This is a genomic window from Streptomyces sp. NRRL F-5123 (assembly GCF_000721495.1).
Lineage (GTDB): Bacteria > Actinomycetota > Actinomycetes > Streptomycetales > Streptomycetaceae > Actinacidiphila.
Map to the genome: position 1 here is coordinate 54,824 of NZ_JOHY01000011.1, position 113,149 is coordinate 167,972.

General features: G+C 73.5%; 101 protein-coding genes and 1 pseudogene (1 of these 102 only partly in view). 44 read left to right on the forward strand and 58 right to left on the reverse strand.

What is annotated here, in order from left to right; translation table 11 throughout:
- Window positions 1-83 precede the first annotated feature (83 nt).
- The 3 genes from IH54_RS0113085 to IH54_RS0113095 are packed head-to-tail and all read right to left on the reverse strand — an operon-like array spanning window position 84 to window position 2,967.
- Window positions 84-695, reverse strand: a complete 612-nt coding sequence (locus IH54_RS0113085) for a hypothetical protein (protein ID WP_043180771.1) — start codon at window positions 693-695, stop codon at window positions 84-86.
- Window positions 692-2,257: an ATP-binding protein gene (locus tag IH54_RS0113090; protein WP_420711741.1), complete on the reverse strand. Its 1,566-nt coding sequence runs from the start codon at window positions 2,255-2,257 to the stop codon at window positions 692-694. The genes IH54_RS0113085 and IH54_RS0113090 overlap by 4 nt, the downstream gene beginning before the upstream one ends.
- A gap of 32 nt (window positions 2,258-2,289) precedes the next feature.
- Entirely contained in the window at window positions 2,290-2,967 is a 678-nt protein-coding gene (locus tag IH54_RS0113095; RefSeq protein WP_199923381.1) for a response regulator transcription factor, read from the reverse strand.
- Window positions 2,968-3,219: 252 nt separating this feature from the next.
- Between IH54_RS0113095 and IH54_RS0113100 the strand changes: the two genes are divergently transcribed.
- Window positions 3,220-3,966, forward strand: coding sequence for a SigE family RNA polymerase sigma factor (locus IH54_RS0113100; RefSeq protein WP_031516193.1), 747 nt, complete (start codon window positions 3,220-3,222; stop codon window positions 3,964-3,966).
- A gap of 136 nt (window positions 3,967-4,102) precedes the next feature.
- Here the strand turns inward: IH54_RS0113100 and IH54_RS0113105 are convergent, their stop codons facing one another.
- A complete protein-coding gene (locus tag IH54_RS0113105) occupies window positions 4,103-4,411 on the reverse strand; it encodes a hypothetical protein (protein WP_031516195.1) in 309 nt (102 codons plus the stop codon).
- 93 nt (window positions 4,412-4,504) lie between these two features.
- Window positions 4,505-5,671: an adenosine deaminase gene (locus IH54_RS0113110; protein WP_031516197.1), complete on the reverse strand. Its 1,167-nt coding sequence runs from the start codon at window positions 5,669-5,671 to the stop codon at window positions 4,505-4,507.
- Window positions 5,672-5,771: 100 nt separating this feature from the next.
- Here IH54_RS0113110 and IH54_RS0113115 point away from each other — a divergent pair, with 100 nt between their 5' ends.
- On the forward strand, window positions 5,772-6,599 hold the full coding sequence (locus IH54_RS0113115; protein WP_031516199.1) for a hypothetical protein: 828 nt from the start codon (window positions 5,772-5,774) through the stop codon (window positions 6,597-6,599).
- Window positions 6,600-6,669: 70 nt separating this feature from the next.
- On the opposite strand, the gene IH54_RS0113120 is transcribed toward IH54_RS0113115, so the two are convergent.
- Entirely contained in the window at window positions 6,670-6,990 is a 321-nt protein-coding gene (locus IH54_RS0113120; RefSeq protein WP_052397383.1) for a hypothetical protein, read from the reverse strand.
- 106 nt (window positions 6,991-7,096) lie between these two features.
- Here IH54_RS0113120 and IH54_RS0113125 point away from each other — a divergent pair, with 106 nt between their 5' ends.
- On the forward strand, window positions 7,097-7,804 hold the full coding sequence (locus IH54_RS0113125; protein ID WP_031516201.1) for a hypothetical protein: 708 nt from the start codon (window positions 7,097-7,099) through the stop codon (window positions 7,802-7,804).
- A 67-nt stretch (window positions 7,805-7,871) separates the two neighbouring features.
- Here the strand turns inward: IH54_RS0113125 and IH54_RS0113130 are convergent, their stop codons facing one another.
- The 13 genes from IH54_RS0113130 to IH54_RS0113190 all read right to left on the reverse strand — a co-directional run bounded on the left by IH54_RS0113130 (window position 7,872) and on the right by IH54_RS0113190 (window position 25,808).
- Window positions 7,872-9,956, reverse strand: a complete 2,085-nt coding sequence (locus IH54_RS0113130; protein ID WP_159011817.1) for a hypothetical protein — start codon at window positions 9,954-9,956, stop codon at window positions 7,872-7,874.
- A gap of 128 nt (window positions 9,957-10,084) precedes the next feature.
- Window positions 10,085-11,362 carry a thymidine phosphorylase gene (locus IH54_RS0113135; protein ID WP_031516203.1) on the reverse strand — a complete coding sequence of 426 codons (1,278 nt, stop codon included), beginning with the start codon at window positions 11,360-11,362 and terminating at the stop codon, window positions 10,085-10,087.
- Window positions 11,363-11,592: 230 nt separating this feature from the next.
- Window positions 11,593-12,039 carry a cytidine deaminase gene (locus IH54_RS0113140; RefSeq protein ID WP_052397385.1) on the reverse strand — a complete coding sequence of 149 codons (447 nt, stop codon included), beginning with the start codon at window positions 12,037-12,039 and terminating at the stop codon, window positions 11,593-11,595.
- Window positions 12,036-13,322, reverse strand: coding sequence for an ABC transporter permease (locus IH54_RS0113145; RefSeq protein ID WP_031516207.1), 1,287 nt, complete (start codon window positions 13,320-13,322; stop codon window positions 12,036-12,038). Before IH54_RS0113145 ends, IH54_RS0113140 begins: the two co-directional genes overlap by 4 nt.
- Window positions 13,319-14,431 (reverse strand): ABC transporter permease, encoded by a 1,113-nt coding sequence (locus IH54_RS0113150; RefSeq protein WP_031516209.1) that lies wholly within the window; start codon window positions 14,429-14,431, stop codon window positions 13,319-13,321. The genes IH54_RS0113145 and IH54_RS0113150 overlap by 4 nt, the downstream gene beginning before the upstream one ends.
- Window positions 14,428-16,029: an ABC transporter ATP-binding protein gene (locus IH54_RS0113155; protein ID WP_031516211.1), complete on the reverse strand. Its 1,602-nt coding sequence runs from the start codon at window positions 16,027-16,029 to the stop codon at window positions 14,428-14,430. Before IH54_RS0113155 ends, IH54_RS0113150 begins: the two co-directional genes overlap by 4 nt.
- A 125-nt stretch (window positions 16,030-16,154) precedes the next feature.
- Complete coding sequence (locus IH54_RS0113160) at window positions 16,155-17,231, reverse strand: BMP family lipoprotein (protein ID WP_031516213.1); 1,077 nt, start codon at window positions 17,229-17,231, stop codon at window positions 16,155-16,157.
- Between the two features lie 154 nt (window positions 17,232-17,385).
- The gene (locus IH54_RS0113165; protein WP_234343490.1) at window positions 17,386-18,570 is read right to left on the reverse strand and encodes a M20 family metallopeptidase; all 1,185 of its coding nucleotides are present in this window, start codon (window positions 18,568-18,570) and stop codon (window positions 17,386-17,388) included.
- 130 nt (window positions 18,571-18,700) lie between these two features.
- Window positions 18,701-20,170 (reverse strand): glycosyltransferase, encoded by a 1,470-nt coding sequence (locus IH54_RS0113170; RefSeq protein WP_234343491.1) that lies wholly within the window; start codon window positions 20,168-20,170, stop codon window positions 18,701-18,703.
- 557 nt (window positions 20,171-20,727) lie between these two features.
- Window positions 20,728-21,894 carry a hypothetical protein gene (locus IH54_RS0113175; protein WP_234343492.1) on the reverse strand — a complete coding sequence of 389 codons (1,167 nt, stop codon included), beginning with the start codon at window positions 21,892-21,894 and terminating at the stop codon, window positions 20,728-20,730.
- A gap of 65 nt (window positions 21,895-21,959) precedes the next feature.
- Window positions 21,960-22,928 carry an N-acetylneuraminate synthase family protein gene (locus tag IH54_RS0113180; RefSeq protein ID WP_031516221.1) on the reverse strand — a complete coding sequence of 323 codons (969 nt, stop codon included), beginning with the start codon at window positions 22,926-22,928 and terminating at the stop codon, window positions 21,960-21,962.
- Between the two features lie 50 nt (window positions 22,929-22,978).
- Window positions 22,979-24,205, reverse strand: a complete 1,227-nt coding sequence (locus IH54_RS0113185) for an acylneuraminate cytidylyltransferase (RefSeq protein WP_031516223.1) — start codon at window positions 24,203-24,205, stop codon at window positions 22,979-22,981.
- A 304-nt stretch (window positions 24,206-24,509) separates the two neighbouring features.
- A complete protein-coding gene (locus IH54_RS0113190; RefSeq protein WP_107060164.1) occupies window positions 24,510-25,808 on the reverse strand; it encodes a DUF6716 putative glycosyltransferase in 1,299 nt (432 codons plus the stop codon).
- Window positions 25,809-25,994: 186 nt separating this feature from the next.
- Here IH54_RS0113190 and IH54_RS0113195 point away from each other — a divergent pair, with 186 nt between their 5' ends.
- Together IH54_RS0113195 and IH54_RS0113200 are read left to right on the forward strand one after the other, a co-directional pair.
- Window positions 25,995-27,005: a glycosyltransferase family 2 protein gene (locus IH54_RS0113195; RefSeq protein ID WP_031516227.1), complete on the forward strand. Its 1,011-nt coding sequence runs from the start codon at window positions 25,995-25,997 to the stop codon at window positions 27,003-27,005.
- The gene (locus IH54_RS0113200; RefSeq protein ID WP_031516229.1) at window positions 27,005-28,363 is read left to right on the forward strand and encodes a polysialyltransferase family glycosyltransferase; all 1,359 of its coding nucleotides are present in this window, start codon (window positions 27,005-27,007) and stop codon (window positions 28,361-28,363) included. Before IH54_RS0113195 ends, IH54_RS0113200 begins: the two co-directional genes overlap by 1 nt.
- Window positions 28,364-28,480: 117 nt before the next feature.
- Here IH54_RS0113200 and IH54_RS0113205 read toward each other — a convergent pair whose 3' ends face one another.
- The gene (locus IH54_RS0113205; protein WP_031516231.1) at window positions 28,481-30,061 is read right to left on the reverse strand and encodes an acyl-CoA mutase large subunit family protein; all 1,581 of its coding nucleotides are present in this window, start codon (window positions 30,059-30,061) and stop codon (window positions 28,481-28,483) included.
- 297 nt (window positions 30,062-30,358) lie between these two features.
- Between IH54_RS0113205 and IH54_RS0113210 the strand changes: the two genes are divergently transcribed.
- Window positions 30,359-31,249, forward strand: a complete 891-nt coding sequence (locus tag IH54_RS0113210; protein ID WP_078862164.1) for a L,D-transpeptidase family protein — start codon at window positions 30,359-30,361, stop codon at window positions 31,247-31,249.
- Between the two features lie 153 nt (window positions 31,250-31,402).
- On the opposite strand, the gene IH54_RS0113215 is transcribed toward IH54_RS0113210, so the two are convergent.
- Both IH54_RS0113215 and IH54_RS0113220 read right to left on the reverse strand, forming a co-directional pair.
- Window positions 31,403-32,374 carry a hypothetical protein gene (locus IH54_RS0113215; protein WP_031516235.1) on the reverse strand — a complete coding sequence of 324 codons (972 nt, stop codon included), beginning with the start codon at window positions 32,372-32,374 and terminating at the stop codon, window positions 31,403-31,405.
- Window positions 32,375-32,383: 9 nt separating this feature from the next.
- The gene (locus IH54_RS0113220; protein ID WP_234343493.1) at window positions 32,384-33,103 is read right to left on the reverse strand and encodes an RNA polymerase sigma factor; all 720 of its coding nucleotides are present in this window, start codon (window positions 33,101-33,103) and stop codon (window positions 32,384-32,386) included.
- 175 nt (window positions 33,104-33,278) lie between these two features.
- Here IH54_RS0113220 and IH54_RS41560 point away from each other — a divergent pair, with 175 nt between their 5' ends.
- From IH54_RS41560 to IH54_RS0113250, 6 genes are all read left to right on the forward strand, one after another.
- Window positions 33,279-34,073: a DUF4253 domain-containing protein gene (locus IH54_RS41560; RefSeq protein WP_052397387.1), complete on the forward strand. Its 795-nt coding sequence runs from the start codon at window positions 33,279-33,281 to the stop codon at window positions 34,071-34,073.
- Window positions 34,074-34,167: 94 nt separating this feature from the next.
- Complete coding sequence (locus tag IH54_RS0113230; RefSeq protein WP_324607790.1) at window positions 34,168-34,902, forward strand: 2-oxo-4-hydroxy-4-carboxy-5-ureidoimidazoline decarboxylase; 735 nt, start codon at window positions 34,168-34,170, stop codon at window positions 34,900-34,902.
- 50 nt (window positions 34,903-34,952) lie between these two features.
- Entirely contained in the window at window positions 34,953-35,333 is a 381-nt protein-coding gene (sdhC, locus tag IH54_RS0113235; RefSeq protein ID WP_031516244.1) for a succinate dehydrogenase, cytochrome b556 subunit, read from the forward strand.
- A gap of 3 nt (window positions 35,334-35,336) precedes the next feature.
- On the forward strand, window positions 35,337-35,816 hold the full coding sequence (locus IH54_RS0113240) for a succinate dehydrogenase hydrophobic membrane anchor subunit (protein ID WP_031516245.1): 480 nt from the start codon (window positions 35,337-35,339) through the stop codon (window positions 35,814-35,816).
- A gap of 30 nt (window positions 35,817-35,846) precedes the next feature.
- The gene (gene sdhA / locus IH54_RS0113245) at window positions 35,847-37,604 is read left to right on the forward strand and encodes a succinate dehydrogenase flavoprotein subunit (RefSeq protein ID WP_031516247.1); all 1,758 of its coding nucleotides are present in this window, start codon (window positions 35,847-35,849) and stop codon (window positions 37,602-37,604) included.
- A complete protein-coding gene (locus tag IH54_RS0113250) occupies window positions 37,604-38,389 on the forward strand; it encodes a succinate dehydrogenase iron-sulfur subunit (protein WP_031516249.1) in 786 nt (261 codons plus the stop codon). Before sdhA ends, IH54_RS0113250 begins: the two co-directional genes overlap by 1 nt.
- A gap of 123 nt (window positions 38,390-38,512) precedes the next feature.
- Here IH54_RS0113250 and IH54_RS0113255 read toward each other — a convergent pair whose 3' ends face one another.
- Both IH54_RS0113255 and IH54_RS0113260 read right to left on the reverse strand, forming a co-directional pair.
- On the reverse strand, window positions 38,513-41,050 hold the full coding sequence (locus IH54_RS0113255; RefSeq protein WP_052397388.1) for a DUF4132 domain-containing protein: 2,538 nt from the start codon (window positions 41,048-41,050) through the stop codon (window positions 38,513-38,515).
- On the reverse strand, window positions 41,050-41,445 hold the full coding sequence (locus IH54_RS0113260) for a hypothetical protein (RefSeq protein ID WP_031516253.1): 396 nt from the start codon (window positions 41,443-41,445) through the stop codon (window positions 41,050-41,052). The genes IH54_RS0113255 and IH54_RS0113260 overlap by 1 nt, the downstream gene beginning before the upstream one ends.
- A 189-nt stretch (window positions 41,446-41,634) precedes the next feature.
- Here IH54_RS0113260 and IH54_RS0113265 point away from each other — a divergent pair, with 189 nt between their 5' ends.
- From IH54_RS0113265 to IH54_RS0113275, 3 genes are all read left to right on the forward strand, one after another.
- Window positions 41,635-42,327: a TetR family transcriptional regulator gene (locus tag IH54_RS0113265; RefSeq protein ID WP_234343494.1), complete on the forward strand. Its 693-nt coding sequence runs from the start codon at window positions 41,635-41,637 to the stop codon at window positions 42,325-42,327.
- An 85-nt stretch (window positions 42,328-42,412) separates the two neighbouring features.
- Window positions 42,413-44,029: an FAD-dependent monooxygenase gene (locus tag IH54_RS0113270; protein WP_234343495.1), complete on the forward strand. Its 1,617-nt coding sequence runs from the start codon at window positions 42,413-42,415 to the stop codon at window positions 44,027-44,029.
- A gap of 92 nt (window positions 44,030-44,121) precedes the next feature.
- Entirely contained in the window at window positions 44,122-46,659 is a 2,538-nt protein-coding gene (locus IH54_RS0113275; protein WP_052397389.1) for a DUF4132 domain-containing protein, read from the forward strand.
- On the opposite strand, the gene IH54_RS0113280 is transcribed toward IH54_RS0113275, so the two are convergent.
- From IH54_RS0113280 to IH54_RS0113300, 5 genes are all read right to left on the reverse strand, one after another.
- Complete coding sequence (locus tag IH54_RS0113280; RefSeq protein ID WP_031516260.1) at window positions 46,646-48,091, reverse strand: hypothetical protein; 1,446 nt, start codon at window positions 48,089-48,091, stop codon at window positions 46,646-46,648. The two genes, IH54_RS0113275 and IH54_RS0113280, sit on opposite strands and share 14 nt — an antisense overlap.
- 332 nt (window positions 48,092-48,423) lie before the next feature.
- Window positions 48,424-48,696 (reverse strand): GlsB/YeaQ/YmgE family stress response membrane protein, encoded by a 273-nt coding sequence (locus tag IH54_RS0113285; protein WP_031516262.1) that lies wholly within the window; start codon window positions 48,694-48,696, stop codon window positions 48,424-48,426.
- A 64-nt stretch (window positions 48,697-48,760) separates the two neighbouring features.
- Window positions 48,761-49,618, reverse strand: a complete 858-nt coding sequence (locus tag IH54_RS0113290) for a carboxymuconolactone decarboxylase family protein (protein ID WP_043180788.1) — start codon at window positions 49,616-49,618, stop codon at window positions 48,761-48,763.
- A 72-nt stretch (window positions 49,619-49,690) separates the two neighbouring features.
- Window positions 49,691-51,340 (reverse strand): sensor histidine kinase, encoded by a 1,650-nt coding sequence (locus tag IH54_RS0113295; protein WP_078862166.1) that lies wholly within the window; start codon window positions 51,338-51,340, stop codon window positions 49,691-49,693.
- Window positions 51,341-51,426: 86 nt separating this feature from the next.
- Entirely contained in the window at window positions 51,427-52,161 is a 735-nt protein-coding gene (locus tag IH54_RS0113300) for a response regulator transcription factor (RefSeq protein WP_031516268.1), read from the reverse strand.
- Between the two features lie 236 nt (window positions 52,162-52,397).
- Here IH54_RS0113300 and IH54_RS0113305 point away from each other — a divergent pair, with 236 nt between their 5' ends.
- The 6 genes from IH54_RS0113305 (at window position 52,398) to IH54_RS0113330 (ending at window position 58,219) form a co-directional block, all read left to right on the forward strand.
- A complete protein-coding gene (locus IH54_RS0113305) occupies window positions 52,398-54,614 on the forward strand; it encodes an MMPL family transporter (protein ID WP_052397390.1) in 2,217 nt (738 codons plus the stop codon).
- A gap of 224 nt (window positions 54,615-54,838) precedes the next feature.
- On the forward strand, window positions 54,839-55,273 hold the full coding sequence (locus IH54_RS0113310; protein WP_043180736.1) for a hypothetical protein: 435 nt from the start codon (window positions 54,839-54,841) through the stop codon (window positions 55,271-55,273).
- 100 nt (window positions 55,274-55,373) lie between these two features.
- Window positions 55,374-55,937, forward strand: coding sequence for a DCC1-like thiol-disulfide oxidoreductase family protein (locus tag IH54_RS0113315; RefSeq protein ID WP_234343504.1), 564 nt, complete (start codon window positions 55,374-55,376; stop codon window positions 55,935-55,937).
- A 10-nt stretch (window positions 55,938-55,947) separates the two neighbouring features.
- Window positions 55,948-56,766: a TetR/AcrR family transcriptional regulator gene (locus tag IH54_RS0113320; RefSeq protein ID WP_078862167.1), complete on the forward strand. Its 819-nt coding sequence runs from the start codon at window positions 55,948-55,950 to the stop codon at window positions 56,764-56,766.
- Window positions 56,767-56,810: 44 nt separating this feature from the next.
- Window positions 56,811-57,602: a hypothetical protein gene (locus IH54_RS0113325; protein WP_031516278.1), complete on the forward strand. Its 792-nt coding sequence runs from the start codon at window positions 56,811-56,813 to the stop codon at window positions 57,600-57,602.
- Window positions 57,603-57,637: 35 nt separating this feature from the next.
- A complete protein-coding gene (locus IH54_RS0113330; RefSeq protein ID WP_031516280.1) occupies window positions 57,638-58,219 on the forward strand; it encodes a hypothetical protein in 582 nt (193 codons plus the stop codon).
- On the opposite strand, the gene IH54_RS0113335 is transcribed toward IH54_RS0113330, so the two are convergent.
- Complete coding sequence (locus IH54_RS0113335; RefSeq protein WP_031516282.1) at window positions 58,114-58,605, reverse strand: hypothetical protein; 492 nt, start codon at window positions 58,603-58,605, stop codon at window positions 58,114-58,116. The two genes, IH54_RS0113330 and IH54_RS0113335, sit on opposite strands and share 106 nt — an antisense overlap.
- Before the next feature lie 187 nt (window positions 58,606-58,792).
- Here IH54_RS0113335 and IH54_RS0113340 point away from each other — a divergent pair.
- Window positions 58,793-59,023 (forward strand): annotated as a pseudogene (locus IH54_RS0113340) (RNA-binding protein); the annotation flags it as partial.
- Between the two features lie 123 nt (window positions 59,024-59,146).
- On the opposite strand, the gene IH54_RS45475 reads toward IH54_RS0113340, so the two are convergent.
- From IH54_RS45475 to IH54_RS0113385, 9 genes are all read right to left on the reverse strand, one after another.
- On the reverse strand, window positions 59,147-59,806 hold the full coding sequence (locus IH54_RS45475; protein WP_031516286.1) for a hypothetical protein: 660 nt from the start codon (window positions 59,804-59,806) through the stop codon (window positions 59,147-59,149).
- 344 nt (window positions 59,807-60,150) lie between these two features.
- Window positions 60,151-61,407 (reverse strand): cytochrome P450 family protein, encoded by a 1,257-nt coding sequence (locus tag IH54_RS0113350; RefSeq protein WP_031516288.1) that lies wholly within the window; start codon window positions 61,405-61,407, stop codon window positions 60,151-60,153.
- Window positions 61,404-62,660, reverse strand: coding sequence for a cytochrome P450 (locus IH54_RS0113355; RefSeq protein WP_031516290.1), 1,257 nt, complete (start codon window positions 62,658-62,660; stop codon window positions 61,404-61,406). The genes IH54_RS0113350 and IH54_RS0113355 overlap by 4 nt, the downstream gene beginning before the upstream one ends.
- Window positions 62,657-63,253: a GTP-binding protein gene (locus IH54_RS0113360; RefSeq protein ID WP_031516292.1), complete on the reverse strand. Its 597-nt coding sequence runs from the start codon at window positions 63,251-63,253 to the stop codon at window positions 62,657-62,659. The genes IH54_RS0113355 and IH54_RS0113360 overlap by 4 nt, the downstream gene beginning before the upstream one ends.
- Complete coding sequence (locus IH54_RS0113365; protein WP_031516293.1) at window positions 63,234-63,590, reverse strand: DUF742 domain-containing protein; 357 nt, start codon at window positions 63,588-63,590, stop codon at window positions 63,234-63,236. Before IH54_RS0113365 ends, IH54_RS0113360 begins: the two co-directional genes overlap by 20 nt.
- On the reverse strand, window positions 63,587-64,036 hold the full coding sequence (locus IH54_RS0113370) for a roadblock/LC7 domain-containing protein (RefSeq protein WP_031516295.1): 450 nt from the start codon (window positions 64,034-64,036) through the stop codon (window positions 63,587-63,589). Before IH54_RS0113370 ends, IH54_RS0113365 begins: the two co-directional genes overlap by 4 nt.
- Window positions 64,029-65,450, reverse strand: a complete 1,422-nt coding sequence (locus tag IH54_RS0113375) for an ATP-binding protein (protein WP_031516297.1) — start codon at window positions 65,448-65,450, stop codon at window positions 64,029-64,031. The genes IH54_RS0113370 and IH54_RS0113375 overlap by 8 nt, the downstream gene beginning before the upstream one ends.
- 553 nt (window positions 65,451-66,003) lie before the next feature.
- A complete protein-coding gene (locus IH54_RS0113380; RefSeq protein ID WP_031516299.1) occupies window positions 66,004-66,759 on the reverse strand; it encodes a decaprenylphospho-beta-D-erythro-pentofuranosid-2-ulose 2-reductase in 756 nt (251 codons plus the stop codon).
- A gap of 31 nt (window positions 66,760-66,790) precedes the next feature.
- Window positions 66,791-68,161 (reverse strand): FAD-binding oxidoreductase, encoded by a 1,371-nt coding sequence (locus IH54_RS0113385; RefSeq protein WP_031516301.1) that lies wholly within the window; start codon window positions 68,159-68,161, stop codon window positions 66,791-66,793.
- A 275-nt stretch (window positions 68,162-68,436) separates the two neighbouring features.
- Here IH54_RS0113385 and IH54_RS47915 point away from each other — a divergent pair, with 275 nt between their 5' ends.
- The 5 genes from IH54_RS47915 to IH54_RS0113410 all read left to right on the forward strand — a co-directional run bounded on the left by IH54_RS47915 (window position 68,437) and on the right by IH54_RS0113410 (window position 72,602).
- Window positions 68,437-69,432 (forward strand): phosphatase PAP2 family protein, encoded by a 996-nt coding sequence (locus IH54_RS47915; protein WP_063762290.1) that lies wholly within the window; start codon window positions 68,437-68,439, stop codon window positions 69,430-69,432.
- A complete protein-coding gene (locus IH54_RS0113395; RefSeq protein ID WP_031516304.1) occupies window positions 69,425-70,393 on the forward strand; it encodes a decaprenyl-phosphate phosphoribosyltransferase in 969 nt (322 codons plus the stop codon). The genes IH54_RS47915 and IH54_RS0113395 overlap by 8 nt, the downstream gene beginning before the upstream one ends.
- A gap of 206 nt (window positions 70,394-70,599) precedes the next feature.
- The gene (locus IH54_RS0113400) at window positions 70,600-71,058 is read left to right on the forward strand and encodes a GtrA family protein (RefSeq protein ID WP_043180739.1); all 459 of its coding nucleotides are present in this window, start codon (window positions 70,600-70,602) and stop codon (window positions 71,056-71,058) included.
- Window positions 71,046-72,035, forward strand: coding sequence for a YihY/virulence factor BrkB family protein (locus tag IH54_RS0113405; RefSeq protein ID WP_063762291.1), 990 nt, complete (start codon window positions 71,046-71,048; stop codon window positions 72,033-72,035). The genes IH54_RS0113400 and IH54_RS0113405 overlap by 13 nt, the downstream gene beginning before the upstream one ends.
- A 96-nt stretch (window positions 72,036-72,131) precedes the next feature.
- Entirely contained in the window at window positions 72,132-72,602 is a 471-nt protein-coding gene (locus IH54_RS0113410) for a GNAT family N-acetyltransferase (RefSeq protein ID WP_031516309.1), read from the forward strand.
- A 36-nt stretch (window positions 72,603-72,638) separates the two neighbouring features.
- Here the strand turns inward: IH54_RS0113410 and IH54_RS0113415 are convergent, their stop codons facing one another.
- Window positions 72,639-74,024, reverse strand: coding sequence for a D-alanyl-D-alanine carboxypeptidase family protein (locus IH54_RS0113415; RefSeq protein ID WP_420711742.1), 1,386 nt, complete (start codon window positions 74,022-74,024; stop codon window positions 72,639-72,641).
- 105 nt (window positions 74,025-74,129) lie between these two features.
- On the opposite strand from IH54_RS0113415, the gene IH54_RS0113420 reads away from it, so the two are divergent.
- Window positions 74,130-74,435 carry an SCO4848 family membrane protein gene (locus IH54_RS0113420; protein ID WP_031516313.1) on the forward strand — a complete coding sequence of 102 codons (306 nt, stop codon included), beginning with the start codon at window positions 74,130-74,132 and terminating at the stop codon, window positions 74,433-74,435.
- A 32-nt stretch (window positions 74,436-74,467) separates the two neighbouring features.
- On the opposite strand, the gene IH54_RS0113425 is transcribed toward IH54_RS0113420, so the two are convergent.
- Entirely contained in the window at window positions 74,468-75,064 is a 597-nt protein-coding gene (locus IH54_RS0113425) for a GNAT family N-acetyltransferase (protein ID WP_031516315.1), read from the reverse strand.
- 65 nt (window positions 75,065-75,129) lie between these two features.
- Between IH54_RS0113425 and IH54_RS0113430 the strand changes: the two genes are divergently transcribed.
- The 4 genes from IH54_RS0113430 to IH54_RS46780 all read left to right on the forward strand — a co-directional run bounded on the left by IH54_RS0113430 (window position 75,130) and on the right by IH54_RS46780 (window position 78,209).
- The gene (locus IH54_RS0113430) at window positions 75,130-75,681 is read left to right on the forward strand and encodes a GNAT family N-acetyltransferase (RefSeq protein ID WP_199923382.1); all 552 of its coding nucleotides are present in this window, start codon (window positions 75,130-75,132) and stop codon (window positions 75,679-75,681) included.
- A 286-nt stretch (window positions 75,682-75,967) separates the two neighbouring features.
- On the forward strand, window positions 75,968-76,444 hold the full coding sequence (locus tag IH54_RS0113435; protein WP_052397391.1) for a GNAT family N-acetyltransferase: 477 nt from the start codon (window positions 75,968-75,970) through the stop codon (window positions 76,442-76,444).
- A gap of 3 nt (window positions 76,445-76,447) precedes the next feature.
- Window positions 76,448-77,266 carry a class I SAM-dependent methyltransferase gene (locus IH54_RS0113440; RefSeq protein WP_031516322.1) on the forward strand — a complete coding sequence of 273 codons (819 nt, stop codon included), beginning with the start codon at window positions 76,448-76,450 and terminating at the stop codon, window positions 77,264-77,266.
- A 310-nt stretch (window positions 77,267-77,576) separates the two neighbouring features.
- Window positions 77,577-78,209 carry a lamin tail domain-containing protein gene (locus IH54_RS46780; RefSeq protein WP_234343496.1) on the forward strand — a complete coding sequence of 211 codons (633 nt, stop codon included), beginning with the start codon at window positions 77,577-77,579 and terminating at the stop codon, window positions 78,207-78,209.
- 81 nt (window positions 78,210-78,290) lie between these two features.
- Here IH54_RS46780 and IH54_RS0113450 read toward each other — a convergent pair whose 3' ends face one another.
- Together IH54_RS0113450 and IH54_RS0113455 are read right to left on the reverse strand one after the other, a co-directional pair.
- Window positions 78,291-79,292 carry a LacI family DNA-binding transcriptional regulator gene (locus tag IH54_RS0113450; RefSeq protein ID WP_031516326.1) on the reverse strand — a complete coding sequence of 334 codons (1,002 nt, stop codon included), beginning with the start codon at window positions 79,290-79,292 and terminating at the stop codon, window positions 78,291-78,293.
- Between the two features lie 20 nt (window positions 79,293-79,312).
- Complete coding sequence (locus IH54_RS0113455; protein ID WP_031516328.1) at window positions 79,313-80,857, reverse strand: alpha-N-arabinofuranosidase; 1,545 nt, start codon at window positions 80,855-80,857, stop codon at window positions 79,313-79,315.
- A gap of 188 nt (window positions 80,858-81,045) precedes the next feature.
- Between IH54_RS0113455 and IH54_RS0113460 the strand changes: the two genes are divergently transcribed.
- A complete protein-coding gene (locus tag IH54_RS0113460; protein WP_031516330.1) occupies window positions 81,046-81,429 on the forward strand; it encodes a hypothetical protein in 384 nt (127 codons plus the stop codon).
- A 17-nt stretch (window positions 81,430-81,446) separates the two neighbouring features.
- On the opposite strand, the gene IH54_RS0113465 is transcribed toward IH54_RS0113460, so the two are convergent.
- Together IH54_RS0113465 and trpS are read right to left on the reverse strand one after the other, a co-directional pair.
- Window positions 81,447-82,028 carry a 2'-5' RNA ligase family protein gene (locus IH54_RS0113465; RefSeq protein WP_031516332.1) on the reverse strand — a complete coding sequence of 194 codons (582 nt, stop codon included), beginning with the start codon at window positions 82,026-82,028 and terminating at the stop codon, window positions 81,447-81,449.
- A gap of 117 nt (window positions 82,029-82,145) precedes the next feature.
- A complete protein-coding gene (gene trpS, locus IH54_RS0113470) occupies window positions 82,146-83,165 on the reverse strand; it encodes a tryptophan--tRNA ligase (protein WP_420711743.1) in 1,020 nt (339 codons plus the stop codon).
- A gap of 227 nt (window positions 83,166-83,392) precedes the next feature.
- Between trpS and rocD the strand changes: the two genes are divergently transcribed.
- The 5 genes from rocD to IH54_RS0113495 all read left to right on the forward strand — a co-directional run bounded on the left by rocD (window position 83,393) and on the right by IH54_RS0113495 (window position 89,033).
- Window positions 83,393-84,640 carry an ornithine--oxo-acid transaminase gene (rocD, locus tag IH54_RS0113475; RefSeq protein WP_052397392.1) on the forward strand — a complete coding sequence of 416 codons (1,248 nt, stop codon included), beginning with the start codon at window positions 83,393-83,395 and terminating at the stop codon, window positions 84,638-84,640.
- Window positions 84,641-84,816: 176 nt separating this feature from the next.
- Window positions 84,817-85,659: an iron uptake transporter permease EfeU gene (gene efeU, locus IH54_RS0113480; protein ID WP_031516338.1), complete on the forward strand. Its 843-nt coding sequence runs from the start codon at window positions 84,817-84,819 to the stop codon at window positions 85,657-85,659.
- A gap of 87 nt (window positions 85,660-85,746) precedes the next feature.
- Window positions 85,747-86,895: an iron uptake system protein EfeO gene (efeO, locus tag IH54_RS0113485; protein ID WP_199923383.1), complete on the forward strand. Its 1,149-nt coding sequence runs from the start codon at window positions 85,747-85,749 to the stop codon at window positions 86,893-86,895.
- Window positions 86,895-88,157, forward strand: coding sequence for an iron uptake transporter deferrochelatase/peroxidase subunit (efeB, locus tag IH54_RS0113490; protein WP_043180743.1), 1,263 nt, complete (start codon window positions 86,895-86,897; stop codon window positions 88,155-88,157). The genes efeO and efeB overlap by 1 nt, the downstream gene beginning before the upstream one ends.
- Window positions 88,158-88,229: 72 nt before the next feature.
- Window positions 88,230-89,033 (forward strand): hypothetical protein, encoded by an 804-nt coding sequence (locus tag IH54_RS0113495; RefSeq protein WP_031516344.1) that lies wholly within the window; start codon window positions 88,230-88,232, stop codon window positions 89,031-89,033.
- 5 nt (window positions 89,034-89,038) lie between these two features.
- On the opposite strand, the gene IH54_RS0113500 is transcribed toward IH54_RS0113495, so the two are convergent.
- Entirely contained in the window at window positions 89,039-89,521 is a 483-nt protein-coding gene (locus tag IH54_RS0113500) for a carboxymuconolactone decarboxylase family protein (RefSeq protein WP_052397393.1), read from the reverse strand.
- Between the two features lie 49 nt (window positions 89,522-89,570).
- Between IH54_RS0113500 and IH54_RS0113505 the strand changes: the two genes are divergently transcribed.
- Window positions 89,571-91,124, forward strand: a complete 1,554-nt coding sequence (locus IH54_RS0113505) for a PLP-dependent aminotransferase family protein (protein ID WP_078862170.1) — start codon at window positions 89,571-89,573, stop codon at window positions 91,122-91,124.
- A gap of 56 nt (window positions 91,125-91,180) precedes the next feature.
- Here the strand turns inward: IH54_RS0113505 and IH54_RS0113510 are convergent, their stop codons facing one another.
- The 4 genes from IH54_RS0113510 to IH54_RS0113525 form a co-directional block, all read right to left on the reverse strand.
- Entirely contained in the window at window positions 91,181-92,170 is a 990-nt protein-coding gene (locus tag IH54_RS0113510; RefSeq protein ID WP_031516349.1) for a malate dehydrogenase, read from the reverse strand.
- Between the two features lie 208 nt (window positions 92,171-92,378).
- On the reverse strand, window positions 92,379-93,152 hold the full coding sequence (locus IH54_RS41565) for a helix-turn-helix domain-containing protein (protein ID WP_052397394.1): 774 nt from the start codon (window positions 93,150-93,152) through the stop codon (window positions 92,379-92,381).
- A 319-nt stretch (window positions 93,153-93,471) separates the two neighbouring features.
- Window positions 93,472-93,870 carry a DUF3017 domain-containing protein gene (locus IH54_RS0113520; RefSeq protein ID WP_078862171.1) on the reverse strand — a complete coding sequence of 133 codons (399 nt, stop codon included), beginning with the start codon at window positions 93,868-93,870 and terminating at the stop codon, window positions 93,472-93,474.
- Window positions 93,860-94,726, reverse strand: coding sequence for a bifunctional methylenetetrahydrofolate dehydrogenase/methenyltetrahydrofolate cyclohydrolase (locus IH54_RS0113525; RefSeq protein WP_031516354.1), 867 nt, complete (start codon window positions 94,724-94,726; stop codon window positions 93,860-93,862). Before IH54_RS0113525 ends, IH54_RS0113520 begins: the two co-directional genes overlap by 11 nt.
- A 143-nt stretch (window positions 94,727-94,869) precedes the next feature.
- On the opposite strand from IH54_RS0113525, the gene IH54_RS0113530 reads away from it, so the two are divergent.
- A complete protein-coding gene (locus tag IH54_RS0113530; protein ID WP_031516355.1) occupies window positions 94,870-95,529 on the forward strand; it encodes an RDD family protein in 660 nt (219 codons plus the stop codon).
- 114 nt (window positions 95,530-95,643) lie between these two features.
- On the opposite strand, the gene purH is transcribed toward IH54_RS0113530, so the two are convergent.
- Window positions 95,644-97,227: a bifunctional phosphoribosylaminoimidazolecarboxamide formyltransferase/IMP cyclohydrolase gene (purH, locus tag IH54_RS0113535; protein WP_031516356.1), complete on the reverse strand. Its 1,584-nt coding sequence runs from the start codon at window positions 97,225-97,227 to the stop codon at window positions 95,644-95,646.
- Window positions 97,224-97,823 carry a phosphoribosylglycinamide formyltransferase gene (gene purN, locus IH54_RS0113540; protein WP_031516357.1) on the reverse strand — a complete coding sequence of 200 codons (600 nt, stop codon included), beginning with the start codon at window positions 97,821-97,823 and terminating at the stop codon, window positions 97,224-97,226. Before purN ends, purH begins: the two co-directional genes overlap by 4 nt.
- 401 nt (window positions 97,824-98,224) lie before the next feature.
- On the opposite strand from purN, the gene IH54_RS44470 reads away from it, so the two are divergent.
- Window positions 98,225-99,043: a hypothetical protein gene (locus IH54_RS44470; protein ID WP_052397395.1), complete on the forward strand. Its 819-nt coding sequence runs from the start codon at window positions 98,225-98,227 to the stop codon at window positions 99,041-99,043.
- A 6-nt stretch (window positions 99,044-99,049) separates the two neighbouring features.
- On the opposite strand, the gene IH54_RS41570 is transcribed toward IH54_RS44470, so the two are convergent.
- A complete protein-coding gene (locus IH54_RS41570; RefSeq protein WP_052397396.1) occupies window positions 99,050-100,840 on the reverse strand; it encodes a DUF6350 family protein in 1,791 nt (596 codons plus the stop codon).
- A gap of 310 nt (window positions 100,841-101,150) precedes the next feature.
- Here IH54_RS41570 and IH54_RS39670 point away from each other — a divergent pair, with 310 nt between their 5' ends.
- Complete coding sequence (locus IH54_RS39670; protein ID WP_159011819.1) at window positions 101,151-101,993, forward strand: RNA polymerase subunit sigma-70; 843 nt, start codon at window positions 101,151-101,153, stop codon at window positions 101,991-101,993.
- 153 nt (window positions 101,994-102,146) lie between these two features.
- Here IH54_RS39670 and sucD read toward each other — a convergent pair whose 3' ends face one another.
- The 5 genes from sucD to IH54_RS0113580 all read right to left on the reverse strand — a co-directional run bounded on the left by sucD (window position 102,147) and on the right by IH54_RS0113580 (window position 110,056).
- Window positions 102,147-103,031 (reverse strand): succinate--CoA ligase subunit alpha, encoded by an 885-nt coding sequence (gene sucD, locus IH54_RS0113560; protein ID WP_031516364.1) that lies wholly within the window; start codon window positions 103,029-103,031, stop codon window positions 102,147-102,149.
- Window positions 103,032-103,057: 26 nt separating this feature from the next.
- The gene (gene sucC, locus IH54_RS0113565) at window positions 103,058-104,236 is read right to left on the reverse strand and encodes an ADP-forming succinate--CoA ligase subunit beta (RefSeq protein ID WP_031516366.1); all 1,179 of its coding nucleotides are present in this window, start codon (window positions 104,234-104,236) and stop codon (window positions 103,058-103,060) included.
- 350 nt (window positions 104,237-104,586) lie between these two features.
- A complete protein-coding gene (locus tag IH54_RS0113570; RefSeq protein ID WP_052397398.1) occupies window positions 104,587-105,693 on the reverse strand; it encodes a VWA domain-containing protein in 1,107 nt (368 codons plus the stop codon).
- Between the two features lie 317 nt (window positions 105,694-106,010).
- A complete protein-coding gene (locus IH54_RS0113575) occupies window positions 106,011-108,437 on the reverse strand; it encodes a DUF5682 family protein (protein ID WP_234343507.1) in 2,427 nt (808 codons plus the stop codon).
- A 506-nt stretch (window positions 108,438-108,943) separates the two neighbouring features.
- Window positions 108,944-110,056: an ATP-binding protein gene (locus IH54_RS0113580; protein ID WP_031516372.1), complete on the reverse strand. Its 1,113-nt coding sequence runs from the start codon at window positions 110,054-110,056 to the stop codon at window positions 108,944-108,946.
- Window positions 110,057-110,194: 138 nt separating this feature from the next.
- Between IH54_RS0113580 and IH54_RS0113585 the strand changes: the two genes are divergently transcribed.
- Together IH54_RS0113585 and IH54_RS0113590 are read left to right on the forward strand one after the other, a co-directional pair.
- Window positions 110,195-111,538 (forward strand): SWIM zinc finger family protein, encoded by a 1,344-nt coding sequence (locus IH54_RS0113585; RefSeq protein WP_031516374.1) that lies wholly within the window; start codon window positions 110,195-110,197, stop codon window positions 111,536-111,538.
- Between the two features lie 117 nt (window positions 111,539-111,655).
- Window positions 111,656-113,149, forward strand: partial view of a DUF5691 domain-containing protein gene (locus IH54_RS0113590; protein WP_031516376.1) — the 5' portion only. Its footprint extends 99 nt past the window's final position; only the first 1,494 of its 1,593 coding nucleotides appear in the window; the start codon lies at window positions 111,656-111,658; its stop codon lies beyond the right edge, outside the window.

Genomic DNA, 113,149 nt, shown 5'->3' on the forward strand with positions numbered 1-113,149 from the left:
GGCCCGAATGCGCGGTAGGCGCCGGGTCCCGGCCGTACGAACCCGCGGCGCGCACGGACCGGGGCCTCCCCCGGCGGGTCAGGTCAGGTCACGTCCGTGCCCTCGCGGCCCGGGGCGTCGGGGCGGGTCAGCAGGTCGTCCGTGCACCCGTACTCGCGGGGGCGCTGGTCCTTCTCCGGGCCGCCGAGCACGAGCGTCCCGCCCCGGGAGGCCAGCGGGCTCCCGGCCACCGTGCAGACGATCTGGGCCAGCGCGAAGGAGGGCAGGTCCCCGACGGGCTGGCTCAGGCGCAGCGCGTCGGCGGGGTCGCCGGGCTCGGGGCCGAGGATCTGGAGGGTGGGCGGGACGGCGGTGGAGAAGCCTGCCTTCGTCTCCTCGCCCAGCAGGGGGCGCTGGAGCTGCCGGACGAGCTCGTTGACCTGCTCGACGCGGCCCGTGGCCTGCGGGTGTACGACGAGCGTGCGCCGTACGGCGGTGGTCTGGCCTCCGCACACCAGGTAGATCTGCACGACCGCCGCGTCCACGGCGTCCGGCGAGTTCTCCGGCGCGGGCGCCTGGCAGGACACCCGGGAGGGAGCGGGCCCGGCGTCGACCGGCACGGTGGTGGAGCGGATGCCGCACGCGCCGAGCAGCGGCAGCAGGGTGGCGGCGAGCAGCACGCCGACGAGCGGGCGCCGGGGGGAGGTGGGCCTCACTGCTGCGCACCCCCCGCCGTGCCCTCGCCGGACGAGCCGGCGTCGCCGTTCTCGCCGTTCCCGCCGTTCACCGCGTCGTACGGCTGCGCGGCCTGGCCGCCGCCGTTCGCGCCGTTCGCGCGCGGACGGCGCGGCAGGCGCAGGGTGAAGACGGCGCCGCCCTCGGGGCGGTTCGCGGCGGTGATGTCGCCGCCGTGGATGTGGGCGTTCTCCATCGCGATGGACAGGCCCAGGCCGCTGCCCTCGGAGCGGCGGCGGGAGGCGTCGGCCTTGTAGAAGCGGTCGAAGACGTGCGGCAGGACGTCCTCGGGGATGCCGGGCCCGTTGTCGGAGACGGCCACGACGATGTCGCCGCCGACGTCCTCGGACGCACCCGCGTCCTCGCCGATCGTGACCCTCACCGGCGAGCCGCCGTGCTTGAGCGCGTTGCCGATCAGGTTGGCCATGATCACGTCCAGCCGCCGCGGGTCGAGGGTCGCGAGGACGCCGCGCGGCGCGTCCAGCTCGACGGAGTCCAGCCACGCGCGGGCGTCCATGCAGGCCATGACCTGCTCGCCGACGTCCACCTCGTCGACCCGCAGCTTCGCCGTTCCGGCGTCGAACCGGGTGACCTCCATCAGCGTCTCCACCAGTTCGTTCAGCCGCCGGGTCTCGCTGACGACCAGCCGGACGGCCGGGGCGATCATCGGGTCCAGCGCGTCCGCCTCGTCCTCCAGCACATCGCTGACGGCCGTGATCGCGGTCAGCGGGGTGCGCAGCTCGTGCGACATGTCCGCGACGAAGCGGCGGCTCGCCGACTCGCGCGCGCTCAGCTCCTCGACGCGCTTCTCCAGCGCCTCGGCCGCACTGTTGAAGGTCTGCGACATCTCGGCCAGCTCGTCGGTGCCGGTGACCTTCAGCCGGGTGTCGAGCCTGCCCTCGCCGAGCGCCCGCGCCGCCTCGCCGAGCCGCCGCACCGGCCGCAGCACCGCCGCGCCCGCGGCCTGCGCGAGCAGCGCGGAGCCGATGAGGGCGAGCAGCGTGGCGATGCCGAGGGACCAGGCCAGCGAGTTGAGGTCCTTGCGCTCGGCGTCGAGCGACTTGAGCATGTAGCCGGTCGGGCCGCCGCCGTTGATCCGCGCGCCCGCGACGAGGTAGGGGTGGCCCTGGAGCGATATGCGCTCCCAGTGCAGGTGGTACTTCCCGTCGTCCTTCACATGCCGGATGTTGACGGCGGTGCTCAGCGTCGGCGGCACGTCGTCGAGGGTGAAGACGTCCCGGTCGGACGGCGCCGCGCAGTCCTGGCCGTCCTGGGTCCTGCTGATCAGCACGACCTCGTAGGTGTCCGCGCCGCCGATCCGGGAGGCGGCGTCCTTGAGCGACAGGCACGTGGGCGCGACGGGCAGCGAGGCGGCATTGCGCTGCAGCGAGTCGCGGAAGTCGTTGAGCGCGCTGTTCTGCGCGCGGGTGAGGACGGCGTCGCGGTTGAGCCAGTACGCGATGCCGGACACCGACACCGCCGCGGTCAGTGCGACCGCGGCGAAGACGGCGACCAGCCGCAGCCGCAGACTCGTCCAGCGCACTATGCCACTCCCCCAGCGTGCGGGGCGCGAGGTCACTGCGGCGTGTCCAGGCGGTAGCCGACCCCGCGGACGGTACGGATCAGGACCGGCGACGAGGGCACGTCCTCGATCTTGGCCCGCAGCCGCTGCACGCACGCGTCCACCAGGCGCGAGTCGCCCAGGTAGTCGTGCTCCCACACCAGCCGCAGCAGCTGCTGGCGGGACAGCGCCTGCCCGGGCCGGCGGCTCAGCTCCAGCAGCAGCCGCAGCTCGGTCGGGGTGAGCTGGAGGTCGCGGCCGTCCTTGGTGACGGTCATCGCGCTGCGGTCGATCACGATCGAGCCGAAGGCCGCGGAGTCGGTGCTGTCGCGCTCGCCGCGGCGCAGCACCGCGCGGATCCGGGCGTCCAGCACGCGCGGCTGCACGGGCTTGATGACGTAGTCGTCCGCGCCCGACTCCAGGCCCACCACGACGTCGATGTCGTCGCTGCGGGCGGTCAGCAGGATGATCGGCAGCTGGTCGGTGCGGCGGATGCGGCGGCAGACCTCGAAGCCGTCGATTCCGGGCAGCATGACGTCGAGCACGATCAGGTCGGGACGCTGCTCCTTGAGGAGCTTCAGGCCGTCCTCGCCCGTCGCAGCGGCCACCACGCGGTGACCCTGGCGGGACAGGCCGAGTTCGAGACCGGTGCGGATGGCGTCGTCATCCTCGATCAGCAACAGGAAAGGCACCGTGACATTGTTGCCTACCGCAGGCGGCGGCATGAAGTTCGGGGACAACTCGTCCCCAGCTCCTTCACCCGGGCCCGCGCCCGCGCCGCGTGCGGCGTCACGGGGCGGCGGACCTCTGTGACGGGCCTGTGACACTCGACGGACGTCCCCATGAAACTGGCCCGGCAGGCTTTAGCCACATCGGGAGAGCGCAGGGCACACAGGCTGCGACGCCGAGAGCAAGGCTGCAGGTTCCACTGAGGGGGGCGCGACATGAACGCACTGCTGGTTACCGCGACCGCCGCGGTCCACTCGCCGCGAGCGACGACGCACCGCGCTGCCAGGTCCACCGAACTGTCCGGCGCCGCGAACGGACGGGGGTACGCCCGCGGCGCCGGACGCGTCCCCGCTTCCGCGTCGACGACGGTGGTCCGGCAGCGTCCCGCCTACATCACACCGCTGGAGCCGGCCGGGGCGGCCGCGGAGCCGTCCAAGGACTCGGCCGCGGAGTTCACCGCGTACGTCCAGGAACGGCGCGCGTCGCTCTACGCGACGGCCTACCACCTCACCGGCGACCGCTACGCGGCGGAGGACCTGCTGCAGAGCGCGCTGTTCTCCACCTACCGGGCGTGGGACCGGATCAGCGACAAGGCCGCGGTCGGCGGCTACCTGCGCCGCACCATGACCAACCTGCACATCAGCGCGTGGCGGCGGCGCAAGCTCAACGAGTACCCGACCGAGGAGCTGCCGGAGACGGTCGGCGACACGGACGAGATGGGCGGCACCGAGCTGCGCGCCGTCCTGTGGCAGGCGCTCGCCCGGCTGCCCGAGCAGCAGCGCACGATGCTGGTGCTCCGCTACTACGAGGGCCGCACCGACCCGGAGATCGCCGACATCCTCGGCATCAGCGTCGGCACGGTCAAGAGCAGCATCTGGCGGTCCCTGCGCCGCCTGCGCGACGACGAGGCGCTGGCGTTCGGCCGGAACGAGTCGGACGTGTTCGGCGAGCTGGTGGCCTGACCGGCTCGCCGGTCTTCCGGACCGGGGGAAACGGGGGAACGGGCCCCCGGGCGGCAAGGGGGATGCCGCCCGGGGGCCCGTTTTGCTGCCCCCTTGCAGGGCGGGCGTGCTCAGGGGCATGGCCCTGCGGAGGGGGTCAGCCGCTGATCGGCAGGCCGCCGATCAGGCCGCCGACGGGGGCGATCTGGTTGCCGTCGAGGTGGTTGCCGGACGGGAGCAGGTTCTGTGAGCCGGCCGGCAGGGCGGACGTGCCGTTCAGGGCGGACGCACCGTTGGCCAGCGCGTTCTGGGCGGCGTCGGCGCCGGGGACGAGGTTCGTCGTGGAGCCGACCGGCAGGTTGCCGAGGACGACGGGGGCGGTGGCGCTCGCCGTGCCGGCCGCGGCGGCGGCGAAGGCGAGTCCGAGCGCACCGGTCGCGAGGGTCTTCTTGGTTCGAGTCTGCATGACGTCGGAACGTATCGACGGGGTCACACCGCGTGCAAACGGTGCGGCGCCGCGCCGCCCGCCTGCCGGAACACCCGGGCAGCGCCGGTGAGATCACTCCTCGCGGGACGCGGAACCGCTGGCCAGCGGCCTGTCGAGACCGCCGGGCTCGAAGAGCCACTCCGCCTTCAGCTCGGCGTAACCGGGCTTGATCACCTCGTTGATCATGGCGAGACGTTCATCGAAAGGGATGAACGCCGACTTCATCGCGTTGACGGTGAACCACTGCATGTCGTCGAGCGTGTAGCCGAACGCCTCGACCAGGTGCTCGAACTCCCGGCTCATGCTCGTCCCGGACATCAGCCGGTTGTCCGTGTTGACGGTGACGCGGAAGTACAGCCGCCGCAGCAGCCCGATGGGGTGCTCCGCGTACGACGTGGCCGCGCCCGTCTGGAGGTTGGACGTCGGGCACATCTCCAGCGGCACGCGCTTGTCGCGTACGTACGCGGCCAGCCGGCCCAGCGAGACCTGCCCGTCGGGGCCGGCCTCGATGTCGTCGATGATGCGGACGCCGTGGCCGAGCCGGTCGGCGCCGCACCACTGGAGGGCCTGCCAGATCGACGGGAGCCCGAAGGCCTCGCCCGCGTGGATGGTGAAGTGGTTGTTCTCGCGCTTGAGGTAGTCGAAGGCGTCCAGGTGCCGGGTGGGCGGGTAACCGGCCTCCGCGCCCGCGATGTCGAAGCCGGCGACGCCCGAGTCGCGGTAGCGGTTGGCGAGTTCGGCGATCTCCTGGGAGCGGGCGGCGTGCCGCATCGCGGTCAGCAGCGCGCCGACGCGGATCCGGTTGCCCGCCTCGCGGGCCCGCTTCTCCCCCTGCCGGAAGCCGGCGTTGACCGCCTCGACGACCTCGTCGAGCGTCAGACCGCCTTCCAGGTGCTGCTCGGGGGCGTAGCGCACCTCGGCGTAGACGACGCCGTCGGCGGCGAGATCCTCGGCGCATTCGGCGGCGACGCGGACCAGTGCGTCACGTGTCTGCATCACCGCGCACGTGTGGGCGAAGGTCTCCAGGTACCGTTCGAGGGAGCCGGAGTCGGCGGCCTGCCGGAACCACGTCCCGAGCTTGTCGGGGTCGGTCTCGGGAAGGCCGTCGTAGCCGGTCGCACGGGCGATGTCGACGATGGTGCCGGGCCGCAGGCCGCCGTCCAGGTGGTCGTGGAGCAGCACCTTCGGAGCACGGCGGATCTGGTCCCGGGACGGAGCGCCGGGTTTCGGCTTCTGCATGGGGAAACGATAGTCCCTACGCGCGTAGAATTGGCGGGCGGGGCAAATATTTTCCGCCCGGCCATACTGCGCACACCCCGGTGTCTGCCATCGTTGCGCCATGGCTTCACAAGCATTACCGGCGCGTGGCGCACGCCTGGGGAACCCCGTCGCGCCCGGGCTCGTGCCGGCGCCCCGGTGGGGGCACCACGCAGGCCGCGGGCCCCGGGGCGGCGAGGGGACGGACGGCGGCGCGACCGGCGCCACCGTGCGCGCCGTCGTACTCGCGCTGCCCGGCGGTGACGCCCTGAGCACCCGGCGCCGCTCCCCGCTGGCCGCCGCGGTGATCCGGCCGCTGGCCCGGCACCTGGTGCGGGCGGGGGCCGCAGAGGGTGTCGCGGCGCATGTCGTCCATTACCGCTTCCGCGGCTGGAACGGCGGCCACGCGCACCCCGCGGAGGACGCCGAGTGGGCCGTGGGCGAGGCCGTACGGCGCTACGGCGACGTGCCGGTGTGCCTGGTCGGCATGGGCATGGGCGCGCGCGCCGCGCTGCACGCCGCCGCGCACCCGGCGGTGGGCTCGGTCGTGGCCCTGTCCCCGTGGCTGCCGGACGACCCGGAGCCGGAGCCGGTCAAGCAGCTGGCCGGGCGCCGGGTGCTGCTCGTGCACGGCACGCAGGACGAGTCGACGTACCCCGAGCTGTCCCTGCGCTTCGCGGAGCGCGCCAAGAAGATCAACCGCGAGGTGTGCCGCTTCGAGGTGCACTCCGACGGGCACAGCCTGCACCAGCACCGCTCCGAGGTCTTCGCGCTGGCCACGGACTTCGTCCTCGGCTCGCTCCTGGACCGCCCGTACGCCCGCCCGGTGGCCGACGCGCTCGCCGCTCCCCCGCCGCTGGGCCTGCGGATGCCGCTGGCGTCGGGTTTCGGCCGCGCTCTCCGCGCGTAGCGCGGCCGTCCGGGCGCCGGGGTTCGGGTGCCGGGGGTTCGGGCCTTGCGGCCTTCGGGCTCCCGGGCGGTCAGTAGCGGTAGCGGTCCATGTTGTAGAGCTTCGCCTCGTTCGGAGTGACCTTTTCCGGGAGGCTGTTGATCTCGGCATCGATGATCGGCACGAGCTTGCCCAGCAGTGTCTGGATCCGGCTGCGGCGCCCGGAGATGTCCGACGCCCAGGTGTCGGCGGCCTTGCCGACCCACACCTTCTTGCCGCCCATGTCGGAATTCGTCTGCTTCAGCGTGTCGTTGAGCGTGCCCATCTCGCCCATGAGCCGGGACTTGAGGCTCTTCAGGTCGGAGATCGCCGGGTTGGGTACCGTCGCCTGTTGCTGAGCTGGTCCGCCCATGTCACTACCCCCGTAGCGGTGTTGCTCGCCGTTTGCCGAAGCTGTTCTGTACGTACGCTGACGCGTCACGCTTATCATAGCGCCAGCCGTTTCCCAGGAGGATGCCGTGACCGACAACGCCACAGGGGACAGGGCGGGCACTGGGGGCGCGGGCACGCAACGCGGTTCCGACGACCCCATCGCCTTCACCCCCATCACCGTCCCCGACCGCGAGCGCGGCCGGCGCCGCAACCGGATCATCGGCATCGCGACGGCCGTCGTCGTCATCGCGGGCGGCATCACGACCTGGGTCGTGGTCGCCGGCGGCGGTGACGACAAGCCGGTCAAGCACACGGCGGTGATCCCGACCGCGTTCGGGGAGTACACGCAGGCGAAGCCGGACGACTCGTTGTGGGAGCGCATCGGCGGCGACAACCTCGACCCGTTGAAGAAGGGCGGGGCGAGGATCACGTACACCGCCCCGGACGGGACGGGCGCGATGGTCACGGTCGAGGTGGACCCGCCGGACTACGTCTCGGACGACGGCACGCACCACGGGCCCGGGTCGGACAGCTTCACCAAACAGCTGCTGGGCGTCGATGATTTGAGCGGGGTGCGCGAATACCCCGCGGGCAAGGCGGACGGCAAAATCCCGTGCGTCGACATCTCCGCGCGCAACGTGACCACTACCAAGTGCGCCTGGCAGGACGAGGCAGCCAGCGTCACCTACTATCCGGTCCGTAATGGCAAGGGCATCGTGGACCACACCGGAGCCACCGCCGAGAGCCTCCGGGCCTTCCTCGACGCCCTGAAGATCGAACCGCTGAAGTCCTGAGCCGAACAGACCGCCGAGCGCCGCCCGTTGACCTTCCGGGCGGCGCTCGTCCGTGTACCGGGACCGGCTACTCCTGGAGGTGCTGGAACTGCTCCTGCTGGGTGAAGCCGCGCGAATCCACCAGGTTGACGATCGCGGGGTCCATGAGCCAGTTGCTGTACGCGGTCCGCTGCCGCGGCGTCATGTCGTCGACATTGATGGCCTGCCCGTTCTTGTCCAGGAAGTTGTCCTCCGGCACCTTGATGTAGCCCTTCGGGTCACCGGTGTACGTGACCGGCTTGCCGCCGCGCGGGTGGATGGTCACCGGCTCGGTCACCTTGGAGCTGAAGCCACCGTGGTGGAGCTGCGCATTCGCCAACTGCTGGTAGTTGTACTGCCAACTGGTGTCCAGCTGGGCGTCGTTGATCTTCTTGTACTTGTCGGCGAGGCCGCCGGGGGCTTCCTCGGGCTTGACGGAGACCCCGCTGGCGATGAAGTTCACCAGAAGATCCGTGGCCGCCCCGCCCAGCTCGCCGGCCTTCGCCGTGCCCAGCTCGGTGATGGCCGTGGTCCCGCCGGTCGCCACCCCGACCGCCAGGTTTGTCGCATCCCCGATGATCTTCGTACGCGCCGCGTTAACGTCATTGGCCCACTGGGTGGCTTCGTCCGCCATGGATTGCTTGGCGTACTCGAAGGCCCCGCTGTAGGCCTTCATCATCAGACCGCTCTCCATCATGCGGTAGTCCTGCGCGTGGTCGTCGGTGTCCCGCTCGGCGCTGCCCACCTCGTCGGTGATCTGCGACCGGAAGGAGTCGAACAGGGCGCTCATCTGCCCCGCGGTCGTGGGGTCGCGGCACGACTCGTTGAGCATCGCCTGCCACAGCGGCGCGCCGACCTCCAGGCCGGGCCGGTTGGGGTCCTGGCCGGCGAGGAAGGCCTTCTGGTCCCATTGCGACATCTTCTCGGTGAAGCCGCCCGCCGTGGCGTCGGCGCCCCACAGCTTGTTGCCGGTCGGCGACGTGATCCCGTAGACCATGTCGCTCCAGTTGGCGGTGATCAGTTTCCCGTAGTAGACGTCGATCGGCTTGTACGTGTGGATGCTCTTCGAGTCGCCGTTCATGTGGCGGTAGTTGTCCATCAGGATGCGCCCGGTGAGCTTCTCGGCGAGCGGGCGGTTGGTGGACTTCAGGTCGATCGTGCCGGACTTGAGCATGTCCGCGAAGGCCTGGGCGCGGGAGGGCGGCTGGTCGAGGTTCCACGGGCCGTGCGGGTACATGACGACCTGGAGGCTGTCGTAGTTGTGGTCCATGAACTCGCCGGACGCCTCGGGGTTGGCGGCGATGGCGTTGAAAAGCTGCGTGTAGTGGTCGCTGTCGTAGACGCCCTTGCCACCCCCGCCGGCCATGAACTGGGAGCCGCTGTGCTGCGGGTCCCCTTCCTTCCAGACCCGGTCACCGAGGGCGACGAGGAAGTCCTTGTCCTGCGTGCCGCCGGGCAGCAGGCTGGTGATGTAGTCCGCGCGGAAGGTGTCGTGTTTGTCGCGCAGGCTGTTGTCGAACCACTTGTTCCAACTGGCCTGCTTCTGCGCCGCGGTCTGCCCCTCGAACGCCACCTTGGTGTAGGTGCCGAAGGTCTTGGCGAGGATGTCGCGGTCGGCCGCGGCCTGCTCCGGATGGTCGCCATAGCGGTCGTAGGGGCTCCCCGCCTGCTCGTTCGTGAGCTGCACCAGCCGCTTCGGGCCGAGCTGGTCGTAGAACGCCTTGAGGAAGTCCGGATCGTCCGAGTGCGCCTTGAGCGCGGCGAACAGGTCCTCGCCCGGTTGGTCGCCGTGGTCGAGGGACTTGTCGAACTGGTCGGCGAGCGCCTTGCCGTCCTTCTGCGACTGGGCGGTGGTGCCGACCATGCTCTCGTCGATCTCGACCATGCCCTTCTGGCCCGGGTACGGCTTGTCCGCCGCGATCGCCAGGTGGTAGCGCCGCGTCAGCATCGGCATCTGGTCGTCCAGCCAGCCGCAGATCCCGACCAGTTCGGTCAGCGACGAGGTGTCCAGCCCGTGTCCCTCGAACGCCGACTTGTAGGACGAGGCCCGGTCCCGCAGGTGGTCCTTGTCCTTCTTGAAGGAGTCGGTCATTCCCTGCAGGGCTGGTGCGTCTATGCCCGAGAACTCACCCACGTCTACGTTCCTCCCCGTTGTGGATGCTGTGCGCGTGCCGTTCACGGCGCCGTACTGGCAGAGAGGATGTCACACGGCGGCGTTCCGGTTCCGCTTCGTTGCAGAACAGGCGCCCTTGACACGGGAATTCAGGCGATACGGTCCAGGACGATCGGGCCCGGCGTGAAGTCCGTGCCCTCGGGGGCGACCGTCACCGCGCCCTCCAGGGCCTCCAGGGCGTACGCGAAGCGCTCGGGGGTGTCGGTGTGCAGGGTCAGCAGCGGCTCGCCCGCGCGGACCGGGGCCCCGGGCTTGGCGTGGATCTCGACGCCCGCGCCCGCCTGGACGGCGTCCTCCTTGCGGGCGCGGCCCGCGCCGAGGCGCCAGGCGGCGACGCCCACCGCGTAGGCGTCCAGGGCGGTCAGCACGCCCGTGGCGGGGGCGGGGACGACGTGCCGCTCGGCGGCGATGGGGAGCGGGGCGTCGGGGTCGCCGCCCTGGGCGCGGATCATGCGGCGCCACACGTCCATCGCGGAGCCGTCCGCGAGGGCCTTCGCGGGGTCGGCGTCGGGGAGCCCGGCGGCGTCGAGCATGTCGCGGGCCAGCGCGAGGGTGAGGTCGACGACGTCGGCGGGGCCGCCGCCCGCGAGCACCTCCACCGACTCGCGCACCTCCAGGGCGTTGCCCGCGGTCAGGCCGAGCGGCACGGACATGTCGGTGAGCAGCGCGACCGTGCGCACCCCGTGGTCGGTGCCCAGGCCCACCATGGTGGCGGCCAGCTCGCGGGCGTCCTCCAGGGTCTTCATGAAGGCGCCGGAGCCGACCTTGACGTCCAGCACGAGGGAGCCGGTACCCTCGGCGATCTTCTTGGACATGATGGAGGAGGCGATCAGCGGGATCGACTCGACCGTGCCCGTCACGTCCCGCAGCGCGTAGAGCTTGCGGTCGGCGGGCGCGAGACCGTCACCCGCGGCGCAGATGACCGCGCCCGTGCCGCGCAGCACGTCCAGCATCTCGGTGTTGCTGAGCGCCGCGCGCCAGCCGGGGATCGACTCCAGCTTGTCGAGGGTGCCGCCGGTGTGGCCGAGGCCGCGCCCGGACAGCTGCGGCACGGCGGCGCCGCACGCGGCGACCAGCGGGGCGAGCGGCAGGGTGATCTTGTCGCCGACACCGCCGGTGGAGTGCTTGTCGGCGGTCGGGCGGTCGAGGGCGGAGAAGTCCATGCGCTCGCCGGAGGCGATCATCGCGGCCGTCCAGCGGGCGATCTCGGCGCGGTCCATGCCGTTGAGCAGGATCGCCATGGCGAGCGCGGACATCTGCTCGTCGGCGACCGCGCCGCGGGTGTACGCGTCCACGACCCAGTCGATCTGCTCGTCGCTGAGCCGGGCGCGGTCCCGCTTCGCGCGGATGACGGAAATGACGTCCATGGGGCTGCTCCTCGCCGCGGGCGGCGGCTGGTGGTGGGTCATACGTGTCGGGTGGACATGGCCGGCCCCGGCGGCGGGCTGCCGGGCCCTGCGCGGGGCTCGCGGCACGTCGGGGCGGCCCGGGGCCGGGCGGGCTCGCGCGCCCTGCGCGGGACGGCTCGTGCGGCGGGCCGCCCCGACGTGCCGCGGCGCGCGGTCCGTGCGGGGCCGCCCCAGGCCGCGGGCGGGCCTTACCGGCCGAGGTCGTCGGCCCCGAAGGCGTCGGGGAGGATCTCGCTCATCGGGCGCACCCCGGCCGCGGTGTCGACCAGCAGCGCGGGGCCGCCGTTCTCCCACAGCAGCTGGCGGCAGCGCCCGCACGGCATGAGGGGCTCGCCGCGGCGGTCGACGCACGCGAAGGCGGTGAGCCGGCCGCCGCCGGTGGCGTGCAGCGCGGAGACGAGGCCGCACTCGGCGCACAGCGCGACCCCGTACGCGGCGTTCTCGACGTTGCAGCCGACGACCGTCCGCCCGTCGTCGACGAGCGCCGCGGCGCCGACCGGGAAGCCGGAGTAGGGCGCGTAGGCCCGCTCCATGACCTCACGGGCGGCCGCGCGCAGCGCCTTCCAGTCGACGTCGGAGACGCCGGAGCCGCCGGGGCTGCCGGGATCGCTGCACGCTCCGCTGTCCGGACTCATCCGCCCTGCCCCTTCCGGTACGGCTGGCCGTCCGCCTTCGGCATCCGCAGCCGCTGCGAGAACAGGCCCATCACCAGCAGCGTGGCGACGTACGGCGAGGCCTGCACGACCTCGGAGGGGACGGAGTCGGTGGTCATGTACCACAGTGCCAGCAGCACGGCGAAGCCGAGCGCGAAGCCCGCCGAGAGGTACGCCTTGCGGAGGTACTTCCACACCGCCATGGCGAGAAGCAGGATCGCCAGCAGCAGGAGCAGCGCGTGCACGGAGTCCGTGCCGCTGCGCAGCTGGAGGCTGTCGGTGTAGCCGAACAGGCCCGCGCCCATGGCGAGCCCGCCGGGCCGCCAGTTGCCGAAGATCATCGCGGCGAGGCCGATGTAGCCGCGGCCGCTGGTCTGGCCTTCGAGGTAGAAGTGCGTGCCGACGGACAGGAAGAAGCCGCCGAGCCCGGCGAGGCCGCCGGAGACGATGACGGCGATGTACTTGTAGAGGTAGACGTTGACGCCCAGCGACTCCGCGGCCACCGGGTTCTCGCCGCAGGAGCGCAGCCGCAGGCCGAAGGACGTGCGCCACAGCACGAAGAAGGTCGCGACGAAGAGCACGACGGCCAGCAGCGTCAGCGACGAGATCCGGGTGACGAGGCCGCCGAGCACGCCGGCGACGTCGGACACCACGAACCAGTGGTGCTTCTCCAGCGTGGCCAGCCAGTGCGACAGGCCCGGCACGGTGAAGGTCTTCATGTCCTCCATCGGAGGCGACTGCTTGGGCGTGCCGCCCTCGGTCGCGGCCTTGCCGACGTTGAAGATCCGCTTGGCCATGTACGCCGTGACGCCCGCCGCCAGGATGTTCATCGCGACACCGGCGATGATGTGGTCGACGCCGAAGGTGACGGTGACGATCGCGTGCACCAGCCCGCCCGCCATGCCGCCGAGCACACCGGCGACCACGCCCATCCACGGGTTCATCGCCCAGCCGGCCCAGGCGCCGAAGAAGGTGCCGAGGATCATCATGCCTTCGAGGCCGATGTTGACGACACCTGCCCGCTCCGCCCACAGGCCGCCGAGCCCGGCGAGCGCGATGGGCACGGCGCCGGTGAGCGTTCCGGCGATCTGCCCGGAGGACGTGACGTCGTCGGCGCTCGCGATGGCGCGCACCGCCGACACCACGACGATCGCGGCGGCGATGACGAGCAGGAGCACGGGCACGGACAGCCTGCGGCGGCCGGCCTTGGCACCGGGCGCGCGCGGCGCCGCGGGCGGCGGGGTCTGTACGGCGGTGGCGCTCACGCCGTCACCTCCTGCTGCTTGGTCGGGGTGCCTGCGGCGGCGAGTTCCGCGCCGACTTGGCGTTGCTGCCGGGTCAGGCCGTAGCGGCGGACCAGCTCGTAGGCGATGACGACGGCGAGCACGATCGCGCCCTGGATGACGCCGACGATCTCCTTGTCGTAGCCCTCGAACTCCAGGCCGTTGGAGGCGCGCTCCAGGAAGGCCCACAGCAGGGCGCCGATGGCGATCCCGATGGGGTTGTTGCGGCCGAGCAGGGCGACCGCGATACCGGTGAAGCCGATGCCGGTCGGGAATTCGGTGCTGTACTGGTGGGCGTCGTTCAGCAGCGTCGCCATGCCGACGAGGCCGGCCATCGCGCCGGACAGCACCATGCTGATGACGACCATCTTCTTGACGTCGACGCCGCCGGCCTGCGCCGCGGACTCAGAGCGGCCGACCGCGCGCAGGTCGAAGCCGAAGCGGGTGCGGGACAGCACGAACCAGTACACGACGCCCGCGAGCCCGGCGAAGACGATGAAGCCGTACACCGGGTCGGTCTGGGTGGTGAAGTTGAACAGGTGGCTGCTCGAAGGAAGCGGCTTGGTGCTGGTGCTCAGCGACTGCTTGTTGGTCACGCCGAGCCGGCCGTCCTGCAGGAAGTAGCCGATGACGATGCCCGCGATCGAGTTGAGCATGATCGTCGAGATGACCTCGCTGACCCCGCGGGTCACCTTCAGCACGCCCGCGATGGCGGCCCACGCGGCGCCGACGGCCATCGCGGTCAGCACGATGACCGGGATCTGGATCACGCCGGGGATCGACATCGCACCGCCGACTGCGGCGGCGAAGAAGGCGGCGATCCGGTACTGCCCGTCGACGCCGATGTTGAACAGGTTCATCCGGAAGCCGATGGCCACCGCGAGACCCGACAGGTAGTAGGGGGTCGCCTTGTTCAGGATGTAGACCTGGCTGTCGGACTTGCCGCCGTAGGTCATCATCAGGTGGAAGGCGTGGAAGGGCTCCTTGCCGCTGGCCAGCAGCACCAGTGCGGTGACTATCAGGCCGCCGACCACGGCGAGCACGGGGGCGGCCAGGCCCAGCAGCACCCGGTCCTTGTCGAACTTCTTCATCGGTCCTCTCCCCCGGCCTGTTTCGGTACGTCCGGCTCCCCCGCGGGCTCGTGTTCCAGGTGCCCCGCGGCAGCGCCGGTCATGGCCGAGCCCAGCTCCTCCGGGGTGATCGTGGCCGGGTCGGCGTCCGCGACGAGACGGCCGCGGTAGATGACCCGCAGCGTGTCGGACAGGCCGATCAGCTCGTCCAGGTCCGCGGAGATCAACAGCACCGCGAGGCCCTCGCGGCGGGCGGCCCGGATCTGGTCCCAGATCTGCGCCTGCGCGCCGACGTCCACGCCCCGGGTGGGGTGCGCGGCGATCAGCAGCTTGGGCAGATGGCTCATCTCGCGGCCGACGATCAGCTTCTGCTGGTTGCCGCCGGACAGCGACGCGGCCGTGACCTCGATACCGGGGGTGCGCACGTCGAACTCGCGCACGATGCGCTCGGTGTCGCGGCGCGCGGCGCCCGGGTCGATGAGCAGGCCGCGGGAGTTGGGGCGCTCGGTGACGTGGCCGAGGATGCGGTTCTCCCACAGCGGGGCTTCCAGCAGCAGGCCGTGCCGGTGCCGGTCCTCGGGGATGTAGCCGATGCCGTCCTCGCGGCGGGCCCGGGTGGGCACGCGGGTGATGTCGCGGCCGTCGAGGGTGAGCGTGCCGGCGTCTGCCGACCGCATGCCCATGACGGCCTCGACGAGTTCGGCCTGCCCGTTGCCCTCGACGCCTGCGATGCCGAGGACCTCGCCCTTGTGGATGGTGAAGCCGATGCCGTCCAGGACGATGCGCTCGACGCCGTCGGAGTCGGTCTCGGCGAGCCGCAGGCCCTCCACGGTGAGCATCGGCTCGTCCGTGACGGTCGACTCGCGGGTCTCCGGCGACGGCAGTTCGCTGCCGACCATCAGCTCGGCGAGCTGCCGGGCGGTCGTGGTCCTCGGGTCGGCGTCGCCGACCGTGGTGCCGCGGCGGATGACGGTGATCGCGTCCGCGACCGACAACACCTCGCCGAGCTTGTGCGAGATGAAGATGACGGTCAGGCCCTCGGACTTCAGCTCCCGCAGGTTCTCGAAGAGCGCCTCGACCTCCTGCGGGACGAGCACCGCGGTGGGCTCGTCGAGGATGAGGATGCGAGCGCCGCGGTAGAGGACCTTGAGGATCTCCACGCGCTGCCGGTCGGCCACGCCCAGGTCCTCCACGAGGGCGTCCGGCCGCACACCGAGCCCGTACGCGTCGGATATCTCCCGGATGCGCGCGCGGGCGCGTCCGCCGATGCCGTACGCCTTCTCGCTGCCGAGGACGACGTTCTCCAGCACCGTGAGGTTGTCGGCGAGCATGAAGTGCTGGTGGACCATGCCGATGCCGCGGGCGATCGCGTCGCCCGGGTCGTGGAAGTCCGCGGCCTCGCCGTTGACGGCGATGGTGCCCTCGTCCGGCTTCTGCATGCCGTAGAGGATCTTCATCAGGGTGGACTTGCCGGCGCCGTTCTCGCCCACCAGGGCGTGCACGGTACCGCTGCGGACGGTGATGTCGATGTCGTGGTTGGCGACGACACCGGGGAACCGCTTGGTGATGCCGCGCAGTTCGACGGCGGGGGCTGCGGGGGGACTCGTGGACGCGTTGATGGCGCACTCTCCTCGGGGGAAAGGCTCGGGGCGTGGTGGAACTGTCGCGCGGCCGAGGCCCGGAGGGGCTGCCTGAGGCAGTCCCTGCCGGGCCTCACGGACCGTACCGGGTCATCCGCCCGAGGTCACGGGGTCGCGCTGACCTTGACCTGGCCGGAGACGATCTTCTGCTTGGCCGCGTCCAGCTGGGACTGGATGTCGGCGATGAAGTTGCCCGAGGTGGCCAGCGACACGCCGTCGTTCGCGAGGTTGTACGTGTTGGTGCCGACCTTCGGCTTCTTGTCCTTGTCGACCGAGTTGATCAGGTCGTAGACCGCCACGTCGACGTTCTTGATCGCCGAGGTGAGGATGGACTTCTGGTACTTGGCCAGCGCCGGGTCCTGGTACTGGTCGGAGTCGACGCCGATCGCCCAGGCGCCGGACTTGCCGGCGACCTTCTGGATCGAGCCGTCGCCGGACAGGCCGGCCGCGGTGTAGATGACGTCGATGCCCTTGTCGAGCATGCCCTGCGCCTTGCCGGCCGCGGAGGCGGCGTCGTTGAAGCCGCGCGGGTCGTTCTTGTACAGGTACTCACGGGTGACCTGGACGCTCGGCTTGGTGTCCTTGACGCCCTGCGCGAAGCCCGCGTCGAAGGTGCCGATCAGCGCGTTCTGCACACCGCCGATGAAGCCGACCTTGCCGGTCTTGGTCTTCAGCGCGGCCGCGACGCCCGCGAGGTAAGAGGACTGCTCGGTGGCGAAGACCATGCTGTCGACGTTGGGCAGGTCCACGACGGAGTCGACGATGCCGAAGGTCGTGTTGGGGTACTTCTTCGCGATCTTCGTGAGCGCCGGGCCGTACGTGTAGCCGACCGCTATGACCGGGTTGTAACCCGCGGCGGCCATCGAGTCGAGGCGCTGCTCGCGGTCGGAGTCGGTCTCGCCGTTGGCGGCGGTCAGCTCCTTCGACTCCAGGCTCAGCTCCTTGTCGGCCTTGTCCAGGCCGCGGGCCGCCGAGTCGTTGAAGGAGTGGTCGCCGCGGCCGCCGACGTCGTAGGCGATACCGACGCCCTTGGACTTGCTGCCGCCGGAGCTGCTGTTGTCGCTGGAGCTGCTGCTCGGCGAGCTCTTGTCGTCCGTCGTGCTGCTGCCGCACGCGGCAACGGACAGCGCGAGAGCCGCGGTGGCCACGCCCGCGGCAGCGATCTTGGATACCCGGCGCAAGAGGGTCCCCTTCGGTTGTGTCGCGCCCCGTCCGGCGCTGGCTACGCGGGAGCTTAACGCGCGTAGATGTCAGGTAAAGACCGAATGAAGGCCCGTTATCGGATCGACGCATTTCCGCTGGGTGAAGCCCCGGTAGCCGGGGCTTCACACCGCGTCAGGCCAGCAGGACAGCCCCTGTGAAGAGGTTCACACCGACGTCGATCGCGCCCTCGTCCGCATCGAAGTCGCCCTGGTGCAGATCGCGCTTGGCGGTGTCGCCGGGCGACCGCACCCCGAGCCGGGCGAGCGCTCCTGGCACCCTTTCCAGATACCACGCGAAGTCCTCCCCGCCGAGGCTCTGCTCGGTGTCCTCCACCGCGTGCAGACCGTACCGCGCGGTCATGGCGTCCCGCAGCATCTCGGTCGAGGCGGGCTCGTTGACGGTCGGCGGCACCCCGCGCTGGTAGGTGATCTCGCACTTGGCGCGGTACATCGCCGCGACCTGGTCGATCACCTCGTGCACCAGGTCCGGGGCGTCGTGCCACGCCGCCAGGTCCAGGCAGCGCACGGTGCCCTCCAGCTCGGCGTGCTGCGGGATGACGTTCGCGACGTGCCCGGCCTGGATCCGGCCCCACACGATGCTCAGGCCCGCGCGCGGGTCCACCCGCCGGGTCAGCACCATCGGCAGCTCGGTCGCGAGCTTCGCGGCGGCCATCACCAGGTCGGTCGTCAGATGCGGCCGGGCGCTGTGCCCGCCGGGGCCGTCCAGCGCCAGCAGCAGCTTGTCGGCGGCCGAGGTGATCGCGCCCTGCCGCAGGCCGATCCTCCCGACCTCCACCTTCGGGTCGCAGTGCACCGCGAAGATCCGCTCGACGCCGTCGAGCACCCCCGCCTTGATCGCGTCGATCGCCCCGCCGGGCATGACCTCCTCGGCCGCCTGGAACACCAGCCGCACCGGCCGCGGCAGCTTCCCCTGCCGCTCCAGCTCCGCGAGCACCAGCCCGCTGCCGAGCAGGACGGTGGTGTGCACGTCGTGCCCGCACGCGTGCGCCCGCCCCTCGACCGTCGAGCGGTACGGCACGGTCTTGACGTCGGCCACCGGCAGCGCGTCCAGGTCGGCCCGCAGCGCGAGCCGCCCACCGGGCTGGTCGGGCCCGATGTCGCACACCACCCCCGTCCCGCCGGGCAGCACCCGCGGCCGCAGCCCCGCCGCCTCCAGCCTGGCCCGGACCTTCTCGGTGGTCCTGAACTCCTGCCGGCTCAGCTCCGGATGCCGGTGCAGATCCCGGCGGAAGGCGATGAGCTCGTCGCGCAATTCTTCGGACAGCGCACCGGACGGTGCTGAGGGTGAGTCGTTCACCTCAGTCAGGGTAGGCCCCCGGAGCCCCGCGGCCGAGCCGATCGGGCAAAATCCGGGACACCTGGCCGAGAAGAAGTCGCCCGATCGGCGCATACCCGGGCATCGACGAGGGTATGTCCACTCTTTTGGGTTACGCCTCCCGTGACGGACCCAGGAGCCGGGCGTAGAGATCGAGCAGCGGGACGGACTCGGTCTGCCAGGACCACTCGCGCAGGACGTCCTCACGGTCGTACGCCTTGCGATACCGGCGCGGATTGGTCAGCACCGCCCCGACCGCCCGGACGAAGTCGGCGGTGTCCCCCGACCGGAAGACCTCGCCGTTGCCCAGCTCCAGCGTCGCCGCGGCCATCGCCCGGACGTCGCTCACGACCACCGGCAGCCGGGCGTGGGCGTACTCGAAGTAGCGGGTGGCCAGCACCGGCTGGTGGTGCGGGAGCTTGTGGACGGGCAGCACGCCGATGTCCGCGGACGCCAGGAACGCCGGGATCTCCGCAACCGGCACGTACGGCAGGACGTGCAGCCGCCCGTGGACGCCGAGCTGCGCCGCCCGCTCCAGCAGCGGCCCCAGCTCCGGATCCGCCGGGTCCGGCACCACGAAGGCCGCGTGCAGGTCGTACAGCTTCGGCAGCGCCTCCACCACGATCGCGTGCCCGCGGTCCGGCGCGACCGGTCCCGTGTGCACCAGCAGCGGCACGTCCGCCGCGAGCCGGCAGCGGTCCCGCACCCCGCTCGGATGCACCCGCGGCCCCTCCACCAGCGGCGGAGCGTTGCGCACCACCGCAGGAGTCGCCCCCAGCCGGTGCCGCGCCCGCAGCTCGCGCGCCAGCCCCTGCCCGACCGTCACGACGCCGTCCGCCTCCCGCGCGAAGGAGCGCTCGTGCGCGTCCGCCGCCACGTTCGCCCGCCGTGTCGCCGCGGGCGTACGGGACGGGGCGTCCCACACCACCTCGACACGGTGCCCCGCCCCCTCCGCACGCAGCGCCGCCCGGATCGCCACGCCGAGCGCACGGTGCCCCAGCGCATGGATCAGATGCGGCCGCACCGCGTCCAGCACCGGCCCGTACGCGACCTCCTCGTCCAGCAGCCCCGGATCCAGCCGCCGCCACGCCCGGCGCCCCAGCACCAGCCGCGCCACATCCGTCATCAGGTTGTCCAACCGTGCGTCCGGACTGCGCCGCCGCTTCACCGCTGCCACGTACTGCGCCGCACGCACCCGCGTCCAGCCCGCCCGCACCCCGTACCGCACCCACGCCACCGCGTGCCCGCAGCGGGCCAGCGCCAGCAGCGGGAGCGGCCGGTGCACCACGACCAGCTCCGCCGCCCGCGTCATGAGCAACTGCCGCGCCGCCGCCAGCCGCACCGTCCGGTGGTCGTACGCCCCCGCACTCCGGTACGCCAGCGGCCACCGCAGCCCCGGCCGCGGCCGCCGCACCCGGTGGTTCCCGAGCACCCCGCGCACCCCGACCTGCCGCACATCGATTCCGGGCAGCCGCACGGTGGCGGGCGCCTGCCCCACCAACGTCACGTGATACCCCGCACCGCACGCCGCCGCCACCACCCGCAGCGCCCGCGAATCCCCGTCCACCCCGCCACTGGTCACCACCGCCAGCCTGACGCCGCGCCTGCCCCCGGGGCCTGGCTCCTCCGACGGTTCCCCCGTCATGGGCCGAGCACGCGCCGGCTCGGGGCCGCGTAAAGATCCCGCCATTCCCGCACCTTGTCCTACGGAGTTGATCACGAGGTTACGTCCCTCTTACGCAGGGGCGAACTCCGGGGCGGCCCCTTGCCGCGGGCGGCCGGCTGCCCCGCCGCGGAGGTGCCCGCGCCTGACGGCGCGGGTGTTTCCCACCCCCACCACCCGTGCAGGTGGGCCGTCGGCTGACCGCCCCCTGCGGGGGGTGACCCGCCGTCGGGGGCGACCCGCAGTCCCGCGGACATCACCCCCGCAGGCGGGCAGCCGCCAACGCACCGCAAGGGGAGGGGGACGTACCCCACCCACCCCCACCGGTGGGCAGCCGCCCACGCAACCCCGGGAGGGGGACGATCCGGGGGTGCCCCCGCAGGAATGCGCACCCCGTCCGGCACCGGACACGTCATGACGTCAGACGCGCATTCCGAGGAGGTACCCCACCGCAAGCGGCAACTCAGAGCGCCCCCCTACCTCGCGGGCGACCTCGCCGAGGAGGTGATCGCGGAGAGGAACGTGTGGGCCCGGGGCCCGGCCCCGGGAGTGAGCCACGCGGGGTCGATCTCGACGACCTCGAGCTCGACACCCGTACCCGCGAGCACGAGCGGCAACGTATGCACCACCGTCGACGGGAAGGAGAGGATCACCCGCCCCGCCGGCCCGCGCCGGGCGACGAGTTCGAGCGGGAGATCGGGCCGCACGATCTCCAGCCCCGTCTCCCCCGCAAGCCGGTGCAGCTTCTCCTGCGCCTCCTTGCGATGCGCAAAATACCGCTTCGCATCATGCCGCACCGCAAGATCCGCGACGACCGCGAAGTAGTGCTCGGGGTCGACGACGCCGGTCTCGACGAGCGAGGTCCCGATGAGGTCCGTCCCGGCGAGCACGCGCGGCGGCCCGAAGCGGCCGCGGGTCCAGGAGAAGGCGTTGACGGTGAGCGCCATCCCGGCCGGCGGCGTGGCGGGCATCGCGCTGAAGAGCTCGACGCGCCGCCGCCCGCCCGGCGTGAGACGGCGCCGCGCGGCGGACGCGAAGACGCCGAAGGCCACCTCGGCGGGCGAGCGGCGCCGCCCGCTGCGGTGCCAGCGGACGAGCCGCCCGCCGCGTTCCAGGAGGGCGGTGAACTCCATCGTGGCGGTGCCGTCGTCGACGACGGTCAGCTCCTTCGCGCGGCACAGCGGCAGCAGGACCTGCACGAGCCGTGAGAAGGGGTCGCCGATGACGAGCCGCCGCACGCGCAGCAGTGTGGGAGCGAGCGCGAGCGCCGTCCGCAGGAGCCCGCCGCGGTTGCCGCGGGCCTCGAACCAGCGCACGGCCAGCCCCTCGTCGCGCGCGAGTTCGGCCATCCGCCGCAGTTGCCCGCGGCTGGTGGGGTCGGCGGGCGAGAGCACGACGACGGTGACCGGCACGCGCCCGCGCGCGCCCGTACCGCCAGACCCACCCGCGGACGTGCCGCCGTCCCCGCCCCCGTCCCCCGCCCCGCCGTCACGGGCAGCGGGGATGGCGGGCTGTATGTGCGCCCACTCCAGGACGTTGAGCAGTTGCACGGGTGACTCGACCAGCGCGACGGTCCCGTGGCCCGGGTGGGGCGCGGGGCGGTCGGCGGAGGCGGGGGTGGCGGTCGTCGTCGACTCGTCCATGTCCTCGAACGTCCTCGTGTCCTCGGTGCTGGCTCGGTGCTCCGGCGTGGGCGCTCGGCCGCGCGTCAGACGGCCGCGGACGCGGACGCGTCGGCGTCGGCGTCGGCCTCGGCCGACTCCGTCTCGGCGACGACACCGGCGACGCGGCGCAGCTTCTTCATCGGGCCCAGCTCGCCCTCGTAGACCTTCTTGACGCCGTCGCCGAGCGAGGTCTCGATGATGCGGATGTCGCGGACGAGCCGCTCCAGGCCCTGCGACTCGACGGACGCGGCCTGGTCGGAGCCCCACATGGCGCGGTCGAGGGTGATGTGCCGCTCGACGAAGACGGCGCCGAGCGCGACCGCGGCGAGCGTGGTCTGCAGGCCGACCTCGTGGCCGCTGTAGCCGACGGGCACGTTCGGGTACTCGTTCTGCAGCGTGTTGATCATCCGCAGGTTCAGTTCTTCGTGCTTGGCCGGGTACGTCGACGTGGCGTGGCAGAGGACGATGTTGTCGCTGCCGAGCACCTCGACCGCGTGCCGGATCTGCTTCGGCGTCGACATGCCGGTGGAGAGGATGACGGTGCGGCCGGTCGCGCGCAGGGCGCGCAGCAGGTCGTCGTCGGTCAGACACGCGGAGGCGACCTTGTGCGCGGGCACGTCGTACTGCTCGAGGAAGGCGACCGACTCGACGTCCCACGGGGACGCGAACCAGTCGATGCCGCGCTTGCGGCAGTATTCGTCGATCGCCCGGTAGCCGGCCTCGTCGAACTCGACGCGGTGGCGGTAGTCGATGTACGTCATCCGGCCCCAGGGGGTGTCGCGCTCGATCTCCCACTGGTCGCGCGGGGTGCAGATCTCCGGCGTCCGCTTCTGGAACTTGACCGCGTCGCAGCCCGCGGCGACGGCCGCGTCGATCAGCGCGAACGCGTTCTCCAGGTCGCCGTTGTGGTTGATGCCGATCTCGCCGGTGATGTAGACGGGCTGGCCGTTGCCGATGTGGCGCGAGCCGACCTTGCGGAGGTTTGCCGGGAGAGAAGCGAGAGGAGAGTTCACGGGTGGTTCCTTAGGGGGATTCGGGACTGGATCAGGGGTGTGGCGGCCGGTCAGCGGGCCAGAGTGGGGCCGAGGAGCCACGCGGCGATCTCACGGATCGCGCCGCGCCCGCCCTCGGCCGTGGTGATCGCACGGGCGGCGGCCCGTACGACGTCGTGGGCGCCCGCGACGGCCACCGGCCAGCCGACCAGGCCGAAGCACGGCAGGTCGTTGACGTCGTTGCCGGCGTAGAGCACCCGCTCGGGCGCGATGCCGTTTTCCTCGCACCACTGCTTGAGCGCGAGGTCCTTGCGGTCGATGCCGTGCAGGACGGGCACGTCGAGCTTTCGCGCCCGTGCGGCGACGACCGGGTTGGTCTCGGTGGACAGGATGAGCACGGGGAGTCCCGCGCGGCGCAGGGCCGCGATCCCGAGCCCGTCACCGCGGTGCACGGTGACGGCCTCGTGTCCGTCCGCATCGATCAGCACCCGGTCGTCCGTCTGGGTGCCGTCGAAGTCCAGTACGACCGCGTCGACGTCGTCGCGGGTCGGGGTGGCCGCCGTCGGGTCGAGCAGCGGGGCCAGGGCGCGGGCGCGCGCGAGGTCGGCGGGCTCGTCGATCTCCAGCACCTTCGCGGGGTCCGTGCGCACGAGCGCGGTGCGCCCGAAGAAGCGGTGGCCCGCGGCGCGGAAGCCGGCCGCGCGCATCGCGTACGCCGTGCCCGTCTCCAGCAGGTCCTGCGGGCGGTCCTGGCGGCGGGGCCGGGTGGCCTTGTCGTGGTTGACGCCGTACGCGGAGCCGTCGGGGCCGGACCCCTCGGCGCCCTCGCGCCAGATGAAGCCGTGGAAGGGCGCGACGGTGTGCGCGGTGTCGGCGCCGCCCTCGGTGACGGCGGCCACGACGCCGTCGATCTCCTCGGCGGTGACGAACGGGCTGGTGCACTGCACGAGCAGCACCACGTCGGTGCTGCCCGGCTCCGCGCCGGTCATCGCCTCGTACGCGTCCATCGCGTGCAGCACCGCGGCCTCGCTCGTCGCGGTGTCCCCCGCGATCGCGGCCGGCCGCAGCACGACGTCGGCGCCGGCCGTACGGGCCGCCTCGGCGATCGAGGGGTCGTCGGTCGACACGACCACGCCGGTCACCCGGCGTGCCCGGCGGGACGCGTCCACCGCCCGCGCGACGAGGGGCACGCCCCCGACCGGCGCGAGGTTCTTCCCGGGCACCCCCTTCGACCCCCCGCGCGCGGGGATGACGGCCAGCACGGTACGGCTTGCCGCCGGCGGCTCGACGGTGCTCATGGGGTGACTCCTGTCGTGAGGGTGTGCGTGTCGCACGGGCTCGCGTTTTCGCGGCGCCCCGACACCGCCGGGCGGGCGTTTTCAGGGGCGCGTGGGGGTACCTCCCAGGCGGAGCTCTGGGGGAGAACGGAGCGCTCGGCCCCCACCGGGGCGCGGGTGGATCCCGGCTCGAAGGGGCAGTTGCCGTGGTTTCCGGGCCACCGGCCGGTGGCGGGTCGCTCGCGCAGTTCCCCGCGCCCCTGGAAAACGCTCGCCCTGCGGCGCAGCCGCGGCCCCGGGGCGCAGCCCCCACGGCGAGTGCGGGTCACAGCTGCCCCCAGCGGCGGATGGCGGGGGCGACCCGCTGCACCCCCTGCCGGTAGGCGCTACGCGCCGAATTGCGCACGAAGTCCCGCACAGCGGACCGCACGGGGCCTGCCTCGCGCGGGGCGAAGCCCGCGATGGGCTCGCCGGTGGGGTCGAGGCCGTGGCGGGCGAGGACGCCGGGGAGGTAACCCGGCGCGGTGCGCAGGGTGTAGTACGGCTCGAGAGGGGGCAGCGCCTCCTCGTCGAGGAGGGCGGCGACGCGGCCGCGCAGGGCGGCGTACGGGGCGGCGCCCTCGACCCCGTGCGTGGACGTCCATTCCGCGGAGGCCCGCGGCAGGTGGCCGTCGTCCAGTTCGTCCCACGAGGCGTAGCAGCCGGAGCCGAGGAAGTGGTGGTTGCCGAGCGACTCGCGGATGCCGAGGTCGGTGAGAACCGCCGTGGATATACCGCGGTGCAGCGATTCGAGGGCGGCGGTCGAGCTGACCGTCACGAGCAGGTCGGTGCGGTCGAGGACGTCGGCCATGTTGCCGTAGACCAGGCGCAGGTTGTCCGGCGGATCGAGGTCGGCCACCAGCTTCTGGTAGGGCTGCTCCTCGATGTGGGTGGTGTGCTCGCCGGGCTTGCTGCGCAGCTTGACGAGCACCTCGCGGCGCGGGTGCAGCCGGGCGTGGGCAACGGCGCGGCGCAGCAGGTGAAGCCGGTCCTTGCGGCTGTCGGGCACCGAGGGCTGGACGGCGAAGGTGACGGTGAAGGGCCTGGTCTCGTCGGGCTCGTAGCGGTCGCCGCCGAGGAAGGGCAGCGCGGTCTCGACGATGCTTCCGGTGCGATGGCCGACGCCCTCGTAGACCTCGCGGAAACGGCGGGCGTCGTCGGCGCTGTTGGCCAGGACGACGTCGGCGCCGGCCCGCAGCAGCAGGCCGTCGGTGAGCTTCTCGTAGACGACGCCGACGTATCCGGTCACGACGACGGGGCGGCGCGCGCGGCCCGCCCAGGCGCGGTGGAATCCGTGCAGCAGGGCCTGGCAGGTGCCGCCGACACAGGAGACGACCACGACGTCGCAGGTGTCGGCGCTGGTCTCGGCAAGGATCTCGGCGGCGGTGCGCTCGACCATCGTGTCGGCGGGGATGCCGAGTTCGGCGAGCTGGCGCGGCGTCGGGGTCGCGCGGCCACGCAGCAGGCGCGCGTCGAGCCGGGCACCGGGGTCGATCCGGCGCGCGACGAGCGCGCCCCATTTCCACCGGGTGTCCGAATCGGCGATCACAGTGACCCGCAGCGGGCCTGACGTACGTGTTGGCACGTCGCCGACAGTAGGAAGCGGGCGGGTGGAATTGACGAATCGAAGGACAACGGGAGGTAAACAGAATGCCGCTACTTTGCACGGAGAACCTCCGATCAGCGGCATCACCGGTTGGACATTCTCCGTTTACCCAAACGTCCCCCGGTCGCCAAGTACGCCGCGCGGCAAGACCATAGGATTCATCGGGTGGTCAAGCTCTCCGTCATCGTGACGTTCTACAACGTGCAGCAATTCGTGCCCGACGCACTGCAAAGTCTGCGCGCGAACAACCGTCCGGATTACGAGTTCCTGCTGATGGACGACGGGTCCTCGGACCAGACGCCGCAGCTGCTCGAAGAAGGAGCGAGGACCCTGCCCGGCGCGCGCGTGCTGCGGCGCGGGCACGGCGGCGTGTCCGCCCTGCGCAATGCCGGAATCGACGCGTCCGAGGGCACGTACCTGACCTTCATGGACGGCGACGACTGGATGGCCCCGGGCTATCTGGACCAGCTCGTGCACGCGATGGAGGAGCTGGATGTCGACTTCCTGCGCACCGACCACGTCAAGTGCACGGGCGCCAACCGGGAGATCGTCCGGGCCCCGCACGGCCGCCGGGGCGCCGTCCTCGCGCCGCGCGACTGCATCCTGCCGGCCGAGCGGCCCTCGCTCGTCGACTACCCCAACCTGCCCTTCGGCGCCTACCACCGGCGCACCGTGGACCGCGGCCTGCTGCGCATGCCGGAGGAGTTGCGCACCGCCGAGGACCGGCTGTGGGCGTGGCGGATGCATCTGAACGCCGAGTCCGTCGGCGTCGCCGGCCTGCTGGGGATGCATTACCGCCGCGACGTGAGCACCTCGCTCACCCGCATCGGCGACGAACGCCAACTCGATTTCGTCCGCTCCTGCGAACTCGTCTTCGACATGCTCGCGAAAGACCCCGAGGGCGACCGCTACCTGCCGAAAGCCATCCGGCAGTTCTGCGCCCTCGTCATTTTCCACCTGGATCAGATAGACCGTTTCGAGCCGGCCACGGCACGCCGTCTCAAGTCGGTGAGCGCCGCCGCTCTCGGCCGGCTCCCCGCCGATACGCTGAACACGGTTCTGGACGCGATGGATATCGAACGCAGCACGAAAATCCGCCGGTTGCGCTGGCGGTCCGGCGGCGGATCCGGCGGCGGACCGGGTACCGGCAACGGCGACGGAACGGCGGCCGCGTGATGGCCACCACCCAGCTGCTCATGGCGTCCACCCTCTACGGGGCCGCGACGCTCGCCGCCGCCGTCGACGCCGGCGCCCTCCCGCCCGCCGACCGCCGCATCCTCGTGGTCAGCAACAACGCCCCCGTGCCCGAGACGCACCCCGCCCTCGACGAGGCGCCCGGCTTCGCCGCGCTGCGCTCCCGCTTCGACCGGCTGGTCTCCTGGAACGCCCTCGTCAGCCCGCTGCACCCGGGCGGCTGGACCCCGCGCGTCAACGAGATCCCCATGTGGGAGCGGCATCTGCGGATGCTGTGGGACCTCGGCGACGACGACATCGAGCTGGTCGTCGAGTCCATACAGGTCCCGCCGTCACTCGCCTTCGTGCAGGTCTTCACCGGGGCGCCCGTCACCGTCTACGCCGACGGCCTCATGTCGTACGGCCCGACGCGCAACAAGCTCGGCCTGCTCGTCGACACCCGCATCGACCGGCTGCTGCACCTCGACCTCGTGCCCGGTCTGCGGCCGCTGCTGCTCAGCGAGTTCGGGGTCGAGCCGCAGGTCGTGCCGAGCGCGGAGTTCACCAAGGTCCTCCAGGAGGTCGCGGAGGCCTCCGCGGACACCGACGCGCTCGCCGACCTCCCGCAGGGCGCCGCGCTGCTGCTCGGCCAGTACCTGTCCGCGCTGAACATCCTCGGCGTGCGCGAGGAGGAGGAGCTGCACCTGGCGATGGTGCGGGGCGCGGCCGCGCTCGGCCACACGGACATCGTCTTCAAGCCGCACCCCACCGCACCCGCGAGCTGGACCGAGCCGCTGGTCGCCGAGGCCGAGCGCCTCGGCTGCCGGCTGACGGTGCTCGACACGCCCGTGCTGGCCGAGGTCGTCTACCTCAAGGCCCGCCCCGCGCTCGTCGCCGGCTGCTTCTCCACCGCGCTGCTCACCGCGTCCGCGCTCTACGGCATCCCCGTCGCCCGCACCGGCACGGGCCTGCTGCTCGAACGGCTCTCGCCGTACCAGAACAGCAACCGCGTGCCGGTCACGATCGTGCACGCGCTCCTGCCGGAGCTCACCACCCCGGCGGCGGTGCGTTCGTGGACCCCGCCCACCCCGGAGTCCGTCGCCGCCGACCTCACCCCGCTGATCCGCGCGGTCGGCTTCTGCATGCAGTCCGCCGCGTATCCGCATCTGCGGGAAGAGGCCGCCGCCTGGCTCGCCGCGAACCTCACGAAGCAGACGTGGCCGTACTTCAAGCGCCGCCGCCTGACCTCCCTGGGGCTGCCGGGGGGCGTCCCGGCCAAGCTCTCGTTCGTGCCGCGCAACCGCGTGGTCCGCCGCGTGGCACGCCGGGCCCGCGCCTTGCGCAAGAGGGCCCGCTCCTGAGGCTGCGCGTGCCGCGCCGGGCAACCACCAGGGGCGCGTGGGGGTACCTCCCAGGCGAAGCTCCGGGGGAGACAGCAACCGCCCCTTCGGTCCGGTGCGCCCCACGCGGCGGCAAGCTCAGAAGGAGTCGGACGGCACGTACGTCCCCCACACCGCGCGGAGCGCGTCGCACACCTCGCCCACCGTCGCCCGCGCCCGCAGCGCGTCCCGCATGGGGTAGAGGACGTTCTCCGTGCCGCCCGCCGCCTTCTGGAGGGCGGCCAGCGCCGCGTCCACCGCCCCCTGGTCGCGCCCCGCGCGCAGCGCGGCCAGGCGCGCGGCCTGCTGCGCCTCGATCGCGGGATCGACGCGCAGCGGCTCGTACGGCTCCTCCTCGTCGAGCTTGAAGCGGTTGACGCCGACGACGACGCGCTCACCCGCGTCCGTTTCGAGGGCGATGCGGTAGGCGTTGCGCTCGATCTCGGACTTCTGGAAGCCGTGCTCGATCGCGGCGACCGCGCCGCCGAGGTCCTCCACGCGGGCCATGAGGTCGAGGGCGGCGGCCTCGACGTCGTCGGTGAGCTTCTCGACGACGTAGGAGCCCGCGAAGGGGTCGACGGTCGCGGTGACGTCCGTCTCGTACGCGAGCACCTGCTGGGTGCGCAGGGCGAGGCGCGCGGACTTGTCGGTGGGCAGCGCGATGGCCTCGTCGAAGGAGTTGGTGTGCAGCGACTGCGTGCCGCCGAGCACCGCCGCGAGGCCCTGGACGGCGACGCGTACCAGGTTGACCTCGGGCTGCTGCGCGGTGAGCTGGACGCCCGCGGTCTGGGTGTGGAAGCGCAGCATCAGCGACTTGGGGTTCTTCGCGCCGAACTCCTCGCGCATCACGCGGGCCCAGATCCGCCGGGCGGCGCGGAATTTCGCGACCTCCTCCAGGATCGTGGTGCGCGAGACGAAGAAGAAGGACAGCCGCGGCGCGAAGTCGTCCACGTCCATCCCGGCGGCGATCGCGGTGCGCACGTACTCGATGCCGTCGGCGAGCGTGAAGGCGATCTCCTGCGCGGGCGAGGCCCCGGCCTCGGCCATGTGGTAGCCGGAGATCGAGATGGTGTTCCACTTCGGGATCTCGGCCTTGCAGTACGCGAAGATGTCGGCGATGAGCCGCAGCGACGGCTTGGGCGGGAAGATGTACGTCCCGCGCGCGATGTACTCCTTGAGCACGTCGTTCTGGATCGTGCCGGTCAGCTTGTCCGCCGGCACCCCCTGCTCCTCGCCGACGATCTGGTACAGCAGCAGCAGCAGCGCGGCGGGCGCGTTGATGGTCATCGACGTGGACACCTTGTCCAGCGGGATGCCGTCGAAGAGCACCCGCATGTCGTCGACCGAATCGATCGCGACGCCGACCTTGCCGACCTCGCCGTGCGCGAGCGGCGCGTCGGAGTCGTGGCCCATCTGGGTGGGCAGGTCGAAGGCGACGGACAGGCCCATGGTGCCGTTGGCGATGAGCTGCTTGTAGCGCGCGTTCGACTCCGACGCGGTGCCGAAGCCCGCGTACTGCCGCATCGTCCAGGGCCGCCCGGTGTACATCGAGGGGTAGACCCCGCGGGTGTACGGGTAGCCGCCCGGCTCGCCCAGCCGCTCGGCAGGGTCCCAGCCGGCGAGCGCCTCCGGGCCGTAGACGGGTTCGATCGGCAGGCCGCTCTCCGACTCGCGCGTCATGCTGCACGCCTCCGCTGTGCTCAGTGGCTGGATAGCCGGGATGGACGGAACAGGGGTGGGGTGGGGGTTTGCGGACCGGCAGGAACCGGCGAAGTTACCGACACGGACTGTAGTGGCGGGCCCGTACGGGGCGCAGCGCCGCGAGCTGGGACCTTCCTCACAGTACGGAGTCCGCGGCCCGCAGCGGTGGAACCGTGCGCGCCGGAAACGTGTCTATGCGGGCACAACGGCTGATCAAGGGGATAACCAGCGATGTCGACAGGTATAGGCAGAGGCGGCAGCGGCAGAGGACGGCGGATGCCGGTGTCCATGACGGCGGCGGCCGGAGCGGCGCTGGCCGCCGCGCTGCTGAGCGCGTGCGGGCCGGACGGCAGTGACGCGGGCGGCAAGCCGTCGGCGTCGTCCACGGCGCCCGCGTCCGACCCGGCGACCACCGCCGCGCCCGCCACGACCGAGCCCGCGGCGACCGCACCGCCCACCACGACGGCGGCGCCCACGACCACGGCGCCCAAGCCGTCGCAGACCCCGGCCACGAAGGCCCCCGCGAAGCCGGCGGCCCTGATGGCGTCGGGCCAGACCAGCGCGAAGGTCCGCGAACTCCAGGCCCGGCTCGGCCAGCTGCACTTCTTCTCCCGCAACCCCACGGGCTTCTACGGCACCGTGACCGAGCACGCGGTCAGCGACTTCCAGGAGCGGCACGGCCTGTCCGGCAGCGGCACCAGCGTCACCCAGGCCACGTGGTCGAAGCTCACGGCGCTGACGCACACCCCGACGCACAAGGAGCTGTACCCGCCGGCCCCGGCCAAGCCCGCGCAGAAGCTGGACGCGCGCTGCATGACCGGCCGCGCGCTGTGCATCAGCAAGACCACCCGCACCCTGTCGTGGGTCGTCGACGGCAAGGTGCAGGCCACCATGGACGTGCGCTTCGGGTCGCAGTACACGCCGACCCGCGAGGGCCTCTTCCACGTGAACTCCAAGAGCCGCGACCACGTCTCGACGATCTACCACACGTCGATGCCGTACGCGATGTTCTTCAGCGGCGGCCAGGCCGTGCACTACTCCTCGGACTTCGCGGCGCGCGGCTACGCGGGGGCTTCCCACGGCTGCGTGAACGTCCGCGACAAGGCCGCGATCGCCAAGCTCTTCGACGAGGTCGAGGTCGGCGACAAGGTCGTCGTCTACTGGTGACACGGCACGGACGACAGCGCTGAGGAGCGCGGCCGGGCAGGGGGAATGCGCCCGGCCGCGCTCCGTGTCAAACCCCGGTACGGGGAGAACCGGGGTCTCGGGGCCGATGACCAGTCGGCCTTACTCCCTACAGCGCACGGGCCGTCAGAAGTGTCACCTGCCCGGCGGGCGCGACGGGGAGCGGTAGCCGGGGCGGGTGGGGCGGGGGCCCGCGCCGCCGGGCGAGTAGACGCGTTCGCCCCAGGAATTCCAGCCGTCCCCCCAGGCTCCCGCGTCCCCCCAGGCTCCCGCGTCCCCGCCGGACCCGCTTTCCCCGCCGGACCGGCTGCCCCGGTCGCTCCCGCCGTTCCCCTGGTCGTTGCCGTTGCCTTGGTCGTTGCCGTTGCCCTGCCCGTTGCCGCCCGTGCGGGAGCCGTTGCCGCTGCCCGCGCCGGAGCCGGTGCGGCAGTGGTCGGCGGGCTTGCGGCAGCCCCGGACGGTGCGCCCGGCGTCGTGCTCGCGCTGCGGGGTGCCGGTCGAACGCGGCGCCGGGGAGCGGGTGGTGGGGCCCGCGGTCCACGGGCCCAGCCGGCCGCCGTCGGGCGACACGGCCGCGGGCGGGCGGGTCTCCAGCGGGCTGGTGCCCGCGCCGCCGGGGGTGAGGGAGCGGGCGGCGGCCGCCATTCCGACGACGACCCCGCCGAGTGCGAGCGCCGACACGACCGCGGCCGCCATCACGCGCGGCCGGCGTACCCCGAACGCGGCGCGCAGCGCCGCCAGCCGCCCGACCCGCGGGGCCTCCCCGGTGGCGGCCCGCCCCGCGACCGCGCTGCGGAAGGCGGCGAGCGCGGCCGCCTCCCGGGCCGGGTCCAGCGCGGGGCCCACCTCGCGGGCGGCGCTGAGCAGCCGCACCAGACGGTCGGCGGGCACGCCGGCCGCCGGCGCGGCGGCGGTGCCGCCGGCGAGCAGCGTCTCGGCCGTGCGGGCGTCGGGCCAGGTCTGGCCGCGGGCGGCCGCCGGGCGGCGCTCGGGGCGCGGCACGGGGTAGACCGCCGGGGAGTGCTCGTACCGCCGGGCCCGGTAAGGGTGACGGGCCGGATGGGGCAGGTCCGTGGATGCGGTGTCACGTCGCGCGTTGTCGCTCATCCCACTCCCTCACAGCGCCTTGGACGCGGAATACGTCACATCCGCGTCCTGCCGGTCCGCCGACCGCTGCCCGGGGACGCCGCGCCGGCCCTCCTCGCCGCCGCTCCCGCCGTCCTCGTCCCCCTCGCCGTCCCGGAAGGCCTCCCCGCCCCCTTCGTCGGTGTACTCCAGGATCTCGGCAAGCCGCCGCAGCCCGCGGTGAGTCGCCATTCTCACCGATCCGGCACGCTTCCCGAGCACTCTTGCCGCACTGGTTGAATCGAGTCCCATCACCACCCGCAGTAGCACGGCTTCCGCCTGCTCCCGCGGCAGCGCCGCTATCGCCGAGAGCGCCCGGTCGGTCGCGACCGCGTCCAGCGCCTCGCCTGCGGTGTCCGACCGGTCGGGCATCTGCACGAGGTCGTCCACCCCGCCGCCCGCGACCGGCCTGCGGGCGCGCGCGCGGATGTGGTCCAGCGCGCGGTTGCGCGCGATCCGCGCCGCCCAGCCGCGGATCGACCCGCTCCCGCCGCGGTAGTTGGGCAGGTCACGGGCTATCTGCAGCCACGCCTCGGACGCGACGTCCTCGGCCTCGCCCGGACCGACCAGGCTGCGCACGTAGTTGAGCAACTGCGGCTGCACAGCGCGGTAGACGGTACGGAACGCCCCCTCGTCGCCCTGCTGCGCCGCACTGACCGCGGCTTCCAGAGACTCCGGCAGTTCCACGTCCGGCACCACCCCCTCGAACACACGGCCAATCCTGCCTCATACGGGCCTGTGACACTTTTGGTCTGGGATACGCCGTACAAGACGGCGGCCGGGGACGCTCCTGTGGGGGGAGGCGGCCCCCGGCCGTCGTCACTCGTACCACCCGCCCGGATGCGCACCGCGCATCCGGGCGCGCGCCACGGAGGAGCCCGCCGTCATGCATGTGGACCGCCTCCCCGACGGCCTCCCCCCGGGCCGGCTGGTGGCCGGGTCCACCCCCGGGCTGTGGATGAGCCACGAACCCGTCGTCGCGCCCGGCCGGTTATGGACGTCCTGCCACCGCCAGCACCGCCGTACGGGCTGGTATCCGGTGCTGATGGCGTGGCCCTGCGGGCACGGCAACGGGCACGGGCCCGAGGAGGTCGGCACGGTCGACGTCGCGGATTCGCTGCGCGAGTCCTGGCAGTCGTACGAGCTGAGCCGGGCGGCGCGGCCGGTGCTGTGGCCCGCGCGCGGCCGGTCGGCCTCCGACCCGAAGACGGCTGCCGAGCAGGGCGCGGGGCTGCGGGTGCCGTACGGCGCCTGGCCGGGCCTCGCGGCGGCGTCCGAGCCGCATCCGGGACCGTCGCCGGACGCGGTGGCGCGGGTCGCGGTCGGGCAGATGCTGCACTACTTCACCACGCGCTTCGTGGCATATGTCGCGCTCGTCCGGGTGGCGCGCAGCGCGGACATCCCCGCCGCGGTGGGCTGGGAGGCCGACGCGCCCGCGCTGGAGCTTTCCGCGCTGCTGCGGACGTGGGAGGACCGCTTCGGGGCGCGCGTCATCGGCTTCGAGGGCGCCTCGCTCTTCGTGTCGGTGGCCTCGCCGCCGCTCGCGTCGCGACACGCCGCGCATGTGGCCCTTGAGCACGTCCTGACGGGGGCGACGAACCTGAACGACGGCGGTTTCCCGTTCGCCGAGTACGCGGAGGCGCTGCGGGGCGAGCGGCTGTGGTCGTTCTGGTGGGACTGACGGCGGCGTCCGCGTCAACCGGAGGTGACGCGAGGGGCCCGAACGGGTGAAGTTCGGATATCTGCCTGCCGTGTTCGAAGAGGTCCCGCCTAGAGTGGACTTCCGCCGTAGGGCCCGCCCCGTTCACTCTCCTGGAGCCCCGCTGCTGTCCAGCGACCCCGCCTCCGAGGCCGTCACGCCTTCCGTGCCTGCCCCGCTCGCCCCGCCTGCCGCCGCGCCGCCGGCGTCATCGCTGTCGCCGCAGCCACCGCTGTCGCCGCTGTCCCGCTTCAACGGGGCGCCGGTCGCCGCCGCGGAGGCCGCACTGCTGGCGTGCTGCGGCAGCCACCGGTGGGCACGCCGGCTCGCGGCCCACCGCCCGTACCCGACCGTCGAGGCCCTGCTGGCGGCCGCGGAGGAAGCGGCGTACGACCTGATGCCGGCCGATCTCGCCGAGGCGCTGGCCGCCGAGCGGCCCGCCGCCCTCGCCGACCGCGGCCGCCTGAGCGTGCACACCGCGCTGCGTGCCGCGCACGCCCACTACGAGGCGAAATTCGGCCACGCCTTCATCCTCGCCCTCGACGCGCGCGCCGCCGCCGACCCGGCCGCGGCGCTCGACCAGACGCTGGCCAGTCTGCGGATCCGGCTCGGGCACGACGCGGACGAGGAGTCGGTGGTCACCGCGGAGCAGCTGCGCGGTCTGTGCCGGGCCCGCCTGCTGCGCGCGTTCGAGCCGTCGCGTTCACCCGACCGTGCGGGATCGCTCACACCTGGCCCACCCCGCCGTACCGAGGCCGGATCACGTCGCTACGATGGCCGGGGCCGGTGGACCGTACCCGGCCGGGCGTGACCGACACACTGGCCGGCACCCCCTCGCCCCGCTCCTGGAGGGTTTTCTCCGTGCCGGCAGGAACGCTGTACCGCGGCCGGGAAGGCATGTGGTCCTGGGTGGCTCACCGAGTCACCGGTGTCCTCATCTTCTTCTTCCTGTTCGTCCACGTCCTCGACACCGCACTCGTGCGCGTCTCCCCCGAGGACTACGACAAGGTCGTCGCGACCTACAAGACCCCGATCGTCAGCCTGCTGGAGTACGGCCTCGTCGCCGCGATCCTCTTCCACGCCCTCAACGGCCTGCGCATCATCGCGGTCGACTACTGGACGCAGGGGCCGCGGTACCAGAAGCAGATGCTGTGGACGGTGCTCGGCGTGTGGATCCTGCTGATGGTCGGCGCGATCTACCCCGTCCTCGGCCACGCCGCACGAGTCCTGTGGGGGAACTGAGCCATGTCCGCTGACATCTCCGACGCCGTCGAACTGACCGGCTCCAGCGTCGCCCCGTACAGCCCCGCCAACCCGGCGCCGGTCATCGAGCCGCCGCGGGCCCGCACCACGCGCACCCCGCGCGCCACCCGCACCAACTTCGAGCTGTACGGCTGGCTCTTCATGCGGCTGTCCGGCGTGGTGCTCGTCGTGCTGGTGCTCGGCCACCTGCTGATCCAGCTGGTGCTCGACGGCGGTGTGCAGAAGGTCGGCTTCGCCTTCGTCGCCGGCCGCTGGTCCTCGCCGTTCTGGCAGTTCTGGGACCTGGCCATGCTGTGGCTGGCCATGCTGCACGGCGGCAACGGTCTGCGGACCGTCATCAACGACTACGCCGAGCAGGCCAACACCCGCGTCTGGCTCAAGACGCTGCTGTACACCGCGGTGGTCTTCACCATCGCGCTCGGCTCGCTGGTGATCTTCACCTTCGACCCGAACATCCGCTGAGCCAGGGCTGGGACAGGGAAAGCGACCCCAATGCAGATCCACAAGTACGACACCGTCATCGTCGGCGCGGGCGGCGCCGGTATGCGCGCCGCCATCGAGGCCACCAAGCGCTCCCGCACCGCCGTCCTGACCAAGCTCTACCCCACGCGCTCCCACACCGGCGCCGCCCAGGGCGGCATGGCCGCGGCCCTCGCGAACGTCGAGGAGGACAACTGGGAGTGGCACACCTTCGACACGATCAAGGGCGGTGACTACCTGGTCGACCAGGACGCCGCCGAGATCCTGGCGAAGGAGGCCATCGACGCGGTCCTCGACCTGGAGAAGATGGGCCTGCCGTTCAACCGGACGCCCGAGGGCCGGATCGACCAGCGGCGCTTCGGCGGCCACACCCGCAACCACGGCGAGGCCGCGGTCCGCCGGGCGTGCTACGCCGCCGACCGCACCGGTCACATGATCCTCCAGACGCTGTACCAGAACTGCGTCAAGGAGGGCGTGGAGTTCTTCAACGAGTTCTACGTCCTGGACCAGCTCCTCACCGAGGTCGACGGCGTCCGCCGGTCGGCCGGCGTGGTGGCGTACGAGCTGGCGACCGGGGAGATCCACGTCTTCCAGGCGAAGGCCGTCATCTACGCCTCCGGCGGCACCGGCAAGTTCTTCAAGGTGACCTCCAACGCGCACACCCTCACCGGTGACGGCCAGGCCGCCGTCTTCCGCCGCGGGCTGCCGCTGGAGGACATGGAGTTCTTCCAGTTCCACCCGACGGGCATCTGGCGCATGGGCATCCTGCTCACCGAGGGCGCCCGCGGCGAGGGCGGCATCCTGCGCAACAAGGACGGCGAGCGCTTCATGGAGAAGTACGCGCCCGTCATGAAGGACCTCGCCTCGCGCGACGTCGTCTCCCGCGCGATCTACACCGAGATCCGCGAAGGCCGCGGCTGCGGCCCCGAGGGCGACCACGTCTACCTCGACCTCACGCACCTGCCGCCGGAGCAGCTGGACGCCAAGCTGCCGGACATCACCGAGTTCGCGCGCACCTACCTGGGCATCGAGCCGTACACCGACCCGATCCCGATCCAGCCCACCGCGCACTACGCCATGGGCGGCATCCCCACCAACGTGCAGGGCGAGGTGCTCGCCGACAACACCACGGTGGTGCCGGGCCTGTACGCCGCCGGCGAGGTGGCGTGCGTGTCCGTGCACGGCGCGAACCGGCTGGGCACCAACTCGCTGCTGGACATCAACGTCTTCGGCCGCCGCTCCGGCATCGCCGCCGCGGAGTACGCGCACGCCAACGACTACGTGGCGCTGCCCGAGAACCCGGCCGAGAAGGTCGTGGAGCTCGTCGAGCACCTGCGCGAGTCCACCGGCAACGAGCGGGTCGCCGACCTGCGGCGCGAGCTGCAGGAGTGCATGGACGCCAACGTGATGGTCTTCCGCACCGAGCAGACCATCAAGACCGCGGTCGAGAAGATCGGCGAGCTGCGCGAGCGCTACCGCAACGTCTCCGTCCAGGACAAGGGCCGGCGCTTCAACACCGACCTGCTGGAGGCCGTCGAGCTGGGCAACCTGCTGGACCTGGCCGAGGTCATGGCCGTGTCCGCGCTCGCCCGCAAGGAATCCCGCGGCGGCCACTACCGCGAGGACTTCCCCAACCGCGACGACGTCAACTTCATGCGGCACACGATGGCCTACCGCGAGTTCGATCCGGCCACCGGCGCCGAGACGATCCGCCTGGACTACAAGCCGGTCGTGCAGACCCGCTACCAGCCGATGGAGCGTAAGTACTGATGAGCACCCCGAGCACTGCGACGCTCGACGGCGGGCACTCCGCGGCCCTGGACGCCGCCGAGTCCGGCGCCGCCCACCTGGTCACGGTCACCCTGCGGGTGCGCCGCTTCAACCCCGAGGTCGCGGACCACGCCGAGTGGGTCGACTACCAGATCCCGATCGACCCCAAGGAGCGCGTCCTGGACGCGCTGCACAAGGTCAAGTGGGAGATCGACGGCACCCTGACCTTCCGCCGCTCGTGCGCGCACGGCGTGTGCGGCTCCGACGCGATGCGGATCAACGGGCGCAACCGGCTCGCCTGCAAGACCCTGATCAAGGACATCAACCCCGAGAAGCCCATCACGATCGAGCCCATCAAGGGCATGACCGTGCTGAAGGACCTCGTGGTCGACATGGACCCGTTCTTCCAGGCCTACCGGGACGTCATGCCCTTCCTGGTGACCAAGGGCAACGAGCCCACCCGGGAGCGGCTGCAGTCCGCCGAGGACCGCGCGCGCTTCGACGACACCACCAAGTGCATCCTGTGCGCGGCGTGCACGTCGTCCTGCCCGGTCTTCTGGAACGACGGCCAGTACTTCGGCCCGGCCGCCATCGTCAACGCGCACCGCTTCATCTTCGACTCGCGTGACGAGGGCGGGGAGCAGCGGCTGGAGATCCTGAACGACAAGGACGGCGTCTGGCGCTGCCGCACGACCTTCAACTGCACCGACGCGTGCCCGCGCGGCATCGAGGTGACGAAGGCGATCGCGGAGGTCAAGCGGGCGCTGATCACCCGGCGGTACTGACCGCTTCCTCCTGCCGGCCGCTGCCGGTCCTTCCCTGCCCCCGGGCGCACTGTGCGCCCGGGGGCGGGGGCTTTTCCGGGGGCGGGGCTTTCTTCGGGGGCGGGGGCGTCGTGCGGGCCGCCGTCACAGCTGGCTCAGGATCGTCGGGTCGGTGATCTCGGTGTCGCGGGCCAGCAGCAGGGCCTTGCTGAGGATGAGGCCGAGCGTGCGGTCGCCGTCGAAGGGCAGGAAGCCGGGGTCGGCGGCCTTGTTCGCGCCGGGGACGATGCACAGGTAGCGGTCCGTCGGGGCGATGAGGATGTTGCCCGAGCCGAGGTGGATCCGGTAGGTGTGCCGGTCGCCTCGGACGTGGAGGAAGCGGCCCTCGACCGTGCACCGGTCGGCTATCGCGAGCCGCGGGACGAGGCGGGCCAGGACGTCGCGGCGGCCCTGCGCGGACACGGTCAGCTCGCCGAAGCCGTAGCTGTGCCAGTAGTCGCGGTAGCGGCCGTCCGGACCGCCGTCCTGCCACAGCGGGTCGTTGCCGACGCTCGCGACGCCGACGAAGAGGTCCACGTCGCGCAGCACCTCGCTGAGCACCAGCGGCGGGATCTCCTCCAGCGGCAGGGCGCCGTCCTCGGGCCCGATGTCGCGGCCTCGGTCGGGTGCGTAGCCGCCCCCGTAGGCGTGCGCCCAGTTGCCGGGCGCACCGATGCGGTGGAAGCGGACCTGGTCGGTGGTCAGGTGGAGGTAGCTGCCGGAAACCGTGAGGTCGTGGGTGTCCGCCCCTTCGATCCAGAACTCCGCGCGCAGCCCCCACTCGGGAAGCTCGCGCACGGCGGGCGGGTAGACGTCGTCCACCGCGAGCCGCAGCTTGCTGCTCCAGCCGCGGGCGGCGGCCAGCGACTGGAACTGGTGCTGGCGCAGGACGTGCGCGGCGAAGCGGTTGGAGTACGTGGCCGTGCGGCGCTCGGCGTCGGTGAGCGGATACACCTCGCGGTGGGCCTGCTTGAACGGCTGGGTGATCCCGTGCCGCTCCAGCCACTCGCGCCAGGCCATGACCTCGGCGATCTCCCGGCCCACCGGATGCCACAGCTCGACGGTCGCGCCCCCGTGCGGCACGGGCGTGCCCGCGAGGGTACGCAGCTCGCCGTCGGCGAACCCGCAGGCCCGGCCGTCGACCGTCCACAGCAGGCGGCGGGCGAGTGTGCCGACCAGCGGGTGGTCGAGGACGCGCTCGCGCCAGGCCGCGTAGGGCCATCGGCGGCGGGCCAGGAACTGCCGGTCCAGCCGCTCGGACTGGGCGGCGAGCATGCGGTCGACGTCCTTGGCGGCGGCCTTGAGCTCGGCGACCTCCTCCGGGTGGTCGCGCCGGACGTCCGCCGGGACGCCCTTGACCTGCTTGCCGGCCGCGTTGCGCCACGTCAGGACGGCTTTCCCGGCGCGTACGGCCAGCTCGCCGCGGGTGCGCCGGAGCAGCCCGACCTCGGTGAGCCCGTAGGCCGGGACGGCCAGCTCCTCGACCTCCTCCCGGCCGAGGCCGAGCGCTTCGGCCCGCTCCTCCAGGGCGCGGTCGATCTGCTTGAGCGTGCCGCGGAAGGTGACCCGGGCGGCGAGCCGGGCCAACTCGCCGAGTGCCGCCTCGCCCTCGCAGCGGGCCAGCGCCGTCACCCCGGCGTTCGCGAGCTTGGGGTTGCGCGGCCCGTGACCGGGGATTTTGCGCAGGCACACGTCGACGAGCGAGCCGAGCGCGCGCGGGATCGCCAGGTGCGGCGGGAGGAGGGCGAGCGTCCGGACGAGGCCGCGCAGGGCGTTGGCGTTGTAGGGGTCGATGAGGGCGTTGCGGTCTGGGCCGTAGTGGACCTCTTCGTCGTACGGCACCGTCCGGGGACGCCCGACGAGGGCGAGCCAGGCGGCCGCCTTGTCCCGTACCGCGTCCGCGCCGATTTCTTGGACCAGGGCGCGGGCCTCCTTCTCCCAGCGGGCGGTGGGGCGCGCGGCGGTGGCGGTCGCGGCGTGCCGCAGCAGCAGCGTCCAGGGCTCGCCGAGGAGTGCGGCGGTCGCGAGCGCGTCGTCCGACCATGCCTCGCCGGGGTTGACCGGGGGGTCGGGGAGCTTCTTCACCACCTGGGCCAGCCCGGGGCGGGTGTAGGCGGTGGCCGCGGTCCTGCGCAGGGTGGCGACGGTCTCCACCGGCACCGCGCGTCCGGCGGCGAGTTCGGCCTCGACGAGCCACTCGGGGCGGTCGCCGAACCACGAGATGCTGCTGTATCCGGCCAACTCGGCGACGCGCTCGGCCCGCGCCCCGGGCAGCGGGTCGATGCCCAGCCCGCGGGCGCCGGCCACGATCACCAGCAGCAGCGTCTCCCTGGCCTCCTCGACGGTCGGGGTCCAGCTGCGGTGCCCGTTCCGCACCGGGCGCTCGACGTGGTCCGGAAGCCCCAGGCTCGCGCGGAGGCCGGACAGATCCAGGCTCTCGTAGCGCTCGCACAGCAGCTTCACCAGCTCCCGCCGCTGGACCGGCGACAGGCCGGCGACCTCGGCGAGCATCTTGTCACCGGCGCCGTTCTCCAAAGTGACCTTGTCTGCGAAGGCGGGCACCAGGCGGTCGGCCAGCCGGACCATGTCCCCCTCGGCAGCCAGCCCGCGGACCGCCACCACGTAGTCCCCGATGACGGCCATCAGCCACCCACCAGCGGCACGAGCTTGAGGAAGACCGCCTCGGCGGCGCCGGAGGAGAGGTCGACCTCCTCGTCCAGGTCCTCTATCTGGCGGTCGGCGACGAGCAGCAGGAAGCCGTTGCGCCCGAAGGCCTCGACGGCGAGCTCGAACTGCCGCTCGGCGTCGAGGCGGCGCGGGGTGCGCAGCCGGTAGCCGTTCAGCGTGCGCTCCGCGTCGGTCGGCTGGACCAGGCCCTGGAAGAGGCCGGGCTGCTTCGCGTTGTACTCGGCCACCTCCTGGAAGACCCGGCGCCTGATCAACTCGCGGGCGCTGACGCGCTCCTCCACGAACTCCAGCCCCCAGGAGTCGCGGGTCTCCCCTGATGTCGTCTCGTCGACGAAGGTCACCATTCCCATGACCAGGAGCGTAGGGGCGACCACTGACAGCGGCGGAGCCGTCACCGATGCGGGCCTGCGCGGTTCGACAGTCAGAAAATCTTGCCGGATCAGAAAAGTTTTCCACAGAGCAGATTTTCCGAATCGGAAAGAATGCTAGCTTGGTGGTCACGGGGAGAACGGAGAACGGAGAGCGAGGGGGGCGGACCGGTGGACGGACAGGCGGAGGGGCTCGCGGGTGAGCCGGCGGGCGGGCCCGCGGCCGAGCAGGCGGCGGGGTTGCGCGAGCGCAAGAAGCAGCAGACGCGGCGGGCGCTCAGCGAGGCCACGATCGCGCTCGCGGTCAAGCGGGGTTGGGCGAACGTGCGGGTCGAGGACATCGCCGCGGCGGTCAACGTCTCGGAGCGCACGTTCCGCAACTACTTCTCGGGCAAGGCGGAAGCGGTCGCGGCGACGCATCTGGACCGGATGGCGCGGGTCGCGCGGGCGGTCGGCGAACGGCCGGCGGTCGAGCCGCTGTTCGAGGCGATAGGGACAGCCCTGCGCTTCGAGTTCGCGCCCGAGGACAGCGCGGCGCACCAGCAGCAGACACCCCGGCGGCAGCACCGGGAGGCGATATGGGAGGTGCTGACGGAGCCCGCGGTGCAGGCCGAGGTCATGCGCGCCGACCAGGCCGCGCAGGGCGTGCTGGCCGAGGCGGTAGCGGCGCGGACGGGTACGGACGCGGTGGCCGACCTCTACCCGAAGCTCGTCGCCTCGGCGGTCGGCGCCGCGATGGGCGCGACGCTTTCCCACTGGCTGCGGGCCGATCCCCCGGTCCCGCTGGCCCCGTTGATAGACGAGGCTCTGGAGCATCTGCGGACGGGCCTGTCCTCGCCGGGCACCTTTCCGACGGAGAGCTGACACCTGCGGCGTGGAGCCGCGAGCGGCATCGGCCGACGACCGAAGACAACAACCGTGCGTGGAGAGTGGGGAGGAGTGCGTCCTGATGACCGGGAACATTGCGGGTGAAAGGGCCGAGAACACCATGGCGGCCGAGGATGTCGTGATCGTCGGCGGCGGGCCGACCGGGCTCATGCTGGCCGCCGAGCTGGGGCTGCTGGGCGTGCGGCCGCTGGTGCTGGAGAAGCTCGCGGAGCCGGGCCGCGAGCCGAAGGCGAACGGACTGGTGGGCCAGGTCGTGCAGGCGCTGGACCGGCGCGGGCTGAGCGAGCCGCTGACGGGTGAGCCGGGGGCGCCGCGGCCCAACACCACGGGCTTCATGTTCTCCGGGATGCCGCTGGATCTGGGCCTGCTGAGGGAGAGCCCCGTCTACACGGTGGCGGTGCCGCAGCAGCGGATCACGCAGGTGCTGGAGGGAAGGGCGCGCGAGCTGGGCGCCGAGATACGCACCGGCCACGAGGTGGTGGGCCTGGCCTTGCGGGAGGACGGGGTCGAGCTGAAGGTGTCGGGCCCGGAGGGCGTCTACGAGCTGCGCGCGCGGTATGCCGTCGGGGCCGACGGTGCGCACAGCCCGGCCCGCAAGCTCGCCGGGATCGGCTTCCCCGGGGTGACGTACGACCGCTCGGTGGCCCGGCATGCGCATGTGTCCGTGCCCGCGGGGTGGGCGGACGCGACGGGCCTGCGGGTGCCGGGGGTCGGGACGGTGCCGCCGTTCCTGCCGCTGCGCACCGAGCGGGGGGCCTTCAGCTGGGCGCCGCTGCCCGGCCGGCCGCCGCTGGTGGCCACCACCGAGTGGGAGCCGGTGGAGGGTGACGAGCCGATGAGCCTGGAGGAGATGCGGGCGAGCATTGCCCGGGTGCTCGGGGCGGAGGTCCCGGTGGCGGCGCCGGAGGGTGAGGGCCCGCACGTGCTGCGGCGACTCAAGGGCGGCAACACGCGGGTGGCCGAGCGGATGCGCGAGGGGCGGCTCTTCCTGGTCGGGGACGCGGCGCACGTCTACGCCTCCGGTGGCGGGCCGGGCCTCAACGCCGGGCTCCAGGACGCGGTCAACCTCGGGTGGAAGCTGGCGGCTGCTCTCGCCGGCACCGCGCCCGAGGGCCTGCTGCAGAGCTACGACACCGAACGCGGCGCGGCCGCCCGCCGCACCCTGGTCTCGGCGCAGGCCCAGCACGCCCTGCACGTGCCCGGCAGTGACGTGGACGCGCTGCGCCAGGTGATGGGCGAGCTGCTGCGGGACGAGTCGGCGGTGGCGCGGGTGGCCGCGCTGATAGCCGGTTCCGACCTGCGCTACGAGATGGGCGGTCCCACGGGAGGTCCGGGTGGCGGTCATCCGCTGCTGGGCGGCTTCGCGCCCGATGTGCCGCTGGAGACGGCGGAGGGGCCGGTGCGGCTGGCCGAACTGGCGCGGAGCGGGCGCCCGTTGCTGCTGGACCTGACGGAGGGGGCAGCGGCGGCGGAGGTGGCCGAGGGCTGGGCCGCGGGAGAGGGCGCGGGGGTGGACGTGGTGCGGGCGTCGGTCCGGGCGCCGGGGGCGGCGCCCTTCACGGCAGCGCTGATCAGGCCGGATTCCTATGTGGCGTGGGTGAGTTCGGCGGCGGAGCCCGCGCCGGAGGAGCTGGCGGAGCTGCGCGCGGCGGGAGGGCGGTGGTTCGCGGTGGTGTAGGACGCGGGCCCGGATGTCGGTGGGGGTGCCTACTGTGCTGACCGTCGGAGGACGGCGCCCCTGCCGGGGGCCCGGGCGCAGGGGTGGGGCGGATGGCGATATTGCTGGCGGCGCGGCTGGACGCGGCGGTGGGGCAGGACGACAGGGAGGGAGTGCACGGGCGGGAGTTCGCGGACACGAAGGTGGGGAGGCTGGTGCTGCGCCTGCCCGAGCCGGAGCAGCGCAGGGCGGCACTGCATCTGCACCAGGAGCTGTGCCTGGTCGTGCGCAGGCGGCCGGGCGAGCAGCCGGTGCGGGCGCTGGCGGAGCTGCCGCTGCGGTGGACGGCGGACCAGGCGGAGGAGCTGGTCGGGCGGGTCATCGGGCGGCTGCCCCGGGTGTGGACACGCACCTACGGCATGCTCGCGCTGCCGGTGGCGGCGGTGGAGTCACTGGGCCCGGACGAGCAGGTCGCGCTGCGCGCGGATGTCGCCCAGCTCGCGCGCTGGCTGCCGCTGGTCGACACGTCGCAGGGGGAACGGTCGCGGCTGCACCGCCGAATGGACGCGCTGCTGCTGCCGGAAGGCTCGGGCCTGCACTGGTCGGTGCTGGACGACGACGACGCGTACGGGCCCCGGATGCGGGCCGAGCACGCCGGGCTGCTGGCGTCGCCCGGGGTCGCGGAGCTGCTGGTGCACTGCGTGACACTGGAGCAGGTCAGGGCCGGGATGCGGTGGCGGAAGCGGGCAGCGGAGCTGGTCGGGGCGGCGCCGCGCGGGGCGGAGGCGGTCCGGGCGCTGGTGGCGGGGTTCGCGGACCAGCCGGAAGGGCGGGCGGTCATGCGCTGGGCCTACGGCGACGTGGGTCGGCCGCGGGGGCTGACGGGCCGGGCCAACACCTGCCTGGTGCGGGGCCTGCTGTGGGTGCTGGCGGACCTGGCGACCGCGGGCGCGGGCCCCGCCGGGGAGGAGGCGGTGCGGCTCGTCGCGGGGTGCGCGCGGAACGCCGGGACGGGGATCGGCGGCAAGGGCGGCGACTCGCGGAACGAGCAGGTGGCGAACACCGCGGTCGCCGTGCTCGGCGGCTTCGACGGCGGCCTGGCGGCCTCGGCGGTGGGCGAACTGGCGTCGCTGCGGGCGGCGGTGCGGCACCAGGGCGTGCTGAAGAAGGCGGAGCGCGCGCAGCGGGAGATGGCGGCGCGCTCGGGCCTGGCGCCCTCGCAGTTGCGGGAGCGGGCGGTGCCGACGGCGGGGCTGGACGGGGAGCACCGGCGGGAAGTGGCTCTGCCGGACGGTTCGACGGCGGTGCTCGCGGTGGACGGGGCGGGGCGGGCGTCGCTGGCCTTCGTGACGGCGGCGGGGCGGCGGGTCGTGGCGCCGCCCGCGTCGGCGAAGCGGGAGGCGGCCGGTGAGGTCGCGCGGATGAGGGAGGAGTTGAAGGCGCTGCGCAAGCTGCTGGCGGCCGAGCGGCTGCGGCTGGAGGAGCTGCTGGCGTCCGGGGCGAGCTGGAGCGGCGCGGAGTGGCAGAGCTGCTACGCCGACCATCCGGTGGTCGGGGCGCAGGCGAAGGCCCTGCTGTGGGAGGTGTGCCCGGCGGAGGCCGGGGAGGACGGCTGGCGGGCGGGGTTGCCGGAGCGCGCCGGGGCGGGGTGGGTGCTGGCGGCGGCGGACGGCACGGCGGTCCCGGTGGGCGCCGCGGACCGGGTGCGGCTGTGGCATCCGCTGCGGGCGGAGGTCGCGGAGGTCGCGGCGTGGCGGACGGAGGTGACGGGGCGGGAGCTGCGGCAGCCGTTCAAGCAGGTCTTCCGGGAGATCTACCCGCTCACCCCGGCGGAGGAGGCCACCGGCGGCTACTCCAACCGCTTCGCGGCGCAGGTGCTGCGTTTCGGGCAGGCCCGTTCACTGATGGCGGCGCGCGGCTGGTCGGCGACGCACCTGGGCTTCTGGGACAGCGGTTACGAGGGCGAGGCGGTGCGGGTGGTGCCCGCGGCGGGGCCGGTGGAGTGGCGGGCGCGCTTCGACTACCAGCTGGTCGAGGAGACCCGGACGCTGTCGGGCCTGGGAGAACTGTGCTCCACCAACCGGGTGCGGTTCGAGCGGCAGGCGGCGGGCGGCAGGGCGTGGGTGCCGGTGGCGCTGGTGGAGGTGCCGCCGCTGGTGCTGAGCGAGGCGCTGCGCGACGTGGACCTCTTCGTGGGCGTGGCCTCGATCGCGGGCGATCCGGACTGGCGGGACGCCGCGGAGGGGCGGCTCGCGGCGCGGTGGCACGAGGCGGCGTTCGGGGAGCTGCCGCCGTCCGCCGAGATGCGCAAGGAGGCGCTGGCCCGGCTGCTGCCGCGGACCAGGATCGCCGACCGGGTGGAGCTGGCCGGGCGCTTCCTGCGGGTGCGCGGCGACCGGGCGGCGTACCGCATCCATCTGGGCTCGGGGAATGTGCTGGTCGAGCCGCACGACGCGTATCTGTGCATCGTGCCCGCCCGGCAGCAGGGCGCGGCCGGGCGGGTCTTCCTGCCGTTCGAGGAGGACGGCGGGATGCTGGCGGTGGTGCTGTCCAAGGCGTTCCTGCTGGCGGACGACGCGTCGATCACCGACCCGACGATCACCCGCCAGCTGCCGCCGGTCGCGGCGAAGGCCGCGGTCAGCGGCGGGTGATGCGCAGTACTCCGGTCTCGGTGCCCTGGTAGAGGGTGCCGTCGGGGGCGGTCGTGCCGGTCATCTGGAGCGGGTTGTAGAGCAGCCCGAGGCCGATCGCCGAGGTCTTCACGGCCGCTCCGGTCGCCGGGTCGAGGGCCGCGTAGGAGTAGGTGGCGAAGGTGTTGGAGCCGACCACGTCGGTCGGGCCGCTGACGGTGAGGGTGTAGACGAGGCCGTCGCCGACCGACAGCCGGGGCAGCGCCGCCGACTTGACGGTGCTGTTCCACACGACGTGGCAGCCGCCGCCGTCGGCGTTCACGTCGATCCGGCTCAGGCCGCCGTCGAAGTTCGCCGAGGCCGGGACGCTGGGCGGGGCGCCGTCCGGAAGGGCCGGGTAGGCGTAGCCGAAGGTGTTGGTGACGATGACGCTGCTGCCGCCGGCGATGACGGCGTCCTCGGTGCCGCTCTGGGCGTACTGGGTGAGGACGGGCGTGGTGCACACCGGGGCGGGGCCGTCGGCGACGCGGTAGACGAGCAGGTTCTCGTGCGGCGCGGCGTTGTCGGTGACGGTCACGTACTCGGTGCCGTCGCCGGGCCCGAAGAAGCTCGGGGTGGCGCCGGTGCCCCAGGTGAGCTGGCCGGGCTTGCGGCCGGGGCCGCGGTCGTAGGGGGCGCGCCAGTCGACCACGGGCGTGCCGTCGGCGGTCTCGCCCAGCAGGTAGAGGGCGTGGTCGGTGGCCACGGCGGTGTGGCCGGGCACGGTGGAGATGCTGTTGCCGATGCCCTCCCCCGTGCTGAGGGTGTGCACTGCGCCGGTCGTGGTGTCGGCGGTGCCGATGACGCCGCCCGCGCTGGCGAACCACACCCGGCCGTCCCAGCCGGGGCTGAGACCGACGACGGCGTCCCCTGCGGGCAGCGCGGCGGCCAGCGAGGTGGACTGGTCGACCGTCAGCGCCCAGGAACCGCCCTGCTGGTGGTGGCCGATGCGCAGCAGGTTGTCGTCGCCGTCCACGACGACGAGCGCGCCGGACTGGTCGAGGTAGGCGTAGACGCCGCCGAAGAGGGTGCCCTTGGGCAGGGCGAGGGAGGCGAGGTCGTCGCCCGTCGCCGGGTCGAGCAGGTGCACGGTCGGGGTCTGGCCGAAGATCGTGGTGCACAGCGTGACGGGGTAGCCGTCCGCGCCGATGACGACGGTGGGGCAGGCCGACGCCAGGGCCGTGCGGGTCCAGCGGACGGAGCCGGTGCCGGGTCCGGCGTAGGGGGTGGTGTCGCTCGACGCGCTGTCGCCGTGCATGGTGGCGGTGCCGTTCGGCGCGGTGGCCGGGTTCTGCGGCGGCAGCGGGCCGAAGCCGGGGGTCGCGGCGGTGGCCGTCGCGGTGGCGGTGAGCGCGGCGACTGCGGCGGTCGCCAGCGCCGTCAGCAGGCGGCGGCGCGGGGCGTGCGGACGCATGGGCGGGGTCCTTTGCGGCAGGGGGCGGAGGCCCGGCGGCCGCACGCGGTCACGCAGCGCTGCGGAGACAAGGGGTGCGGGGCCGCCCGGCAGGAAGCAGGAAGGAAAGGGAGCGGCCCTCGTGCAGGCCCTCGCCCGGACCCCCTCGTACGGACGAGGAGTCGGGGCGAGGAGTGAGCCGCGTCAGCTGACGCGGCGACACCCGGTGGTGGTGGCGCGGCCGTGGTCCACATGGCGGCGGCTCACCAGCAGGGTCATGACATCTAGACTAGCGACGCGCCCCCTGGCTGTCGATGCCGCCGCCCTCCGCCGCGCACTCGCGCGCGCCGCCCTCAGCGGCGGGCGCGCGAGTCCCCGAAGATGACGCGGTAGGCGATGAGCAGGACGAGGGAGCCGCCGATCGCCGCCACCCAGGTCCTGCCGTCGAAGAAGTGGTGCGGCACCGGCTTGTCCCACAGCTTCGCGGACAGCCAGCCGCCGAGGAAGGCGCCGACGATCCCGATCAGGGTGGTCCCGACGAGCCCGCCCGGGTCGCGGCCCGGCAGGATGATCTTGGCGATGGCGCCCGCGAGCAGTCCCAGTACGATCCATCCGATGATGCCCATGTCGGCCGCCTGCCCCTGAAGCGGGGTCACACACCTGTGCGTATCGGGGAGGGAGAAGGGGAGGTCACGCCCCCGCCGCGCCCGCCGCGTCCTGTTCGGCGAAGATCTCCCGGGCCGCCGCGACGCCGTTGAGGGCCGCGGGGAATCCGGCGTACCCGGCGAGCTGGGTGAGCAGGGCGACGATCTCCTCGCGGGTGCCGCCGACGTTGAGGAACGCCCTCAGGTGCACGCGCAGTTGCGGGCCCGCCGTGCCGAGCGCGGTGCACATCGCGACGCTGGCCAGCTCCCGGGTGGGCAGGTCCAGGCCGGTGCGCGCGTAGATGTCGCCGAAGACGTACTCGACCAGGTAGCGGCCGAGGTCCGGCGCGATGTCCGCGAGCGAGTCGGCGACTTGCGGGCCCGCCGGGCCGTCCACCGCGCGCAGCAGGTCGAGCCCGCGCGCGTACCGGACCTGCCCGTCCTCCGGCTCCGCCGCTTCCTCCGCCGGTGCGTCCTCGTCGTCGGGGCGTGCCGCGAAGACCTCGCGGGCCGCGGACAGGGCGTTGAGGGCCGCAGGGAACCCGGCGTAGACGGTCGTGTGGATGAAGGTCTCGACGATTTCCCGCCGCGTACAGCCCACGTTGAGGGCCCCGGCGATGTGGAAACGCAGCTGCGGCGCCGCGTTGCCGAGGGCGGCGAGCGCCGCGACGGTGCCGATCTGCCGCTGCCGCGGGGTCAGCCCGGGCTGCGACCAGATGTCGCCGTAGCCGAACTCGACGGTGAGGCGCGCGAGGTCGGGCGCGATCTCGGCGACCGGGTCGAGGACGGCGTTGTGCTCGCTGCCGGTGACGAGCCGGAGTGCGGCCAGGCCGCGCGCGTAGCGTTCGCCGTCGCGGTCCCGGTCGCCGGGGCGGGGTTCGTGAGCTGCGGTTCCGTGAGTCATGACCATGACGCTACGAGTTGGAGTCCGCTCCAACGCAAGCCGCGTTGTGCGGGCGTGTCCGGGCCCTCGGCCTCAGCGCACCGCCCGGCCGGACTCGACCGCGACCGGGGCGGTGGGTCCGGGTGGCGGCGGCGCGCCCGGCAGGCTGACGCGGACCGTCAGCCCCGCGCCCGGCGCCGTGTCGAGCCGCACCGTCCCGTGGTGGGCCTGGACGACGGCGTGCACGATCGCCATGCCCAGCCCCGCCCCGCCCGTGTCGGGCGCGCGCTCCGGGTCTGCCCGGAAGAAGCGGTCGAAGGCGCGCTCGGCGTCGCGCGGGTCCAGGCCCGGCCCGGCGTCGCTCACCCGCAGCCGCACCCCGCGCGTACTGCCGCGCACCTCGACGACGAGCGGCGCGTCCGGCGGCGTGTGCACCCGCACATTGCTGAGCAGGTTGCCCACCACCTGCCGCAGCCCCGCCTCGTCGCCGAGCGCCCACACCGAGCACCCGGTGCCCGGCCCCCCCGGCTCCGGAAGCAGCAGCGTGACCGGCCGGCCGGGCTGCTGCGCGGCGAGGTCGGCGGCGGCGTCCCGGACCAGCGCGCACAGGTCGACCGGCTGGAAGTCCAGCCCGGGGCGCTCCTCCAGCCGGGCCAGCGCGAGGAGTTCGTCGACCAGGCGGCTCATCCGGGCGGCCTCGGCGGAGACCCGGCGCAGCGCCCGCTCCTTGTCGTCGGCGTCGAGCATGCCCTTCTCGTACAGCTCCAGATAGCCCTGCACGGACGCCAGCGGGGTGCGCAGCTCGTGCGAGGCGTCGGCGAGGAAGTGCCGGAGCTGGGCGGTGGCGCGCTCGCTCTCGGTGACCGCGGTCTCGATCTGCTGGAGCATCGCGTTGAGGGCGGTGCTGAGCTGCTGCACCTCGCTGGAGCCGTACCGCCCGGTGGCAATCCGCCGCGACAGGTCGCCCTCGGCGATGGCGGAGGCGGTCTCCACCATGGCCTCCAGGGGGCTCAGTCGCCGCCTTGCCGCGGTCAGCGACCCGACCGCGAGCAGCGCGAGCAGCACGAACCCGGCGATGAACTCCCAGCCCAGCAGCTTGTGGATGGCGCGCTCGACACCGCTGTAGCGCATCCCCTGCACGACCATGCTGCGGTCGCCGAGCCGGGTGACGACGACCCGGTAGTCCGTGCCGGCCGCCCGCACGTTGACGGCCTTTCCGGTACGGGCGAGATCCGCGGGGTCGGACAGGGCGGCGATCACGTCGGCGCGGACGCGGTTGTCGGTGCCCATGCCGTTCTCGCACACCGTCGAGTTGCGGCCGTCGGGGTCGAGGACGACGAAGAGGTCCTGCTTGAAGGCCTTGGCGAAGGGCAGCCCGCCCCCGCCGTCGTCCCCGTCGTGGCCGGTCTGCAGGATCGTTGCGAGCGTGCACAGCTGCTGCAGGCCGTTCGCCGTGACCGGGGTGCTGCGCAAGGAGCGCTGCGACTCGCTCAGGGTGTGGTCGATCTCGCTGCCCAGCACCATGTCCGTGGCCATGACGCTGAAGGCCGCGGTCGCGAGCAGCCCGAGCGCGACGAAGGCGACGTTGGCGAGCGTGAGCCGGGCGCGCAGCGTCTTGGGGCTCGGCAGCAGCCGCCCGCTGCCGCACAGCACCCCGCGCTTGCCTCCCGCCGCCTCGCGCTTCCTGCGGCTCGACTCCGCCGCGAACCACGCGTAGGCCCACGGCAGCAGCCGCTTGCTCATGCGCTCACGCCCGTCCGATCCCCGTCACACCTGTCCCCGTCATGCCCGCCCCACCACACCTGTCCCCGCCCGCGCCCGCCACACCGTCACGTGCCCTCGACCGCCCGCAGCCCGTAGCCGACACCGCGCCGGGTCTCTATCAGCGGCGGGCCGAGCCGGTCGAGCTTGCGCCGCAGGTAGGAGATGTACGTCTCCACGACCGTCGACGGCACCACCGTGTCGTACTGCCAGACGTGCTGCAGCAGTTGCTCCTTGGAGACGATCCGCCCCGAGTTGCGCAGCAGGTGCCGCAGCAGGTTGTACTCGGTGGGCGTCAGCTCGACCGGCTGGCCGGAGCGGCGCACCGAGTACGTCGCCTCGTCCATCTCCAGATCACCGTGCCGCAGCACCCGGTCCGCGACGCCCGCGGTGCGGCGGGTACGGCGCAGCACCGCGTGCACGCGCGCGACGACCTCGTCGACGCCGAAGGGCTTGGTGATGTAGTCGTCGCCGCCCAGCGCCAGCCCGGCGACGACGTCGCGCGGCGCGTCCCGCGCGGTGACGAAGATGACGGCGAGGTCGTCGCCCGCGCCGTCCCGCCCGGCCGGGTGCTCGGCGCGCAGCGCGCGGCACACCTCCCACCCGTTGCCGTCGGGCAGCATCACGTCGAGCAGCACGAGGTCGGGGCGGTGCGCGCGGACCGCCGCGAGGGCCTCCTTGCGGGAGGCCGCGCAGTGCACCGTGAAGCCGTTGTAGGTCAGCGTGATGCGCAGGATGTCCGCGATGCCGGGCTCGTCCTCGACGACGAGCACTGTGGGAGCCGTACCGACAGCTGTCTCCATGCGTCAAGTATCCGCACACCGGGTGTCCTCCGGGGGGCGCGAACCTTGGAGTTCCTTGAGAGAAGGCCGTTCGGCTTGGTGGGCGCCCTTGTCACCACTGACTCTGGAGGGGGGCGAGTGATCGCGGCACGACCGTGCGCAAGCGCACGGAGCCGCAAACGAAGACGTCACGCAGACGCAACGAAGACGCAGTAGAAGACGACGAAGACGCAGACGAAGATGATGGGGGATGGATCGTGGCCGCTCTGGCGCGATGGTGCTTCCGGCACAAGTGGGTGGTGATCCTGCTGTGGGTGGCGGCGCTGCTCGGCGTCGGCACCGCGAGCAGGATCGCAGGCGATGCCTACTCGAATGACTTCTCGCTCCCGCACACCGAGTCGAGCAAGGTGCTCGACCTGCTGGACAAGGCGGTCCACAGCCAGTCCGGCGAGAGCGACACCGTGGTGTGGCACACCGACTCGGGTTCGGTGAAGGACCCGACGGTCAAGGCGAAGATCCTGCCGATGCTGGACAAGGTCCGGCACCAGAAGGACGTCGGCCAGGTCGTCAGCCCGTACGACCCGGCGGGCGCGACGCAGATCAGCAAGGACGGGAAGACGGCGTACGCCCGCGTGACGTACGACGTCCTCGGCGCCACGCTGACCGCCGACCAGGTCAACAACCTGATCGACACCGCGCACACCGCGCGCGCGGACGGGCTGAAGGTGGAGGTCGGCGGTGACGCCGTCGCCCAGGTGGAGCAACCGCCGCCGGGGCTGAGCGAGTTCGTGGGCATCGCGGCCGCGGCCGTCGTGCTCTTCCTGGCGTTCGGCTCGCTGCTGGGCATGCTGACGCCGATCGTGACGGCGCTGTTCGCCATCGGCATCGCGTCGTCGATGATCACCCTGCTCACGCACGTCGAGAACGTGCCGGACTTCTCCGGCCAGCTCGCGATGCTGGTGGGCCTCGGCGTCGGCATCGACTACGCCCTCTTCATCGTCACCAGACACCGGAAGGGCATCCTGGCCGGCCTCACACCGGAGGACGCCGCGGTCAAGGCGATCAACACCTCCGGGCGCGCGGTCCTCTTCGCGGGCGGCACGGTGTGCATCGCGCTGCTGGGCATGTTCACCGTGGGCCTGAGCTTCCTCTACGCGGTGGCGATCTCGTCGGCGATGACCGTGGTGGTCTCGGTGCTCGCGGCGATCACGCTGCTGCCCGCGCTGCTCGGCCTGTTCGGCATGAAGGTGCTCAGCCGCAGGCAGCGGCGGCGCTTCGCCGCCGAGGGCGTGCGGACCGGCGAGCCGGTGGGCGCGTCGGCGCGCTGGTCGTCCTTCGTGCAGCGGCACCCGCGCTCACTCGCGGCCGCCGCGATCGTGGTCATGGCGACGCTGGCGATCCCGACGCTGTCGCTCCGGCTCGGCTCGTCCGACCAGGGCAACAACCCGACGTCGACGACGACCCGCAAGGCGTACGACATGCTGGCCGACGGCTTCGGCCCCGGCTTCAACGGCCCGCTGACGATCCTCGCCGAGGTGCCCGGCGGCCAGCACGACAAGCAGGCGCTGGACAACCTCGTCACGACCCTCGGCCACACCAAGGGCATCGCCTACGCGGCCGCCCTGCCGATGGAGAAGAACAGCACGGTGGCCCTCGTCCAGGCGGTGCCGACGACCTCGCCGCAGGACAAGGCGACCGACACGCTCATCAACCACCTGCGCGACGACGTCGTCCCGGCGGCCGAGCGCGGCAACACGATGAAGGCGTACGTCGGCGGTCCGACGGCGATCTACAAGGACTTCGCCACCGTCCTCGGCGGCAAGATGCCGATCTTCATCGGGGTGATCATCGCCCTGGGCTTCGTGCTGCTGCTGCTCGCATTCCGCAGCGTCGTCGTCCCGCTCACCGCGGCGGTGATGAACATGGTCGCGGCGGCCGCGTCCTTCGGCGTCCTGGTCGCGGGCTTCCAGTGGGCGTGGGGCGGCAGTCTGCTGGGCGCGACCCGGGAAGGCCCGATCGACGCCTTCCTGCCGGTGATCATGCTGGCGCTGCTCTTCGGCCTGTCGATGGACTACCAGGTCTTCCTGGTCAGCCGGATGCACGAGGAGTGGGTCCACACCCGCGACAGCGCGCGTGCGGTACGGGTCGGGCTCGCGGAGACCAGCCGGGTGATCACCTCGGCGGCCGTCATCATGGTCTGCGTCTTCGGCGCCTTCGCGCTCAGCGGGGTGCGCGTGCTCGGCATGTTCGGCGTCGGGCTCGCGGGCGCGGTCGCGCTGGACGCGTTCATCCTGCGGTCGGTGCTGGTGCCCGCGCTGATGCACCTCTTCGGCACGGCGAACTGGTGGCTGCCCGCCTGGCTGGACAAGCGGCTGCCGCACATGGCGGTCGAGCCCGCGGAGGACGCCGTGGCGGCCCCGGCGACCCGGCCCGGCCAGGAGCCGGACCTCGCGCTGGCGTCCTCCTCGGACTGACGCTCCGCCTTCGGCCTTCCCCCGCCCGGCCCGGCTCCGAACCCTCGGAGCCGGGCCGGGCTTTTGCATGCCCCTTCCTCCGCCCTTCCCCTGGCCTTCCGCTGCGTGGTGCGGGTCACAGCGCCGCGGTCGGCGCACAGCTTGAACGCGTTCAAAAAGAGGTCTACCGTCAACGACACAAGGTTTTGAACACGTTCAAGGAACGTCTGAGGGGTGGGATCGTCATGGACCTGACCGTGGTCGCCTATGCGGTCTACCTGGTGGTCAGCGTCGCGCTGACCGTCTGGGTGGCCAGGACACTGAGTGCGAACGGGCGCGTCTTCCTCGCCGACGTGCTGCACGGCAACGAGCAGCTCGCCGACGCCGTCAACCACCTGCTGGTCGTCGGCTTCTACCTGGTCAACCTGGGCTTCGTCGCCCTCTACCTGAAGTCGGCGGACACCGTCGACGACGCCCGGCAGGTCTTCGAGGAGCTGTCGGTCAAGCTCGGGGTCGTGCTGCTGGTGCTCGGCGTGATGCACCTCGGCAATGTCTACGTCCTCAACAAGATCCGCCGCCGCGGGCTGATGGAGCGCGAGCAGTACCCGCCCGTCGACCCCGACGGCTTCACGGCGACGGCGGCGGCGCGTACGGGCGCGGCGAAGCCCGCGGGGGCGTGAGGTGCCGACGTCCTCGGGGGCCGGGACCCCGCCTGCCGCGCCGGAGGGGGGCGCGGCAGGTGCGGGCGGGGGCGTACGGGCCCGGCGGCGGGGCGAGCCGCTGCGCGGGCTGACCGTCCTGACCGACCCGGCGTGCCGCCTCTGCCGCTTCGTCGCGGGCTGGATCGCGGGGCAGCGCCAGCTCGTCCCCGTCACGCTCGTGCCCGTGGGCTCCGCCGAGGCCCGCCGCCTCTTCCCGGCCCTGGACCACGACGGGGCCACCCGCCGCGAGATCACGGTCGTCGGGGACGCGGGCCAGGTGTACGTGGGCCAGACCGCGTGGGTGGTCGTGCTGTGGGCGCTGGCCGACCACCGCGCCCTCGCCCACCGGATGAGCACACCGGCGGGCCGCAGGCTGGCGCGGACGGCGGTGCTGGGGGTGGCGAAATACCGCGAGGCCGCGGTCGCCCACCACCAGGACGTCCCGAAGCGCCCGCGCTCCCTCGCGCTGCCCCTCGGCCCGCCGCGCGGCGCCCCGCTCGCCGGGCGGAGCGGCGCCGAGAGCCGCACCGCGTGGGTCTACGACGGGCAGGGCGGCTGGACGGTACGCGGCGAGGGCCCGTTCGCGGGGCCGGTTCGCGACGAGACGCCCGGGTGCGCGGAAGGGTGCCCACCGCCGGGCTAGGCTCACCGCAATGGACCACAAGCACAGCCCCGACGGATTCCCTCCGGCCCCTCAGGCAGCCCCTTCGGCGGCCCCCGGGCCCGCGGAGGAGCTGCCCGGCGGCCGGGCGCGGCCCAAGACCGGCAAGAGCGAGCAGACCCGGGCGCTGATCCTGGAGACCGCGATGCGGCTCTTCCGGGAGCGGGGCTACGAGAAGACCACCATGCGGGCCATCGCCCAGGAGGCGGGCGTCTCGGTCGGGAACGCGTACTACTACTTCGAGTCGAAGGAGTTCCTGATCCAGGGCTTCTACGACCGGATGACGTACGAGCACGCCGCGGACGCCGCCGTCCGCCTGGCCGGGGTGCGGGAGTTCGACGTACGGCTGCGGATCGCGCTGGAGTCCTGGCTCGACTGCGCCGCGGACTACCACGGGTTCGCCGCCCAGTTCTTCCGTACGGCGGCGGACCCGGACAGCTCGCTCAGCCCGTTCTCGAACGAGTCGCACCCGGCTCGGGCGACCGCGGTGGACCTCTTCCGCGACGTCCTGACCGGCTCCGACCTGGCCCCCAAGCTCGACCCCGAGCTGGCGGAGCTGCTGCCCGACCTGCTGTGGCTGCACCTGATGGTCGTCGTCCTCTACTGGGTCTTCGACCGCACCCCCGACACCGAGCGCACCCGCGAGTTCGTCCGCCGCTCCACCCCCTTCGTGGCCCGCGTGATCGCCCTGTCCCGCTACCGCGTCTTCCGCCCGATGGTCCGCGACGCCAAGTCCCTCATCCAGGACTTCGTCCTCCCCACGATCGGCCGCACAGCCGTGACCCGCCCCACCCCCAAGCGGCGCACCTGACACCCTGTCGGGCCCCGCCGCCCCGCCCCCGAAAGGCCCCGGCGATGCCCGACACTCCTCCCCCGCGCAAGCGCCCCTCCGGGTGCGCGGTCGTCCTCCTCGCGATACCCGCCCTGCTCGGCGGGCTGCTGTGCGGAGCCCTCGCGGTGACCGGCGGCCTCGACGTCGCCGAAGTCCCCGACCAGGGGCCCTGGAACGCGTACAAGACGGTGTCGCTGTGGTGGGGCGTCGCCGCCGGAGTCACGACGCTGCTCCTCGCCTTCGTCCCCTCCGCCCGCACCGCGCGGTCCACTGTGCGCCGCATGGCCGCCGCCGACGCGGGCCTGGTGCTCGCGATCTTCTGGCCCCTCCAGGTCGCGGTGCTGGCCGGTTACGCCGCGACCCGCCGCCCCCTCCCCCGCACAATGCGCGTCCTCGCCGTCCCGGCGGGCGCCGGGGCGCTGCTCGCGGGCATCCTGTGGGGCGGCCCGGCCTACGACACCGCCCAGGTCCTCGACGACGAGGACGCGACCGCCGCGTCCCTCGCGGGCGACTGGCACACCCCGTCCGGCGGCCACCTCCACCTCGGCGCCGACGGCCGCTTCGAGGCCACCCGCGTACCGCCCGCCCTCTTCGCCGACGGTTTCACCGGTTCCCCGCCCGGCCCGACCGAAGCGCACGGCCGCTGGACGTACGCGTACTCCCCCTGGAGCCCGGGCTTCACCTTCCTCCCGGAGGACGCCCCGTCCGACGCCCCGTCGTGGCTCGCCGCCTACCGCACCGGCCACACCCACATGCTCTGCATCGCGACCGACCCCGACACCCCCTGCGCCCCCGGCACCGTCTTCGTCCGATGAGCCCCCTCCCCGTCCCTCGCACGAAAGGCCCCGCGATGCCCAGCGCCTCCCCCCCGCGCAACGCGCCCGGCTGTGTGGGCGCCCTGCTCCTGCTCGTCGCCGTGGCCGGCGGGCTGTGGTGCGCGATCTTCGCCGTCGAGGACGCGCTGCTCCTCGCCTCCGGCTTGCCCGGCCAGGACGACAGGATCGTGTACCTCCTCGTCGCGCTGTTGTGGGGCACGGTCGCATCCGTCACGACGCTCGTGCTCGCCCTCCGCCGTCCCGCCCACACTGTGCGCAAGATGCTCGCCGGGCTCGCCGCCCAGGCACTCGCCGTCCTCTGGCCCCTCCAACTCGCGCTGCTCGCCACGTACGCCGCAACGAGCCGGTCCCTCTCCCGCACGGTGCGCGTCCTCACCGTCCTGGCGGCTGTCGCCCTCCTGTCGGTGGGGGGCCAATTGTGTGTACGTGTGCACGGCACCGTCGACATCTCCGTGGGCGGTCTTCTTCCGCCGACAGCCGGCTCAGCCGGTTATGAATCCTCGCGCGGCCCCACGTCCGCCCGGAGCACAAGCCCGGCGCGCGCGTCGGTGGTGGAGCCGGGCTCCCGGCGACGCAATTCGACCCATCTCTCGTAGAGGTCGGGATCCCGCTTGTGGAGCACGGCGCCGCTGATCACCATCTCCATGAGTACGCAGTCGTGTTCGTCGTCCGTTCCCCCGTACCGTTCGGGGTCACGCTCCACCACAGCGCGGGTGATCCGCCGACCACCGCCGTCCGCCGGGGCGAAGGTCGCCTCGAAGATTCCGTAGCCGGTCCAGCTCCGGTGGATGAAGAGGACATCGCCTTCCGCGAAGACGTCCCACCTGTCCTCCATCTCCTGAGAGATGTAGCCGCGCTGGATTCGCTCCCACTCCTCGTCCGACCAGACCGTCGGGGGCAGTTCCTCCAGCGGGTGCGGAGTGGATATCGGGAGGGTCGGCATGGCGAAGGAGGACCGGGTCGCGGGTACGTCGGCGGGCATGCCGCGATCGTACGGAGGTCAGGGAGGACGGGAGCCCCCGCACGGCAGCCGAGTACGCCGACGTCCTCCTGGCGCTCGCTCATCTGCTCCTGTCCGACCCGCGTCACTTCTTCCGGTCCTACTCCACCACCGAGATCGGCCGCATGATGGCCGCCCCGTCCACCAGGAGCGTCCCCGCCCCATGAGCGACACCATCCGCTTCCGCGTCAAGGGCGCCACCGAGTCCTGCGACGTCCGCGTGCTGCGCGTCACCGAGTACCCGGGCTTCGAGGCCCTGCTGGACGGCGAGGGGCCCGCCAACGTCAACCCGAACGCCACCCGCGAGCAGCAGCTCGTGAACATCCGCTCCACCTACGGGCCGGAGAAGGAAGCCCTCGGGGCGCTTGCCATCCAGATCACCCTGATCGACGGCCGCTGACCGACCGCCCCAGTGGCCCGACGACGGCCCCCTCGTCCGACCAGACCGGCAACGGCCCCGCCGCCCGGGGAAGTTCGGGCGGCGGGGCCGATGCGTGGGCGCCCGGCGCGGGGCGCGGCTCGCTTACTTCAGCGGGATGTCGAAATTCTTCGCCGTGATCTTCGTGCCGTCCGACGCGTTCGCCGCGAGGCGCTTGTAGCGCAGGACGAGAGCGGTCTCGTCCTTCTTCGGGGTGAAGACGACCCAGCCGGTCGTCGACTTGCCCGTTTCCGCGTCCTCCAGCGGGGTGTAGCCCGCCGCCTTGATGTCGTCGTCGAGGATTGTGGTGCTCGCCTGGTCGATACCGTTCGACTGGTTCGTCAGGTAGAAGGAACCGGCACCGAAGGTGTCGTAATACTTGGAGCTCGCGGTCACCTTCACGTTGACCAGGACGACGTATTCGTCCTCCAGCGCCGAGAACTTGCTCTTCGACGCGGCCGAGGGCTGGAAGCCCGAGATGTAGCTGATGACGGTCGCCTTCTCGCCCATCACGTCGTCCGCGAAGGACTTGTTGACGGGGACGGGCTTGCCCTGGGCCGCGGTGTCGCCGCCCGCGTCGGTGGCGGAGTCGGTCGGGGCGGGGGCGTCCGTGGTGGGCGCGTCGGTCGTGGCCGGGGCGGTCGCGGACGGGCTGGAGGTCGTGTCGGACGAGTCGCCCGAGTCGTCGTTGCACGCGGTGAGGAGCGCGCTGCCGGCCATGACGGCGGCGGCGACGGTGAGAGTGGTGGTGATACGGACGCGCAAGGCAATGCCCCCCGGTTGCGGAAATGCGAGTGCGGGATTCGGGACGGGCCAACCGGCCCGTGCACCCGATCCGTTGGTACGAGTCGTCATCGACGACGCGTCACTATACACGCAGGTGGAATGCGTACGGCTTCCGCCCCGGTTGTCAAGGTTCCGTGAAGAATTCCGCCCCGTGTGTCCGATATCCGGAGGGACGAAACTCCGAGTTCGCTGCGACTCCCACCACCCCGGAAAGTAATCGGCCTCCGCGGAAATGAGATTGACGTCACGTCAGAGAATGTCACACCGGGCCCTCAGAAAAGCTCGGGAGGAGGGCCCGGTGCGGGGTCCGCGCGGGGCGCGGGTCAGCTCGCCGGGGCGGCCGCGGGGCGGAGCCGGATCGGGACGCGGGACATGTCGTTGCCGATGAACGACGGCTGCGGCACGAGCTGCGCGGTGTCGGCCTCGACGGAGGCGTCCGGGAAGCGTGCGAAGAAGGCCGGGAGGGCGACCTCGCCCTCCAGCTTGGCCAGCGGCGCGCCCATGCAGTAGTGCATGCCGTAGCCGAAGGTGAGGTGGCTCTTGTCCTCGCGGTCGATGTCGAAGCTCTCCGCGGATTCGTGCACGCCCGGGTCGCGGCCGTGGGCGCCGAAGCCGATGATGACCGCGTCGCCGGTGCGGATGACGACGCCCTCGCCGAGGTCGATGTCGGCGGTCGCGTACCGCAGGGGCATGTGCATGATCGGCGGGTGCAGCCGCAGCGTCTCCTCGATCACGTCCGTCCAGCGGGCCGGGTCGCGCCGCACGGCGGCGAGCTGCCCGGGGTGGGCGATCATCATCCGTATCGCATGGCTGATCATCGCGACGGCGGTCTCGCTGCCCGCGCCGATCATCAGGATGAGGGTCGAGATCAGCTCGTTCTCGTCGAGCCGGTCGCCGTCCTCCTCGTGGGCGCCCAGCAGCAGGCTCGTCATGTCGTCGCCCGGCGCGTGCCGCTTGGTCTCCAGCAGCCGGTACATGGCGGCGCCCATGTCCCGGTTGATGGCCTGGCCCTCCTCCTGGGAGGCCCCGCTCATCGTCAGGACGCGGTCGATGACGTCCAGCATCGCGGGGCGCTGGTCGTCGGGGACGCCGAACAGGTCGCATATCAGCCGGGTCGGCACCTGGTAGGCGAAGTCGGCGCGCAGGTCGTAGAGGGAGCCGGGGGATTCACGCTCGCGCTCCTCCAGGCCGTCGAGCAGGTCGGTGACGATGTCCTGGAGCACCGGCCGCATCGCCTCGATGCGGCGCGGGGTGAAGGCGCGGCTGATGAGCTGCTTGAGCCGCTGGTGGTCGGGGTCGTCGGAGGTGAACATGCTCTTGACGTCGACCCAGGAGTAGAGCCACGGGATGGCGCCGGGCACGTAGCCGGGCCAGTTCCTGCGGGCGTCCTTCGAGAGCTGGTCGCCGCTGAGCAGCCTGCGTATGACGTCGCCGCGGGTGACGGACCAGGCCGTCACGCCCTCGGGGAGCGCCACGCGCACGGCGGGTCCGGCCGCGCGGAGTTCGTCCGCCTGCGCGTACAGGCGGGTCCCGCCGCTCGCGTCGAGTGTCACGTCGGTACCGGTGGTGCTGCTGGTCACGCTGTACCTCCATCGGTTGCGGCGGCCCGGATGGCCGCGGCGGACTTCGGGCGGAACGTCACGGGCATCGCGACCGGGCACTGGTGGAAGGGGCCGTGGCGGAGCTGGATCTCGTCGTCCGTCACGGCCAGCTGCATGTCCCACAGCTGGTCGAGTGCCGTCTCGATGCCGGTCTGGGCGATCACGGTGGCCTGGCTGATGGCCGGGCAGCGGTGGGGACCGGCGGACCACGCCAGGTGGGAACGGTTCTCGTAGCCCAGGTCCGCGGGCAGCGACGGGTCGGTGTTCGCCGCGGCGTGGCTGATGAGGATCGGTACGCCGCCGGGCACCGTGATCCCGTGCAGGGTGGTGTCCCTGCGGGCGAAGTGGACCGAGAAGTTCGCCATCGGGCTGCGCACCCACAGCGCCTTCTCCAGCGCGCGGCGCACCGTCACGGTGCCGGCGGCCAGCGTGCCGGCGTAGGAGTCGTCGCCGAGCAGCAGGTGCAGCGCCCAGCCCATCCACGCGGCGGTGGGGATGACGCCGGCGCCGACGGTCGTGTAGAGCTGGTTGAGGGTCTCCTCGTCGCCGAGCCCGGCGTCGTGGCCGAGCAGCCAGGACGTGAGGTCGTCGCCGGGCTGACGGCGGCGCAGCTGGATCAGCTCGTACAGCAGGCCGGCGTAGTCGATCGCGCCCTGGGCGGCCTCGGGGCCGGCGCTGATCATCTTCTGGGCGAGGTGCACCATGCGGGTGGCCATCTCGGAGGTGCAGCCCAGCAGGTCGGCGAAGACCATCAGCGGCAGGGTGTCGGCGAAGTCGGCCATCATGTCGGCCTCGCCCTGCTCCGCGACCCGCGAGACCAGGGTCAGCGCGCTGCGCCGGGTGACCTCGCGCAGCCGGTGCGGGCTGATCCGGGCGATGCAGTCGTCCAGGGCCCGGCGCAGCCGCGTGTGGTCCTCGGCGTCGGCGTACAGCACGGAGGCCCGCCAGGCCATGAGCGGCAGGACGGGGCTGTCCTGCGGGACCTTCCCGGCGTTGAGGTCGGACCACAGCCGGGAGTCCTTGGCGTAGACGGCCGGGTCGTTGAGCAGGTCGACGGCGGCGCGGCGGCCGGTGACGACGAGCGCGTGCACCCCGGGGGCGATCTCCGCCCAGGCGCCCGCGCCCTGCGCGCGCAGCTGCTCGTAGACCTCGGCCGAGCGCGCGGCGAACGACTCGCCGTGCAGCACGGGGCACCCCTTCGCGGACAGCGGCAGTTCGGGGGCGCTGGTCATGAGGCGGGCTCCAGGCTGGAACGGGACAGCAGGTGGGAGACGAGCGCGACGAGCACGGACTTGGCCGAGTCGCGCTCGCGGACGTCGCACGTCACCAGCGGCGTCCAGGGGTCCAGGTCGAGGGCGGTGCGCAGCTCGGCCTCGGTGTAGCGCGGGGCGTTCGGGAATTCGTTGACGGCCAGGACGTAGGAGACCCCGGCCTCCTCCAGGCGCTCCATGGCGTCCCAGGACTCGGCGACGCGCCGGGTGTCGACCAGGACGACGCCGCCGAGCGCCCCGTACATCAGGTCCTCGATCATCGAGGCGAACCTGGGCTGGCCGGGGGTGCCGAACATGTAGAGCACGATGTCGTCGGTGAGGGTGAGGCGGCCGAAGTCGTGGGCGACGGTGGTGGTGTCCTTGTCCTCCAGGCCGCGCAGGTCGTCGACCAGCTCGCCCGCCCGGGTCAGCTTCTCCTCCGTCGACGCCGGTGCGATCTCCGAGACCGCGCCGACGAAGGTCGTCTTGCCGACGGCGAACGGCCCCATCACGACCAGCTTGACCGGGGTCACCCCGGCGTCGAGGTAGTGGCCGTCAGAGCTCTTGGAGTGCATTCAGCATCCTCTCCAGCAGCGCCCTGTCGTGCTTCTGAGCCGCGGGCGCCGGGTTTCGGGCAATGAGGTGGCCGCTGTCGACCAGGTGCGCGGCGATCACCTTCGTGACGGCCCCGGGCAGCTGGAGATCGGCGCTGACCTCGGCCACCGACAGCGCGCCCGGCAGGCAGTGCTGCATGACGCGGTAGGCGTGCGGGCCGAGGCCGCGCAGCGGCATCTCGCGGTCGGCGATCAGGATCGTCGCCAGGTCCAGCGACCGGCGGGTGGGCGCGGCATGCCCCTCCGCCGGTGTGTACGGGCGCACCATCCCGGTGCGACGGCGGCCTCGCGGTGTCATGACGTGGCCGCTCCCGGCGCGGCCGCCGCGCGCCTGCGCTCGCGTGCCGAGAGGGCGTCGCGCAGCCCGTTGACGGCCTTGACGGTCGCGGCGGAGGCGACGGCCACCTCGGGGCTGGTCATCTCGGCGTCGACGGCGACCGCGAGGGCGGTGCCGTGGCCGGCGCTGAAGACCAGGATGCAGTGGTCGGGCAGGTCGATGATGATGCGGTGCGGTGAGGTGCCCGCTATCTCCGCGAATTCGCTGATGCTCCGGCCCAGCGCGAAGGCCGCGCACGCGTTGGCCGCGGTCCGCTCGGCCACCGCCCGCTCGATGTCGGAGGTGGCCGCGAGGACCAGGCCGTCGGCTGAGAAGAGCACCGCGTGCAGGACGCCCTTCTCCTTCCTGAGGTGCTCCAGCACCCAGCTCATGTCGTGGGTGTCGGCGGTGGGCTGCTGCTCAGTCATCGCTGCGCTCTCCTTCGGTGTGCTGGTCCTCGCCGTCGCGGATGGCTGCCGCCAGGCCGGCGAAGCCCTCGCCGAACGCCTCGGGGTCCTCCTGCGGGGCTGGTTCCGCGACGGGGCCGGCGGCCGGGTCCGCGGTCCGCGGCCGGCGCCTGCGGCGCTGCGGCAGGCCGACGCTGCTCTCCGCGCGACCGCCGCCCGCCGGGGCCTCGTCGAGCGCGGGCACGCCCATCGCGGCGCGGGCCTCGCGGCGTTCGGCCTGCTGCTCCTCCTCCGTCGGCCCGCTGCCGAGGAGTTCGCGGGGCACGTTGAGCACGGCGCGGACACCGCCGTACGGGGAGGTGGAGCTGACGTCGACCCGGAAGCCGTACGCGGCCATGAGCCGGCCGATCACGGGGAAGCCGAGGCTGAGGGTGTCCGGGACGGTGGTGACGTCCAGCACGGTCTGCTGCGACAGCAGCCGTTCGGCCTCGCCGCGCTGCTGCGGGCTCATGTTGAGGCCGCTGTCGTCGACGACGACGACCCAGCCGGTCTGCGTCTGCTGCACCTCGACGAGCACCTTGCCGTCGGAGTAGGAGGTGGCGTTGGACAGCAGCTCGGTGAGCGCGATGGTGACGGGTTCGACGACCCGGCCCTCCACCCACACCCCGCCGCTGATCGGCTCGTGGGTGTAGTGGACGCGCTGGTAGGCGTCGATACGGCCGCGGGCGGACTCCACGATCTCGGCGAACGTGCAGTCGGCGCGCTGGAGTCCGGGCCAGGAGCCGGCGAGGATGCGCAGCCGCTGGAGGGTGTGCACGGAGCGGGTGAGCGGGTGGTCGATGTTCATCAGCCCCTGCTGGAAGGCGGTCGCCTCGGGGACCTTGTTCATCTCGTCGATGACCGCCATCTGGCAGCGCACGAGGTACGTCTGCGCCTCGTCCACGAGGTCGCGCACCGAGGCGCGGGCCGCGAGGCCTATGGACTCGCGGGTCAGCCCTATCGCCTCGGAGCACAGGTCGAGGACGGTGCGGTGGTGGCCGTCGACGGGCATCCCTTCGAGGGAGGCGTCGAGCAGCCCGGGAAGGGTGATGCCGCGGTGGCCGCGGGCCTGGGTGTCGACCAGCGCCGGCAGCCTGACCTTGGCCAGGTGCTCGATCTCCGCGGAGAGCGCGGCCGCGTGCCGCTCGGCCTCGCGCAGCCGCACCGCCAGCTCGTCGGCCCGCTTGCCCGCGGCCTTCTCGGCGGCGCGGACGCGCTCCTCCAGCTCGCCGGTCCTCACGGTGACGGCCTGTTCGGATGCCCGCAGGCGCTCCTCCAGCTGTCCCGCACGGGAATTGGCGGCCCTTTTGGCGCGCGTCTGCGCGACGAGGCCGGCCGCCGATGCGGCGAATCCGCCGCCCAGCAGCGCGGCAGTGGTCACCAGTGGCTCGATCATGGGGGGTCCTCGTACGGCGTGGTCAGGTGAACGGAAGGTCGCGGCCGCCCGCGAATTCCGCGCGGGCAGGGGAGCTGTTCACGCCGTGGTGGGCGAATCCGCGGCCGGCGCCGGGATTGCGCTGCCGGTCAGAGGGAGATCGTGCCGGCGGGCGCGCCGATAACGGGCGCCGCATCATGACCGAGACTGCACTGTGGAGGCCCAACCTGGTGAGCGTTGACACGTGAACCTTTGAGCACGTGCGTACCGTCCGTAACTCGGTGCACACGACGCCGTGCACGATACCACCGGTCGACCGGCACCCGACGAGTTCGGCGACAGTGAATCCACGAAGGCCGTCCCGCGCCGAAATCACAGGAATGACGTGAGCACAAACAGCCTCAATCCTGGCGCTGCTGACGGGCCGTCGGCACGCCGAATTCCAGCCATTCGTGGCCGATTCCGGCCGATACGAAATCTCGCGTACGGGCTGCCCGGCGGATCAGGAATTACCCGAAGCGGACAACGGATTGACCTCCCATTTCCCGCCGGGGAGAACCGGGGAGAAACGGCCTCAGACGGGCAGGCGGCGGAAGAGCGGGCGCGGGAGGTGGCGGACGGCCGTCATGACCGCGCGCAGGGCGCCGGGGACCCAGATCGTCGTGCTGCGGCGGCGCAGGCCGGTCTCGATCGCGGCGGCCACCGCCTCCGGGGTGGTGGCCAGCGGGGCGGGCGGCAGGCCCGCGGTCATCCGGGTGTGGACGTAGCCGGGCCGGACCGCCATCACGTGCACCCCCGAGCCGTGCATGGCGTCGGCCAGGCCCTGGCAGAAGGCGTCCAGGCCCGCCTTGCTGCTGCCGTAGATGAAGTTGACGCGGCGGGCGCGCTCGCCCGCGACGGAGGAGAGCACGACGAGCGAGCCGTGGCCCTGCGCCTGGAGGGCGGCGGCGCTCACGAGGGCCGCGGAGACCGCGCCGGTGTAGTTGACCTGCGCGACGTGCACGGCCGCGAGCGGCTCCTGCTCGTCGCGCGCCTGGTCGCCGAGCACCCCGAAGGCGAGCAGCACCATGTCGATGTCGCCCTCGGCGAAGACCTTGCCGAGCGTCACCTCGTGCGAGGCCGGGTCGAGCGCCTCGAACTCCACGGTCGTGACGTCCGCGCCGAGCGCGCGCAGCTCCTGCGCCGCCGCCTCCAGCTGCCCGGACGGGCGCCCGGCGAGGAAGACCGTGCGCGTACGGCGGGCGATCAGCCGGCGCGCGGTCGCGAGCCCGATCTCCGACGTGCCGCCCAGCACCAGCAGGGACTGCGGGGCACCGAAGGCGTCCTTCATGGCTTCTCCCTCAACACGGTGGATGCCGGCCTCATACGCCCAGCCGGCGGGCGAGGTCGGAGGTGATGGCGCGGCGCGGGTCGATACGGGCGCGCAGCTCGCGGAATTCGTCGAGCCGCGGGTACATGCGGGCCAGGACGTCGGGGCGCAGCCGGGCATCCTTGGCGAGGTAGACCCGGCCGCCGGCCGCGGCGACCTCGTCGTCCAGCTCGTCGAGGAAGGCGGCCAGGCCCGGCAGCCCCGCGGGGATGTCGAGGGCGAGCGTCCAGCCGGGCACGGGGAAGGACAGCCACCCGGGGTCGGCCTCGCCGAAGCGCTTGAGGACGGCGAGGAAGGACGGGCAGCGGCGCGAGCCGATCCGCCGCACGATACGGCGCAGCGCGTCCTCCTCACCGTGGCCCACGACGAACTGGTACTGGACGAAGCCGCCGGGGCCGTAGACGCGGTTCCACTCGGGCAGCCCGTCCAGCGGGTGGAAGAAGGCGGAGAGCTTCTGGATCCGGCCGCGTTGCTCGCGGGGCGCCCTGCGGTACCAGAACTCGTTGAACAGGCCGACGCTGCGGCGGCCCAGCAGCCCGCCGGGGGTGAAGCGGGGGGCGGCGGGGAGCCGGGTGGCGGGGCGGAAGGCGAGCGGCTCGCGGCGCAGCCGTGGGGGCAGCGCGTCGAGCGGGGCGTGGTCGCCGCGGGTCAGGACGGCGCGGCCGGTCCTCGCACCGCGGGCGAGCAGGTCGATCCAGGCGACCGAGTAGCGGTAGCGGTGGTCGTCGGCGGCGAGCCTGGCCATCAGGTCGTCGAGGTCGGCGGCGCGCTCGGTGTCGACGGACATGAACGCGGTCTCGACCGGCAGGAGCTCGATCGTGGCCGCGAGGATCACGCCGGTCAGGCCCATGCCGCCCGCGGTGGCCCAGAAGAGGTCGGGCTCGCCCTCCGGGGTGACGACCCGGGTCCCGCCGTCGCCGGTGAGCAGTTCGAGCGCGCGGACGTGGCGGGTGAAGGAGCCGGACAGGTGGTGGTTCTTGCCGTGGATGTCGGCGCCGATCGCGCCGCCGACCGTCACGTACCGCGTGCCGGGGGTGACCGGCACGAACCAGCCGAGCGGCAGCAGCACCTGCATCAGGCGGTGCAGCGACACGCCCGCGTCGCAGGTGACGAGGCCGCCGGCCGCGTCGATCTCGTGGATGCGGTCCAGACCCGTCATGTCCAGGACCGCGCCGCCCGCGTTCTGCGCGGCGTCCCCGTACGCCCGGCCCAGCCCGCGGGCGATCGCGCCCCGCCCGCCGCACTCGCGCACGGCGCGCACCGCCTCCTCGTACGACCCGGGGCGCAGCACCTGGGCGGAGGTGGGTGCGGTGCGGCCCCAGCCGGTGACGGGGACGGGCTCGGCGGCCAAGGGTACGGGCATATCGCTGACCGTATCGCCCGGAAAGCACCAAAAGAGGGTTATGCACAGGCTTCTCACCGTAAAGGGCGATCGGCCCGGCGTGAGCGGCGGGCCCGCACGGTAATCACTCGGGGCTGGACGCACCGTGCGGCGACGAGTCGCCCGCCGCGGGCGCCCGGCGCGCACGCCGGGCCCCGCACGCCCGCCGCGCGCGGACGGCCCCGCGGACCTCCTGCGGGACCGGGCCGAGGTGGCGGCGCCGCCCGGCCCACCCCCTGCGGAGGGAGAGACCGCCGATGCGCCCGTCCGACTCCGCCGCACCCCGCGGCAGCACCTCGATATCCCGCCCCGAGCCGGAGGCGGGGGCGGCCGCGCCGCCCGTCCGGCCGCCGGAGGCCCCGCCAGGGCCCGCGCCGCAGGCCCCCGGCGGGGCGGGACGGCCGCCGCTGCGCGCGGACGCGCCGCTTCCGGCGGCGCCGGACGCCCAGCAGCCCGCGGCGCATCCGCTGCCGCCCGGCTCCGGTGAGGCTCCGGCACACCCTGCGGCCGCGCGGCCGCACCTCGCGCTCGTCTGGTCCGCCGGGCAGGACGCGCCTGCCGGGCGTGCCCGGCGGGTCGTCCGCGGCGCCGCGCGGGCCGACCGGCGGTTGCTGGTGGCGCTGCGGGCAGGCGCGCGGGACCCGCTGGCCGCCGCCGCCGTACGCGTCCTCGGGCTCGCCGGGGAACACGGCGCCGTGTGGCTCGCCGCGGGGGCGGCGGGCGCGCTCGCCGACCCGGAGCGGCGCGCCGCGTGGGTGCGGGCCACGGCCGTGGTCGCCGGGGCGCACCTCGCGAGCATGGGCGTCAAGCGGGTCGTACGCCGGCCCCGGCCGCTGGTCGGCGAGGCGCCGCTGGTACGGACCGCCGGGCGGCACTCCTTCCCCAGCTCGCACGCCGCGAGTTCGGCCGCCGCGGCCGTCGCCTTCGGGCCGCTGCTGCCGGGAGCCGCCACCGTGCCCGTGCTCGCCGCCGCGATATGCGTCTCGCGGCTCGCCGCCGGGGTGCACTACCCGAGCGACGTCGCGGGCGGCGCGCTGCTGGGCGCGGTCGCCGCGCGGGCGGGCCGGGCGTGGGTCGCCGGGGAGGGCCCGGACGTCCCGGACGCCCTGCGCGACGCCGCCCGGCACGTACTGCCGCGAATCACCGGCATATTGCCGGGCGCCGCGGCCGCCGCACGGGCCCTGCCGCAAATCACCCGCATACTTCCGGGCGCCGCAGGCCTGGGCCGCCGAGGGGGTGGGCGGCATGGGTGAGCCGTCCGCCGTGCTCGTCGAGGAGACGACGGGGGGTGCGGGGGTCGCGGGGCTCGGGGTGGGACGGGTGCCGGGCGGACTGTCCGCGGGGCTGGTGCGGACCGCCCGGCCCCGCCAGTGGGTCAAGAACGGGCTGGTCCTGGCCGCGCCCTTCGCCGCCGGGCGGCTGCTGACCGCGGGCGAGTGCGTGCAGCTCGGCGTCGTCCTGGTGCTGTTCACCGCGTGCGCGTCCGCCGTCTACCTGATCAACGACGCCCGGGACGCCGAGGCCGACCGGGCCCACCCGGTCAAGCGCCGCCGCCCGGTGGCCTGCGGGCAGGTGCCGGTCGGCGCCGCCTACGCCGCGGGCGCCGCACTCGCCGTGGCCGCGCCCGCGACCGCCGCCCTCACCTGTAACGTCGACACCGCCGGGCTGCTCGCGGGCTATGTGCTGATGCAGCTGGCCTACTGCGTGTGGCTCAAGCACATGCTGGTCGTCGACCTGGTGATCGTCACCACCGGCTTCCTGATGCGCGCCATGGCGGGCGGTGTCGCCCTCGGCATCGGGCTGTCGCGCTGGTTCCTGATCACGTCCGGCTTCTGCGCCCTCTTCGTCGTCGCCGCCAAGCGGTATTCGGAGCTGGTGCTGATGTCCGGTCAGGACGGCGACGTGGCCGCCTCCCGCGCGCTGCTCGGCGCGTACACCCCGGGATACCTGCGCTTCGTGTGGCAGCTCGCGGCCGGTGTCGGGGTGCTGGCCTACTGCCTGTGGGCGATGGAGACCGGGGCGCGCCCGTCGGGGCTGCTGCCCTGGCGCCAGCTGTCCATGGTGCCCTTCATCCTCTCGGTGCTGCGCTACGCCGTCTTCGCCGACGCCGGGTCGGCCGGAGCGCCCGAGGACGTGCTGCTGCGCGACCGCGCCCTGGTGGTGATCGGACTGGCATGGGGGGCGCTGTACGTGCTCGCCGCGGTCAACAGGTGAGCGGGCGCGGCGCACCGTCCCGGCGTACATTGCGCCGCCCGCCGCGTATTGCCACGCGGCGGGCCCTTCGCCGTACATTGCCGCGCCTGCGGCGTAACGGCGCCGGCTTCCGGCTCGCCCGGCGTGCGGTGCCGCGCCGTTCGCGCGGGCGCCCGCACCGCCCCGCCGGGGGAATCGCCGCCCTCTTCCCGGCGCGGCTGCGGTCCATGTTCCCGGAGATCGCCGGATTCGCCCTCGCCGGGGGCGCCGCCTATGCCGCGGACCTGGCCCTTTTCATCTGGCTGCGCGGCCACGCCGGGCTCGGCCCGCTCTCCGCCAAGGCGCTGTCCTTCCTCGCCGGTTGCGGCGTGGCGTACAACGGCAACGCGCTGGGTACGTACCGGCGCCGCGTCCTGGCCACCCCGCGGGTGCGCCGCTACGGCGTCTTCTTCGCCGTCAACGCGGCGGGCGCGGGCGTGCAGCTGCTGTGCCTCGCCGTGTCGCACTACGCGCTGGGCCTCACCGGCGCGCGGGCCGACGTCCTGTCGGGCGGGGTGATCGGCATGGCGCTGGCGACGGCGCTGCGTTTCTGGGGCACCCGCACGCTGGTCTTCCGTACCGCCACCCGGCGCAGTCGCGGCGTGCGGCGGGCCGACGAGGGTAGCCGACCCACATGGACTGGCTGACCCGTATCCCGTGGATCGGTCCACGGCTCGGGCCGTGGTACGACCACCGCGTCAAGCCGCGCGTCGAACGCGCGATGCGCACCCACGCCTACCGCGCCTTCGACCATCTCCAGGACGTGCACTGGACGCGGCTGGCGGCCGCGATGACCTTCACCAGCTTCCTGGCGCTCTTCCCGCTGATCACGGTCGCGGCCGCGGTGGGCGCGGCCCTGCTGTCGCAGGGGCAGCTGAACCGGCTGGAGAACAAGCTCATCGACCAGATTCCCGGCATCGCCGACCAGATCGACGTCCACGGCCTGGTCGCCAACGCGGGCACGGTCGGCCTCATCGCCTCCGGCGTGCTGCTCTTCACCGGCATCGGCTGGGTCAGCTCGCTGCGGGACTGCCTGCGCGCGGTGTGGCGCAAGGACAACGTGCACCCCAACCCGGTGAAGGCCAAGCTCAAGGACGCCGTGATCCTGCTGGGCCTCGGCGTCGCCGCGCTCGTCTCGCTCGGTGCGTCCGGCTTCGCCACCACCGCCGTCAACTGGACCGCAGACCGCATCGGCCTGTCCGAGCACGGTGCCGGGCGCGTCGCGCTGGCGATCGTCGGCTACCTGCTGGCGGTGACCGCCGACTTCCTCATCCTTGTGTACCTGCTCACGCTCACGCCCGGCGTCGACCCGCCCCGGCAGGCCGTGGTGGTGGCCGCGACGATCGGGGCCGCCGGCCTCGAGATCCTGAAGGTCGCCCTGTCCGGCTACCTCCAGCGCGTCGCCGGACGCAACATCTACGGGGCCTTCGGCACGCCCATCGCGCTGCTGCTGTGGTTCAACTTCATGGCCAAGCTGCTGCTGTTCTGCGCCGCCTGGACCGTCACCCCGCGCTACCCGCCCGAGCCGCTGGGCCCCCACCCGCCGCTCCCCGAGGAGGGCGGCGGGGCGACCCGCTGGAAGGCGTCGCCGCCGCCGGGGGAAGCCCCCGAGATCCGCCCGTAACAAACGGAGGGGAGAATTCAGGCAGCCGCCCGCCACCCGGGCCGGTCCGCCCGTACGACGCGGCGGACGAACGACGGACGAAAGACCCCGCACCGCATGCACATCGCGACAGACGACCTCTCGGGCCCCGAGATAGCCGACTTCCTCCACGAGCACCTGGCGCACATGCGCTCCCTCTCGCCGCCCGAGAGCACCCACGCCCTGGACCTCGACGCCCTGCGGGCGCCCGGCGTCACCTTCTGGTCGGTACGGGACGGCGACGACGGCAGCGGCCCCGTCGTCGGCTGCGGCGCCCTCAAGGCGCTCGACGCGCGGCACGCCGAGCTGAAGTCGATGCGCACCCGGCCCGCGCGGCAGCGCGGCGGCGTCGCGTCGCTGCTGCTCACGCACATCCTCGGCGAGGCCGCCGGGATGGGCTTCACCCGGCTGAGCCTGGAGACGGGCAGCGACGAACCGTTCCTGCCCGCGCGCAGGCTCTACGCGAAGTTCGGCTTCACCGAGTGCCCGCCCTTCGGCGACTACCGGCCCGACCCGTACAGCACCTTCATGACCCGCGAGCTGGGCTGACGGCCGAGTCGCCGGCCCTCCCCGCCCCCGCGGGGCTCAGCGTCTGCGGTGGCCGCGGCGCCGCCCGCCGCCCGAGTCGCCCGGGGTGCGCGGTTCGCCGGACCCGGTGCCGGAGCCGATGCCGGACCCGCCCGCCGCTCCCGGCAGCGGGCGCCGGCGGCGGATGACGGCCACGACCGCACCCAGCACCACGACCGTGCCCAGCGCGATGCCCGCGGCCGTCCAGATACCGCCGGAGGAGGACGAGGTCGCGTTCGCCGAGGCGTCCACGTGCCCGGCCGGGGCCTTCGCGGCCGCGCTGGCCGAGGCCGCTGCCTCCTGCGACGCCTTGACCTGGCTCAGCGGCGGCACCAGCGTGCCGACCGGCTTGGCCGTGGTGCCGGTCTTGAAGCCCCAGTCCAGCAGCGAGGCGGCCTCGCGGTAGACGTTGTTGTGGCCGGGGGCCGGGTTCATGACCGTGACCAGCAGCGTCCGGCCGCCCCGCTGGGCGACACCGGTGTAGGTGGCGCCCGCGTTCGTGGTGTTGCCGTTCTTCACACCGGCGATACCGGAGTAGCGCTTCAGGTCGTAGTCGCCGCTCAGCAGGCGGTCGGTGTTCTGGATCTGGAAGGACTCACGGACCTTCTTGCCGGTCTTCTTGTCCTTCGTGAAGTCCCCGGGGAACTGCGCGACGACCGTCGAGCAGTACGCGCGGAAGTCGGCGTTCAGCAGGCCCTGGCGGGCGAAGAGCGTCAGGTCGTACGCACTGCTGTGCTGGCCCGGCTCGTCGTAGCCGTCCGGCGTGACGACGTTGGTGTCGTTCGCCTGCAGCTCCTTGGCCATGGCGTTCATGTCGGCAACCGTCTTCGGCACGCCGCCGTTCATCGCCGCCAGGACGTGCACCGCGTCGTTGCCCGAGCGCAGGAAGACGCCGAGCCACAGGTCCTTGACCGTGTACGGGTGGTTCTCCTGTATGCCGACCAGGCTGCTGCCCTCGCCCATGCCCTTGAGGTCACCGGCGGCGACGACATGCGTCTGCGTCTGCGGGAACTTCGGCAGCACGGTGTCCGCGAAGAGCATCTTCAGGGTGCTGGCCGGGGGCAGCTGCCAGTGCGCGTTGTGTTCCGCGAGGATGTCGCCGGTCTCCGCGTCCGCGATCAGCCACGAGCGGGCGGTCAGCTTGGCGGGCAGCGCCGGGGCTCCCGCCGACAGATCCACCTGGGTGCCGGGCACCCCCAGCCGGTCCCCGCCGACCGTCGACATCTGCGCCGGCGGCTGCGGGGTCTTGGGGGCGCGGGCGGGCGCGGCGCCCGCCGTCCCCGCGCAGACGGTGCCGCCCAGCAGTGCGGCGGCAGCGAGGCTCGCGAGGGCCCCCGCGACTCGGCGTCGCCGGGCGGCGCGCGGCCTCGCGGGGCGGTCAGGTCCGGTGAGAGACGTCAGCACCCGCCCGAACGTACAGGGCGAAGATGTCCGCGCGCCCCCCAGGTCCCGGACCACCCCCCTCCCCCGCCGCCGAGCCGCCGCGCGCCGCGGCACATACTGGGACGTATGAAGCTCAGTCGCCCGGTCTCCTGGTTCCTCGCCGCCTTCGGGGTCTGGTCCTGGATCGTCTGGACCACCTTTGTCAAGAATTTGTGGAAGGACACCAGCGGCCTGGCCTTCCACGACGGCGACCACGGGTCGCCGACCGCCTACTTCTGGATCCACCTCACCCTCGCGGTGGTCTCCACGGTCCTCGGCACCGCGATCGGCGTCCTCGGCATCCGCGGTCTGCGCGCCCTGCGCCGTGAGCCCGCGCGCGAGGCGCCCGTCAGCCGGGAACCCGCACCGGAGCTGGAGCTGCGGCAGCGCTAGTGCTGTGACCGGGGCGTTCCCGGGCTGAGCGCTCAGCTCTCGTGCGACGCCAGGCGGGCGGTGAGGGCGGCCTTCGCCGCGGGCCACTCGTCGGCCAGGACCGAGAAGTAGACGGTGTCGCGCCAGGTGCCGTCCGGGCGGCGGCGGTGGCGGCGCAGGACGCCCTCGCGCTGCGCGCCGAGGCGGGCGATGGCCGCCTGGGAGCGGAGGTTGAGGTGGTCGGTCTTGAGCTGGACGCGGCCCATGCCCAGCTCCTCGAACGCGTGCGCCAGCAGCAGGAGCTTGGCCTCGGTGTTGACGGAGCTGCGCCAGTACGCGCGGCCGTACCACGTCCAGCCGATTTCCAGCCGCTCGTCGGGGACGGCGACGTCCATGTACGTCGTCCAGCCGACCGCCCGGCCCGACGGCAGGTGGACGACGGCGAAGGGCACGTACGGCCCCTCCAGGACGATCCGCAGGCGCTGCGCGAGTTCGTCCTCGGTGCGCGGGGCCGGTCCACCCTGCCAGCGCCACACCTCCTCGTCCCCGCCGCCCGCGGCGAACAGGTCGGGCAGGTGTGCGGGCGTGAGCGGTTCGAGCCGGACGGTGCGGCCGGTGAGGGTCACGGGGACGGGGTGCGTGGCGGTCATGACCAGGGACATTAGGCACACCCCGACGCGCCGGGCAAAACGGTTCGCCGTACACGGAGCGTGTAGTGTCGCTGCTCATCCGCCGGAAGGAGGCCGCTTTGCTGTCCCAGGACCTGGTGCCGCTGCCCACCGCACGGCTCTCGTTCCGGCAGATGACCGAGGCCGACCTCGACGCGATGGCCGCGCTGCTCGGCGACCCCGACGTCATGCGGCACTACCCGCGGCCCAAGTCGCGGGAGGAGGCCGCCGACTGGATCGCGTGGAACCGCCGCCTCTACCGCGAGGCGGGGCACGGCCTGTGGATCGTCACCCTCCGCGACACCGGCGCCTTCGTCGGCGACTGCGGGCTCACCCCGCAACTCATCGAGGGCGTCACGGAGATCGAGGTCGGCTACCACGTCCGCGCCGCCCTCCAGGGCCACGGCTACGCCACGGAAGCGGCGGCCGCCTGCCGGGACTTCGCGCGTGACGTGCTCGACGCGAAGCGGTTGATCGCGATCATCCGGCCCGACAACGCGGCGTCGCGGCGGGTCGCCGAGAAGATCGGCCTGCCCTTCGAGCGGACGGCGATCTCGCGTTCGGACCTGCCGGTCCACATCCACGCGGCTGATCTCTAGCGGCTGGCCTTCAGCGGGGACGCCCGGGGCTGCGGGGTGCGGTCCGCCGCGCGACCGTCCGCCGGTGGGTGGTTGCCCGCGCAGTTCCCCGCGCCCCTGAAAACGCGCACTCCGCGCGCAGAGCCCAGCCCACCAGGGGCGCGTGGGGGCACCTCCCGGGCGAAGCCCGGGGGAGAACTGCGCGACCAGCCACGGCGAAAGGGAACGGTCCCGCCACGGCGGGAAGAGGCACCCCGTGGGGTTAACCGGTGGAGCCGCACCGGGTGCGGGCGGTAGCGTCGCGCGCGTGGGGGAATCAGACGAGGCGAGCGGCAGGGTCATCGTACGGACGGCGGCGGCGGCAGACGCCGACGTCATCGCACGGGTGCACATGGACTCGCGGGCCGGCACGATGCCGTACCTGCCGCCGCAGGTGCGGACGCACGGCGAAGTGGCCCGCTGGGTACGGGAGATCGTGCTCGAGGAGTGCCGGGTGTGGGTCGCGGAGCGCGACGGCGGGGCGGTCGTGGGGTACGCGGCGCTCGACGGCGACATGCTCGATGCGCTGTACCTGCGGCCCGAGGCGCGGCGGCAGGGCATCGGCACGCTCCTGCTCGACGAAGTCAGACGGCACAGCCCCGGCGGGCTGTCACTGCACGTCTTCCAGCAGAACACCGAGGCGCGGGCCTTCTACGCGCGGCACGGCTTCACCGTGCTCGACACGAACGACGGGGAGCGCAACATGGAGAAGCTGCCCGACATGACGCTGCGCTGGACGCCGTAAGTGGTGCGCGACGACCGCCCGGCGCAGGCGCGGCGGGCGGAGCTGGCGCGGACGTTCGACGGCGACGACGAGGACGCGGCGCGGTACGACCGGGCCCGGCCCGGCTATCCGGAGCGGATGTACGGGGACCTCGCGCGGCTCGCGGGGGCGGTGCCCGGGAGCCGGGTGCTGGAGGTGGGGTGCGGGACGGGGCAGGCGACCGTGCCGCTGACCGCGCGCGGATGCCGGGTCACGGCGGTGGAGGCGGGGGCGCGGATGGCCGAGGTCGCGCGCCGCAGGCTGGGGGCGGACGCCGAGGTCGTGACGGCGGCGTTCGAGGGGTGGCAGCTGCCCGCGGAGCCGTACGACACGGTGCTCGCCGCGACGGCCTTCCACTGGATCGACCCGGCGGTACGGGTGGCGAAGGCCGCCGACGCGCTGCGGGCGGGCGGGGCGCTCGCCGTCGTCCGCACGCAGCACGTACGGGGCGGCACCGAGGACTTCTTCGCCGAGGCGCAAGGATGCTACGAGCGCTTCGACCCGGCCACCGAGCCGGGCCTGCGGCCGCCCGCCTCGGCCGACGTCGACGGCTCCGACCACGCCGTCGAGGTCGCGCGCAGCCGCCGCTTCGGCCCGACCCTCTTCCGCCGCTACGAGCGCGACCTGACGTACACCACCGCGGAGTACCTCGACCTGCTCCGCACCTACTCCGGCCACCGCGCCCTCCCCGAGCCCGCCCGCAGAGGCCTGCTGGGCTGCCTCGGCGCCCTCATCGACGGGCGGTACGGGGGCCGGGTGACGAAGCGCTACCTCGTCGAGCTGGCCGTCTCCCACCGCCGCTGAGCTGTTACCGATCCCGGCCGCCGGCCGCCCGCCGCCCGGGCGGGCGTTCGGGGTGGCCCGCGGGGTGGCGGACCGGCGGCCGCCGGGCACCGCATGCCGGGCGCACGCGGTTTCGTGCGGGTCGTACGAACGACACACCGAACCGGTGATCACGTGCGCCACGCAGCCGACGATTACGGAATTGTCCGGAATCGGTAACACGGTGCCGCCCTTCCGCACGCCACAGGGGTGCCGGAGCGACCGTGTGGTCCCCGGCACGGCCATCCCGCGCCGGGCCACGAAGAACAGCACCAACACGAAAGGGGACCACGTGTCCCGTATCGCATCCCGCCTGGCCGCGACCGTACTCGCGGCCGGCGCGCTCCTCACCGTCGCCGCGCTCCCGGCGTCCGCCGCGCCCGCAGAGCACGGGCGGCACGGACAGCACGAGCAGCACGGGCAGCACGACCAGCCCGATCAGCACGGGCAGCGCCAGCAGCACGGGCAGCACGACCAGCCCGATCAGCACGGGCAGCGCCAGCAGCGCGACCAGCCCGATCAGCACGGGCAGTCCGATCAGCACGGGCAGCGCGACCAGCACGGGCGGCACCAGCAGATGGGCGCGCAGGTCGCCCTCGGCAGCGTCCACCACACGCGCGACGCGCGCTCGGCCCGCGGGCTGAACGACGAGTGGATCACGGTCACCAACGAGGGCCGCCGCGCCGTCAGCCTCGACCGCTGGACGCTCAGCGACGCCGACCACCACGTCTACCGCTTCGGCCACGTCACGCTGCGCGCGCACGAGTCGCTGCGCGTCCACAGCGGCCGCGGGCGCGACACCTACCGCGACCTCTACCAGGGCGGCAACCGCTCGATGTGGGATCGCGGCGGCGACAGCGCGACCCTGCGCGACGCCCGCGGGCACGTCGTCGACACCGAGTCCTGGGGCCGCAGCCACCGCTGACCGCCCCTGACGTGAGCGGTGCCCCGCCGGCGATCCCGGCGGGGCACCGCCGTGTCGGCCCCGCCAGCCCTGTGAGCCCCGTCAGCCCCCCGTCGACTCCCGCACGACCAGCGAGAACGGCCCCACGGCCTCCTCCGGCGCCGCCCCCGGGCCTTCCAGCCGCCGGACCAGCAGCTCCACCGTGCGGCGGGCCATCGCGTCGTGGTCCGGGTCCACCGTCGACAGGGACGGGACGAGGAAGGCGGCCTCGTCGATGTCGTCGAAACCGATGACCTTGACGTCCCGCGGCACCCGCAGCCCACGGTCGGCGAGCCCGCGCAGCACCCCCATCGCGACGGTGTCCGTCACGCAGAAGACGCCGTCCACGCCGGCCCCCGCGTCCGCCAGCTCCCGCGCGCAGGCCGCGCCCGCCGCCATCGTCAGCTCGGGCGCGGTGCGGACGAGGGCGGGGTCGGCGGGCAGGCCCGCGTCCGCGAGGGCCTGCCGGTAGCCGGCCAGCCGCAGCGCGGACACGCCCGGCCCGGGGCCGACCGGCCCGCACACGATCGCGATCCGGCGGCAGCCCCGCTCGGCCAGATGCGCGGTCGCGGCGCGCGCGGCCTCCGCGTTGGGCATGGCGACATGGTCGACGGGCCCCCCGAAGATGCGCTCGCCCAGCAGCACCACCGGGTGGTCGACCTTCAACCACTCCGTGTCGGCCGCGCCCATGCCGACCGCGCTGAGGATGAGCCCGTCGTAGAGCCGGGTGCGGGACAGCTCCAGCGCCGCGACCTCGTTCTCCCGCACCGCGCCCGTCTGCTCGATGCCGACCCGCAGCCCGTGCCGCGCGGCGGCGGTGATGACGGCGGCGGCCAGCCGCCCGTAGTAGGGGCGGTTGATCTCCGGGACGGCGAGGCCGATGGTGCCGGTGCGGCCTCTGCGCAGGTTGCGGGCGGCGACGTTGACCCGGTAGCCGAGCGCGGCCATCGCGTCGCGGACCTTGGCGGCGGTCGCGGGGCGGACGTTGGGGTGGCCGTTGATGACGTTGGAGACCGTCATCGGTGAGACCCCGGCCGCCTTCGCGACGTCCTGGATCGTCGTCATGCCGTCATCCCGTCATCCGGTCAGGCCGCCAGCGGGGCGCTGAGCGTCAGGAAGGAGTGCGGGGGCAGGGTGAGGGTGAGCCCGCGCCCGGTGATCGCGACCTCGTCGAAGGCGCGCGGTGCGACCGCGTCCGGCTCGGCGGGGGTGTTGTGGGCCTGTACCCGGGGTGCGGTGAGCAGCCGGGCGGTCGGCGTGCCGACGCCGCCGCCGCGCAGGTCGAGGGTGATCTCGGCGCTCTGCTCGGCGTCCAGGTTGCTGAGCGAGACCAGCAGCCTGCCGTCCTTGACGCTCGCCGACGCGGACAGCGTGTCCAGCTCGGTGTCCCCCACGGTGCGGCGGGCGGTGCCCGACGTGGTCCGCAGATGGACGGCGAGCGAGGCGGCGTCGTGGTGTCCCCTGTTCATCTCGAAGACATGGTAGGTGGGGGTGCGCACGAGCGCGTCGCCGTCCGTCAGCAGCATCGCCTGGAGGACGTTGACGGTCTGCGCGATGTTCGCCATGACCAGGCGGGCGGCGTGCCGGTGGAAGATGTCGAAGTGGGTGGAGGCGACGAGGGCGTCGCGCATCGTGTTCTGCTGGAAGAGGAAGCCGGGGTTGGTGCCGGGCTCGACGTCCCACCACGTGCCCCACTCGTCGAGGACGAGGCCGACCGTGCGGCCCGGGTCGTAGACGTCCATGACGGCGGAGTGGCCGGTGAGGATGCGGTCGATGCGGCGGGCCGAGGCCATCGTGCGGTAGTAGTCGGCGGTGTCGAAGCCGGTCGCGCTGCCCTTCGCCTCCCACGGCCCGGCCAGGGTGTAGTGGTGGACGGACAGGCCCTGGAAGAAGGTGCGCGGGGTGGCCTCGCAGCCGAAGCAGCTGATCTGCCGCATGAGCGTCTCGGTCCACTGGTAGTCGTCGCTGTTGGCTCCGGACGCGATGCGGTAGAGGGTGTTGCCGCCGTGGTCGCGGCAGTAGGTGGCGTACTGCCGGGCGAGGTCGGCGGAGAACTCCGCCCGCATGTTGCCGCCGCAGCCCCACGTCTCGTTGCCGATGCCCCAGAAGGGGACCCGCCACGGCTCGTCGCGCCCGTTGGCCTTGCGCAGCCGCACCATGGGGCTGTCGCCGTCCCGCGTCAGGTACTCGACCCACTCGCTCATCTCCTGCACGGTGCCGCTGCCGACGTTGCCGTTGATGTACGGCTCGGCGCCCAGCAGCTCGCACAGGGCCATGAACTCGTGCGTGCCGAAGTGGTTGTTCTCCTCGACGTTGCCCCAGTGGGTGTTGACCATGCGGGGCCGGTCCGCGCGCGGGCCGACGCCGTCCTTCCAGTGGTATTCGTCGGCGAAGCAGCCGCCCGGCCAGCGCAGGTTGGGGATGCCCAGCGCGCGCAGCGCCTCGACGACGTCGAGCCGGATGCCGCCCTCGTTCGGGACCGGCGAGTCCTCGCCGACCCAGAACCCGCCGTAGACGCAGCGGCCGAGGTGCTCGGCGAAATGCCCGTAGAGGTGGCGGCTGATACGGGGGCCTTCGAGGTCGAGGTTGATCACGGCGGTGGCGGCGGTGGCCGTGGGGGTGTCGGGCATGGCGGGGCTCCGGGCAGAATTTGTATCGCTACATTGGATCGATACAAACTGGCATCCGCCGGTGGAGCTGTCAAGGAGGTCCGCGCGCGGCCCCCGGCTCGCGGCGCGCTGTCAGTGGCAGCGGCTACGTTTCTGATCGGACGTCAGGATCACGGCCCGTGGAGACGGGCGGGCAGGGGGGCAGAGGGATGGGAATCGAGATCGACCCGGCGGTCTTCGCGCTCGAAAGCGGCAGGGCGTGCGCGAACGAGTCGCTGATCGTCCTGGGTGCGGCCGACCCGGGGCCCGCCGCGCGGGCGCTGGAGCGCGCCTGCGAGCGCTTCATGCTCGTCGCCGAGGACGGGCGTGAGTACGCCGACGAGGACGCGGCGGACGAGACGGGCCTGTACACGCCGAACTACTTCTCCGAGGTGCGGCACTCACCGCGCGGTCCCTGGATCTACCTGGACTGCAAGGGCGAGATACCCGGGCCGATGCGCGCGGGGCTGCTCGCGGTCCTCGTCGAGGAACTGGAGCGGGCCGGGCTGCACGAGGTCCGGGTCGCGGTGCCGGAGGACACCGACCGGGCCTGAGCGCCGGGCCCGGGTGCTCAGAACGGGCTCGCCGCCGTGCGGACCGTGCCCTGGTGGGGGACGGCAGGGGACGGGGGCTCAGCGCCGAAAGGGTATTCGCGCATCTTGCGCCACACGCCGTCACCGCCCTGCTCGTAGAGGGCGAAGCCGGTCGCGGTCCAGTCGGCGGCGAAGTCGGCCAGCTCGCGCTGGGCGCGGTCCAGGGCAGGCTCGGGGATGGCGTGGGCGACGGTGACGTGCGGGTGGTAAGGGAATTGCAGCTCCCGCTCGACGGGGCCGGAGCGCAGCCGTTCCTGGAGGTCCGCGCAGTCCGCGGCGCCCTCGGCGAGCCGGACGTAGACCACCGGGGACAGCGGGCGGAAGGTGTCCGTGCCGTGCAGCCGCATCGCGAAGGGGCGGCCCTCGGCGGCGACCTCGGCGAGGTGGCGGCGGAAGGGCGGCAGCTCGGCGGGGCGGACCTCGGTGGGCGGCAGCAGCGTCACATGGGTGGGGATGGCGTACGCGGCCGGGTCGCCGAATCCGGCGCGCCGCTCCTGGAGCAGCCGTCCGTACGGCTCCGGGACCGCGAGGGACACGCCGATCGTCGTGGTGGTCTCCATGCGTTCACCCCTTTCCCCCAGGTCGGTGCCCTGCCCGCGAGCGCGCGGGTGCGTGCCTTTCCCCCGGAAGCCCCGTTCGCCCGGCCGGGCCCGCCGACCCTCCCCGTCCCGCCGCGGTCAGTGCTTGGCGGGCACGAAACCGATCCGGTCGTACGCCGCGGCCAGCGTCTCCGCCGCCACGGCCCTGGCCTTCTCGGCGCCCTTGGCGAGGACCGAGTCCAGTGTCTCCGGGTCTCCCAGATACTCCTTCGTGCGCTCGTGGAAGGGCGTGACCCACTCCACGAAGATCTCCGCGAGGTCGGTCTTGAGCGCACCGTAGCCCTTGCCCTCGTACTGTCGTTCCAGTTCCGGAATTCCGGTACCGGTGAGGGCGGAGTGAATGGTGAGCAGATTGCTGACGCCCGGCTTTTCCTTTTCGTCGTACCGGATGACCGTGTCGGTGTCGGTGACGGCGCTGCGGAACTTCTTCGCCGAGACCTTCGGGTCGTCGAGCAGGTTGACCAGACCCTTCGGGGTCGCCGCGGACTTGCTCATCTTGGCGCTCGGGTCCTGGAGGTCGTAGATCTTCGCCGTCTCCCGGACGATGTGCGGCGCCGGGATCGTGAACGTCTGCCCGAAGCGGCCGTTGAAGCGCTCGGCCAGGTCGCGCGTCAGCTCGATGTGCTGGCGCTGGTCCTCGCCGACCGGCACCGCGTCCGCCTGGTAGAGCAGGATGTCGGCGACCTGGAGGATCGGGTACGTGAACAGGCCGACGGTGGCGCGGTCGGCGCCGTGCCGCGCGGACTTGTCCTTGAACTGCGTCATACGGGAGGCCTCACCGAAGCCCGTGATGCAGTTCATGACCCAGCCGAGCTGCGCGTGCTCGGGCACATGGCTCTGGACGAAGAGCGTGCAGCGGTCCGGGTCGAGCCCCGCCGCCAGCAGCTGGGCGGCGGCCAGCCGGGTGTTCGCGCGCAGCTCCGCGGGATCCTGCGGCACCGTGATCGCGTGCAGGTCCACGACCATGTAAAAGGCGTCGTGGGATTCCTGGAGCGCCACGTACTGCCGGATCGCACCGAGGTAATTGCCCAGGTGGAAGGAACCGGCGGTGGGCTGGATGCCCGAGAGGGCGCGGGGACGAGAGGCCATGTCCACCATTCTCTCAGGTCGGGCAGCGGAGCCGTACCCCCGATCCCGGCGGGCGGATCTGCGGCGCGAGAGCGCGGGCGCGGGAAGGTTTCGCGCGGGTCCCGGTGAGCGACGATAGAAACACCAGAGGAATGCGCTGGGGGCACCACCCCGCCCCCTCCAGGCCCGCGCCGCGGCCCGACCCCGGGCCGTACGCCCGCCGCCTGGCTCCCGACGCACGACGAACGGAGTACGCAGTGACGCAGCGGACCAGCAGCACACCCGGCCCTCAGGGGGGTACGGCCACCGAGCGGCAGATCGCCGAGGCCGAGGCGCACAGCGCGCACAACTACCATCCGCTGCCCGTGGTGATCGCCGAGGCGGAGGGCGCGTGGGTCACCGACGTCGAGGGCCGCCGCTACGTGGACATGCTCGCCGGTTACTCGGCGCTGAACTTCGGGCACGCCCACCCGCGGCTCGTCGCCGCCGCGAAGGCGCAGCTGGAGCGGGTCACGCTGACCTCGCGGGCCTTCCATCACGACCGCTTCGCGCGCTTCTGCGCCGAGCTGGCCGAGCTGTGCGGCATGGAGATGGTGCTGCCCATGAACACGGGCGCGGAGGCGGTGGAGACGGCCGTCAAGACCGCCCGCAAGTGGGGCTACCGCGTCAAGGGCGTGCCGGACGGGCAGGCGAAGATCATCGTGGCGGACGGCAACTTCCACGGCCGGACGACCACGATCATCAGCTTCTCCACCGACCCGGAGGCCCGCGCGGACTTCGGCCCGTACACCCCCGGCTTCGAGGTCGTGCCCTACGGCGACCTGGCCGCGCTGGAGGCGGCCGTCGACGACTCGACGGTGGCGGTGCTGCTGGAGCCGATCCAGGGCGAGGCGGGCGTGCTCGTGCCGCCGCCGGGCTACCTCGCCGGGGTGCGGCGGGTCACCGCGGAGCGCGGGGTGCTCTTCGTCGCCGACGAGATCCAGTCGGGCCTGGGCCGCACCGGGCGTACGTTCGCGTGCGAGCACGAGGGCGTCGTGCCAGACGTGTACGTGCTGGGCAAGGCGCTCGGCGGCGGCGTGGTGCCGGTCTCGGCGGTGGTGTCCTCGCGCGAGGTGCTGGGCGTCTTCAGGCCCGGCGAGCACGGCTCGACCTTCGGCGGCAACCCGCTGGCCTGTGCGGTCGGCCTGGAGGTCGTCGCGATGCTGCGCAGCGGCGAATACCAGGGGCGGGCCGCCGAGCTGGGCGACCACCTGCACGCCGAGCTGGCCGGGCTGCTGGGCGCGGGCCTGCTGACGCAGGTGCGCGGCCGCGGGTTGTGGGCGGGCCTCGACATCCCGCCGGAGCGCGGTACGGGCCGGGCCGTCTCGGAGGACCTGCTGACGCGCGGGGTGCTCGTCAAGGACACCCACACCGAGACGATCCGGCTGGCGCCGCCGCTGGTCATCTCGAAGGACGACCTGGACTGGTCGCTGGACCGGCTGCGGGCGTCGCTCGCCCGGCGGTAGCCCGGCCGGCCGCGGCCGCGCCCGGCCGTGAGCCGCTGTACGGCGGGTGGGCCCCCGCCGTACAGCCGGGGCACGAAGGCCGTGCACGGTTTTATTAGGTCAGGCTCACCTTACAATCTTCCGGTTAGGGTACCCTCACCCCAGCACAGGTGCCGTGTCCCGGAAGGACCAATCAGGTGATCCCCACTCTCGTCATCGGCTTGCGAGAAGGCATCGAGGCGTCCCTCATCGTGGGCATCATCGCCGCCTTCCTGGGTCGCAACGGCCGCCGCGACGCGCTGCGCCAGGTCTGGATCGGCGTGGCCGTCGCGGTCACGGTGTGCCTGGCCATCGGGATCGGCCTCGTCACGCTCTCCCGCGAGCTGCCGCAGCAGCAGCAGGAGGCGATGGAGACGGTCATCGGCGCCCTCGCCGTCGTCATGGTCACCGGCATGATCCTGTGGATGAACAAGCACGCCCGCGGCATGAAGCGCGAGCTGGAGGGCCAGGCCGCGAGCGCGCTCGCCCAGGGCTCGGCCCGGGCGCTGGTGCTGATGGCCTTCCTCGCGGTCCTGCGCGAGGGGTTCGAGACCGCGGTCTTCCTGGTCTCGGTCATCCAGAACAGCGCGAGCGTCGGCACCGGCACCACGGGCGCGCTGATCGGCATCGCGATCGCGGTCGTCATCGGCTACGGCATCTACCGCGGCGGCGTGAAGTTCAACATGGGCCGCTTCTTCAAGATCACCGGCCTGGTGCTCGTGCTCGTCGCGGCCGGGCTCGTGATGACGGTCGCGCACACCGCGCACGAGGCGGGCTGGCTCGACGCGGGCCAGTCCCAGGCGCTCGACCTGAGCTGGCTGGTCCGGCCCGGCACCGTGCTGTCCTCGCTGCTGACCGGTGTGCTCGGGGTGCAGCCGGGACCGACCACCGCCGAGGTCACGGTGTGGCTGGTCTACGCCCTGCCGATGCTCGCGTTCGTGGCCTGGCCGCGCGGCGGCAAGCGCCCGGCCCCCAAGCCCGCCGCGGCGCCCGGCAGCTGACCTGCCGCCCGCCGTGGTGCCCGGCAGCTGACCTGCCCTCCTCTTCCTCGTCCCCTCTTCGCTGACTCGTCCTAGGAGCGCCCGTCCATGTCCATGTCCACCACCACCCCCCGCGTGCTGCGGGCCACCGGCCTGCTGGCCATCGCCGGGCTGGTCGCCACCGGGTGTGCGAAGAGCAAGGACGACAGCGCGCCCAAGGGCTCCCCGAAGGTCACCGTCAACCTCACCGACGACGGCTGCACGCCCTCCCCCGCGTCCGTGCCCGCGGGCCCCGTCACCTTCCAGATCAAGAACGTCAGCGCGAACAAGGTCACCGAGGCTGAGCTGCTCAGCGGCGACACCATCATCGGCGAGAAGGAGAACCTGACCCCGGGCCTGTCCGGCAGCTTCTCGCTGACCCTCAAGGGCGGCAAGTACCAGATGTACTGCCCCAACGCGAAGACTGAGAAGACCGCCTTCACGGTGACCGGCGCGGCCGCCGCACCCGCCCAGGACCCGGCCGTCAAGGCCCTGCTGACCCAGGCCACCACCGGCTACCAGGCGTACGTCGTCGCCGAGGTCGACAAGCTGCTGCCCGCCACGAAGACCTTCACCGACGCGGTGCGCGCCGGGGACGTCGAGAAGGCCAAGGCGTCCTTCGCGCACGCACGCTCCTTCTACGAGGAGGTCGAGCCGGTCGCGGAGAGCTTCGGCGACCTCGACCCGGACCTCGACGCGCGCGAGGACGACGTCACCGACGCCTCGAAGTGGACCGGCTTCCACCGGCTGGAGAAGGCCCTGTGGCAGGACAAGTCGCTGGCCGGCATGAAGCCGGTCGCCGACAAGCTCGACGCGGACGTCGCCAGGCTCAGGACGCTCGTGGCCACCACCACCTACCAGCCCGCCCAGCTCGCCAACGGCGCCACCGGGCTCCTCGACGAGGTCGCCGCCAGCAAGGTCACCGGCGAGGAGGACCGTTACAGCCACACCGACCTGTCGGACTTCGAGGCCAACGTCATCGGAGCCCAGAAGGCGTTCGACCTGCTCAAGCCCGCGCTCGACAAGATCGACGCGACCTTGTCGAGCAGCGTCAGCACGCAGTTCACCGCCGTGCTCGACGCCCTCCAGCCGTACAAGCAGGGCAGCGGCTTCGTCGACTACTCCACCGTCGGCGACGACAAGCGGCGCGCGCTCACCCAGAAGGTCGACGCGCTGGCCGAGCCGCTCTCGCAGGTCGCCGGGAAGGTGAACGGCTGATGGGCGCGCCGGGCACCACCCGCCGGGGCCTGCTCGCCACCCTCGGCGGCGCGGCCCTGGCGGGCTCCGCGGGCGCGGCGCTCGCCGGATGCAGCGACGACGACGCCAAGTCCCCGGCCAAGGCCGACTCCGCCACCGTGCCCTTCTACGGCACCCACCAGGCGGGTATCGCCACACCCGCCCAGGACCGGCTGGCCTTCGCCACCTACGACCTGACGGTCAGCGGCTCCGTCGAGGAGAACCGCGCCGCCCTGCGCACCCTGCTCCAGCAGTGGACCGCCGCGGCCGCCGCGATGGCGCAGGGCAGGACTGTGCCCGGCGACAACGACAACCCGGCCGCGCCGCCCGCCGACACCGGCGAGGCGTACGGGCTCTCCCCCGCCAACCTGACGATCACCCTGGGCCTGGGCCCGTCCCTCTTCGACGAGCGCTTCGGCCTGGCCGGGCGCCGCCCCGCGGCCCTCGCCGACCTGCCCAAGCTGCCGCCGGAGAACCTCGACGCCGACCGCTCGGGCGGCGACCTCGCCATCCAGGCCTGCGCCGACGACCCGATCGTGGCCTTCCACGTCATCCGCAACCTGGCCCGTATCGGCCGCGGCACGGTCGTCATGCGCTGGTCGCAGCTCGGCTTCGGCAACGCCACCGGCAACGGCGGCGGCAAGGAGACCCCGCGCAACCTCATGGGCTTCAAGGACGGCACCCGCAACATCGCCGGTGACGACAAGAGCCTCATGGACGGGCACGTGTGGGTCGGCTCCGAGACCGACCAGCCGTGGATGCGCGGCGGCAGCTACCTCGTCGCGCGCCGCATCCGGATGCGCATCGAGGCGTGGGACCGCGACTTCCTGTCCGACCAGGAGGACGTCTTCGGCCGGGCGAAGTACACCGGCGCGCCGCTGACCGGAAAGAAGGAGACCGACCAGCCGGACTTCACGGCGAAGAAGGCGGACGGCGGGACCGTCATCCCCGCGGGCGCGCACATCCGGCTCGCCGCGCACGAGAACAACGCGGGGCTGCGCATCCTGCGCCGCGGCTACTCCTTCACCGACGGCATCGTGCCCGCCACCGGCGAACTGGACGCGGGCCTGTTCTTCATCGCCTACCAGAAGGACCCGCGCAAGCAGTTCGTGCCGCTGCAGACGAAGCTGGGCGCGCACGACGCGCTCAACGAGTACATCCAGCACGTCGGTTCGGGCCTCTTCGCCTGCCCGCCCGCGCCCGCGGCGGCCGGCAGGTACTGGGCGGAGGACCTGCTCGCGTAGGGGATCCGCCGCGGGACCCGGGCGCGCGGCCGCCGCCGGCCGAGGCCTTAGGGTGCGCAGGTGACCCTCGGGATGGTGGCGGCGCTGTGCGCGGCCGTGTGCTTCGGCGTGGCCTCGGTGCTCCAGGCGAAGGGCGCGCGGGCCGCCGAACCCGGCAGCGGTTCCGGCGTCGACACCCGGCTGCTCGCCCGCGCGCTGGCCCAGCGCGTCTACCTCGCCGGGCTCGCCCTGGACGCCGCCGGCTTCGGCATGGAGCTGGTGGCGCTCCGCCGGCTGCCCATCTACGCCGTGGGGGCCGCGCTCGCCGCGAGCCTGGCCGTCACCGCGGTCGCCGCGGGCCGGCTGCTCGGCACGACGCTGCGCCGCGCCGAGTGGACCGCGGTGGGCACCGTCTGCGGGGGCCTCGCCCTGCTGGGGCTCGCCTCGGGCGACGAGGGGGCCGCGCACGGGGGTACGGCGCTGCGCTGGGGCACGCTGGTCGCCGCCGGGGCCGTCCTGCTGATCGGCGCGGCCGGCGGGCGGCTGCCCGGAAGGGCCCGCGCGGCCGTCCTGGGCCTGGGGGCGGGGCTCGGCTTCGGCGTCGTCGAGGTGGCCGTCCGCCTGGTCGACGGCGTGACCGGCCCGGCGCTCTACGCCCTCCTCCTCGGCGGCGGCGCCGCCTTCCTGCTGCTGACCTCGGCCCTCGGCCAGGGCTCCGTGACGACCGCGACCGCCGCGATGGTCATCGGCGAGACCGTCGCCCCCGCGCTGGTCGGCGTCCTCGCCCTCGACGACCGCACCCGCCCCGGCTGGGCCCCCGTCGCCGTCGCCGGCTTCACCCTCGCCGTCCTCGGCGCCCTGGCCCTGACCCGCTTCGGGGAGCCGGCCGCGTCCTGAGGCCGCTACTTGCGGGCCGCAGGTGAGAGGCGGCAGGTCACGCCGATGCGGTTCCACGCGTTCATCGTCACGCACATCGCGACGAGCCTCGGCATCTCGTCCTCGTCGAAGAGCTTCGCCGCCTCGTCGTAGACGTCGTCCGCGACGCCGTGCGGGCCCAGCTCCGTCACGGCCTCGGCCAGTGCCAGCGCGGCGCGCTCGCGGGCGGTGAAGAAGGGGGTCTCGCGCCACACCGTCACACCGATGAGCTTCTGCTGCGTGATGCCCTCGGCGAGCGCCGCGTGGCTGTGCTTGTCGACGCAGAAGGCGCAGCCGTTGAGCTGCGAGACGCGGACCCGGACCAGCTCGCGCACCACCGGGTCCAGGCCGCGGGCGGCGGCCTTGTCGAGGGCGAACATGGCCTCGTAGAAATCCGGGGCGCGGTCCATGAGGTTGATGCGGCGGACGGGGGCGGGGACGGTCGGGGCGGCTGCTTCGTTCGTGGTCATGACCTCACCGTAGCCGCCAAGTGGCACCGCTCCGTGGTCCACTAGAGGCATGAACGAGTGGGCCATTCCTGCCGGTCCCGCGGGTCCTGCCGGTCCTGCCGGTCCCGCCGCCTCCGGCAACCCGCAGCGCGGCAGCGGCGACTACGACCTCCTGCTGGACCTCGCGGGCCGGCGCACCCGGGCGGGCCTGGAGGAGGCGCTGCGCGCGGCCGTACGCGACGGGCGGCTCGCCCCCGGCACCCGGCTGCCGTCCAGCCGGGTCCTGGCCCGCGACCTCGGCCTCGCCCGCAACACCGTCGCCGACGCGTACGGGCAGCTCGTCGCCGAGGGCTGGCTCACCGCCCGGCAGGGCTCGGGCACCACGGTCGCCCCGCGGCCCGCCGTCCCCGCCCTCCGTACGGGCCGGGGGCACCGCCCGGGCGAGCGCGGCCCCGAGGCGCCCCGCAACGGCCCCGCGGAGCTCGCACCGCACCACTCCGGGCTGCCGTACGTCCTGTGGCCCGGCTCCCCCGACCTCGGGTCCTTCCCCCGCACCGGCTGGCTGCGCGCCGCCCGCCGGGCCCTCACCGCCGCACCCAACGAGGCCTTCGGCTACACCGACCCGCGCGGCCGCCCCGAACTGCGCGCCGCCCTCGCCGACTACCTCGCCCGCGTGCGCGGGGTGCGCACGGACCCCGAGCACCTGGTGATCTGCACCGGCTACACGCAGGGCGTGGGCCTCCTCGCCCGCGTCCTGCACGCGCGGGGCGCACGCCGGGCCGCGTACGAGAGCGTCGGGCTGCCCGACGTGCCCACCGTGCTGCGCGTCTCGGGCCTCGACCCGCGCCCGCTGCCCGTCGACGCCGGCGGGGCCCGCGTCGAGGAGCTGGACGGCGACGTCGCCGCGGTGCTGCTCACGCCCGCGCACCAGTTCCCGCTCGGCGTCAGCCTGTCGCCCGGGCGGCGCACCGCGGTCGTCGCCTGGGCCCGCTCCACCGGCGGCATCGTCCTGGAGGACGACTACGACGGCGAGTTCCGCTACGACCGGCAGCCCGTCGCCGCACTCCAGGCGCTCGCCCCCGACCACGTCGTCTACGCCGGCACCGCGAGCAAGAGCCTCGCCCCCGCGCTGCGGCTGGCCTGGCTCGCCGTGCCGCCGCACCTGCTCGACGCGGTCGTCCGCGAGAAGCGGATCGCCGACCACCAGTCGGCGGTGCTCGACCAGCTGACGCTGGCGGAGTTCCTGCGCTCCGGGGCGTACGACCGGCACGTGCGGCGGATGAGGTCGCGCTACCGCGCGCGGCGGGACCGGGTCGTGGAGGTGCTGCGCGGCTGCGCGCCGGACGTCCGGGTGTCCGGCATCGCCGCCGGGCTGCACGCGGTGGTGGAGCTGCCCGCCGCAGCGGGCCCGGTCGACGCGGTGGTGGCCCGCGCCCACCGGCTGGGCCTGTCCGTGCCGGGGCTCCCGGCGTTCGGAGCTTCCCCCGCCCACCCGCCCGCCCTCGTCGTGGGGTACGGCACCCCGCCGGACCACGCCTTCACGCAGGCGCTGAGCTTGCTGTGCACGGCGCTCGGGGGTGCGCCTCGAGCTGAGCCGCGCGACCGTCCGCCGGTGGGCGGCTGAGCGCGACGCCCCGGGCAAGGGGCAGCTCGGGGCGTCGCGGCAAGGAAGAGCTGGGCTCAGATGAGGCCGAGCTCGCGCACGGCGGCGCGCTCCTCCTCCAGCTCCTTGACGGAAGCGTCGATCCGCGGGCGCGAGAACTCGTTGATCTCCAGGCCCTGGACGATCTCGAAGGAGCCGTTCTTCGTCGTGACGGGGAAGGACGAGATGAGGCCGGCGGGCACGCCGTAGGAGCCGTCGGAGACGATGCCCATCGACGTCCAGTCGCCCTCGGCCGTGCCGTTCACCCACGTGTGGACGTGGTCCAGCGCCGCGGACGCGGCCGACGCCGCGGAGGAGGCGCCGCGCGCCTCGATGATCGCGGCGCCGCGCTTCGCGACCGTCGGGATGAACGTGTCGGCGAGCCACTGCTCGTCGTTCACGACCTCCGCCGCGTTCTTCCCGGCGACCTCCGCGTGGAAGATGTCCGGGTACTGCGTCGCGGAGTGGTTGCCCCAGATCGTGACGCGCTTGATGTCGGCCACGGCCGCGCCGGTCTTCTTCGCGAGCTGCGCGATCGCCCGGTTGTGGTCCAGCCGCGTCATGGCGGTGAAGCGCTCGGCCGGGACGTCGGGGGCGGCGGACTGCGCGATCAGCGCGTTCGTGTTCGCCGGGTTGCCGACGACCAGGACCTTGATGTCGTCGGCGGCGTGGTCGTTGATGGCCTTGCCCTGCGGCTTGAAGATGCCGCCGTTGGCCGAGAGCAGGTCACCGCGCTCCATGCCCTTGGTGCGCGGGCGGGCGCCCACGAGCAGGGCGACGTTGGCGCCGTCGAAGGCGACGTTCGGGTCGTCGGTGATGTCGATGCCGCGCAGCAGCGGGAAGGCCGCGTCGTCCAGCTCCATGGCCGTGCCCTCGGCGGCCTTGAGCCCCTGCGGGATCTCCAGCAGCCGGAGCTTCACCGGTACGTCCGCGCCGAGCAGGTGGCCCGAGGCGATGCGGAAGAGGAGGGCGTAGCCGATCTGGCCGGCCGCTCCGGTGACGGTGACGTTGACGGGAGTGCGAGTCATTGCCTTCTCCTGGCCTGTGCGCGGTGGCCGCGCGTGCTGCTGGGTCGGGGGTGCGGCCTGTGCGCGGCCGCCCGGCAATGGCTGGGCGGCGGCCCAGATCGCGGATCTCCCCGTGGTCGGGAGAGCCACCCGCCAGGCTATCGCGGGGCCGCGGCCGCACGGACCCGGCCCCGCTCCGGCATGCGTGTCCGTACGGGCGTGACCTGCCTCACCCTATGCAGATGCCGAGGACGACGAGGCCCAGGCACAGGCCGGTGGACGTCGGGGCAGCGGTCGCGCTCGGCGGCTCGTCGGACGGGCTCGGCGTGGGAGGAGGCGAGGACGCGGGAGTTGACGGCGCCGGATCCGCCGTCGTGGGCGCGGCGGACGGCGTCGGGGCCGACGTCCGCGGTGTGCTGCCGGGGGCGGGCGGTGCGGTCGTGCCCGCGGGTGTGCGCCCCGAGGCCTGCGGGTGGGTGCGCGGCGGGGAGGCCGCGGGAGTACGGGACGCGGGCGCCGTCGTGGCCGTCGCCGTCGGGGCGGCGCCGTGGCCGGGGGCGCTGCTGCTGCCCGTACCCGCCAGGAGGACGATCGCGAGGAGTGCGGCCACCGCGCACACGCCGGCCGCCCCCAGCAGGACGGCCCGCCGGCGTCCGGACGGCAGCCCCTCCGCGGCGCCCAGCGGATCCAGCGGATCCGGATCCGGTACGGGCCTGCCGCGGCCGCGCTCCCCTGTGCCGTTCGCCGCCTTGTCGGCGAGCCGCCACAGGGCGCCGGCCCGCTCGTAGTCCGCGCCGCTCGCCTGCGCCAGCACCTCCACCGCGGCGAGCGGCGGCACGCGCCGCGCCGCGAGGTACGAGGCCCACGCCTCCGCGGACTCCGCGGTGCGCGCGGCGAGCGCGGGCACGGTGAGGCCGCTGCGGTCCTTCATGCGCCGCAACTGCGTCGCGAGCCGCCGCATGTCCACGGGGGCGCGGTCCGTGAGCGGCTCCCATTGACCCATGCCGCACCCTTCGTGTCCCGACGGATACCGAGGGCAACGATAGAACACCCGTGCCGTACGGATGTTCTTTCCGCTCAACCCCCACACGGGGACGCCCGGTGTGCTAAAGCGCACCCCGGGACACTCCGGGGTGCCTCTTGCGGTGACGTTCGCGATCCTCCCGCCGTCGTGGCCGGCCGCGCCGTTCTCCCCCAGCGCCTCGCCCTGGGGAGGTACCCCCCGCGCCCCTGGGTGATTGCCGCTTGGCGTGGCCCGTCGCCTTTCCCCGGCGGGGGCTGGCCGCGCGGGCCACCGCACGAGGCATTCCGGTGCGGAACGCCTACTTGACGGAGAAGTGGATGATGTCCTCCAGGAAGGGGATCCGGAGGATCGGGTCCGGCTGCGCCATGAGCGCGAGCAGGATGATCGCGAGGCCCAGGATCGCGTAGGTGATCACGTCGGTGAACCTGCTGCGCACGGCCAGCATGCCGACGGACGACAGCGTCCAGCGCAGGACGCCCCCGAGGAGCAGGGCCACGCCCACCGTGATCGCGCCCGCGCGGAACGCGCCGGACGCGGTGGTGACGAGGCCCGCGACCGCGCCGACGACGACGAGGAGGATCGGCCACTGCCGTGCTGGCGCAGGCGCGTCGCCCGGGGCGGCGCGCCCGCCGCCCTCGGGGCGTGCGGTGGAGGTCGTGACGGCGGGGCGGCCTCCGGGGCCCAGCTCAGCCGACACGGGCCGCCGCCTGCCGTTCGGCCGCCTCCACCACGTTCTGCAGCAGCAGCGCCCGGGTCATCGGGCCGACGCCGCCGGGGTTGGGGGAGATCCAGCCCGCGGTCTCGGCGACGGCGGGGTGCACGTCGCCGACGATCTTGCCGGCCTCGTCGCGGCTGACGCCGACGTCGAGCACGGCCGCGCCCGGCTTGACGTCCTCGGGCTTGACGATGTGCGGCACGCCGGCCGCGGCGACGACGATGTCGGCCTGCCGCAGCTGCGCGGACAGGTCGCGCGTGCCGGTGTGGCACAGCGTCACCGTCGCGTTCTCGGACTTGCGGGTGAGCAGCAGCCCGATGGAGCGCCCGACCGTGATGCCGCGGCCGACCACGACGACGTGCGCGCCGTTGATCGCGACGCCGTGCCGGCGCAGCAGCTCGACGATGCCGTTGGGCGTGCAGGGCAGCGGCGCGGGCACGCCGAGGACGAGCCGGCCGAGGTTGGTGGGGTGCAGCCCGTCCGCGTCCTTGGCGGGGTCCATCAGCTCCAGGACACGGTTGGTGTCGATGCCCTTGGGCAGCGGGAGCTGCACGATGTAGCCGGTGCAGGCGGGATCCTCGTTGAGCTCGCGGACGACCGCCTCGATGTCCTCCTGGGTGGCGGTGCCGGGCAGCTCGCGCTGGATGGAGCCGATGCCGACCTGTGCGCAGTCGCGGTGCTTGCCGGCGACGTACCACTTGCTGCCGGGGTCGTCGCCGACCAGCAGAGTGCCGAGCCCGGGGGCGGCACCGCGGGCCTTGAGCGCCTGGACACGCTCGGTCAGTTCGGACTTGATCGCGGCTGCGGTGGCCTTGCCATCGAGAATCTGGGCGCTCATGGCCCCATTGTCGTCGATCGGGGGTGCCCGTCAGCAAATCCGTGCGGATCCCGTCCGCGGACAGCCCTTGCGCGGCGATGTCACCTGGTCGGACGATATGGCGTTTGCTGCAGCCCGTCCCCGTCCCGTGAAGGAAACCGCACGTGAGCCAGCCTCCCGGCCCCCCGTCCCCGTACGGCGGCGGCCAGCCCCAGCAGCCGTACGGCCAGCCGATACCGCCCGGCGTTCCGCCGCAGGTCCCCTACGGGCAGCCGGCCGGCTACGGCTACCAGCAGCCGTACGGCTATCCGCAGCCGGGCGGAATGCCGCCGGGGATGCCGCCGCTGGCGAGCTGGGGCGCCCGGCTCGGGGCGCTGCTGCTGGACTTCCTGATCGTCTACCTGGTGCCTGTCGGCATCTACCTGGCCGGCATGATCCCCGACCTGAACAGGCGGCAGGACGCGCTGAACACGTGCCTCGACCACGGCGTCGCGAAGAGCTACTGCGACCTGCCCGGCGCCACGGACAACGAGCTGACGCTGATGATCGTCGGCGGCCTCCTGGCGTTCGCCGCGCTGATCTTCGTGAGCTACCGGGAGGGCATGACCGGCCAGAGCCCGGGCAAGAAGATCGTCGGCATCCGGGTGCTGCGCGAGCACGACGGCTCGGCGCTCGGCTTCGGCCGCGGCTTCGGCCGCCAGATGGGGCACATCCTGGACCGCATCCCGTGCCTCCTGGGCTACCTGTGGCCGCTGTGGGACTCGAAGAACCAGACGTGGGCCGACAAGATGGTGCACAGCGTGGTCGTCAAGGACCAGTTCTGATACGCCGTTTCCGATACGCCTGAGCTGCTGCTCCGGTACCGAATCGGCACGTACGACGGCCGCGGCCGCACCCCCGTTCCCAGGGGGTGCGGCCGCGGCCGCGTCGCCGGTCGCTCAGTGGAAGAAGTGCCGCGTGCCCGTCAGGTACATGGTCACGCCGGCCTTCTGCGCGGCCTCGATCACCGCGTCGTCGCGGACCGAGCCGCCGGGCTGCGCCACGGCCTTGACGCCCGCCTCGGCGAGCACCTCGAAGCCGTCGGGGAAGGGGAAGAAGGCGTCGGACGCGGCGTACGAGCCGGCGGCGCGCTCGGCGCCGGCGCGGGCGACCGCGAGCTTGGCCGAGTCGACCCGGTTGACCTGGCCCATGCCGACGCCGACCGTGGCGCCGTCCTTGCCCAGCAGGATCGCGTTGGACTTCACCGCGCGCGAGGCGCGCCACGCGAAGGCCAGGTCGGCCAGCTCGGCCGACGCCAGCGGCTCGCCGCTGACCAGCCGCCAGGTGGTGGGGTCGTCGCCCTCGGCCTGGAAGCGGTCCTTGGCCTGGATGAGGACGCCGCCCTCGATCGGGCGCCGCTCGGTGACCGCGGCCGGGGCACCCTCGACCTTGAGCACCCGGATGTTCTTCTTGCGCGCGAGCACCTCGACGGCGCCGTCCTCGTACCCCGGGGCGACGATGACCTCGGTGAAGATCTCCGCGACCTGCTCGGCCATCGCGACCGACACCGGGCGGTTGACGGCGATGACGCCGCCGTACGCGGACAGCGGGTCGCACGCGTGCGCCTTGCGGTGCGCCTCGGCGACGTCCGCGCCGACCGCGATGCCGCACGGGTTGGCGTGCTTGATGATCGCCACGCACGGCTCGTCGTGGTCGTGGGCGGCGCGCCGGGCGGCCTCGGTGTCCACGTAGTTGTTGTAGGACATCTCCTTGCCGTGCAGCTGCTCCGCGCCGGCCAGGCCGCTCGCGGGGGCGTCGGCGCTGACGTACAGGGCGGCGGCCTGGTGCGGGTTCTCGCCGTAGCGCAGGGTCTGGCGGCGGGTGAAGACCTCGCCCGCGAAGGCGGGGAAGTCGCTCTCCCCGTCGGCCGCGTAGCCGTCGGCGAACCAGGAGGCCACAGCCACGTCGTAGGCGGCGGTGTGCCGGAACGCCTCGGCGGCGAGCCCCTTGCGGGCGGCCAGGTCGAAGCCGCCGGTCTGCGCGGCGGCGAGCACGTCGGCGTAGCGCCCGGGGCTGGTGACGACGGCGACCGAGGGGTGGTTCTTGGCGGCGGCGCGCACCATCGAGGGGCCGCCGATGTCGATCTGCTCCACGCACTCGTCGTCGGACGCGCCGGAGGCGACGGTCTCGCGGAAGGGGTAGAGGTTGACGACGACCAGCTCGAACGGCTTGACGTCCAGCTCCTCCAGCTGCCGCCGGTGGTCGTCGAGGCGCAGGTCGGCGAGGATCCCGGCGTGCACTCGCGGGTGCAGCGTCTTGACCCGGCCGTCCAGGCACTCGGGGAAGCCGGTCAGCTCCTCGACCGGCGTGACGGGCACCCCGGCGGCGGCGATCCGGCCGGCGGTCGAGCCGGTCGAGACCAGCTCCACCCCCGCCTCGTGCAGCCCGCGTGCCAGCTCCTCCAGGCCGGTCTTGTCGTAGACGCTGATCAGCGCGCGGCGCAGCGGGCGCTTGTCCTGGCCTTCGGTGGTGTCGGCGCTCATGCCGGAATCCGTACCTTTCGTCCTTCGATGCGGTAGCCGTCGCGCGACAGCCGCCCTACGACGTCGACGAGCAGCCGCCGCTCGACGTCCTTGATGCGCTCGTGGAGCGCGTCCTCCGTGTCGTCCTCGCGGACCTCGACCACGCCCTGGGCGATGACCGGTCCGGTGTCGACGCCGTCGTCGACGAAGTGGACGGTGCACCCGGTGACCTTGGCGCCGTACGCGAGCGCGTCGCGTACGCCGTGGGCCCCGGGGAAGCTCGGCAGCAGTGCCGGGTGGGTGTTGACGATCCGGCCGCCGAAGGCCGCGAGGAAGTCCTTGCCGACGATCTTCATGAAGCCGGCGGAGACGACGAGGTCCGGTGCGTACGCCGCGGTCGCCGCGGTGAGGGCGGCGTCCCAGGCGGCACGGTCGGGGTGGTCCTTGACCCGTACGACGAAGGTGGGGATCCCCGCGCGCTCGGCGCGCTCCAGGCCGACGATCCCGTCGCGGTCGGCGCCGACGGCGACGATCCGGGCCCCGTGGCCGGGGTCCGCCGCGATGGCGTCCAGCAGCGCCTGCAGATTGGTGCCGGAGCCGGAGACGAGCACGACCACGCGGGCGGTGGCTCCGGTGGAGTCGGCGGCGGGCGGGACGGCGAACGGTGCGTCGGACGCGGCGGGAGTACGGGCGGCCACTGGCGGGAGGCTCTCTCTCGCGGCTGCCGGGCAGGCACCCGGCAGCCTTAGGATGATCGTACGAGTCGGGGGTTGGCCGGATTCCGGGGAACCCTACGAGACCCCCGACCGTCAGCAACGATACCGGCACTCCGGACAGCCCCCGCGGGACGGGGGAGCGCCCGGAGGGTAGCGTCTGCCGGGAACACGGACTTCGCGCGCCCTGCGCGAGGGTGAACGTGATGTATCCGACACCTGTGTCACGTATGACATACATACGGCACGCAGGCCGGAGGATTTCACCAGACCGCAATGCCCGCACGAGGAGTCGAGCCCAGGGGATGGCGCATCACATCATGAGCAGCGGCCGTATTCGTCTTGCGCTGCGCGCGCCCGAGGGCGACCAGGACCAGGAGAACCCGTTCGCGCCGCCGCCCGAGGGAACGCCGGACCGGCCCTGGCAGCCGCGGCAGCCGTCGGGGTCCGGCGGCTCGGGCGGCTCGGGGTCGGGGTCGGGATCGGGATCGGGATCGGGATCCTCCGACGATCCCGGCTCCACGCCGCCCACCCCGCCGCAGGGCGCGCCGCAGCCCTGGGGCAGCCAGTGGAGCAGCCGGCAGCCGCAGGGCGGGCGGCCCGACCCGTACGGGCAGCGGCCCGACCCCACGCAGGGCCCGACCGGCCCGCAGGGCACCGGACCGCGCTTCGACCCCACCGACCCGGCCCACCGGCGCTCCCGCTACGCCATCTTCTTCGGCAGCTGCGGCCTGCTCTTCGCGCTGCTCGGCTGGACGCCGGTCGCCCTGCTGCTCGGCGCGCTCGCGCTCTACTGGGGCATCAGCGCGCTGCGGATGCCGTCCGAGGAGCGCGCCCAGGCCCGCGCCGCGGCCGCCTCCGCGCTGGCCGACGCCACGCAGTCGCCGCGCCCCGCGCCGCCCGCGCCGGGCCCCGACGCGCAGCGCTCGTTCGTCACGGCGGCCTGGACGGGCATCGTGGCCAGCGGGCTCGCGCTCGTCATCGTCGCCGGTACGTACGCCTTCCACCTCGCCTACCGCGACTACTACACCTGCCGCCAGGACGCCCTCACGACGCCGGCCGCGCACGCCTGCCAGAAGCTCCTCCCGAAGCCGCTGCGCGACCTGCCGTCGATGCGCCCGTAACACCCGTCAGGGCCCGGCCGGCGGCCCCGCGGGCCGCGGCGGGAAGTCCGGCGCGGGCGCCTGCGGCGGCTGCTGGGGCTGCTGGGGCTCGGGCGGCGCCGACGGCTTCGCCGCCACCGGCGGCGCGGAAGGTTCGGACGGCGCGGAGGGCTGCGGCGGCTGCTGAGGACCGGCCGGCGCGGGCGCCTGCGGTGGCCGGGGCGGCTGGGGCGGCTGGGGCGACACCGGCGGCGCGGACGGCCGGAACGGCCGCGACGGCTCGGCCGACACCGGCGGCTTGAACGGCTGCGACCACTCGGCCGACACCGGCGGCACAGGCGGCTCGAACGGCTCGGCCGACACCGGCGGCACAGACGGCCTGAACGGCTGCGACCGCTCGGCCGACACCGGCGGCACAGACGGCTCGAACGGCTCGGCCGACACCGGCGGCACAGACGGCTCGAACGGCTCGGCCGACACCGGCGGCACAGACGGCCTGGACGGCTCAGCCGACACCGGCGGCCTGAAACCCCGCGGTGCCTGGAGCGGCTGGGGCCGCGCGGGCGGCTGCGGGGGGTGCGTCGGCGGGTTCGGAACCGCCGGGGTGCGCGGGGTGCGCGGCGTGCGGGTGCGGAACCAGGCGACGGCCACGGCCGGCGGCAGCACGAGGGCGAGCGGCCAGGCCGCGGCCGCGGCGGCGGTGAGCCACCAGGCCGGGCCGACGCGTGCGAGGCTGCCGACCCCCAGGGGCCCGCCCGAGGCCGCCGCGAGCACGCCGAGCGCGAGTCCGCAGGTCCCCGCGGCGCCCGCGACGACCAGTGCCGTACGGCCGGTCCGCAGCCGGGCCCGTACGCAGACCCAGCCCAGCGCCCCGGCCGCCAGGACCGGCACCGCGAGGGTCGCCCAGCCCGCCGGGTGCGGTCCGCCCTGGCCCGGCAGCGCCGCCAGCAGCGGGAAGCGCGGCAGCAGCGGATAGCCGGAGGCCCCCGTGGGCGCGACGGTGCTGCCCGCGCCGACGGAGAAGCCGGGCCCGAGCGCGTACGCCGCGGACCACACCGCGAGGTTCGGCACCAGCAGCACGCACAGCAGGAACACCGCGACCTGCCCCGCGAACGGCGCGCTGAGCTGCCCGAACGTCCGCCCCGCCGCGCCCGCGTGCCACCCGAGGGCGACGGCGCCGACGACCGCCCCACCGCCCACCAGGACACCCGCCCCGATTCCACCGGCCCGCAGCGCGAGCGCCACGTCGCCGCCCCACGCCCGGTAGGCCGACAGCGGGGGCCGCCCGCGGCCCGCCCACGCCCCGGCGGCGGTCGCGGCGGCCGCTAGGAGCGGCACGTGCAGCAGCGCGGACAGCACGTCGGCGTGCAGCGACCCGGCGGCGGCGTAGGCCGTGACCGGCACGGCGACGGCGAGGTAGCCGCCGAGCACCCAGCCCGCGCAGGCCCGCGTGCCGTTCGCGACCGCCGACGCCGTACCGCGGTAGAGCAGCCACGCGGGAAGCACGCTCAGCAGCAGCGGCGTGACGCCTACGGGCGCCGGAACGCCGGAGAGGGTCGTGTCGCGCACCAGGGCGGCGCCGTGGGCGAGCAGCCACAGGTCGGCGGCGATGTGCAGGGCCCCGCCGAGGCCGCTGTCGGGGAAGGGCGAGGCGACCCAGAGCAGCAGCACGACCGCCGCGAGCCCGAGCAGCACCAGCCCCGCCGCGGCCATCCCCGCGACGGCGGCCGACGCGCGCAGCGCGGCGAGGGGGCGGGGGATGTCGGGGTCGGGCTCGGCCGCTGCTCCGGAGCCGGGCCGGGCCGCCGGTTGCGTCATATGAGTCACGGCGTCCCATGGTGCCAACAACACCCGTTTCACCCGTGCAGCGGGCGGTTGGTCGTCGTGTCGCCCATGATGCGGCGTATACGTGGTTTTTTCAGACTGTCTGATGCGTATGACGAGTCGGATGAGATGAGAGGTCCTCCCCGTGAGCAGGCGCAAACGGCCCCCCACGTCCCGGCCCCGGACCGCCGCGCGGGCCCGTACCGCTCCCGTGTCCGTTCCCTCCGCTTCCTCAGCTTCCGTCTCCGCTCCGGCCGGGCCCGCGTGGGCCCTTCCGGTGCGGGCGGTCACCGTCCATCCCGCGGTGGCCGCCGAGGTCCGGCCGCTGGGCGGGGCGGCGGAGCCGGTCCCGGGGGCGGGGACAGCGGCAGATCCGGGGGACGCCCTGCTCGACCCGGCCGACACGCTCGACCCCGAGGCCGCGTTCGACGCGCTCTACCTGCGGTGCGCGGAGCCGCTGCGGCGCCAGGTGGTCGTCCTCACCGGGGACGCGCAGCTGGCCGCGCAGGCGGTGCGGCGGGCGTTCGACCAGGCGTGGCAGCGGTGGCCGGAGGTCGCGCGGGACAGCGACCCGGCGGGCCGGCTGCGGGCCGCCGCGCACGCGTACGCGCTCGCGCCCTGGCAGCGGCACTGGAAGCGGGTGCGCAGGCGCCCGCCGGCGCCCGCCCCGGAGGACGCCCTGTGGCGCGCGCTGGTGGGGCTGCACCCGGAGCGGCGGCGGGCGCTGCTGCTGCACGACGGGCTCGGGATGAGCCTGGTGCGCACCGCCGCCGAGGTCGAGTCGAGCCCGGCCGCGGCCGCCTCCCGCGTCATCGGGGCCCGCCGCGAGCTGGCCGCGGCGGCGCCGGACGCGTACGACGGGGGCGACGCCGCCGAGCACCTGGCGGGCCTGCTCGCGGCCGTACCCGAACCGCCGCCCTCCCCGGGTGCGCCGGACGGTGCCCCGGCGGCGCCCGCGCGGCCCGCGGGCGTACGAAAGGCCAGCGAGCGCGGGACGCGGCGCCGTACGCTCGCGTCCTTCGCCGCGGCCGGGACGGTGCTGCTGGTCACGACCGTCTGCATGATCGTCGGACCGCAGCGGCCGGGCGAATCCCCCCACCACGACCCCGTACCGCCGCACGGGCAAGCGGCCCAGTCCCCGCGGTGAACCCCGGCCGGTGACCGTGCCGGGAACGGCGGACGGCCCGCTCCCCTGCGCAGGGGAGCGGGCCGTCCGGTGTGACGCGGCGGTTCGGCCGGTCAGCGGGCTCTCAGCCGACCTCAGCCGACCTCAGCCGACCTCAGCCGACCTCAGCCGACCTCAGCCGACGAGGATCTCCCGGGCCAGCCGCGCGGTCTCGGACGGCGTCTTGCCGACCTTGACGCCCGCGGCCTCCAGGGCCTCCTTCTTGGCCTGCGCGGTGCCGGAGGAGCCGGAGACGATGGCGCCGGCGTGGCCCATGGTCTTGCCCTCGGGCGCGGTGAAGCCCGCGACGTAGCCGACGACCGGCTTCGTCACGTTCTTCGCGATGTAGTCCGCGGCCCGCTCCTCGGCGTCGCCGCCGATCTCGCCGATCATGACGATCAGGTCGGTGTCGGGGTCGGCCTCGAACGCGGCGAGCGCGTCGATGTGCGTGGTGCCGATGATCGGGTCGCCGCCGATGCCGACCGCGGTCGAGAAGCCGATGTCGCGCAGCTCGTACATCATCTGGTACGTCAGCGTGCCGGACTTCGACACCAGGCCGATGCGGCCCGGCTTGGTGATGTCGCCCGGGATGATGCCGACGTTGGACTGACCCGGGGTGATGATGCCGGGGCAGTTCGGGCCGATGATGCGGGTCTTGTTGCCCTTCTTGCCGGCGTACGCCCAGAAGGAGGCCGAGTCGTGCACGGCGATGCCCTCGGTGATGACGACGGCGAGAGGAATCTCCGCGTCGATCGCCTCGACGACGGCGTCCTTGGTGAACTTCTCCGGCACGAAGATGACCGAGACGTTCGCCCCGGTGGCCTCGATGGCCTCCTTGACGGAGCCGAAGACCGGTACCTCGGTGCCGTCGAAGTCGACCTTCTGCCCGGCCTTGCGCGGGTTGACGCCGCCGACGACGTTGGTGCCGTCGCCCAGCATCAGCTTGGTGTGCTTGACGCCGGTCGCGCCGGTCATGCCCTGGACGATGACCTTGCTGTCCTTGGTGAGCCAGATAGCCATGGTGGTGTGTGTCCTCGTCCTCGTGCTTACTTCGCGGCGGCCAGCTCGGCGGCCTTGTCGGCCGCGCCGTCCATGGTGTCGACGCGCTGCACCAGCGGGTGCGCGGCGTCGGTGAGGATCTTCCGGCCCAGCTCGGCGTTGTTGCCGTCGAGGCGGACGACGAGCGGCTTGGTGACCTGCTCGCCGCGGTCCTCCAGGAGCTTCAGCGCCTGGACGATGCCGTTGGCGACCTCGTCGCACGCGGTGATGCCGCCGAAGACGTTGACGAAGACGGAGCGGACGTCCGGGTCGCCGAGGATGATCTCCAGGCCGTTGGCCATGACCTGGGCGGAGGCGCCACCGCCGATGTCCAGGAAGTTGGCGGGCTTCACTCCGCCGTGCGCCTCACCGGCGTACGCGACGACGTCGAGGGTGCTCATGACGAGGCCCGCGCCGTTGCCGATGATGCCGACCTGGCCGTCGAGCTTGACGTAGTTCAGGCCCTTGGCCTTGGCGGCGGCCTCCAGCGGGTTGGCGGCGGCCTTGTCGTGCAGCTCCTCGAAGTCCGGGTGGCGGAACTCCGCGTTGTCGTCCAGCGACACCTTGCCGTCCAGCGCGATGACCTGGCCGGAGGCGACCTTGGCCAGCGGGTTGACCTCGACGAGGAGGGCGTCCTCCTTGATGAAGACCTCCCACAGGCTCACCAGCACGTCCGCGACCTGGTCGGCGACCTCGGCCGGGAACTTCGCGGCGGCCACGATTTCCTGGGCCTTCGCCTTGTCGACACCGTCGATCGCGTCGATCGGGGTCTTCGCCACGGCCTCGGGGCGGTTCGCCGCGACCTCCTCGATCTCCATGCCGCCCTCGACGGAGGCGATGGAGAGGAAGGTGCGGTTAGCGCGGTCCAGAAGGAAGGAGACGTAGTACTCCTCGACGATCTCCGGGGCCGTCTCGGCGATCATCACCTTGTGGACCGTGTGGCCCTTGATGTCCATGCCGAGGATGTCCGTCGCGCGGGCGACGGCCTCGTCCGCGGTCGCGGCCAGCTTCACGCCGCCCGCCTTGCCACGGCCACCGACCTTGACCTGGGCCTTGACGACCGACTTTCCGCCGAGCCGCTCGGTGATCTCGCGCGCCGCCTCAGGCGTGTCGATGACTTCACCGGCCAGCACCGGTACCCCGTGCTTGGCGAAGAGATCCCTCGCCTGGTACTCGAACAGGTCCACGCGCGTCCGTCTCCCTTTTCCCTGGAATCGGCTGGAGTAAGCCCGGATGGTGTACGGCGTCGGCGGGAGGCTGCCGTCGTGAACACGTACAGCGCCGCCTGCCGGCTGGGCGTGCCGCACGGGCAGGGCGACTGCACCACCAGCTGTCACCAGATAAGCGCACGCGGTGTCCGAGTACGCGGCATGTCCGTCTTGCAGGTTATCGCCGCGCGGCGGCGCTGCCGAAATCCGGGCATGCCCGTGAGCGGTGAGAACGGTCACAACACGCCTGTTCGGGCCACCCCGCCGGGGCTCGCCCGGGGCCCCGGGTGAGCGGGGTCCGGGCGGGGACCAGGAGGGGCCCAGGGGGCTCAGGCCTCGGGTATCGGGATCGGGCGCTTCTCGATGGCCGCCGCCATGACGTCGGGGAAATGGTCGGGCGTGCAGGCGAACGCGGGCGCGCCGAGTGCTGCCAATGCCGCCGCGTGCTCCCTGTCGTACGCCGGCGCACCCTCGTCCGACAGCGCGAGCAACGCGACGAACTGCACTCCGGACGCCTTCATCGCCGCGACCCGCTTCAGCATCTCGTCCCGGATGCCGCCCTCGTAGAGGTCGCTGATGAGCACGACCACGGTGTCCGCCGGACGGGTGATCCGGGAGGCGCAGTACGCCAGCGCGCGGTTGATGTCCGTACCGCCGCCGAGCTGCGTGCCGAACAGCACGTCCACCGGGTCGGCGAGCTGGTCGGTGAGGTCGACCACCGCGGTGTCGAACACGACCAAACGGGTCGCGATCGCGCGCATCGACGCGAGCACCGCGCCGAAGACGGAGGCGTGGACGACGGATGCCGCCATCGACCCGGACTGGTCGATGCACAGCACGACGTCCTTCCGCACCGCGCGGTCCGCCCGCCCGTAGCCGATCAGCCGCTCCGGCACGACCGTGCCGTGCTCCGGCAGGTAGTGGCGCAGATTGGCGCGGATCGTGCGGTCCCAGTCGATGTCGCGGTGGCGCGGCCGGCCGACGCGGGCCGACCGGTCGAGCGCGCCGGTCAGCGTCGCGCGGGTGCGCGTCGCGAGCCGGGCCTCCAGGTCCGCGACGACCTTGCGGACCACGGCCCGCGCGGTCTCCTTCGTCGTCTCGGGCATCGCCTTGTGGAGCGACAGCAGCGTGCCGACCAGATGGACGTCGGCCTCCACCGCCTCCAGCATCTCCGGCTCCAGCAGCAGCGCGGACAGGCCGAGCCGTCCGATCGCGTCCCGCTGCATCACCTGCACCACGGAGGTAGGGAAATACCGGCGGATGTCCCCGAGCCACCGCGCGACCTGCGGCGCCGATCCGCCCAGCCCGGCCCCCCGCTCCCCGCCTGCCGCCCCGTTCCCCCCGTAGAGCGCCCCGAGCGCCCGGTCCATCGCCGCGTCCCTTCCTGCGAGCGCATACCCCGTCCCCTCTCCCCCGGCCCCGCCGCCGAGCACCATCCGCCAGCGCCGCAACCGCTCATCGCCTCCGGCGGGGCCGGGGGAGACACCGCCGGGCGCGATGGCGCCGCCGCCGGCCGCGGACACAGCAGGGGTGGGGGCGGGCACGGCTGCCGCGCCGGTGGGGCGAGGGGCGGCGGTCGCGCGGGAGGCGGCCGACGGGCCGGGCGGGGCCGCGGCCTCCGACGGGGCGGCAGCTGCGGGCACACCGGCGGGGCGGAGCATCCCGCCGGACGCCGCAGGAAATGGGGAGGAGGCGGCGGCGTCGGGCCGCCCGGCGGAGGGGGCTTCGGTGGGGCGGTGGGGATGTGTCATGGTCAGGCTCCCCCGGTGGGGTGGGTTCCCAGGTCGGTGGTCGTGGTCGTGCCGAGCAGCAGGCGGACGGTATGGGCCGCGGCGGCCGCGCGGGTGGGGTCGAGGGCCGGGGCGAAGCCGGGGAGGCCGGGCTCCGTGGCGCCGGGGGCGGGGCGGCGGGCGCCGGCCGGGCCGCGGCGCACCAGCTCGCCGACCGTGCGGCGTACTCCCGGCTCGAACTCCGCGAACGTCCGCCGCAGCAGCGGCAGCACATCCGTGAAGGCCGCGGGCGGCACCGCGCATATCCACTCGTCCAGCAGGGCGAGCAGCCGCTCGTCGTGCACGAGCAGCATGCCGCCGCCCGCGAGGAAGCCCTCGATCCAGCCGGCCGCTTCCGCCGGGGCCGTGCCCGGGGACAGCGTCAGGCCCATCAGCCGGGCCGCCTGCTCGGCCGTCAGCCGCCCGTCGTCGAGGAGCAGCCGGGCCGCGGCTCCGCGCAGCAGTCCGGGTATGCCGCCCGGCGCCCCTCCCGGGCGGTCGGCGCGCTCGGCGAGCCCGCGCAGGGCCGCGGCCCAGCGGTCCCGGAGCGCCGGGTCGGGCAGCAGCGCGACCGCCCGGTGCACCCCGTCGAGGTGCTCGCGCATCGCCGCCGCCCCGTCGGCGTCCAGCCCCGCGCAGGCCGGCGGCAGCCCGACGCAGATCCGCAGCGCCAGGCCCTCGGCGACCTCGCCGAGCGCCGCCGCGTCCGTCCCCCGCACGTCCCCGTAGCGGACCGCCCGCACCAGCGCGGGCAGCGCCGCCGCCAGATGCGCCACGTCCGTGTCCAGCGCCGCGCGATCGGCCAGCACCCGCATCACCACGGGCAGCGCGTCCGCGAGACCGGCCAGCAGGCACGTCTCGGCCAGCGCCGTGACCTCGGCGAGCGTCCCGGCGTGCGCGGCCGCGTCGGCCGCCTTCGCCGTCGCGGCGGACGCGACCGTCGTCCCCCAGATCCCGGCCTCGGCGACCCGCACCGCCAGCTCGGGCTCCCAGCGCAGCCGCCACTCCTCCCGGAAGGTGCCCTTGCTCCCCCGGCCGCCGGCCGGTTCGCCCCAGCCGACGGCGAGCAGTGCCAGCCTGTGCAGCAGCCTGCTGCGGGCCGCGTCGGTGTCCTTGCGCAGGTCCAGCTCCAGGTGGCGCTCCAGCGCCTCCGGCTTGAGCCGCAGCGTGCGCTGCTGCCGGGCCAGATCGCGGGCAAGCGGCACCGCGGGGGCGTCCGGCGGCACCTCGCCGAGTGCGTCCCCGACCACCAGCCGGTCGCGGATGAGGGCGAGCGGCACGTCGGAGCCGTCGCACATCACCGCGCGCACCGCGTCCGTCGCCTCGCCGAGCCCGGCGAGCGGCCGGCCGCGCAGCGCCGCCAGCGTCTCGGCCAGCCGCACCGCCTCGATGACGTGCGCGGACGAGACCGGGATGTCCTCCTCTCGCAGCAGCCCGGCGACCTTCGTCATCCAGCGGGCGACCGGCCGGTCGGGGGCGGTGAACAGATGGCGGTACCAGCCCGGCGAGTCGATGCCCGCGCCGTAGCCGCTCGCACGGGCGAGCCTGCGGTGCGTCCAGGGCACCCAGGTCGTCTCGACCCGGGCCTTGGGCAGGCCCTTGAGCAGCTGCCGGTCCGCGGCGACCGCCGTCCGCGCGGCGAGCGCGGGCACATGCCAGGCCCCGCACACCACGGCCGTCCGCGCGTGCGCCCGCCGGGCCTCGCGCAGCCGCAGCCGCATGTGCGCCTCCCGCACGGCGTCGTGGGGGTGGCCGCCGTCGCCGTGCACCGCGCGGATCGCGGCCATCGCCTCGCCGAGTGCGGCGAACGGGGCGAGCGGGTCGGCCTCCCCGCTCCCGCCCGTGCCGTCGCCGCGGTGCTCGACCGCGTCCTCCCACCAGCGCTCCGGGTCGTCGTACCCGGCCGTCTCCGCGAGGACCGCGAGCGGGTCGATCCGTACGTCCGCCCCTGGCCCGGGGCCCGCGGTGTCGGGCCGCGGCCCGCCCGGCACTTCGGCCCCCGGGGCCTCTTCGTCCCAACCGTCCGCCCCCTCGGCGGCCAGCTCCTCCGGCGACGGCCGCAGGGCCAGGCTGACGGCGGCGGGCAGGTCGACGAAGCGGACCTCCGCGCCCGCGGCCGCCGCCCAGCGCAACGCCACCCACTCGGGCGAGAACTCCGCGAAGGGCCAGAAGGCCGCCCTCGCCGGATCGTCGACCACGTGCGACAGCAGCGCGACCGGCGGCCGCATCGCCGGATCGGCGGCCAGCCCCACCAGCGCGTCGGCCTCCGGCGGTCCCTCGATCAGCACCGCCTGCGGCCGATACGCCTCCAGCGCGGCGAGCACCGCCCGCGCGGACCCGGGCCCGTGGTGCCGCACCCCGAGCAGCACCGCGTCCCCCGTCCCCTGCGCCACCACGGTCGCGGCCAGCACATCCCGCGCCTTCCCCTGCGGCGCGGGCAACCCCGCCGCACCCGCACCGGACGCCGCCGCCTCCTCCGGCTGTCCGGCCGCCGTCGCGACCGGCACGGCCCGGGCCCTTCCCCGCGGCCCGGACGCCGCCGCCTCCGGCTGTCCGGCCGCCTGCCGTACCTCGGATCCCGACACGCCGTGCCACCTCCCGAATGCTTGGCTCTCCGGTACCGCCCCGGCCGCGGGCGGCGTGTCGGCCGCCGGGCGGCGCCGCACCCCGAACGGGCCTGCCCCTGACCCGCCTTGACGCACGGCGGACGCGCTGCGCACGGCCCCCTCCGGAGCCCGGGTCTCCTCCGCGCCCGCGGCTGCCCTCGTGTCCGGCCGCGGCACGGGCGGCGCGGCAGCCGCGGGCACCCGCGCCGGGCAGGGCGGGCCGCTGCCCGCGAGCGGGGCGGCGGCCCCGCCCGCGGCCGCCGGTCCGGCGCCGGCGGCCGCGGGGTGGGCGGTCGCCGCGTGGGGCGGCCTCATGACGACACCTCACGGCAGGCGCGGTAGAAGTCCTTCCAGCCGTCGCGCTCGCGGACGATCGTCTCCAGATACTCCTGCCAGATCAGGCGGTCCGCCGCCGGGTCGCGGACCACGGCGCCGAGGATGCCCGCGGCGACGTCGGGGGCACGCAGCACGCCGTCGCCGAAGTGGGCCGCCAGCGCGAGACCGCTCGTGACGACGGAGATTGCCTCGGCCGTGGAGAGCGTGCCCGAGGGGGACTTGAGCTTGGTGCGCCCGTCCTCCGTGACGCCGGAGCGCAGCTCGCGGAAGACGGTGACGACACGGCGGATCTCGTCGGCGCCGCGCGGCGCGGCCGGCAGATCGAGGCCTCTTCCTATCTGTGCGACACGGCGGGCGACGATCTCCACCTCGTCCTCCGCGCTCGCGGGCAGCGGCAGCACCACCGTGTTGAACCTGCGGCGCAGCGCGCTCGACAGCTCGTTGACCCCGCGGTCCCGGTCGTTGGCCGTCGCGATGAGGTTGAAGCCGCGGACGGCCTGCTGCTCCGTCCCCAACTCGGGGATCGGCAGCGTCTTCTCGGACAGGATCGTGATGAGGGTGTCCTGCACGTCGGCCGGGATGCGCGTCAGCTCCTCCACGCGCGCGATGCGGCCCTCCGCCATCGCCCGCATCACCGGGCTGTGCACGAGCGCCTGCCGGCTCGGGCCGTGCGTGAGCAGCTGCGCGTAATTCCATCCGTAGCGGATGGCCTCCTCCGGGGTGCCCGCGGTGCCCTGCACCAGCAGCGTCGAATCGCCGCTGACCGCGGCCGCCAGGTGCTCCGACACCCAGGTCTTCGCTGTGCCCGGCACGCCGAGCAGCAGCAGCGCCCGGTCCGTCGCGAGTGTCGTCACCGCGACCTCGACGATCCGGCGCGGGCCCACGTATTTAGGGGTCACCACCGTGCCGTCCGGGAGCGTCCCGCCGAGCAGGTAGGTGGCCACCGCCCAGGGCGAGAGCTTCCAGCGCGCCGGGCGCGGGCGGTCGTCGGCGGCGGCGAGCGCGGCCAGCTCGGCCGCGAAGGTCTCCTCCGCATGCGGCCGCAGGGCCTCCTCGGTGCCGGCCGCGACGCTCGTCGAAGCGGTCATGGCTCTCCCCCACTCGTTCGAACGGACCCCCTCGGTCCGTGCTGCTCCCACTGTGCACCCCGCCACTGACAATCCGTCACAGCCCGCTATTCGCGCAGGTCAGAGTGATTGTCAGTGGGTGGCCCTAGCGTGGTGGGCATGGACGAAACGGAAGCTCGGTGGACAGCCGACCAGGTGCTCGGACTCGCGCCTGACGCGGCGTCACGCACCGCGGGCGCGCGGCTCGCGACGCGCGCGCCGTGGTCCGGCGCGGGCGCGTCGCACGACGCGGTGTGGGGCCTGTGCGCGGGCAGCGGCAGCCGTCCGTACCAGACGGCCGTCGATCTGCGCGGGCCCGCGTACGCGTGCTCGTGCCCGAGCCGGAAGTTCCCGTGCAAGCACGCACTGGGGCTGCTTTTACTGTGGGCCGGTGACGAAGGGGCGGTCGCCGCGGGGGCGGTCGCGCCGGAGTGGGCCGAGCAGTGGCTCGCGGCCCGCCGCGAGAAGGCGGAGGCGGCTGCCACCGCCCCGGAGGAGGACGAGCCCGCGCCCGGCCCGTCCGCGGCGGACGCGGCGCGCAAGCGGGCCGAGCGGCGCGCGGTCCGGGTCGAGGGCGGCGCCGCGGAGCTGGAGCAGCGCCTCACCGACCTGTTGCGGGGCGGCCTCGCGGGCGCGGAGCGCGCGGGCTACCAGCAGTGGGACGAGATGGCGGCCCGTATGGTCGACGCCCAGGCCCCCGGGCTCGCCTCCCGGGTCCGCACGCTGGGCGCCGCCGCCGCGGCGGGCGGCGACTGGCCCTCCCGGATGCTGGAGGAGACGGGCCTGCTGCATCTGCTGGCCCGCGGCTACCTCGGCCGCGAGCGCCTCCCCCGCCCCCTCGCGGAGACGGTACGCACGCGCATCGGCTTCACCGTCGACTCCGCGGAGGTCCTGGCGGGGCCGCGGATCCGCGGGCAGTGGCTGGTCCTCGCGCAGTACGACACCCCGGACGAGCGGCTGACCACCCGCCGGATATGGCTGCACGACACCGCGTCGGGCCGCTTCGCCCTGCTCCTCTCCTTCGGCGCCGCGGGCCGCGCCCCCGAACTGACGCTGCCCGTCGGCTCGGTCCTCGACGCGGAGCTGGCCTACCACCCGGCCGCGGTGCCGCTGCGCGCGGTGCTCGGCGAGGTCTTCGCAACCGGCACCCCCGACCGCACCCCGCCGGGCACATCGGTGGCCGCTGCCCTCGACGCGTACGGCACGGCCCTCGCGGACGACCCCTGGCTGGACGCCTTCCCCGTCGTCCTCGCCGACGTCGTCCCCCTCCCGGGCCAGGACCACTGGCAGGTGGCCGACGCGACGTCCGCCGCCGCGGCCCCCCTGACCAGCCCCACCCCGCTGTGGCGCCTGGCCTCCATATCCGGCGGCCACCCCGTCACCCTCTTCGCCGAGGCCACCCCCACGGGCCTGCACCCGCTCGCGGCCTGGCCACCGCAGTCCCCCCTCCCCCTCCCGGTGTGAGGGAGAGGAACGGGGAAGCCGGATCGCGAGTCACTCGCAACGACCAAGGACAACGGATCCCGGACGACCACGCAGGGCGGGGGCGGAGCCCCGGCCCCACCGCGAGGAGGCACGCGCATGGAGATGAAGTGGGACGACCTCATCGGCATCGCACTGCTCGGCACCGAGCGGCGCCGCCCGGCCGGGGTCATAGGTGACGCGGCGGAAGCCGCGTCGAGCCTGCTGGACGCCGCCGCGGCCGGTGTCGTACGGCGGCGCGCCGGACTGCTGCCCGGGTCAGCGGGACCGCGGCCGAAGCCCGCCGCCCCGGACCGGCGGCCCGAACTGCCGCCCGCCGCCCGCCGACGGCTCGCCACGCTGCTGGCGGACCGCTCCGGTTCCGGTGGCGGCAACCGGCGCGGGGCCGCCCCGAATCTCGCCGAGCTGCTGCCGCAGTGGCTGGCGGCGGCCCGCCGCGAGGGCTACGCCGTCCCGCCCGAGCTGCTGCCCGCGCTGCTGGACGTGGCCCGGGCCCGTACGGACCTGCGGGCCGACGCGCTCGCCTTCGCCGGCCCCGGCGGACGGTGGCTCGCGCAGCTCAACCCGGACTGGGCGTACGCGTTGCGCGCGGGCGCGGCAGCAGTCCCCGAGCCGGGCCCGCCCGGCACCGAAACGGAGCAGGACCAGGAAGAGGCCGCACGGCTGTGGGAGGAGGGGTTGTTCGCCGAACGGGTCGCGCTGCTCACCCGGCTGCGGACGAGCGCCCCCGACACCGGCCTCGCGCTCCTCGCGGCGACATGGAAGAGCGAGCGCGCCGAGGACCGGCTGATGTTCCTCGACTCGCTGCGCACCGGGCTCTCCCCGGCGGACGAGACCTTCCTCGAACAGGCGCTGTCCGACCGCAGCCGCAACGTACGGGCGACAGCGGCGGAACTGCTCTCCGCGCTCCCCGAATCCGCGCTCGCCGCGCGCATGGCCGTACGCGCCCGCACCTGCGTATCGCTCGGCCCCGAGGGCATCGTCGTGGAGGCGCCCTATGAATGCGACGCCGCGATGGAACGCGACGGCGTCGCCCCGCGCCCCCCGAACGGCCGCGGGGAGCGCGCATGGTGGCTCGGCCAACTGGTGGACGCGGCCCCGCTGTCCATGTGGCCCGCCCGCTTCGGCGGCCGCAGCGCCGAGCAGATCATCGCCCTGCCCGTGCTGGACGACTGGCAGCCCGACCTGCACGCCGCGTGGTGCCGGGCCGCCGTCCGACAGCGCAACGCCGTCTGGGCACGGGCCCTCCTCGGACCACCCCCCGCACCCACCGCGCCCGTCATCGCCATCGGCGACCCGGCCAAGCTGCTCTCCATACTCCCGCCGGCGGAGCGGGCGGAATGGGTCGCGTCCTTCGTCGCCGCACACGGCCTCTCCGAGGCCTTCCAGATGCTCGGGGTCTGCGCTGTCCCCTGGGCCGCTCCCCTCGGACGGGCTGTGGTCGACGCACTCGACATCGCACGGGACGCGGGCAGTTACCCCTGGAGCTTCAGCGGCGTCATGGGCCTCGCCGAGCGCTGCCTCGACCCTGCGGGGGCTGAGCAGGTCGCGGTCCTCGCCTCCGCCGGCGAGGAAGCTGCCGACGGCGCACCG

Excerpts from the sequence above, each read along its gene's own strand:
- IH54_RS0113100 (WP_031516193.1), top strand. The coding sequence starts at position 3,220 with ATGAACGCACTGCTGGTTACCGCGACCGCCGCGGTCCACTCGCCGCGA.
- IH54_RS0113105 (WP_031516195.1), bottom strand. The coding sequence starts at position 4,411 with ATGCAGACTCGAACCAAGAAGACCCTCGCGACCGGTGCGCTCGGACTC.
- IH54_RS0113110 (WP_031516197.1), bottom strand. The coding sequence starts at position 5,671 with ATGCAGAAGCCGAAACCCGGCGCTCCGTCCCGGGACCAGATCCGCCGT.
- IH54_RS0113115 (WP_031516199.1), top strand. The coding sequence starts at position 5,772 with ATGGCTTCACAAGCATTACCGGCGCGTGGCGCACGCCTGGGGAACCCC.
- IH54_RS0113120 (WP_052397383.1), bottom strand. The coding sequence starts at position 6,990 with ATGGGCGGACCAGCTCAGCAACAGGCGACGGTACCCAACCCGGCGATC.
- IH54_RS0113135 (WP_031516203.1), bottom strand. The coding sequence starts at position 11,362 with ATGGACGTCATTTCCGTCATCCGCGCGAAGCGGGACCGCGCCCGGCTC.
- IH54_RS0113140 (WP_052397385.1), bottom strand. The coding sequence starts at position 12,039 with ATGAGTCCGGACAGCGGAGCGTGCAGCGATCCCGGCAGCCCCGGCGGC.
- IH54_RS0113150 (WP_031516209.1), bottom strand. The coding sequence starts at position 14,431 with ATGAAGAAGTTCGACAAGGACCGGGTGCTGCTGGGCCTGGCCGCCCCC.
- IH54_RS0113175 (WP_234343492.1), bottom strand. The coding sequence starts at position 21,894 with ATGGACGAGTCGACGACGACCGCCACCCCCGCCTCCGCCGACCGCCCC.
- IH54_RS0113185 (WP_031516223.1), bottom strand. The coding sequence starts at position 24,205 with ATGAGCACCGTCGAGCCGCCGGCGGCAAGCCGTACCGTGCTGGCCGTC.
- IH54_RS0113200 (WP_031516229.1), top strand. The coding sequence starts at position 27,005 with ATGGCCACCACCCAGCTGCTCATGGCGTCCACCCTCTACGGGGCCGCG.
- IH54_RS0113205 (WP_031516231.1), bottom strand. The coding sequence starts at position 30,061 with ATGACGCGCGAGTCGGAGAGCGGCCTGCCGATCGAACCCGTCTACGGC.
- IH54_RS0113210 (WP_078862164.1), top strand. The coding sequence starts at position 30,359 with ATGCCGGTGTCCATGACGGCGGCGGCCGGAGCGGCGCTGGCCGCCGCG.
- IH54_RS0113215 (WP_031516235.1), bottom strand. The coding sequence starts at position 32,374 with ATGAGCGACAACGCGCGACGTGACACCGCATCCACGGACCTGCCCCAT.
- IH54_RS41560 (WP_052397387.1), top strand. The coding sequence starts at position 33,279 with ATGCATGTGGACCGCCTCCCCGACGGCCTCCCCCCGGGCCGGCTGGTG.
- IH54_RS0113240 (WP_031516245.1), top strand. The coding sequence starts at position 35,337 with ATGTCCGCTGACATCTCCGACGCCGTCGAACTGACCGGCTCCAGCGTC.
- sdhA (WP_031516247.1), top strand. The coding sequence starts at position 35,847 with ATGCAGATCCACAAGTACGACACCGTCATCGTCGGCGCGGGCGGCGCC.
- IH54_RS0113250 (WP_031516249.1), top strand. The coding sequence starts at position 37,604 with ATGAGCACCCCGAGCACTGCGACGCTCGACGGCGGGCACTCCGCGGCC.
- IH54_RS0113255 (WP_052397388.1), bottom strand. The coding sequence starts at position 41,050 with ATGGCCGTCATCGGGGACTACGTGGTGGCGGTCCGCGGGCTGGCTGCC.
- IH54_RS0113260 (WP_031516253.1), bottom strand. The coding sequence starts at position 41,445 with ATGGGAATGGTGACCTTCGTCGACGAGACGACATCAGGGGAGACCCGC.
- IH54_RS0113270 (WP_234343495.1), top strand. The coding sequence starts at position 42,413 with ATGACCGGGAACATTGCGGGTGAAAGGGCCGAGAACACCATGGCGGCC.
- IH54_RS0113275 (WP_052397389.1), top strand. The coding sequence starts at position 44,122 with ATGGCGATATTGCTGGCGGCGCGGCTGGACGCGGCGGTGGGGCAGGAC.
- IH54_RS0113280 (WP_031516260.1), bottom strand. The coding sequence starts at position 48,091 with ATGCGTCCGCACGCCCCGCGCCGCCGCCTGCTGACGGCGCTGGCGACC.
- IH54_RS0113285 (WP_031516262.1), bottom strand. The coding sequence starts at position 48,696 with ATGGGCATCATCGGATGGATCGTACTGGGACTGCTCGCGGGCGCCATC.
- IH54_RS0113290 (WP_043180788.1), bottom strand. The coding sequence starts at position 49,618 with ATGACTCACGGAACCGCAGCTCACGAACCCCGCCCCGGCGACCGGGAC.
- IH54_RS0113295 (WP_078862166.1), bottom strand. The coding sequence starts at position 51,340 with ATGAGCAAGCGGCTGCTGCCGTGGGCCTACGCGTGGTTCGCGGCGGAG.
- IH54_RS0113300 (WP_031516268.1), bottom strand. The coding sequence starts at position 52,161 with ATGGAGACAGCTGTCGGTACGGCTCCCACAGTGCTCGTCGTCGAGGAC.
- IH54_RS0113310 (WP_043180736.1), top strand. The coding sequence starts at position 54,839 with ATGGACCTGACCGTGGTCGCCTATGCGGTCTACCTGGTGGTCAGCGTC.
- IH54_RS0113320 (WP_078862167.1), top strand. The coding sequence starts at position 55,948 with ATGGACCACAAGCACAGCCCCGACGGATTCCCTCCGGCCCCTCAGGCA.
- IH54_RS0113325 (WP_031516278.1), top strand. The coding sequence starts at position 56,811 with ATGCCCGACACTCCTCCCCCGCGCAAGCGCCCCTCCGGGTGCGCGGTC.
- IH54_RS0113330 (WP_031516280.1), top strand. The coding sequence starts at position 57,638 with ATGCCCAGCGCCTCCCCCCCGCGCAACGCGCCCGGCTGTGTGGGCGCC.
- IH54_RS0113335 (WP_031516282.1), bottom strand. The coding sequence starts at position 58,605 with ATGCCCGCCGACGTACCCGCGACCCGGTCCTCCTTCGCCATGCCGACC.
- IH54_RS0113355 (WP_031516290.1), bottom strand. The coding sequence starts at position 62,660 with ATGACCAGCGCCCCCGAACTGCCGCTGTCCGCGAAGGGGTGCCCCGTG.
- IH54_RS0113360 (WP_031516292.1), bottom strand. The coding sequence starts at position 63,253 with ATGCACTCCAAGAGCTCTGACGGCCACTACCTCGACGCCGGGGTGACC.
- IH54_RS0113365 (WP_031516293.1), bottom strand. The coding sequence starts at position 63,590 with ATGACACCGCGAGGCCGCCGTCGCACCGGGATGGTGCGCCCGTACACA.
- IH54_RS0113370 (WP_031516295.1), bottom strand. The coding sequence starts at position 64,036 with ATGACTGAGCAGCAGCCCACCGCCGACACCCACGACATGAGCTGGGTG.
- IH54_RS0113375 (WP_031516297.1), bottom strand. The coding sequence starts at position 65,450 with ATGATCGAGCCACTGGTGACCACTGCCGCGCTGCTGGGCGGCGGATTC.
- IH54_RS0113380 (WP_031516299.1), bottom strand. The coding sequence starts at position 66,759 with ATGAAGGACGCCTTCGGTGCCCCGCAGTCCCTGCTGGTGCTGGGCGGC.
- IH54_RS0113385 (WP_031516301.1), bottom strand. The coding sequence starts at position 68,161 with ATGCCCGTACCCTTGGCCGCCGAGCCCGTCCCCGTCACCGGCTGGGGC.
- IH54_RS47915 (WP_063762290.1), top strand. The coding sequence starts at position 68,437 with ATGCGCCCGTCCGACTCCGCCGCACCCCGCGGCAGCACCTCGATATCC.
- IH54_RS0113395 (WP_031516304.1), top strand. The coding sequence starts at position 69,425 with ATGGGTGAGCCGTCCGCCGTGCTCGTCGAGGAGACGACGGGGGGTGCG.
- IH54_RS0113400 (WP_043180739.1), top strand. The coding sequence starts at position 70,600 with ATGTTCCCGGAGATCGCCGGATTCGCCCTCGCCGGGGGCGCCGCCTAT.
- IH54_RS0113405 (WP_063762291.1), top strand. The coding sequence starts at position 71,046 with ATGGACTGGCTGACCCGTATCCCGTGGATCGGTCCACGGCTCGGGCCG.
- IH54_RS0113410 (WP_031516309.1), top strand. The coding sequence starts at position 72,132 with ATGCACATCGCGACAGACGACCTCTCGGGCCCCGAGATAGCCGACTTC.
- IH54_RS0113420 (WP_031516313.1), top strand. The coding sequence starts at position 74,130 with ATGAAGCTCAGTCGCCCGGTCTCCTGGTTCCTCGCCGCCTTCGGGGTC.
- IH54_RS0113425 (WP_031516315.1), bottom strand. The coding sequence starts at position 75,064 with ATGACCGCCACGCACCCCGTCCCCGTGACCCTCACCGGCCGCACCGTC.
- IH54_RS0113450 (WP_031516326.1), bottom strand. The coding sequence starts at position 79,292 with ATGACGACGATCCAGGACGTCGCGAAGGCGGCCGGGGTCTCACCGATG.
- IH54_RS0113455 (WP_031516328.1), bottom strand. The coding sequence starts at position 80,857 with ATGCCCGACACCCCCACGGCCACCGCCGCCACCGCCGTGATCAACCTC.
- IH54_RS0113460 (WP_031516330.1), top strand. The coding sequence starts at position 81,046 with ATGGGAATCGAGATCGACCCGGCGGTCTTCGCGCTCGAAAGCGGCAGG.
- IH54_RS0113465 (WP_031516332.1), bottom strand. The coding sequence starts at position 82,028 with ATGGAGACCACCACGACGATCGGCGTGTCCCTCGCGGTCCCGGAGCCG.
- trpS (WP_420711743.1), bottom strand. The coding sequence starts at position 83,165 with ATGGTGGACATGGCCTCTCGTCCCCGCGCCCTCTCGGGCATCCAGCCC.
- efeO (WP_199923383.1), top strand. The coding sequence starts at position 85,747 with ATGTCCATGTCCACCACCACCCCCCGCGTGCTGCGGGCCACCGGCCTG.
- efeB (WP_043180743.1), top strand. The coding sequence starts at position 86,895 with ATGGGCGCGCCGGGCACCACCCGCCGGGGCCTGCTCGCCACCCTCGGC.
- IH54_RS0113495 (WP_031516344.1), top strand. The coding sequence starts at position 88,230 with ATGGTGGCGGCGCTGTGCGCGGCCGTGTGCTTCGGCGTGGCCTCGGTG.
- IH54_RS0113500 (WP_052397393.1), bottom strand. The coding sequence starts at position 89,521 with ATGACCACGAACGAAGCAGCCGCCCCGACCGTCCCCGCCCCCGTCCGC.
- IH54_RS0113505 (WP_078862170.1), top strand. The coding sequence starts at position 89,571 with ATGAACGAGTGGGCCATTCCTGCCGGTCCCGCGGGTCCTGCCGGTCCT.
- IH54_RS0113510 (WP_031516349.1), bottom strand. The coding sequence starts at position 92,170 with ATGACTCGCACTCCCGTCAACGTCACCGTCACCGGAGCGGCCGGCCAG.
- IH54_RS41565 (WP_052397394.1), bottom strand. The coding sequence starts at position 93,152 with ATGGGTCAATGGGAGCCGCTCACGGACCGCGCCCCCGTGGACATGCGG.
- IH54_RS0113525 (WP_031516354.1), bottom strand. The coding sequence starts at position 94,726 with ATGAGCGCCCAGATTCTCGATGGCAAGGCCACCGCAGCCGCGATCAAG.
- purH (WP_031516356.1), bottom strand. The coding sequence starts at position 97,227 with ATGAGCGCCGACACCACCGAAGGCCAGGACAAGCGCCCGCTGCGCCGC.
- IH54_RS44470 (WP_052397395.1), top strand. The coding sequence starts at position 98,225 with ATGGCGCATCACATCATGAGCAGCGGCCGTATTCGTCTTGCGCTGCGC.
- IH54_RS41570 (WP_052397396.1), bottom strand. The coding sequence starts at position 100,840 with ATGACGCAACCGGCGGCCCGGCCCGGCTCCGGAGCAGCGGCCGAGCCC.
- sucD (WP_031516364.1), bottom strand. The coding sequence starts at position 103,031 with ATGGCTATCTGGCTCACCAAGGACAGCAAGGTCATCGTCCAGGGCATG.
- IH54_RS0113570 (WP_052397398.1), bottom strand. The coding sequence starts at position 105,693 with ATGGTGCTCGGCGGCGGGGCCGGGGGAGAGGGGACGGGGTATGCGCTC.
- IH54_RS0113580 (WP_031516372.1), bottom strand. The coding sequence starts at position 110,056 with ATGACCGCTTCGACGAGCGTCGCGGCCGGCACCGAGGAGGCCCTGCGG.
- IH54_RS0113585 (WP_031516374.1), top strand. The coding sequence starts at position 110,195 with ATGGACGAAACGGAAGCTCGGTGGACAGCCGACCAGGTGCTCGGACTC.